A 115,343-nucleotide genomic window follows, 5' to 3' on the forward strand; every position below is an offset into this window, starting at 1 on the left:
AGCGCCTGCTCGAATTCGCAACGCCAGGCATCGCGGTCATTGACCAGGCCCACCGAGAGGATCTTGTAGGTCGGCAGGCGATCCAGCACCCGGCCCAGTTGGTCTGGGGCGGGCACGGCGTCGATGTGCAGGCCATCCACCGGCAGGCTAACCGCCAGGCCGAGGTTGTCGTCCAGGCCATTGAAGCAGGTCGCCACCAACTTTTTCAGCGGCGAGTACTGAAGGATGTGATAGGCCCGCTCGAAGGCGCTTCGCCAGGCCAGGGGCAGGTCGAGCGTGAGGATCGGTTCATCGATCTGCACCCACTCCACGCCTTGGGCCTTGAGACGATTGAGGACGTCACCGTAGACCGGCAGCAGGCGCTCCAGCAGGTCGAGCTTGTCAATGTCGCCGTCATTGGCCTTGCCCTGCCAGAGGTACGTCAGCGGGCCGATGACTGCAGGCTTGACCCGATGGCCCTGGGCGTGGGCTTCGTCGATTTCGTCGAACAGCCGCTCCCAGCCCAGCGAACCTTTCCAATCAGCTTCCAGGTCGTTCAATTCGCGGTCGGCGCCGATGCGGGGAAAACCGAGGGTATGGGCCAGGGCCATGGGAATGTCCTCCTTGTAAAAGATGACGCCATTGTCGACAGCCAGTCCCACATGAGACAAACTCAATCTTTTCGTGTTGATCACAAGTTTTACTCATGGAGCAAATCCGGTGCTTGAACTCCGTCACCTCAAGACGCTGCACGCCCTGCGCGAAGCCGACAGCCTGGTCGAAGCCGCTGAACGCCTGCACCTGACCCAGTCCGCCCTCTCCCACCAGTTCAAGGAATTGGAAGAACGCCTGGGTATGCAGTTGTTCGTGCGCAAGACCAAACCGGTCCGTTTCACCAGCGCCGGCCTGCGCTTGCTGCAACTGGCCGACGCCACCCTGCCGTTGCTGCGCAGCGCCGAACGGGACATCGCGCGGCTCGCGGGCGGCACCGCCGGGCGTTTGCACATGGCCATCGAGTGTCACAGCTGCTTCCAGTGGTTGATGCCCACCATCGACCAGTTCCGCGATGCCTGGCCGGAAGTCGAGCTGGACCTGGCCTCGGGCTTCGCCTTCGCCCCACTGCCGGCCCTGGCCCGTGGCGACCTGGACCTGGTCGTCACCTCCGATCCCCTTGAACTGGCGGGCATCACCTACGTGCCGCTGTTCACCTACGAGGCGATGCTGGCGGTGGCCAACCAGCATCGGCTGGCGGGCAAGGCCTACATCGTGCCCGAAGACCTGATCAGCGAAACCCTGATCACGTATCCGGTGGAACGCGATCGCCTGGACATCTTCACCCGCTTCCTCGAACCGGCCGACACCGAACCGGCCCAGGTGCGCACGTCCGAGCTGACGGTGATGATGATGCAACTGGTCGCCAGCGGCCGTGGCGTCTGCGGCATGCCCCATTGGGCGCTGCATGAATACAGCTCACGGGGCTACGTGAAGGCCAAGCGGCTGGGGGAAAAAGGTTTGTTCGCCACGCTCTACGCGGCGGTGCGCACCGACATGCTCGACGCGCCGTATATGCGCGACTTTCTGCTGACGGCAAAAGACACGTCGTTTTCCACACTCGACGGTGTCAGCGCGGTGCGGTAATTGCCACAAAGCTCCATCACTCAAATTTGCGGTGAGATCAGAGTTCAAGCCACATATGGATCTTGTCGAGGTACTCGTCCCCCACGCGAATCGCCATCGGCTCTAGGCCATACAACAGAAAGCCGCAGCGCTGGTAAAGCTCGATGGCCGGGTCGTTGCCGGCGGTGACGGTCAATTGCACAAGGCGCAGGAAGGGATGGCGACGGGCTTCGTCGAGGGCGGCCCGCATCAACTGTTCGCCGAGCCCGGCGTGACGATGGGCCTCGACGACGTACATGCCGAACAGCGTCGCCTTGTGCCGCGCCTTCAGCCGAGGCTCCAGGGCCAGGCCGACGATACCCACCAGCTCGTGCGCGATGAACGCACCGAGGATCACTTCGAGCCGGCTGGTCAGGCGCGACTCCCACCAATTGATGGGCAGCGTCGCCCGTTCGCTGGCGCTGGAAGTAAAGGCCTGTGGATGGAATTCATAGGCCTGGAGCATCAGCTCCCGATAGCTCTGGGCGTCACCCGCCTTCAGCCGTCGGATGCTCACGCCGAACGCCGTTGCTCAAGCATCAACCGCAGGGCCAGCGCACCGAGCACGAAGCCCATGAAATACCGTTGCGCCGCCAGCCAGGTCGGGTTGTGGACGAACCATGAGGCGATGCCGGCGGCGAACAGTGCGATCAGCAGATTGACACTGAAACTGACGCTGATCTGGGTCAGCCCGAGGATGATGCTCTGGGTGAACAGTGAACCGTGCTCCGGGCTGATGAACTGCGGGAACACCGAGAGGTAGAACACCGCGATCTTCGGGTTCAGGGCGCTGGTGAGAAAGCCCATGGTGATCAGCTTGCGGGTCGAATCCGCTGGCAATTGCTGGGCCTGGAACGGCGAGCGGGCGCCGGGTTTCACCGCTTGCCAGGCCAGCCACAGCAGGTACAGCGCACCGGCCCACTTGAGGACTTCATAGGCCATGGGCACCGCGAGGAACACCGCCGTCAGCCCCGCCGCCGCCGCGAACATGTGCACGAAGAACCCCGCCACCACGCCCAACAAAGAAGTGACGCCGGCCTTGCGCCCCTGACAGATCGAGCGGGAAATCAGGTAGATCATGTTCGGGCCGGGCGTGAGCACCATCAGCAACGCGGCGGCGGCGAAAATCAGCAGGTCCGGCAAGGGGATCATGAAGGCGTCGCTCCTTGAATCAGCAGGTCGAGAGGCAGTGGGTTCGATAAAACGGCAGGATCACTTCGCCTGTCAACGGCGCCAGCAGTAATTCGCTGTCGCGGCAAGGGTCGATCCAACGCACCTCTTCAATTTCGGCAGCCGGGGAAACCGCTGCATCGGTCTCCAGCAAAAACACCTCGGCCTGCACGATAAATCCCGGCTCATTGGCGGCCGGCGCGCTGAATTGCCCCAGATGACGGGCCTGGGCCGGATCGATCCTGAGCCCGAGTTCCTCGTCCAATTCCCGAGCCAGGGCCTGGATCGGTTGCTCATGGGCTTCGATCTTGCCGCCGGGTTGCATGAAGGCCTGGGTGCCGCGCTTGCGCACCAGCAGGGTCCGGCCGTCCGGGCCGATGAGCAGGGCGGCGGCGATGCGGATCAGAGGGGTGGTCATGTACAAGGGCCTCGGGCGGAAAATGCCGGGCAGGTTACAGATCAAAGCGGCGGGAGCAAAGCCTGGCGCCGGACTGAAAATCGACGCAGTGCCTCTGTGGGAGCGAGCTTGCTCGCGATTGCGGTATGTCGGTCGAGAAATATTCGACTGATACTCAGCTATCGCGAGCAAGCTCGCTCCCACAAGGGATAGCGGGTCTGTCAGACCCCGGTCACCCCAAGATAGGCTTCGGCGCCGAAGGATCCGCCTCCTCCTCTGGGATCTTGACGAACACGCTGTACCGCGCCCCTTCCATTGCTTCGAAGGCGATGAGCTTTTCGATCAGCGGGCCGCTCATGACCTTTCCGGCGTTGAGCAGCAGCATGCCATTGTCGGCATTGAGGTTGCGCGCCAGAACCATGCCTGCCTCCAGTTCACGAGTGCTGGTGACTTTCACGGTCGGGTCGGACAGCGTCACGTCTTCCAGGTATTCGCCACAGGCCTTGATGAAGTCTTCGACCATGTTCGGGTCGTACAGCTTGCCGGCGTATTTGCGGATGTAGACCAGCGCTTCGTCGCTGTTCATCTGCCGCTCCAGGATCAACCCGCGCTGCAACTCGATGAAATCCACCGCCAGTTTCAAGAGGCGCGAGCCGAACGGAATCGCCTCGCCCTTCAAGTGATCGGGGAATCCGCTGCCGTCCCAACGTTCCTGGTGATGAAGGATGATCCGCGCCGCGTCCTTCATCGGGTCCAGGGTCATCAGCAGCGATTCGCTCTGCTTCGGATAGGCGCGGTACAGCTCCAGTTCGCTGTGATGCAGCATGTCCGCCGGCGTGACCATCATGTTATCGGTCCAGCTCAGCTTGCCGATGTTGTAGAGCGCGGCGGCCATGGTCAGGTCGCGGTCGGTGGACTCGTCGAGGAAATTGAGCCGGCTATAGACCCGGATGAGTTCGATGATCTGCCGGTTGGTCTGCTTGGCCTTGGGCAGGCGCAGGTTGGCGATCAGCGAGAACACCTCGGTGCCGGTCACGTAGCTGCGCTTGAGCTCTTCATAGGCCAGGTCGAGCATGTCGGCGGTCTGCTGCAGCTCGGCGGTCCGCGACGCCACGCGTTTTTCCAGGGTGGCGTTGAGGGTCTTGAGTTGCTGGTTCTGCTCACGATTCAGGGCTTCGAGGCGCTGACGCTCGCTCTCCGAATGTTGGTGGGCCAGGGCTTGGCGCAGGGCCTGCACCAACTCCTCGTCATTCCAGGGCTTGCTGAGGTAGCGGTAGAGCTGCCCCTCATTGATAGCCTTGGTCATCATGTCCACGTCGGCATAACCGGTGAGCAGGATGCGCAATGTCGAAGGATAAAGCTTGCGAATTTCCGCCAGCAGCGTGGCGCCGTCCATGTTGGGCATGCGCGCATCGGTCATCACCAGATCGACCGGCCGCTCCTTGAGAATTTCCAGGGCCTTGGCGCCACTGTCGGCCACCAGGATTTCGTACGGCTGGCTGCGCAACAGCCGACGCAGGCTGTTGAGGATCGATTCTTCGTCATCTACCAACAACACCGTCGGCTTTGTTGCCGGAACGCCCGGCGCTTGATCTTCCATTGGAACCCCCTCCTGTCATCGACAACCGTTCTACCTTAGCCCCAAAAAACAGGCTAGTAGATTGCGAAAATTTAGACACAATTCGCCATCACTCACCTCGCGCTTCCGACGAGCCGACTATGCTGTACCCCATGAAGGGCCAAGTACAGGCCGAATACTCATGCCAGCGAAAGGGATATCAGATGTACCCACGGTTCCGTAGTCAGCATCTCGACGGTGCACGGCCATGAGCCTGCCGATGGAAAGATCCAATCGGCGGATACTGATCGTTGATGACACGCCGACGATCCATGAGGATTTTCGAAAGATTCTCAGCCCCCACGCAGCGCCCGAAGACAGCCTGAGCAATGCTGAAGAAGCCTTGTTCGGCGCCCCCGTGGTGGTTTGCGCCCAGAGCTTCGAGCTCGAATCGGCGTTCCAGGGCATGGAAGCCCTGAACAAGGTCGAAACCGCCCTTGCCCAGGGCAAACCGTTCGCCATGGCTTTCATCGACATGCGCATGCCGCCGGGTTGGGACGGCCTGGAAACCATCGAGCGGCTGTGGCGCGCCGACCCCAAGTTGCAGGTGGCGTTGTGCACGGCCTACTCGGATTATTCCTGGGAGGACATCGCCGACCGTCTCGAACTGGGCGACCGCCTGCTGATCCTGAAGAAACCTTTCGATGCGATCGAGATTCGCCAGATGGCGAGCACCTTGACCGTCAAATGGCAGATGACCGAAGACGCCGCGTTGAAAATGGACATGCTCGAACGGGCAGTGGAAGAACGCACCCGGGAGCTGGCCGACGCCAACATCATCGTGCAGAACAGCCCGACCATCCTTTATCGCCTGCGCGGCGAGCCGCCTTTTCCATTGATGTACATCTCCCACAACATCACCAAGTTCGGCCATGTCGCGGCGCGCCTGATCAGCTCGCCGGACTGGGCGCAAACCTTGATCCACCCCGACGACCAGGCCAAGGTCGACGAAGCCATGGTGCGCGTCCTGGACCGCGACACCGCGGGTGCCTCCATCGAATTTCGCATGCGCACTGGCGACGACACGTTCCGCTGGGTAGAGAACCGCTACATCCCGGTGCGCAACGAGCAAGGCCTGCTGCTGGAAGTCGAAGGCATCATCCTCGACATTACCGAGCGCAAGCTGGCCGAGGAAAAGATCGCCTTGCTGGCCCGCACCGATGGCTTGACCGGGCTCGCCAACCGCGCCACCATGATCGAGCGGCTGCACCAGGCCTTTGCGGCCGCCCGTCGGGGGGCGGCGCCCTTCGCAATGTTTTACCTGGACCTGGACCACTTCAAGCGGATCAACGACACCCTCGGGCACCCCATCGGTGACCTGCTGTTGCAACAAGTCGCAGCGCGGCTCAAGGGCTGCACCCGGGAAAACGACGTGGTGGCGCGCCTGGGTGGCGACGAATTCGCCATCCTGCAACTGGACGTCCACGAAGCGACCCACTGCGCCGCGCTGGCGGCCAAGATTCGCGACACGCTGGTGGCGCCCTATTCCCTGGATGGCAACGACGTACGCATTTCCGTGAGCATCGGCATCAGCCTCTATTCCCCGCAGAGCCCAAGCGCCGACAGCCTGATGGCCCAATCCGACATGGCCCTGTACCGCTCCAAGGAAAAGGGCCGCAACCAGTATCACTTCCACAACGAGGAAATTAACCAGGAGGTCACGGATCGGGTCGCCCTCGCCAATGACCTGCGCCTGGCCATCGAAAACAACGAGTTGCACTTGCACTACCTGCCGGAAGTCGACCTTGGCACCGGCCGGATTCTCGGCATGGGCGTGCAGGTGCGCTGGAACCATCCCGCGCGCGGCTGGCTGGAACCGGCCGCCTTCATGCCGGCCGCGGAAAAAACCGGAATCATCATCGGCCTGGGCCATTGGGTCCTGGACCAGGCCTGCCAGCAGATGCGCCAATGGCGAGACCAGGGAATGGCGCCACCGGTGATCGCCATCGACCTGTCCCTGACCCAGCTCAAGACCGGCCCGGAACTGATCTACGACGTGCTGCGTACCACCGCGCGCTGGGAGCTGGCGCCCTGGGACCTGCGTTTCGACGTCACCGAAGCGACCCTGGCCCAGACCAAATGGACCCATAACGACGTGCTGCCGCGCCTGTGCGAATTGGGCGTGCAGGTCGCCATCGACGACTTCGGCACCGAGTACTCATCCTTCGATTACCTCAAGACTTACCGCGTGAACCACCTCAAGCTCGCCCAGCGCTTCCTCGACAGCGCCAACGCCGATCCGGAGAACGCCACGACCCTGCGGGCAATCATCAACTTCGCCCGGGACGTGGGCATCGGCATCATCGCCGAAGGGGTCGAGACCCAGGAGCAACGCACGACGCTGATGTCCAGCGGCGGGTCGATACAAGCCCAGGGGCACTATTTCAGCACTGTGGTGGACAGTGAGCAGGCCGCCGCCCTGCTCAAGGCGGGCGCCATCGTTCCGGTGGCGGACCACTGGACCCGGCCGGCGAGCCAGCTATCGGAGAGCAGCCCATGAACCCCATGTCCGTACCGGCAAACAGGCGCATCCTGGTGGTGGACGACACGCCCGCCATTCACCACGACTTTCGAAAGATCCTCAGCCCCAGCGCAGGCAACGATGACTCGCTGGACGACACAGAGAGCCTGTTGTTCGGCACGCCGCAGGTGAACCGGGTGCAATTCCAGATCGACTCGGCCTACCAGGGCGAGGAAGCGCTGGAACTGGTCAAGCGCGCCCAGGCCGAAGGCCAGCCCTATGCCCTGGTGTTCGCCGACATGCGCATGCCGCCCGGCTGGGACGGCCTGCAGACCATCGAACAACTGTGGAAAGCCGACCCGCGCCTGCAGATCGCCCTGTGCACCGCGCATTCGGATTACTCCTGGGAGACCATGTCGGAACGCATCGAATTCGACGATCAGTTGTTGATCCTCAAGAAGCCGTTCGACACCCTGGAAATCCGCCAGATGGCCAGCGCCATGACCTGGAAATGGCAACTGGCCCAGGACGCCGCACGCAAGATGCGCAGCCTGGAACGCACCATCGAAGAGCGGGTCCAGGAGCTGCTCAAGGTCTCCCACCTGCTGCAATATGACGTGCTCACCGAGCTGCCCAACAGCATGCTGCTCGGCGACCGCCTGACCCAGGCCTTGGCGCAGTGCCGCCGGCATGACCGACAGTTGGCGGTGATGTTCATCGGCCTGGACCGCTTCAAGCGCATCAACAATGCGCTGGGGCACCCGGTGGGCGACGAGATGCTCAAGCGCGTGGCGCGGGCGTTGGCGGCCGTGGTGCGCGAGTCCGACTCGGTGTTTCGCTACGGCTCCGATGAGTTCGTGGTGATCCTCGGCGACATCGCCGACCCACAATTGACCAAGGGTGTGGCGGAAAAGCTGCTGGGGGCTATCAACTCCCCGCACCCCATCGACGGTCACGACCTGACGGTGACAGCGAGCCTGGGCATCAGCGTGTATCCGGCCGATGGTTTCGATGCCGTGGCGCTGATCAAAAAGGCCGAGACGGCAATGCGCAACGTCAAGGAAAACGGCCCCAACGATTTCCGTTTTTTCACCGAGGACATGAATCGCCGCGCCCGTCAGCAGCAGACCATCGAATCTGGCTTGCGCCTGGCCTTGCAGCGTAAGGAGTTCGTGCTGCATTACCAGCCCAAGCTCGACCTGACGAGCGGTAAAGTGGTCGGTGCCGAGGCGTTGGTGCGCTGGAATCGCCCCGATCAGGGGCTCGTCTATCCGTCGGATTTCATCCCCGTGGCCGAGGACAGCGGCCTGATCGTCCCGCTGAGCCAGTGGGTGCTCCAAGAGGCCTGCCAGCAGGCCTGTCGCTGGCAGGCCGAGGGCATGCGGCCGCTGTACCTGTCGGTCAACGTCTCGGCGATCGATTTCCGCCAGCGCGGTTTCGTCGATGGCATCGCGCGCACCCTAAAGGAAACCGGTCTGGACCCGACACAGTTAGAACTGGAGATCACTGAAAGCGTGCTCATGCAGAACATCGACACCACCGTCGCCACGCTCAATGCCATCAAGCATCTGGGCATACGGCTGGCCATCGATGACTTCGGCACCGGCTATTCGAGCCTGAGCTACCTGCAGAAATTTCCGGTGGATGTGTTGAAGATCGACCAGTCGTTCGTCGGTGACCTGAGCATCGACAGCAACGACGCGAAACTGGTGAGCACCATCATCAGCCTGGGCAAGAGTTTGAACCTGCACATCATTGCCGAAGGCGTGGAAACCCGGGAGCAGCTGGAATTCCTCAAGATCCACCAGTGCGAGGAAGCCCAGGGCTACTTCTTCAGCAAGGCCGTGGCACCGCAAGCCTTCAGCCAATGGATGGCTGAATGGGAACAACGCCCGAACCCGTTTTCGTGAGCGCCAGCGTCATAACCCCCTTGTTTCAAGGGACAGCATTTCAAAGGAAAGCACCCCATGGCGTCACACGGACTGATTCTGGCTCTCGGCTTGCTGGTGGGACTGAGCGTGACCGCTCGCGCCGAGCCATTGGACGAACCGCTCAAACCCCTGCCTCCCGCTCCCGCCCTGGACCCCAAGCGAGTCCAGTTGGGCCAGCGGCTGTTCAATGACCCACGGCTGTCGGTCAACAACACCCTGTCCTGCGCCAGTTGCCATCGCCTGGACAAGGGCGGCGCCGACGACAAAGCCTTATCCCTGGGTTTCGACGGCAAGCCGGTGGAGGTCAATACGCCCACGGTGTTCAATGCCAGCCTGAATTTCCACCAGTTCTGGGACGGTCGCGTCGACACCCTGGAAGAACAGGTGCATATCGTCGTCACCAGCCCCGGTGAAATGGGCAGCAACTGGGAAACGGTGGTCAAGCGCATCGCGGGCGATACGGGCTATGCCAGGGATTTTGCCGACGCGTACCCAGACGGCGTGACCCAACCCAATATCCAGGGGGCGCTTGCCGACTACGAGCGCACCCTGCGGACACCCAACTCGCGCTTCGATAAATACCTGCTGGGCGATACCGACATCCTCACGCCTCGAGAAAAGTTCGGCTACCAGCGCTTCAAGGAGTACGGCTGCATCGCTTGCCATCAAGGCGTGAACATCGGCGGCAATATGTTCCAGAAATTCGGCGTGATGGGCGACTACATCCAGGACCGGGGCAATCCGACCCGAGCCGACGAAGGACGCTTCAACGTCACCGGCGACGAAGCCGACCGCCAGGTCTTCAAGGTGCCAAGCCTGCGCAACGTGGCCGTCACCGCGCCGTATTTCCATGGAGGGTCGGCACAGACTCTGGAGCAGGCAGTGAAAGTGATGTTCAAGTATCAACTGGGCCGCGAACCCCAGAAGAACGATACCGAACTGATCGTCGAATTCCTCAAGACCCTCACCGGCGAATGGGAGGGCAAGCCGCTATGACTCTCGCACGCCGCCTCGGCCTGGTTTTCATCGGCGTATTGCTGGCTTCGATGCTGTTGATCATGTACATCCAATCGAGTGCCCACCAAGCCGCTTCATACATTGAATCGCGCGACCTGATCCGCCAGCTCAAGCAGCAGGACGGCATCTGGGACAACGAAGTGCTCAAGTCCCGGATCGCCCTGAGCCACAATTACGACCCACTGGTTTCGCCATTGCATGAAATGACGCGCCTGTGGCAGCGCCTCGACGTCATCGAGTCGGAGTCCGGCCGCCACGCGCCTGCGCTTTGGTCAACCCAGCGCGACGAATACCTGAAGGCGATCAAGGAAAAAACTCGCCTGGTGGAGCAGTTCAAGTCCCATAACGCGGTACTGCGCAACTCCCTGGCATTCCTGCCCACCGCCGAGGACGACATCCAGCGTCAGTTCGCCCAACTGTCCGACGGTGAAAAACTGGAACTGCAGAACGTTGCCATCGACACCTACGACCTGCTGCTCAGCACGATGGAGTTAGCGCAGGTCACCACTCGCGAGCAGGCCGCCGAAGTCTTGCTGGGCCTCAACCAACTGGACGTCAACAAGGACCGGCTGCCGGCGGGGCTTGTCGGCTCCGTCGATATTCTGCGCAGGCACATCGCGCTGATCCTGCGCGAGCAGCCGCTGGTCAACCAGCTGCTGCGTGACTTCGAAGCGGTCCCCCTGGCTGACCGGCTGGACACCATCACCGGCCTGCTGGAAAAGGATCAGGAGCACGCCGCCGCCGAACATCAGCGCAACCATACCCTGCTGCTGGTGTTCGCCACCTTCCTGGTGCTGATATTGATTTGGCTGGCGGTTCGGCTGGTGCGCAGTTTCGGCGAGATCAAGCGGGTCAACAGCGCCCTGCAAACCGCCAACGACGAGCTCGAACAACGGGTCGAGGAACGCACCCGCCAGCTCAAGGACACCCAGAGTGAACTGATGGACACTGCCCGCCAGGCCGGCATGGCGGAGATCGCCACCAACGTGCTGCACAACGTCGGCAACGTGCTCAACAGCGTGAACATATCCGCCGACCTGGTCAGCCGAAAATTGCGCAGCAGCAAGGCCCTGGGCCTGGGCAAGGCGATGAACCTCATCAACGAGCACAGCGACGACCTGGGGCACTTCCTCACCGAGGACGAAAAAGGCAAGCTGCTACCCGGTTATCTCAACCAATTGGTGGAAGCCATCGCGACGGAACAACAAAGCCTGACCGACGAGCTTGCGCAACTGAGCAAGAGCGTCGACCACATCAAGGACATCGTTTCCACGCAGCAGTCCTACGCCGGCGCCAATAGCCTGATGGAACCGCTGGTGGTCAGCGAACTGCTCGAGGACGCCCTGCGCATGAACTCAGGGGCCCTAACCCGCCACCATGTGACGGTGATCAAAGAGTACGGCGAAGTGCCACGGATCATGGGCGACAAACACCGCATGCTGCTGATCCTGATCAACCTGATCAGCAATGCCAAATACGCCATGGCGGGGGTTTCCAACCATGCGCGGAACATGACGCTCAAAGCCAGGGTCGTAGACCAAGAGCTGCAAATCAGCGTGAAGGACGAAGGCGAAGGAATCCCGGAGGAAAACATGACGCGCATCTTCGCCCACGGTTTTACCACCCGTAAGGACGGTCACGGGTTTGGCCTGCACAGTTGCGCACTGGCGGCGATTGAAATGAACGGCCACCTCACCGCGCACAGCGAGGGGCCAGGGACCGGGGCGACATTCGTATTGCAACTGCCCTTGAAACTCGCAGAAGGTGAGCCATGAATAGCCTGAGCAACAGGCGCATCCTCTTGATCGACGATACGCCAGCCATCCATGACGACTTCCGAAAGATCCTGACGCCTGAGGACGAGAGCAACGCTGATCTACAGGACATGGAAAGCGCGCTGTTCGGCGAAGCGCCGAAAGCGGCCGCCACCGTTTTCGAACTTGACTCCGCCTACGGTGGCCAGGAAGGCCTGGCCAAATTGCAGCAGGCGCTGGCCAAGGAGCATCCCTATGCCCTGGCCTTCGTCGACATGCGCATGCCCGAAGGCTGGGACGGCGCCAAGACCATCGAGGAACTGTGGAAAGTCGATCCGCAACTGCAAGTGGTGGTCTGCACCGCGTACTCGGATTATTCCTGGGATGAGCTGCTCGACCGTCTCAACGGCCACGATCGTCTGCTGATCCTGAAAAAGCCCTTCGACAACATCGAAGTTCAGCAGATGGCCAACACCTTGACCACCAAATGGGAAATGACCTCCCGCGCCCGTTTGAAAATGAACAAGCTCGAAGACCTGGTGGAACAACGCACCCTGGCGTTCAAACAGGCCAGCGAGTTGCTACAGATGGAAATCGACGAACGCAAGATGCTCGAGAGCCAGCTGGTGCAATCGGAAAAACTCGCCTCCCTGGGCCAACTGGCCGCCGGCGTGGCCCACGAGATCAACAACCCGATCGGCTTCATTTCCTCCAACCTCGGCGCCCTCGGCGGCTACTTCAGCAAACTGGAGGAAATGCTCCAGGCCTACGGCAGTGCCGAGCAAGCCATCGCCTCGCCGGAATTGGTGCTGAATCTGAAAAGCCTGCGCGAGCAGGTGGAACTGGACTTCCTGGTGGAAGACATCCCGGTGCTGATCAAGGAATCCAAGGACGGCATCGCCCGCGTCGGGCAGATCGTCAAGGACCTCAAGGACTTTTCCCGCGTCGACTCCAGCCAGGAATGGCAGATGGCCAATTTGCAGCAAGGCATGGACTCGACCTTGAACATCGTCGCCAACGAGATCAAGTACAAGGCCGACGTGGTCAAGCAATACAGCCCGTTGCCGGAGGTCGAGTGCCTGCCGTCGCAAATCAATCAGGTGATCATGAACCTGATCGTCAATGCCGCCCAGGCCATCGGCCCGGAACGCGGCACCATCACCCTGCGCAACGGGGTGGAAGGCGACAACGTCTGGATCGAAGTCGCCGACAACGGCTCCGGCATCCCGCCGGAAACCCTGCAGAAAATCTTCGACCCGTTTTTCACCACCAAGCCCATCGGCCAAGGCACGGGACTTGGATTGTCGCTGTCCTACGGCATCGTGAAAAAACACAACGGCGACATCACGGTGAGCAGTGAAGTGGGGGTGGGAACGACCTTTCGGGTGGAGTTGCCGGTGCGGCAGATGAAATTGGCGGGGTGAGCGACCGCAGTTTCCAATTTCAGCGAGAGGGCTCTGTGGCGAGGGGATTTAGCGAAACGTCGCACCGCCCCGCTGGGCTGCGCAGCGGCCCCAAGAATTTCAGGGCCGCTTCGCGCCCCAGCGGGGATAAATCCCCTCGCCACAGGGTTCTTATTGCCTGCCGTTTCACAGCAAGCGCAGAATCTCTGCTTCGCCCCACCCATCGCTCGCCCCCAAGGAACCCGCATGAGCCTGTCTTTGCTGAGCCGCTACGCCTTCTTCGCCGGCTGCGTGATCTTCACCCTCGCCAGCTTGCCGTTCCTGCAACATGACTGGCTCTGGCCGATAGCGCTGATGACGGGGCTGCTGAGCCTGCTGGGGTTGTTCGACCTGCTGCAAACCCGCCATGCCGTGCGCCGCAATTATCCGATCCTGGGCAATATCCGTTACCTGGTCGAAGGCATCCGCCCGGAGATCCGCCAGTACCTGCTCGAATCCGACAGCGATGCCCTGCCCTTCTCCCGCGCCCAGCGCTCGCTGGTGTATTCCCGGGCCAAGAACGAAAGCGCCGACAAACCGTTCGGCACCTTGATCGACGTCTACCAGGCCGGCTTCGAATTCATCGGCCACTCCATGCGCCCGGCGCCGTTGAGCGACCCCAGCGGCTTTCGCGTCACGGTCGGCGGCCCGCAATGCACCCAGCCCTATTCGGCCTCGGTGTTCAACATCTCGGCCATGAGCTTCGGCTCGTTGAGCGCGAATGCGATCCGGGCGTTGAACCAGGGCGCCAAGCTCGGCAACTTCGCCCATGACACCGGCGAAGGCAGCATCAGCCCCTACCACCGCGAACACGGCGGAGACCTGACCTGGGAATTGGGCAGCGGCTATTTCGGTTGCCGCAGCAGTGACGGGCGCTTCGACCCCGAGCGCTTCGCCACCCAGGCCCGGAACCCGCAGGTGCGGATGATCGAAATCAAGATGAGCCAAGGCGCCAAGCCCGGCCACGGCGGGATCCTGCCCAAGCACAAGGTCACCCGGGAAATCGCCGAAACCCGTGGCATCCTCATGGGCGAGGACTGTGTTTCGCCGTCCCGCCACAGCGCGTTCTCCACGCCAATCGAGCTGATGCAGTTCGTCCAGCAATTGCGCGAACTGTCCGGCGGCAAGCCGGTGGGCTTCAAGTTCTGCCTGGGGCATCCGTGGGAATTCATGGGCATCGCCAAGGCCATGCTGGAAACCGGCATCCTGCCCGACTTCATCGTAGTGGACGGCAAGGAAGGCGGCACCGGCGCGGCACCGGTTGAGTTCACCGACCACATCGGCGTGCCGCTGCGCGAAGGCCTCTTGTTCGTGCACAACACCCTGGTGGGGCTGAACCTGCGCGACAAGATCAAGCTCGGCGCCAGCGGCAAGATTGTCAGCGCCTTCGACATCGCCAGCGTCCTGGCCATCGGCGCCGACTGGGCCAACGCCGCGCGCGGCTTCATGTTCGCCATCGGCTGCATTCAGTCCCAAAGCTGCCACACCAACAAATGCCCCACCGGCGTCGCCACCCAGGACACCCTGCGCCAACGCGCCCTGGTCGTCCCGGACAAGGCCCAGCGGGTCTACAACTTCCACCGCAACACCCTCAAGGCCCTCGCCGAAATGCTCGCCGCCGCCGGCCTCGACCACCCCTCGCAATTGCAGCCCAAGCATTTGGTGCGGCGGATGTCGGCGACCGAAATCAAACTGTTCTCGCAGTTGCATGTGTTCTTGAAACCGGGGGAATTGCTGACGGGTGAAGTGAACGGACAGTTCTATTCACGGATGTGGCAACTGGCGCGGGCGGACAGTTTTGAGCCGCGGGAGGTGGTGGCTGCCTAGCTGAAGCGTTAAGACCCCCTTCCTCTGGGAGGGGTGAGGTTTTAAGGGTGTACAAAGAAGCCACCATTTCTCCCTCGAGAAAGGTACGGGTTCGCTTCCAATCATTTTCCAGTAGCGTCCTGAAAACTGTTGCAGTTTTAGGTCCTATCCACCAGACATTGCCTGTGCTGCATTTAAGTACATGCAAATTAGTGAAATAGTTCAATCGATCGCCTTCGGGAAACAAGGCGTATCCGCCACGGTCAGCAACGTTAAAGAACATACCGAGAGATGAGTCAATATAAAATTTTGGCCAAATTCCCGTCTCGTTGTAATAGATGAACGGCAGGTACCAGATTAAGGATTCAAAGACTATTTCGTCGTTTGGCATCGCCTCTTTTTTGATTGCAGCCGCCAGCACGTCGAGCCTATAGCTCTTACGCAAATCGGTTCCGTTCATGCCATCGGTTTGTCGATATACCGACTGTAATCCTTGAACCTCAACTGCCACCATAATTATCACGACCAAGACTAGTATGGCTGTTCGTCGATTCGATATATCCAGAGCTGCAGCAACAATCAAAGGTAGCCCAACCGCTGCAAATGTTAGATATCGAGGAGCGAACACGGGGACAACCAGCGTTGCGATAGTCAAAAAAGTTGCTGGAATAAAAAAATAACCGACCATTAGACCGCTGATACGATGCAGGTTGTGTTCTTTCCAAATCAACATTCCCGCGCATGCAACAACAAACACCAATGGCATCGCACGCAACGGCAAGGACTGCGCTCCCCATGCGTTCATAGAAGTGAACTGCCAAACAAGACTTAACACTGCCTCTCCTGTGACAGACGTGAGCCATACGCCCCCTGCCGACAGATGATCAACAAAATGAGGCAACCAAGGCACAAACAACACAACGATTGCACTGTTAACCAAAAGCCATGGCTGCATCGGCAACGCGGTTCCCGTCCCCGCACGGCCCGACCACCAGTAAAACCAATGAACAAGCACGCACAGTGCTGCGAAATAATGCGTATAGAACGCTGCTGTCATCAGCAACACATAAATAATCGGGAAGCGCTTCTTTTCCGGCTCTTTAACCCAGCACACCAACGCCACGGTTGCGCCCATCAGCCAGAATCCAAGCAGGGTGTACATGCGCGTTTCCTGGCTGTAACGAACCGAGATCGGCAGCAACGCCAATAACAACCCAGCCATCCAGGTTGCTCTTCGCGTGGCAACCAGGCTCATCAGCTTTATGCTCAGCAAAACCGTGCCTACGTCGGCTAGCACACTGAGCGACCTAACGGCCAAGACCCCGTCACCAAACAGAATCATCCAGCAGTGCAGCGCGAGGTAATAAAGCGGCGGGTGAATATCTCGTGCCGTAATAGACCAGATCTGCCACGGCTCATGCCTGGCAAGCAGAATGCTGAACGCTTCGTCGTACCAGATCGCCGGTGTTGTGATTCCGTAAAAACGTACGCACAGCGCAAGGACCACTACTGCTGCCAAGGTCGAGCCATCGGCGAATCGACTGGAAGGTCTACCTGAACGTACATGAAAGTCCGTCATCATTGATCATCCTCCAACTCGTGAACCCGCTCACGATTTTCTTGCACGCCCGACTCTCCCCGAACTATTTCTCTGATGACATACCTCGGCCGATGCTTGGTCTCAAGATAAATCCGCCCGATGTATTCCCCCAACACACCAATACCAATCAATTGCACCCCACCCAAAAACAAAATCGCCGTCATCAACGATGGATAACCGGGCACATCGTTTCCAAAGAGCAGCTTGTCCAGCACCATGTATACGGCATACACCAGCGATAAAAACGAGATACAACCACCCACATAAGTCCACAACCGCAACGGCACGGTACTGAACGACGTGATGCCTTCCAATGCCAGGTTCCACAACTTCCAACCATTGAATTTGCTGCTACCAGCGGCGCGGCCGGCGCGGTCGTATTCGACGATAACGGTGGTAAACCCCGCCCACGACAACACGCCTTTCATGAACAGTTGGTATTCGGGAAGGGTCTTGATGACGTCCACGACCTTGCGATCCATCAGCCGAAAATCGCCGACGTTCCGCTCGATATGGGGATAGGCGATTTGATCGAGCAAGCGATAGAACAGCGCAGCACATCCACGCTTCAGGTAACTGTCGGATGAACGATCACGACGCTTGGCCAGCACCACTTCGGCGCCCTTTTCCCATTCGGCAACAAGCTTGGGAATCACCTCGATGGGGTCTTGCAGGTCTACGTCGATGGGAATGACCACGTCCCCGCCGGCGTGTTCGATCCCGGCAAACAAGGCGGGCTCCTTGCCGAAGTTTCGGGAAAAATTGATCAACACGACCAGGTTATCGACCAGCGCGATGTCACGTGCAAGCGCATCCGTCTGGTCAGCGCTGCCATCGTTGATAAAGATGATCTCTACGCTGTAACCGGCCAACGCCGGGTGCTGACGGACACTGTTGTAGAACAGTCCCAGGGTCTGCTCTTCATTGAACACCGGAACAATCAGCGAGATCTTCATGGACGTTGCCCACGAAACACCACGAACCGGGAGAGCAAAAATCCGAACACCAGACTCAGCAGCGAAAATACCGCCACCGTCAGCAATCCGTGGAGCCGCCAGCGGTCTCCCAGGTAACCCACGACATAACTGAACGCTCCCATAACACACAGGAAAGTGACATAACCCGTTACCGATAGTTTGGCATCGAAGGTATAGAGCGCATTGAGGTAATAGGAAAACGAAGCCGCCACGCAAAACGCAGCCAGATTACTGATCGACTGATCGAGACCGACCGCCACGCGCAGCACAAAGAATATTTGCCAATGAAGCAATGTATTGGCGAGGCCGACCAGTGAATAAGTAAAAAAAGTGCTCCATCTTGCCTTTCGGAATTCGTTCATGGCTGCTGAGAGGCACGAAGCGATTTGAACCGGAACAAGCTGTACCCCATCGCCAGGTCAACAGGCAATAGAAAGCCACCGTCACCCATCCAGGTGAACCCAGGACATCTCCCATCGAGCCGACCGCGTAACTCAATGTCCCCATCAAACCATTGCACAGCAGATAGCTGCGCCACGACTCCCCCGGGCCGGAAGATGTAAAGCCCACTCACATAAAACGAAAACACCGCAGCCACGCAGAACGCAGCCAAGTTGCTAGTCGCCTGGACCAGTCCAACGGCGTCATGCAACAGAAAAAAAACCTGGCCATGGATCAGTCCATTGACCAGTGCGATAACCATCAACGCAGAAGACCCGTTCATCTTGGTACTTGCCACTCCCCTATTGGCGTGCGTCCAAGCTAGGCGACGGTTCTGCGGCGGTCTACTGTCAGATCTTACAGGTCGAGCACCGATTCCGACGGACGGTCAGGCTCACGCACAAAAAAACCCCGGTCGTCTGACCGGGGCTCTCGTTTATACCGTGCCTTATCTTACGACACCGAACGCACCGAACCCGGTGCCTCTGCTGTCGGCTGCAACTTGAAGATGTAGAACAACACCGTCAGCAATACCAGAAACGCCGGGCCGATATACAGCGCCACGCGGGTGTCGGGGAAGTACGCCATCAGGCCCACCACCAGCACCAGGAATGCCAGCGCAAGATAGGAGCTGACCGGGTACAGCCACATGCGATATTTCAGCGTGGCACGCTCGGAAGCGCTCAGGCCTTTGCGGAACTTGAGCTGGGACAGCAGGATCATGACCCAGGTCCAGATCGCGCCGAAAGTGGCGATGGAGGTCACCCAGACGAAGACTTTTTCCGGCACCAGATAGTTGAGCAGCACCCCCAGCAGCAAGGCGGCGATGGACAGCAGCAGTGCGCGGCGTGGTACGCCGTTGCTTGAGGTCTTGGCGAAGCCGGCCGGGGCCTGGCCATTTTGCGCCAGGCTGTAGAGCATGCGACCCGTGCTGAAGATTCCACCATTGCAGGACGACAGCGCGGCGGTGATCACCACGAAGTTGATGATGCCGGCGGCGGTCTTGATGCCCAGGCGCTCGAAGGTCATCACGAACGGGCTGCCCTGGGTGCCGATTTCGTTCCACGGATAGATCGACAGGATCACGAACAACGCGCCGACGTAGAACAGCAGGATCCGCCAGAACACCGAGCCGATGGCGTTGGGGATGGTTTTCTGTGGGTTGCGTGCTTCACCGGCGGTCAGGCCGATCATTTCCACGCCCAGGTAGGCGAACATGACCATTTGCAGGGACATCAACACGCCGGACACGCCGTTGGGCATGAAACCGCCGTGGGTCCACAGATTGGAAATACCCAGTGCCACGCCGTCGTTGCCGAAACCGAAGGCGATGATGCCGACGCCGCCGATGACCATGGCGATGATGGTCACGATCTTGATCAGGGCGAACCAGAATTCGAATTCACCGAAGGCCTTGACCGCGATCAGGTTGATCGAGCCCATGCTGACCAATGCGGCCAGGGCCCAGATCCAGCGGGGCACGTCGGGGAACCAGATGCCCATGTACACCGCCACCGCGGTGATCTCGGCCACGCAGGTCACCAGCCACAGGAACCAGTAGTTCCAACCGGTCAGGAAACCGGCGAGCGGGCCGAGGTAATCCTGGGCGTAGCGGCTGAACGAACCGGCCACCGGGTTGTGCACGGCCATTTCGCCGAGGGCGCGCATGATCACCAGAATCGCCAGGCCACCGATGATGTAGGACAGCATGATCGCCGGCCCGGCCATCTCGATCGCCTTGGCCGAACCTAGGAACAGCCCGACACCGATGCAGGCGCCAAGCGCCATCAAGCGGATATGCCGCTCGCCGAGCTCACGTTTGAGCGGACCACCCTGCGCGGTCTCGCCATGGGGCAGAGGATTGCCGACTGGCATAGGGATACAACCTCGTCTTGTTATTGGATTGACCACCGAGTCTCCAAAGCCGCGGGCGGATGGGCCTGCGGGCATTGCCGAAACCGGGCCTGCCTTGTGGGCAGACCGTCCTGTAGGAAAATTCCTCAAGATCAGCGGGTCGTGCAGTATAAAAAGCTCGGATCAGAAAGTTTCACTATAAAAGCAGGTTAATTCAGGGAATGCGCCAGCCGAGGATGGCGTTATGAAGAGGGATTGCCTGAGCTAATGGCCTTTTAGAAGCAGCGCCGAGTATTGCACAGTGAGGGTGCAGCGTCATGCGTTGCCATGGGCAGATGGCTCTAGTGCAGGGCTTTCAGCCGCTCAACCCTTGTCGAAAAGGATCAATCTGTGGCGAGGGGATTTATCCCCGCTGGGCTGCGCAGCAGCCCCAATGCAGGCAACTCAATTGTCCAGGCATACCGGGTTTGGGGGCTGCTGCGCAGCCCAACGGGGATAAATCCCCTCGCCACAGATAAATCCCCTCGCCACAGATGAATCCCTTTGTCACAAGTAGTACATAAGTTTCGGAATATTCGCTCGACCTTTCCAGCGTCGAAAAACTAGCTGCATGACTAGGCTGCATTCAAACCCCTTCAAAGGAAGCAAGGAATGCATCCACGCCCCAACTCCCACCGCTTGCGTCGAGGCCGTTATTCAGAGCCAGGACGAGCCTACCTGGTAACGGCAGTTGTTCATCAGCGACGGCCGGTTTTTTCCGATTGGAAGGTTGGGCGGCTATTGGTCGCCGAATTCAAACGTGCTCATGATTCGGGCCAGGTGAATTCTTTGGCCTGGGTGGTAATGCCGGACCACTTTCATTGGTTGCTGCAAATCCAGGAGAGCCATTTGAGTCGTGTTATCGGTGCCACCAAAGCTCGCTGCGCCCATCGGGTCAACCACCTCACCGGAACTTCTGGCCCGCTTTGGCAAAGCGGCTTCCATGATCGCGCGATTCGTGACAATGAAGAGCTGCGGCCCAGTGCCGACTACATCATTGCCAATCCGCTTCGGGCTGGGCTGGTGGAGCGCATTGGCGATTACCCTCTATGGGACGCTGTATGGCTTTGAGGTAGAGAACCTTGTGGCGAGGGGATTTATCCCCTCGCCACAAAAGAGAGTCATTGGTCATGAAAAAACAGTGCCGACAATTTCCCCTCCCCCACGCCAACCACCGTCTAAGCTTCAAGCAAGTCCGATCAATCTGCGTGAATGGATCAGTCGACTATGGGCGCTTTGTGGCAAACCGATTCGAATAAACCTGTGGTCCCGACTGAACGTATGGAAGAAGCGCCTTTACCCAAAAAAACTCGCCGCGCCCGGCATGGCTGGCGGGCGTTCTGGTTGTTGTTGCTGATTATCGTGGTGGTGGTCGGCCTGGCCGTGGCCAAGGAGATGCGCACGTCCCGGTTCCAGGCCCAGGAGCTCAGCAAATACGCGGCGTCCCTGACCTATGCGGTGCAACCCGGCCCCAGCGACGCCATCGTCTACCCCGGTGCGGGCCCGTTCGATCAGCGATTGGGCTACAGCTCCCTGGGGGAATTCCTGCCTCGTTTGCTCAAGCGTGACTACGTGATCGAGGCCCAGGCGCGTTTTTCTCCGGCCTTGATGGACTATGTCGACAAAGGCCTGTTCGTGCCCTACGCGGAAAAGATCCAGGCTGGCTTGACCATTACCGATTGCCGCGCCGCGCCGGTCTATCAGTTCAAGTATCCGCAACAGCTTTACGCCAGTTTCGATGACATTCCTCCTGTCGTGGTGCAAAGCCTTTTGTTTATCGAGAACCGCTTCCTGCTCGACCCCAAGCAACCATTGGCCAACCCCGCGGTGGACTGGCCACGCTTCGGCATGGCGGCGTGGTCCCAGGTCGCCAAATTGTTGAGCCTGCCAGGGCAATCCGCCGGCGGCAGCACGCTCGCGACGCAGTTGGAGAAATACCGGCATTCCCCCGAGGGCCTGACCGTGTCGGGCGCGGAGAAGATCCGTCAGATGATTTCCGCCAGCGTGCGCGCCTATCAGGCCGGCCCGCAAACCCTCGAGGCCCGCCAACGGGTCATTCGTGACTACCTCAACAGCGTGCCGCTTTCCGCCGTGCCGGGGCATGGCGAGGTCCACGGCATGGCCGAAGGGCTGAGGGTCTGGTATGGCGCGGATTTCAGACGGGCCAACGAACGATTGTCCAGCACCGCCACCGACCCCAAGAGCCTTGCGGAAAAAGGCCTGGCCCTGCGGGAAATGTTGTCGTTGATGATCGCCCAGCGACGCCCGTCGCACTATCTCTCGAAGGGGCACGACGAACTCGCCCGTCTCACCGACAGCCACATCCGGCTGCTGGCCCAGAACGGCGTGATCGATGCCGCGCTGGCAGATGCCGCACTGGCCAGTAAGGTCAGCTACCGCGATTGGGTCCAGGACCCGACCGTCCAGCCTATCGAAACCAACAAGGGCATCAGTGCCGCCCGCAGTCGCATCGCCGCGCTGCTCAATCGTCCGCTGTACGACCTCGATCGCCTCGACCTCTCCGCCACCAGCACGTTGCAAAGCGATTTGCAGGCCCAGGCCACCGAGTACCTCAAGCGATTGGCCGACCCGGCATTCGCCGCCGAGATCGGCCTGATGGGAGAACGCCTGTTGACCCCCACCAGCACCACGCAGGTGCGCTACAGCTTCACCTTGCTGGAACTGACCCCGGACGGCTCGCGAGTGCGCATCCAGACCGACAGCACCGACCAACCCTTCGACATCAATGAGGGCAGCAAACTGGAACTGGGCTCCACCGCCAAGTTGCGGGTGCTGACCACGTACTTGCAGATCATCGCCGAACTCCACGAGCGTTATGCGCAACAGGCCCCGGCTGCCCTGAAAAAAACCGAGGTCGCCGACCAGGACCGCCTGTCCCGCTGGGCCGTGGACTACCTGATCGAAAACACCGACCGCAGCCTGCCGAAAATGCTCGAAGCGGCGCTGGACCGCACATATTCAGCCAGCCCCGGCGAGGCGTTTTTCACCGGCGGCGGGCTGCACACTTTTCATAACTTTCGCAAGGAGGACGACGGTCGCAACCCCACGCTGCGCGACGCCTTGCGTGAATCCATCAACCTGCCTTTCATTCGCCTGATGCGCGACCTGGTGCGCTACGCCACCTACGCCGGCCCGAATAACAGTTCCGAACTGCTCAAGGACGACAAAGACCCGCGTCGCCAGGAATACCTCGCCCAGTTCGCCGATCGCGAAGGCACCTCGTTCCTGCTCAGGTTCTGGAAGAAGTACCAGAAAAAGGACACCGGCCAGCGCCTCGAGACCTTCCTCGACGGCATGCGCCCCACCGCCATCCGCCTGGCCGCCGTGCACCGCTATTTCTTTCCCAGCGACAGCCAGGAAAGCTTCAACCGCTTCGTGCGCGCTCATCTGAAGTCGGTCAAGAGTGCTGAAAAACTCACCGATGAACGCCTGGAACGGCTCTACCAGAGCTACGGCCCCGGCGCCTATGACCTGCCGGACCAAGGCTTCATCGCCAAGGTCCATCCGTTGGACCTGTGGCTGATGGGCTATCTGTTGAACAACCCCGACGCTAAGTTCAGCCAGATAGTCAAGGCCAGCCGGTTCGAGCGCCAGGAAGTCTATAGCTGGTTGTTCAAAAGCCGGCACAAGAGCGCTCGGGACAGCCGTATCCGCACCATGCTCGAAATCGAAGCGTTCCTGGATATTCACCAACGCTGGCAGAAGGTCGGCTACCCGTTCGACCATCTCGTGCCGTCCCTTGCCACCGCGATCGGCAGCTCTGGGGATCGCCCCGCCGCGCTTGCGGAGCTGGTGGGGACGATTCTCAACGACGGTGTCCGCCAGCCTGCGCTGCGGGTCGACAGCCTGCAGTTCGCCGTCGACACGCCTTATGAAACGCGAGTGGTCAGCGATCCGGACAACGGCAAGCGCGTAATGCCGGTCGAAGTGGCCCGTGCGTTGCGCGGTGCATTGTCCCAAGTGGTGGATGCCGGCACCGCGAAACGGGTGGCCGGCAGCTTCAAACTGGCCGATGGCACGCCACTGGCCATGGGTGGCAAGACGGGTACCGGCGACAACCGTATCGAAGCCGTCGGCTCCGGTGGGCGGGTCATCAGCTCCAAGTCCATCAACCGCACCGCGACGTTCGTGTTTTACATCGGTGACAGCCATTTCGGCACGCTCACCGCTTACGTACCCGGCGTGTCGGCGCAGAACTTCAAGTTCACCTCCGCCTTGCCGGTCCAGGTGCTCAAAGGCATGGCGCCGTTTCTCTCGCCGTACCTGCAACCGGGCACGCATACCCAGTGCCAGCCGTTGGTGACGAGCCGTTAAGGGACGAGCGATACGCGACGTCCGGATCCCACACATTCCCGTCTCCATTCCCACACTCAACGCGTGCTCGTCACGCCGTTGGACAATCGGCTGCTCGTCGGATTTATCGAAAACAGGCGTGCACAAAAGAAAGATATATCTTAAGTTCTATCTTAAGAACCTTGGAGGACACACAAATGAGAGACCCGCATTTCCATCCCCACCGCGAACATGCCGCCCACGACGGCTTCGACAAACGCCCGCCAGGCCGCGAACGCGGCGGCCGTGGCCCCAGGGTATTCGCTCCTGGGGACTTGAAGTTGCTGTTATTGGCGCTGATTGCCGAACAACCCTGCCATGGCTATGACCTGATCCGCCGGATCGAAAGCATGTTCGACGGCGCCTACAGCCCCAGCCCCGGCGTGATCTACCCAACGCTGACGTTCCTTGAAGAAAGCGAAATGATCAGCGGCGACGCCGATGGTGGGAAAAAACGCTACAGCGTGACCGATGCCGGACGTCTATCCCTTGAAGAGCAAGCCGTGGCGCTCGACGGCGTAAGGATGCGCATCGAAGTGAGCAAGCGTTCGCTGCGCGGCCAGGATCGGCCCGCTGAAATCCACGAAGCGGTCCATAACTTGCGCCACGCCCTGCAAATGCACCATGGCCGCTGGAGCCCGGATGAAATCCTGCGGGTACGCGACCTGCTCAACGACACCGCCAAAGCCATTGTCGACGGCCCTGACCGTCCAACCGTTTCGGAGTAAAAGCATGACTGGAGTCGATCCAAACACCATCCACCGCGTCAGCCACGAGATCAAACGCCGCCGCCTGCAAGTGCTGCGGGTGGTCGACCTGACACCGCGCATGCGCCGCATTACCGTCGGCGGGCCGGAGCTGGCCGGGTTCGTCAGCCTGGGCACCGACGATCACATAAAACTGTTGTTCCCCCAGAACGCCGAGGAACACGCAGCCCTGGAAAACTTCGCGCCCGGCGCGGGCAAGGCACAGGGTCCGATGCCAGAAATGCGCGACTACACCCCGCGCCGCTATGACCTGGACGCCCTGGAGCTGGACATCGATTTCGTGCTCCATGGCGACGGCCCCGCTTCGACCTGGGCGGCCCAGGCCGCGCCCGGCCAATACCTCAACATCGCCGGGCCACGGGGGTCGATGATTGTGCCGGACGTCTTCGACAGCTACCTGTTGATCGGCGACGAAACCGCCTTGCCCGCCATCGCTCGCCGTCTCGAAGGCCTTGCCCCCAACCGGAAGGCCTTGGTGGTGGTGGAAGTGGAAAATGGCGCCGAACAGCAGGTGCTCCACAGCCCCGCGCAGGTGCATGTGATCTGGGTATTGCGTGAGGGGCGCCAGGACAGCCTGCTACGTACCGTGCAGCAGTTGGAAATGCCCGGCGGCAAGCTGTACGCCTGGGTCGCGACCGAGAGCAAGGTGTCCCGGCAGATCCGTAAGGTATTGCTGGAAGAGAAAGGCCTGGACCAGGATTTTGTGAAGGCCGTGGGGTATTGGAAGCTGGATGACAGTGGGGAAGATTGAGGGATGGCTTGCTGCTGAAGTAACCTTCTGACACTAATGGCCCTTGTGGCGAGGGAGCTTGCTCCCGCTGGCTGCGCAGCAGCCCCCCAAAAAACAGTCACCTCGATCTATCTGATCCACCGAGTTGTCAGGTTTTGGGTCTGCTTCGCAGCCCAGCGGGAGCAAGCTCCCTCGCCACAGGGGGCTTCGTTGTCCTTGAGGGTTCACCCGACATTCCATCCCCACCAGGTACCCGGTCCCATGCTTTTCCTGATCGCCTACATCGGCAGCGTCGTGCTGATCAACTTCGCATTTTCAGCCGCGCCGCACCTGGACATCATCTGGTCCGCCTGGGGGGGCCTGGTGTTTATCTTGCGGGACATGGTGCAGACCCGCTTCGGCCATGGCGCCATCGTGGCGATGCTGGTGGCGCTGGTGCTGTCCTACGTCACCTCCGACCCAACCATCGCCCTGGCCAGCGCCACGGCGTTTGCCGTCTCCGAGTGCATCGACTGGCTGGTGTTCACGGTCACCAAGCGTCCGCTGCATGACCGGTTGTGGATCAGTTCGGCACTGAGCATCCCTCTCGACACATTCATTTTCTTCGGCCTGATCGATGCCCTGACGCCCGCAGTGATAATCACCGCCCTGCTCTCGAAATTCGCCGGGGTCACGGCCGTCTGGCTGATCATGGCCTGGCGTTTGCGCAAACAGGCCGTCGCCGGCTGACGCGGTTCATGTAAAATGCCGCGCTTTCTTCCATGGGAAGCTCGCCCGGCGCGCGCCCCCGATGATCCGCTCCTGTTTTGAGGACCTTCAGATGACCCGTATCGGAACTCCATTGTCGCCCACCGCGACCCGCGTTTTGTTGTGTGGCAGCGGTGAGCTGGGCAAGGAAGTGGTAATCGAACTGCAGCGACTGGGCGTTGAAGTGATTGCCGTGGATCGCTACGCCAACGCGCCGGCGATGCAAGTGGCCCATCGCAGCCACGTGATCAACATGCTCGACGGCGCCGCCCTGCGTGCGGTGATCGAGGCCGAGAAGCCGCACTACATCGTGCCGGAGATCGAAGCCATCGCCACCGCCACCCTGGTGGAGCTGGAAGCCGAAGGTTTCACGGTGATTCCTACGGCCCGCGCCGCGCAACTGACCATGAACCGTGAAGGCATCCGTCGCCTGGCCGCCGAAGAGCTGGGCCTGCCGACTTCCCCGTATTTCTTCGCCGACACCGTGGAAGACTACCGCAAGGCCGTCGAGACCCTGGGTTTCCCCTGCGTGGTCAAGCCGGTGATGAGTTCCTCGGGCAAGGGCCAGAGCCTGCTGCGCGGCGTTGAAGACGTGCAGAAAGCCTGGGACTACGCTCAGGAAGGCGGCCGCGCTGGCAAGGGCCGGGTGATCATCGAAGGCTTCATCGATTTCGATTACGAAATCACCCTGCTCACCGTGCGCCATGTCGGCGGTACCACGTTCTGCGCACCGGTCGGCCACCGTCAGGAAAAGGGCGACTACCAGGAATCCTGGCAGCCACAGGCCATGAGCCCGGCGGCGCTGGCCGAATCCGAGCGCGTCGCCAAGGCAGTGACCGAGGCCCTGGGTGGCCGCGGCCTGTTTGGCGTCGAGCTGTTCATCAAGGGCGACCAAGTGTGGTTCAGCGAAGTCTCCCCGCGCCCCCACGATACCGGCCTGGTCACGCTGATCTCCCAGGACCTGTCTCAGTTCGCCCTGCACGCCCGGGCCATCCTCGGCCTGCCGATACCGTTGATCCGCCAGTTCGGCCCATCGGCTTCGGCGGTGATCCTCGTGGAAGGCCAATCGACCCAGACCGCGTTTGCCAACCTCGGCGCCGCCCTGAGCGAGCCGGACACGGCGCTGCGTCTGTTCGGCAAGCCGGAAGTCAACGGTCAGCGCCGCCTGGGCGTGGCCCTGGCCCGCGACGAATCCATCGAAGCCGCCCGCGCCAAGGCGACCCGGGCTTCCCAGGCCGTCAAGATCGAGTTGTAAAGCCCAGGGCTGAACACAGTCCTTGTGGTGAAGGGATTTATCTGTGGCGAGGGGATTTATCCCCGCTGGGTTGCGCAGCAGCCCTAAACCCAACAACTCGGGGTGTCAGGCAGATTGGGTTTGCTGCTTTGGGGCTGCTGCGCAGCCCAGCGGGGATAAATCCCCTCGCCACAAAAGCGTGTTGTGTTCACAAAGGCCAAAGCTTGGCGTGTTCACAAAAGCCAGCGTGAAATCGAGGGATTAAAAAAGGCGACACCCGCAAGGGTGTCGCCTTTTTCATGAGCGCCGGTAGGGCTTAATCCGGCAGTTTGTAGGCAATCACATAGTCACCCTGCTTGGTGCCCAGGGAACCGTGCCCCCCTGCAACGACCAGCACGTATTGCTTACCGTCCTTGCCGGTGTAGGTCATCGGCGTGGTCTGAGCGCCAGCAGGCAGGCGGCCTTCCCACAGTTGCTTGCCGTTCTTCACGTCATAAGCGCGCAGGTACTGGTCAAGCGTGCCGCTGAGGAATGCCAGGCCACTGGCGGTGGTGAATGTGCCGCCCAGGCTTGGAACACCCATGCTCAGCGGGATCGGAACCGGCGAGCTGTCGCGCACCGTGCCGTTCTTGTGCATCCACAGGGTTTTGTTGTTGGTCAGGTCCACGGCCGCGACATAACCCCACGCAGGCGCCTGACACGGCAGCCCCATGGGCGAGAGCAGGGCTTCGAGGATCACGCCATATGGCGCGCCTTTGTTTGGCTGCACGCCTTCGGTCTCGCTCTTGCGACCCGGGCCACCGGCCACTTCCGCCGCCGGTACCAACTTCGATTTGAACGCCATGTAGCTCGGGTTGACGAAGGCGATCTGGCGCACCGGATCGACAGAAATGCCGCCCCAGTCGAACACACCGAAGTTGCCGGGATAAACAATCGAGCCCTGCAACGAAGGCGGTGTGAACATACCGTCATAGCGCAGCGACTTGAAGTCGATCCGGCACAGCATCTGGTCGAACGGCGTGACGCCCCACATGTCCCGCTCCTTGAGGACCGGCGGCACGAAGTTCAGGTCGGACATCGGCTGGGTCGGCGAGGTGAAGTCGCCTTCCACCGCGCCTTGGGGCACCGGGACCTCCTTGATCGGCACGATCGGCTGGCCGTTGCTGCGGTCCAGCACATAGATGCTGCCCTGCTTGGTCGATGCCAGCACAGCCGGCTTCACGCCATCGGCGGTTTTCATGTCCATCAGGGTCGGTTGACCACCAACGTCCATGTCCCACAGATCGTGGTGAGTGAACTGGAAGTACCAGCGCACCTTGCCGGTGGCGATGTCCAGGGCGGTCAGGCCAGCGGCGTATTTTTCCGATTCAGGGGTACGGAAACCACCAAACTGGTCGGGGGTCTGGTTGCCCATCGGCAGGTAAAGCATGCCGAGTTTTTCATCGACGCTGAACATGGACCACATGTTCGGCGAGTTGCGGGTGTAGGTCTGGCCTTCGGCAATCGGCGTGGTGTCGTCCGGGTTGCCGCTGTCCCAGTTCCACACCAGCTTGCCGGTGTGCACGTCATAGGCGCGGATCACGCCGCTTGGCTCGTCGGTGGAGACGTTATCGGTGACATGGCCGCCGATAACGACCAGATTCTGGGTGACCGCCGGTGGCGAAGTGGAGTAGTAACCGCCGGCCGTGAAACCACCGATGTTGGCGCTCAAGTCGACCTGGCCTTTGTCGCCGAAGTCTTCGCACATCTTGCCGGTATCGGCGTTGAGGGCGATCAGGCGGGTGTCGGCCGTCGGCAGGAAGATCCGCCGTGGGCAAACGGTGCTGGCCGGCGTAGTGCTGGCGGCGCCGGTCGGGCTCTGCTCGGCCGAGGCGTAGACGGCGTCATCGTGATAGCTCACGCCACGGCAGGTCATGTGGGCCCAGCCCTTGAAGTTTTCCGCGTTCTGCGTAGAAAGCTTCGGATCGAAGCGCCAGATTTCCTTGCCGGTTTCTGGCTCCAGAGCGATGACCTGGCTGTGGGGCGTGCACACATAAAGCATGCCGTTGACCTTCAGCGGGGTATTTTCCGCGGTGGTCTCGCCTGGGTCGTTCGGCCCTGGCAGGTCACCGGTGCGGAACGTCCAGGCTTCCTTCAGCTTGCTGACGTTTTCAGGGGTGATCTGCGCCAGTGGCGAATAACGGTCGCCATGGGCGCTGCGGCCGTAGGAGTTCCAATCCCCGTCCGGCATGGCCGGTGCGGTGTTGGTCACGCCCGGTACGCTGTCGCGGTCCAGTTGGCCCTTGATCTCACCAGGGTTGGTGAATTGGCTGGCGAGGGCGGCGATACCCGCGATGACAACGGCCGCACCCAGCGCTCGGGTGCCCATCGGCGATGCATCGGCGGTCAGCAACGGGCGCCGGAACCACGGCAGCAGCATGACGATGCCCAAGGCGAACAGCATGGCCAGGCGCGGCACCAATTGCCACCAATCCAGGCCCACTTCCCATAACGCCCACACCGTACTGGCGAATAAAACCAGCGCGTACATCCCCAGCGCTGCACGGCGCGCCAGAATCAGCAGTACACCAGTAATCGCCAGGCCGATGCCCGCCAGCAGATAATACAGCGAGCCGCCGAGCGTGCTCAGTTTGATCCCACCGGCCAACAAGGCCAGCCCCATCAATAGAAGCAGAATGCCGAGCAAGCTCGGTAGCAGACGGCTTCGACTCAAAGCACCCTCAGCGCTCATAGTGTGTATCTCCGTGACGTTTTAAAGAGTCCCGCGCAAGTAGTCACTTTAGATGACGATCTTGAGGGGGCATGGTTCAGTTGGAAAAAGGCAAATTCGATGACGCGGTCGCTGTAGGAACGGACTTGCTCGCGATCAAGGCGTGTCAGTCGACTCGAATGTTGAATGTGCAATCGCTATGGTGAGTAAGCTCGTTCCCACCGGAATTTACCAAGACAGCGCTGTCTCTCAGGATCGCGACATTCGGCATTCTTTAGACCTTTCAACAGGAGTAGCTGGACGCAGAGGCTCTGGTACGCCAGAAGACGCGTTTCAGCAAGCGGCGCAAGGATAATGTTCTGTTACAAATAGCGAAAGCGCTTTTGTTGACATGGATCATCTCGAATTCGGTAACAGTGTGCCGGGGACACAAGCCCTGATAACGGCGGCACTTCCCCCCGCAGAGCGCCTCGGCTAAGGTGCGCGGCTTCACAGCTCATCATGCAAGGCTTGCCATGACCGAACCGAACAACAACCCACTGCACGGCGTGACCCTGGAGCAGATCCTCAATGCCCTGGTGCAGCACTACGAATGGTCAGGCCTGGCGGAACGCATCGACATCCGTTGCTTCAAGAGCGACCCGAGCATCAAGTCGAGCCTGACCTTCCTGCGCAAGACGCCATGGGCACGGGAGAAAGTCGAGCGCTTGTACGTCAAGTTGATGCGCACCAAGCGGCCTATCTGAACCATGAACGTGCGAACCGGTTTCGTGTCGATGCTGGCATTGCTCGGCTGGGTGGGATTGAGCATTCAGCTCTACCTGATCCTGCTGGGCCGATGGGAACTGGGCGCGAGCCTGTTGGGCGGCCTGGTCAACTTCTTCAGTTTCTTCACCGTATTGACCAATACCTTGGCCGCCGTGGTATTGACCTGGGAAGTGACCCGCCGTGAATCAGCGGTGAGGCGTTGGTTCCTGCGTCCAGCGGTACGCAGCGGCATCGCGGTGAGCATCGCCTTGGTCGGCCTGGCCTATAACGTATTGCTGCGCCATCTCTGGCAACCGGAAGGCTGGCAATTTATCGCCGACGAACTGCTGCACGACATCATGCCGGTGCTGTTCATCATCTATTGGGGGCTCTGGGTGCCCAAAGGCACGTTGCGCCTGGGCCACGTCGGGCTGTGGATGATTTACCCGCTGGTGTACTTCGCCTACATCCTGCTACGGGGTGATCTGCTGGCGGCCTATCCCTACCCTTTCATCGACGTGACGAGCCTGGGTTATCCACAGGTGTTCATCAATGCCGGGGGCGTGTTGGCCGGGTTTGTCGGGATTGCGCTGGGGGTGGTGGGGTTGGATCGGTGGTTGGGACGACGATCGATTAAAGCCTTGTGAGACGCCCTTGCTCCCTCTCCGCAGGGATTTTGTATTCACAAGTGGACATCAACGCCTTGCCGGCAGCATCCACACCAATCCATTGGCCTTGGCCCGTTCATGACACAACGCCAGGACGCTGCGCCGTTCATCGTTGCTCATCTTGCGCCATTGAGTGATCTCGGAGACGGTGCGCTGGCAACCGGTGCAGACGTCGTCACCGTCCAGCGAGCAGATGTTTACGCAGGGCGACGGAATCGGGCGTTCAGGTGTGTTCATTGTTCCTGCTCGATCAGGTCGCGTGCGTAGCGCTGCGAGTTGTGAACGTAGTGCGCCGCACTGGCTTCGAGCATTTTTTTCTGGGCCTCGGTCAGTTCTCGCACGACCTTGCCCGGCGAGCCCATGACCAGCGAACCATCGGGTATTTCCTTGCCTTCGCCGATCAGCGAGTTGGCGCCGATGATGCAGTTCTTGCCGATCTTCGCGCCGTTGAGGATTACCGCGTTGATGCCGATCAGGCTGTAGTCCCCGACTGTGCAGCCGTGAAGCATGGCGTTGTGGCCGATGGTCACGCCAGTGCCGATGGTCAGCGGATAACCCATGTCGGTGTGCATCACCGTGCCGTCCTGTACGTTGCTGTCCTTGCCAATCAGGATCAATTCGTTGTCGCCACGCAACACCGCGTTGAACCAGACGTTGGCGCCCTCTTCGAGGCGGACCTTGCCCACCAGCGTGGCGTTGGGCGCGACCCAGCTCTGTGGGTGGGTTTCGACACGGGCATCGCCCAAGCGGTATTTCATGGGAATCCTCGGGGCATCAGGTGTTGATGAAAGTCTTGGGCGGCGTGTGCAGGTCGATGCCGGCGTCGTACAGCAGGTTGACCAACTCCACGATCATGATCGCCGTCAGCCCCCAGATCTTGTACCCCTCGAAACGGTAGCTGGGCACGTACCAACTGCGGCCCTGGTAGTCGATGCGGTGGGTGTGCTCGCGCGGGTCCTTGCGGAAAAATTCCAACGGCACGCTGAACACGGCGGCGATCTCGGCGTCGTTGGCCTGGTATTCGACGTAATCCGGAATCACGCCGACGTAAGGCGTGACCTTGATACCGTGCAACGAGATCAGTGGACTGAGGGGACCAATCACCTCCACCAGGCCGGGGGGCAGGCCAATTTCCTCTTCGGCTTCGCGCAGGGCGGTGAAGATCAGGTCGGGGTCTTCCGGGTCTCGACGTCCACCGGGGAACGCCACTTCGCCGCCGTGGGTCGAGAGACCGCTGGCGCGCAGGGTCAGCACCAGCTCCGGTTCATCACTGCGCGTGATCGGCACCAGCACCGCCGCTTCAGGAAAACGCCGATCGGTCTCCAGATCGCGCGGCGTATGGTTGCTTACTCGATGCAGTAGCTCGTCCAGCATGAGACTTCTCGATTTATTCGCTGCCTAGCATCATGCACCAATCAGGCAAGCGGCCCAAGCCCCGGACCGCGTCATGTCGCGAAACGACAACTTGCCGATACCGGCCCGCACACGCCAAGATAGGCGCAGCCTTCAGGAATCCAAGCATGAAATTCTGCAGCCAGTGCGGTAACCCGGTGACCCAGCGCATACCCGAGGGCGACTCGCGCCTGCGTTTTGTCTGCGACACCTGCCACACCATTCATTACCAGAACCCCAATATCGTTGCCGGATGTGTACCGACCTGGGGCAGTAAAGTCCTGTTGTGCCGGCGCGCCATCGAGCCACGGCGTGGTTACTGGACCTTGCCGGCGGGCTTCATGGAAAACGGCGAAACCGTCGAGCAAGCCGCCGTGCGCGAAACCGCCGAGGAAGCCTGCGCCCGGGTGCGAAACCTGAGCATCTATACGCTGATCGACGTTCCGCACATCAGCCAGGTGCATGTGTTCTTCCGCGCCGAGCTGGTGGACGAGGATTTCGCCGCGGGCCCCGAAAGCCTGGAAGTGAAGCTGTTCGAAGAAGCTGACATCCCGTGGAACGAGCTGGCTTTCCGCACCGTGGGCCGTACCCTAGAATACTTCTACGCTGACCGGCGGGCCGAGCAATACCCGGTGCGATCCGAGTCGATTCCGCCGCTGACTCAGCCTGCCAATACGTAGGCTCTGTACGAAATGTGTTCGCGCGAAGGCCAGACAAGGCGAAACGGGGCGAGGAGGCGCAGTGTACTGGAGTACATGAGCATTCCGAGCCTCGTTTCAACGCAGTATGGGCGAGTGCGGATACATTTCGTACAGAGCCTAGAAAATCCAATATAGCCGCGACACCTCTAGGGATATCGTTTCAATGCGCTGGTTGCTTGTGCTGTTCTGCTTGTCGTTCACCGCCATGTCCCAGGCCGCCGCCGTGGGAACCTACAACGGCAAAGTCATCGAAAAAGTCCTGGTGCTCAAGTCCGCCCATCAATTGCAATTGATCAACGACGGCAAGCCCCTCAAGACCTATCGCATCTCCTTGGGCAAGGGCGCCAAGAAAGGCCCCAAGTTGATCGAGGGCGACAAGCGCACCCCCGAAGGCTTTTACTGGATCGACTGGCGCAAGGTCAGCGACCGGTTCTACCTGTCGATGCACATCTCCTACCCCAACATCAGCGACGCCGCCCGCGCCCGCCGCGAAGGCGTGGAACCGGGAGGCATGATCATGATTCATGGCACGCCGGACTCGGAGGAGAACCCTGAGCAGTTGTTCCACACCCTGGACTGGACCGACGGCTGCATCGCCATGCGCAATGTGGACATGCGTGAGGTGTGGAACCTTGTGCCGGATGGGACGATGATCGAGATTCGGCCGTAGCCCATTTTCTTGCGGCAAGAAGTTCCTGTGGATAAGCGCTCTTGTGGCGAGGGAGCTTGCTCCCGCTGGGACGGTCCGACGCCTCGGGCGCAGCAACCCCAAAGTAGTCAACTCGATCTGCCTGACACACCGCGCTGTCAGGTTTCAGGGCCGCTTCGCAGCCCAGCGGGAGCAAGCTCCCTCGCCACAGGGTTCGATGTCGATTGGCATATTTGTCAACGACACGAAACCACTGTGGGAGCTTGCTCGCGATGAAGATCAAGGCTCGTCCCGAGGCGGCCTGGTTCTGGGTGTTCGCGTTTCCCCTGTGGGAGCGAGCCTGCTCGCGATAGCGGTGGCTCAGTCAATGAGAATGTTGGATGTGCCGGCGGATATACACACAAAACGCACTACCACCGGTCGCCATAAAAATAAATATCAAACTTCACAACCCGCCCTCCGTGCATACCACTGACCTACAAAAAACCCATCCCAACGCTGTAATTCCACGCCCCACAAAAACCACCCTAATACCACTTAAATAACACCCGAATGAATACCCAGAAAACACAGGCCAGCCCTAGAAAAGCAGCGTTGACATGGTATTCAAGTGGTATTAGCTTGCACCCCACCCACCGAGCGACAACGCCCACAAAAAACCGCATCGGACACCCAAATGAATATCCAGACCCTGCGCCCCGACGACACCCAACCCACCCCGCTCTACCTGCAACTGGCCCGCAATCTGGAAGCCGCCATCCACGCTGGCCAGTGGAAAGCCGAACAAGCGATGCCGTCCGAGCGCAGCTTGAGCGAGCAATTGGGGATATCCCGGGTCACCGCGCGCAAGGCGCTGGAAGTGCTGTTCGAACAAGGCCTGATCCGCCGCAACCAAGGCTCGGGTACGTTCATCACCCCACGCCTGGAACAACCGCTCTCACGCCTTAGCGGTTTCAGCGAGATGCTCCGGCTCAAAGGCTTTGTGCCCGGCTCCCAATGGCTGGAGCGGGAGATCACCCCGCCAACCCATGAGGAATTGATACGCCTGGGCCTCTCGCCCACCGACAAAGTCGCCCGGCTCAAACGGCTGCGCAAGGCCGACGACACGGTCATGGCCATCGAGATGAGCACCCTGCCCGCATCGATCATTGCCAAGCCGCAGGCGGTGGGCGATTCGCTTTATGAATTCCTCGACAGCATCGGCAAACCGGTAGTGCGCGCCCTGCAACACATCCAGGCCATCAACGCCTCGGACGAATTCGCCGCCCTGGTGGGCATCGCCCCCGGCACCGCGATGCTGTTGATGACGCGGGTCGGCTACCTGGAAGACAACACGCCCATCGAAGTCACCGACACCTATTGCCGCAACGACTATTACGACTTCGTCGCCGAGTTGCGGCGCTAGACGACCCGAGAATCCCATGTCCGAAAACAACATCCTCACCGCCGACGGCTGGATACGCGGCCGCCTGATCCATGAACGCGGCAGGGTCGTGTCCATCGAAGGCCAGCCCTGCGACCCGACGAGCAACGACCAGCCCTACCTGCTGCCCGGCTTCATCGACCTGCATGTGCACGGCGGTGGCGGCAAGGACATCATGGAAGGCGCGGCGGCGTTCGAAACCATTGCCCGCACCCATGTGCGATTCGGCACAACGGCGTTGCTCGCCACGACGATGACGGCGCCGAGCGAAGAAATCATCCGCGTACTCAAGGCCCTCGGTGAATTCTGCGAACAGCGGCCCAGCGGCAGCGCACGGGTGCTCGGTGTTCACCTGGAAGGCCCTTACATCAACCCCGGAAAACTCGGCGCCCAACCGAATTTCGCCCACACCGCCTTGATGGCCGAAGTGGAAACGTACCTGGCCCTGGCGCCGATCCGCGTGATCACCATTGCGCCGGAAATCGCCGGTCACGATGCGTTGATTCGCGCCCTCAGCGCTCGCGGCGTGCGCATGCAGATCGGCCATACCCTCGGCAGCTATGAAGAAGGCGTCGCGGCACTCGCGGCCGGGGCCAGCAGTTTTACCCATTTGTATAACGCCATGAGCCCACTGCATCACCGCGAGCCCGGCATCGTCGGTGCGGCGCTGGCCCATGCGCAATACGCCGAACTGATCCCGGATTTGCTTCACGTGCACCCCGGTGCGATGCGCGTGGCGTTGCGTTCGATCCCGTGCCTGTATTGCGTCACCGATTCCACCGCCGCCGCTGGCATGCCCGACGGCGAATACAAGCTGGGCAGCCACACCGTGACCAAATGCCTGGGCGGCGTGCGCCTGGCCGATGGCACCCTGGCCGGCAGCACCCTGACCATGGACCAGGCCCTGCGCAACCTGGTGAAAATCGGCCTGCCCATCGACGAAGCTTCCCGACGCCTGTCGCAATTTCCCGCCGACTACCTCGGCCTGCCCGAGCGCGGACGCCTGCAACCCGGCGCCTGGGCCGACTGTGTGCGTCTCGACCGTAACTTGAACCTGATCGACGTGATGGTCGAAGGAGAAGCCATTGACTTGCAAAATGCTTGAAGAGGCCCAGGCCTCAGCCGAAGCCGTCGAGCGCCAACTGCAGCGGCTGGACCCAACGCTGGAGGAAATCGCCGGACGCCTGCGTCGTCAACCGCCGCAAGTGGCGATGACCATCGCTCGGGGCAGTTCCGACCACGCTGCCAGTTATTTCGCCTACCTGACCATGCAGCAATTGGGCTTGCCGGTGGCGTCGCTGCCGATGTCGGTGGTGACCCTGCAACAGGCGCCTTTGAAGGTCAGTGGCCAGGTGGCGTTCGCGTTCTCCCAGTCGGGGCAGAGCCCGGACCTGGTCAACAGCCTGCGCCTGTTGCGCAAACGCGGCGCGTTGAGCGTTGCGATGGTCAACGCAGAGGATTCTCCGCTGGAGGCGGCCTGTGAATTCAGCGTGCCGTTGTGCGCCGGCATCGAAAGCAGCGTTGCCGCCACCAAGAGTTTCATCGCTACCCTCAGCGCCAGCGCGCGTTTGGTGGCGCACTGGAAGGATGACGCCGAGTTGCTCGACGCCGGCGCTGCGCTGCCTGAAGGTTTGCGCGAGGCCGCAGGCCAGGACTGGGGCGCCGCCGTCGAAACGCTCCGTGATTGCCAGCGGCTCATGGTGATCGGCCGTGGCGCCGGGTTCGCCATCGCCCAGGAAGCGGCGCTCAAATTCAAGGAAACCTCGGCGATCCAGGCCGAGGCCTTCAGCAGCGCCGAGGTCCGCCACGGCCCGATGGCGCTGATCGATGAAAACTACCCGCTGTTGGTGTTCGCCCCGCGCGGTGCCGAGCAGGCCGGCGTGTTGGGTCTGGCCGCCGATATGCGCCAGCGCGGCGCCCGGGTGCTGCTGGCGGCCCCCGATGACATCGTCGAGCGCGACTTGACCTTGTCCCGCGCCGATCACCCGGCCCTGGACCCGATCCTGGCGATCCAGAGCTTTTATGGCATGGCTGCCCGGCTGGCCCTCGCCCGGGGCCTGGATCCGGACAAACCACGGCATTTGAGCAAGGTCACCCGGACCCACTGACCCGACGGCGTTCATGCAAGGCCCATGAAATTACACAGAGAGCGAGCCCATGCCCAACAACAATAAAGAGCTGACCCTCAGCGCCCCGCTCAGCGGCCCGGTGCTCACCCTCACCAACGTTCCGGACGCCGTATTCGCCAGCGGCGCCATGGGCGACGGGATCGCCATCGACCCGCTGAACGACACCCTCTACGCCCCCTGCGACGGCGAGGTGATCCACGTCGCTCGCACCGGCCACGCCGTGACCCTGCGGGCCGACAACGGCGCCGAATTGCTGCTGCACCTGGGGCTGGACACCGTCGAGTTGCAGGGCGACGGCTTTTTCATGCTGGTCAAGGAAGGCACGCGCGTCAGCAACGGGCAAGCGCTGCTGCGCTACGACCTGGACAAAGTGGCCCAGCGCTGCAAAAGCCTGGTCAGCCTGTTGGTCATCACCAATGGCGAACATTTCCAGGCACGGCCTATCACCCTGAAAGGGGTCAAGGTCGGCGAACCTCTGTTGCACGTCGTTCCCAGGGCGCCCGGTGCAGGACAGGTTGACGACCTGGAAGTCGGCATCGAAGTGTCCGGCCAGATTCGCATCGCCCATCGAGGCGGCTTGCATGCGCGGCCGGCGGCCTTGGTTCGCCAGACCGCACGGGGATTCAAAAGCCGCTCGCAGTTACACTTTGGGGGGCGGTCGGCGTCCTGTGACAGCGTCATGGGCATGATGGGCCTGGCGATCACCGAACAGGCCGAAGTGCATGTCAGCTGTCGCGGCAGCGATGCCGAAGCGGCGCTGCAAGCGCTGCTGGCGAGCTTGTCCACCGCTCTGGCCGAAGAGGCTCACAGCAGGGCGCCGCAGGTCCAGACAACCCGGCACGCCGCCGAAGAAGGCGTATTGCATGGCGTCTGCGCCGCGCCCGGCCTGGCGAGCGGACCGCTGGTTCGATTGGATGGCATTCAATTACCCAAAGATCCCGGCGGCCACAATGTCGAAGAACAACGCCAACGACTGCTCGATGCCCTGGCTCAAGTCAGTCAGGATATCCAGCTGACACTCGAAAACGCCAAGGCCCGGCGCCACGTCGATGAGCAAGCGATCTTCAGCGCTCATTTGGCGTTGCTGGAAGATCCGGCCCTGTTGGATGCCGCGTACCTGTCTATCGAGCAAGGGAGCGCGGCGGCCCACGCCTGGAGCCGGTCGATCGACGTACAGTGCCAAGTGCTGCGGCAATTGCAAAGCACGCTGCTGGCCGAGCGCGCCAATGATTTGCATGACCTGCGCCAGCGGGTCCTGCGGGCACTGCTGGGCGAAGCCTGGCAATTCGACGTGCCGGCGGGCGCCATTGTCGTCGCGCAGGAACTGACCCCGTCGGACCTGTTGCAACTCAGCGCCCAGGGCGTGGCAGGCGTATGCATGGCCGAGGGCGGCGCGACGTCCCACGTGGCGATCCTGGCGCGCGGCAAAGGCCTGCCCTGCCTGGTTGCGTTGGGCGATTTACTGCTGGAGCAGTTGCCCGGTCAACCGGTGGTGCTGGACGCCGACGGTGGCCGCCTCGAACTCACGCCAAGCGCCGAGCGCCTGGCCCAGGTGCAGCAAGCACAAAACCAACGCGCAGCGCTGCGGGCCCAGCAACAAACCCTCGCCCACGCCCCGGCGCGAACCCTCGATGGCGTGGATATAGAAGTCGCTGCCAACGTGGCCTCCAGCGCCGAAGCCGGCCAGGCCTTTGCCAACGGCGCCGATGGCGTTGGTCTGCTGCGCACTGAATTCCTTTTCGTCGACCGCCACACCGCCCCCGACGAACAAGAGCAGCGCCAGGCCTATCAAGCCGTGCTCGATGCCATGGGCGACAGGCCGGTAATCATCCGCACCATCGACGTCGGCGGCGACAAGCAATTGGACTACCTGCCGCTTCCGGCCGAAGCCAATCCGGTGCTCGGCCTGCGAGGCATTCGCTTGGGCCAGGTGCGCCCGGAACTGCTGGATCAACAATTGCGCGCGCTGTTGCAAATCCGTCCGTTGCATCGCTGCCGGATCCTGTTGCCGATGGTCACCGAGGTCGCCGAGCTGCTGCACATTCGCCAGCGCATTGACGTCCTGGGTGCGCAAATGGGCCTGGAGGAGCGTCCGCAGGTGGGCGTGATGATCGAAGTGCCAGCCGCCGCATTGCTCGCCGAGCAACTGGCCGAGCATGCGGACTTCCTGTCCATCGGCACCAACGACCTTTCCCAGTACACCCTCGCCATGGACCGCGACCACGCCGGCCTCGCCGCCCGCGTCGATGCCTTGCACCCCGCGCTGTTGCGGCTGATCGCCCAGACCTGCGCCGGCGCCGCACGCCACGGGCGTTGGGTTGGCGTATGCGGGGCCCTGGCCTGCGATCCCCTGGCGACGCCGGTGCTGATCGGGCTGGGTGTACGGGAGCTGTCGGTCAGCCCGCCGCAGGTCGGCGAGATCAAGGACCGCGTACGCCACCTTGATGCCGCCCAGTGCCGCCGCATCAGTACCGACTTGCTGAACCTGCCCAGCGCCGCCGCCGTGCGCCAGGCCTGTCATGAACATTGGCCCCTGGGCTGAGACCCGTCGAAGAACAATAAAAGGAGAGACGCCATGTACCAGCATTTCATCGAAGGGCTGCAACGCCTCGGCCGGGCGCTGATGCTGCCGATCGCGATTTTGCCGATTGCCGGCCTGCTGCTGCGCCTGGGTGACACAGACCTGTTGAACATCGCGATCATCCACGATGCCGGCCAGGCGATCTTCGCCAACCTGGCGCTGATCTTCGCCATCGGCATCGCCGTGGGCTTCGCCCGGGACAATAACGGTACGGCCGGGCTGGCCGGGGCCATCGGCTACCTGGTAATGGTCGCGACACTGAAGGTGCTCGACGCGACGATCAACATGGGCATGCTCGCCGGGATCGTCAGTGGGTTGTTGGCCGGCGGGCTGTACAACCGCTTCAAGGACATCAAGCTGCCGGAGTACCTGGCGTTTTTTGGCGGACGGCGCTTCGTGCCGATTGTCACCGGTTTCAGCGCGGTGGGGCTTGGCGTGGTGTTCGGCCTGATCTGGCCGCCGATCCAGCATGGCATCAACAGCTTCGGCGAGCTGTTGATGGCCAGCGGCAGCTTCGGCGCGTTCGTCTTCGGTGTGTTCAATCGATTGCTGATCGTCACTGGCCTGCACCACATCCTCAACAACATGGCGTGGTTCATTTTCGGCAGCTTCACTGACCCGGCCACCGGCGCCGTCGTCACCGGTGACCTGACCCGTTATTTCGCCGGCGACCCCAAGGGCGGCCAGTTCATGACCGGCATGTTCCCGGTGATGCTCTTTGGTCTACCCGCGGCGTGCCTGGCAATGTACCGCAATGCCCTGCCCCAGCGGCGCAAGGTCATGGGTGGGATTCTGTTGTCGATGGCGCTGACTTCGTTCCTGACCGGCGTCACCGAGCCGATCGAATTTGCGTTCATGTTCCTCGCGCCGTTGCTGTATCTGGTCCATGCGTTGCTCACCGGCCTGTCGATGGCGGTGACCAATCTGTTGGATATTCACCTGGGCTTTACCTTCTCGGGCGGTTTCATCGACATGGTCCTGGGCTGGGGCAAATCCACCAACGGGTGGCTGGTCGTACCGGTGGGCCTGGTCTATGGGGCGATCTATTTCCTGGTGTTCGACTTCTGCATCCGCCGCTTTGACCTGAAGACGCCGGGACGTGAAGACGTGGCGATGGGCGAAAAGCCGATCATCGCCGAAAACCAACGTGCCGCCGCCTACATCCAGGCCCTGGGTGGCGCCGACAACTTGATTACCGTCGGCGCCTGCACCACGCGCTTGCGCCTGGACATGGTGGATCGCAACAAGGCCTGCGACGCCCAGCTCAAGGCCCTTGGCGCCATGGCGGTGGTCCGCCCCGGCAATGGCGGCAGCTTGCAGGTGGTGGTGGGGCCGATGGCCGATAGCATTGCCGATGAGATTCGCTTGGCGTTGCCCTCTTCCGATCAGGCCGTCAGTACGCCCGCGAACGCGGTGGTCGAGCCGGCCTTAACGACAATTGTCCCGGAGGCCGAAGCACAGCAATGGCTCGATGCCCTGGGCGGTGGCAGGAATGTGTTGCAGCTCGATTGCGTGGCGATGAGCCGTTTGCGCGTGCGGTTGGCCGATGGCAAGGGGTTGTCGGAAAGCCAGCTCAAGACGCTGGGTTGCCAGGGGGTGAGTTCGCTGGAGGATGGCGTGTGGCATTTGCTGCTGGGGGAGAAAGCGCCGGGGTTGTGGCGGGCGTTGGAGGCGGTGGTGCCGAGTCGTCAGGCGGGTGTCAAAGCCTAGGCCTTCGCCGACTGTCTGGCCCCTGTGGCGAGGGGATTTATCCCCGCTGGGCTGCGCAGCAGCCCCCTAAGCAGCAACCCCATCTGCCTGACACACCGGGGAATCAGTATTTGGGGCTGCTGCGCAGCCCAGCGGGGATAAATCCCCTCGCCACAATAAAAAACCCGCTGATCCAATCAGCGGGTTTTTCATTTAAACGGGGAGGATCAGAAATCCTCCAACCGCCACACCTCATACGCCGGTGTCTCGTAGGGATGGCTCTGTCTCAATGCCTCCACCACGGGGCGAATCAGATCGTCGGCGACAACAAGCTCAACCTTCCATTCCTCGACCTGCTCGACCTGCCCCGCCTCGCCAATGAACGGCTGGCTGCCGTCCAACGGGCGAAACTGGCCCAGGCCCAGCACTTGCCAGGCGCAGTGGTCATAGTCGCCGATTCGCCCACCACCGGCAGCGAATACGGCGCTTTTGACCTCGTCCACGTGGCTGGCCGGGACGAAGAAACAGAGCTTGTACACCGCCTCAGTTCACCCAGACGCGCGCGTTGCGGAACATGCGCATCCATGGCGCGTCTTCGTTCCAGTCGTCCGAACGCCACGAGTTCTGCACCGCGCGGAACACCCGCTCCGGGTGCGGCATCATGATCGTGACGCGGCCGTCGCGGCTGGTCAGGCCGGTGATCCCGCGCGGCGAGCCGTTCGGGTTGGCCGGGTAGGTTTCGGTGACCTTGCCGTGGTTGTCGACAAAACGCAGCGACACACAACCGGACAGGTCGGCTTCAAGCAACGCTTCCTCGCTCTGGAACTCCGCATGGCCTTCACCGTGGGCGATGGCGATCGGCATGCGCGAACCGGCCATGCCCTGCAGGAAGATCGAGTTCGACTCCTGCACCTGGACCATCGCGACGCGGGCTTCGAACTGCTCGGAACGGTTACGCACGAAGTGCGGCCAGAACTCGCTGCCCGGGATCAGCTCGTGCAGGTTGGACATCATCTGGCAACCGTTGCACACACCGAGGGTGAAGCTGTCGTTGCGCTCGAAGAAGCCCTGGAACGCATCGCGGGCGCGGCTGTTGAACAGTGCCGACTTGGCCCAGCCTTCACCGGCGCCCAGCACGTCGCCGTAGGAGAAGCCGCCGCAGGCGACCATACCCTTGAAGTCATTCAGGTCGACACGACCGGCGAGGATGTCGCTCATGTGCACGTCGATCGCGCTGAAACCGGCGCGGTCGAACGCCGCCGCCATCTCCACCTGGCCGTTGACGCCCTGCTCGCGCAGGACCGCCACTTGCGGGCGAATGCCTTTCTTGATGTAAGGCGCGGCCACGTTTTCGTTGACGTCGAAGCTGAGCTTGGCGCTGAGGCCCGGGTTGTCTTCTTCCAGCAGCGCGTCGAATTCCTGCTCGGCGCATTCAGCGTTGTCGCGCAGGCGCTGGATCTGGTAGCTGGTCTCGGCCCACTGGCGCTGCAACAAGCGACGCTGGCCTTCGAAGACGGTGTCGCCGTTGAAGGTGATATTGATGTGGGCGTTGTTGATCGGCTGGCCGATGACCGAGACGCACTCGGCCAGGCCGGCGGCGCTGAATTGGGCGAGGATGTCCGGGGTGGCGTCCTGGCGAACCTGGATCACCGCACCCAACTCTTCGTTGAACAGGATCGCCGGGATCTCACTGGCCGACTCGGCCACGCTGTCCAGGGTCAGGTTCAAGCCGCAGTGACCGGCGAAAGCCATTTCCATCACGGTGGTCAGCAAGCCGCCATCGGAACGGTCGTGGTAGGCCAACAGGTGACCGTCGGCGTTCAGGCCCTGGATCACGGCGAAGAACGCCTTCAGGTCTTCGGCATCGTCGACGTCCGGTGCTTGCGAGCCGAGCTTGCCGTGCACCTGGGCCAGGATCGAGGCGCCCATGCGGTTCTGGCCACGGCCCAGGTCGATCAGGATCAGGTCGGTGGTGCCCTTGTCCATGCGCAGTTGCGGGGTCAGGGTCTGGCGGATGTCGGTGACCGGGGCGAAACCGGTCACGATCAGCGACAGTGGCGAGGTCACGCTCTTGTCCACGCCTTCGTCGTTCCAGCGCGTGGCCATGGACATGGAGTCCTTGCCCACCGGAATGGTGATGCCCAGTTCAGGGCACAGTTCCATGCCGACGGCCTTGACGGTGTCGTACAAGCGCGCGTCTTCACCGGGGTGACCGGCGGCGGACATCCAGTTGGCCGACAGCTTGATGTCGGAAATCTTGCCGATGCGCGAGGCCGCGATGTTGGTCAGGGTCTCACCGATCGCCATGCGGCCCGACGCCGGGGCGTCCAGCAGCGCCAGCGGCGTGCGCTCGCCCATGGCCATCGCTTCGCCAGTGTAGACGTCGAAGCTGGTGGCGGTCACGGCCACGTCGGCCACCGGCACCTGCCATGGGCCGACCATCTGATCACGTGCCACGAGGCCGGTGATGGTGCGGTCGCCGATGGTGATCAGGAAGCTCTTGCTCGCCACGGCCGGGTGATGCAGCACGCGCTCGATGGAATCGGCGATGTCGAGGGTGGACGGATCGAAATCGTCGCCCAGCTCGGTTTCGCGAACCGCCGAACGGTGCATGCGCGGGGCTTTGCCCAGCAGCACTTCCAGCGGCATGTCCACCGGGCTGTTGCCAAAGTGGCTGTCGGTCACGGTCAGTTGCGGCTCGGCGGTGGCTTCACCCACCACGGCGAACGGGCAACGCTCGCGCTCGCAAATGGCCTGGAAGCGCTCGAAGTCAGCCGGGCCGACCGCCAGGACGTAACGCTCCTGGGATTCGTTGCTCCAGATTTCGTGCGGGGCCATGCCCGGCTCGTCGTTCGGAATGTTGCGCAATTCGAAGCGGCCACCACGGCCACCGTCGTTGACCAGTTCCGGGAAGGCGTTGGACAGGCCGCCCGCGCCGACGTCGTGGATGAAGCTGATGGGGTTGTTCTCACCCAACTGCCAGCAACGGTCGATGACTTCCTGGCAACGGCGTTCCATCTCCGGGTTTTCCCGCTGGACCGACGCGAAATCCAGGTCGGCCGAGCTGGTGCCGGTGGCCATGGACGAAGCCGCGCCGCCGCCCAGGCCGATCAGCATGGCCGGGCCGCCGAGGACGATCAGCTTGGAGCCGACCACGATCTCGCCTTTCTGCACGTGTTCGGCGCGGATGTTGCCCATGCCGCCTGCGAGCATGATCGGCTTGTGATAACCGCGAACCTCTTCACCGCGAGGGGTGGTGATGGACTGTTCGAAGGTACGGAAATAACCGGTCAGGGCCGGACGGCCGAATTCGTTGTTGAACGCCGCGCCGCCCAGTGGGCCTTCGATCATGATGTCGAGGGCGTTGACGATGCGCTCAGGCTTGCCGTACGGCTTTTCCCACGGCTGTTCGAAGCCAGGAATCTGCAGGTTCGACACGGTGAAGCCGGTCAGGCCGGCCTTGGGCTTGGCACCACGACCGGTGGCGCCTTCGTCGCGGATCTCGCCACCGGAACCGGTGGACGCGCCCGGGAACGGGGCAATGGCGGTCGGGTGGTTGTGGGTCTCGACTTTCATCAGGATGTGCACCGGCTCCTGGACCGCACCGTACTGGCGGGTCTCGGGGTTCGGGTAGAAGCGACCGGCAACATTGCCGACGATCACCGCGGCGTTGTCCTTGTAGGCCGACAGCACACCTTCGTTGTGCATCTGGTAGGTGTTCTTGATCATGCCGAACAGGCTTTTTTCCTGGCTCTGGCCGTCAATGTCCCAACTGGCGTTGAAGATCTTGTGGCGGCAATGCTCGGAGTTGGCCTGGGCGAACATCATCAGTTCGATGTCGTGGGGGTTGCGCTTCAAGCCCTGGAAGGCGTTGACCAGGTAATCGATCTCGTCTTCGGCCAGGGCCAGGCCCAGCTCGGCGTTGGCTTTTTCCAGCGCGGCGCGGCCACCGCCCAATACGTCGATGGCGGTCAGCGGCTTGGGTTCGGCGTGGCTGAACAGGCCGGCGGCCTGCTCCAGGTTGCCCAGTACGACCTGGGTCATGCGGTCATGCAGGCCTTCGGCGATCAGTTGGGCCTCGGCCTCGCTGAACTCACCGGCGACATAAAAGGCAATGCCGCGCTCCAGGCGCTGGATCTTCGACAGGCCGCAGTTGCGAGCAATGTCACTGGCCTTGCTCGACCACGGCGAAATGGTGCCGAAACGCGGCAACACCAGGAACAGGCGGCCGGTTGGCTCCTGGACTGGAACACTTGGGCCGTACTTCAGGAGGCGCGCGAGCACCTGCTGTTCGTCGCCAGTCAAACCGCCGGTAACTTCGGCGAAGTGAGCGAATTCAGCATACAAGCCACTGACAGCCGGTACTTTCTGGCTCAGTTGCTCAAGAAGTTTGCTGTGGCGAAAGGCAGAAAGGGCAGGAGCGCCGCGCAGGATCAACATCTTCGGGACAGCCTCGGGAAGGGGTGTGCTTTGAGGCCGTGCATTCTAGCCTAAACCGCTGCCAACGGCACCCGAAACGCTACGTCAGGTGCGAGCCGAACGTCGGTCGTGGCGCGGATAGCTTGATTACCCGGCCATCCGGCCCGCGCCACAGAGATATTTTTTATCCCTGCGGGGCCCTGCCGCGCGCCGGCCCGCTTGGCTTGCGGACACGTTTTGCAACCTCTATCAGACTGGCCTTTTGCTGTCGATATATGGCGGTCGAGGCCGTTTGCGTATACTGCGCAGATGTTTTCCCCAACGGCTTTGCGTCCGCGGTACGCCAGATGGCTGATCGCAACCGGACTCTTCCTGGTGCTCAGTGGCTGTGTTGAGAAACCCAACACACTGGAGCGCGTAAAGGAGGATGGCGTGCTGCGGGTCGTTACCCGGAACAGCCCCGCCACCTACTTCCAGGATCGCAGTGGTGAAACCGGCTTCGAATACGAGCTGGTGAAGCGTTTCGCCGAGGATTTGGGGGTCGAGCTGAAAATCGAGACCGCCGACAACCTCGACGACCTGTTCAGCCAGATCGGCAAGCCCAACGGCCCGGTGCTGGCCGCGGCAGGCCTGGTCAGCAGCGAACAGCGCAAAAAACAGGTTCGCTTTTCCAGCCCTTACCTGGAAGTCACCCCGCAGATCATCTATCGCAACGGTCAGTCGCGCCCCACCGACGCGGCGGCCCTGGCCGGCAAGAAGATCATGGTGCTCAAGGGCAGCTCCCATGCCGAACAATTGGCACAGCTGAAGCAGCAATATCCTGGGATCGAATACGAAGAATCCGACGCCGTTGAAGTCGTCGACCTGCTGCGCATGGTCGACGAGGGCCAGATCGACCTGACGCTGGTGGACTCCAACGAAGTGGCGATGAACCAGGTCTACTTCCCCAACGTGCGCGTGGCGTTCGACCTGGGCGACACCCGCAGCCAGAGCTGGGCAGTGGGCCCCGGCGAAGACAACAGCCTGCTCAATGAAATCAACGCCTACCTGAACAAGGTGCAGAAGAATGGCACGTTGCAGCGATTGAAGGATCGCTACTACGGCCACGTTGACGTCCTCGGCTATATGGGCGCAACGACGTTTGCCCAGCACCTGCAGCAGCGGCTGCCCAAATACGAACAGCATTTCAAGACCTACGCCAAGAAGGAAAAAGTCGATTGGCGGTTGCTGGCTGCCATCGGCTATCAGGAATCGCTCTGGCAACCGACGGTGACCTCCAAGACCGGTGTGCGCGGCCTGATGATGCTGACCCAGAACACCGCCCAGGCCATGGGTGTATCCAACCGCCTCGATCCGAAGCAGAGCATCATGGGCGGCGCCAAGTACCTGGCCTATATGAAGGAACAACTGGATGAAAGCATCGAGGAACCGGACCGCACCTGGTTCGCCCTCGCCGCCTATAACGTGGGCAGTGGTCATCTGGACGACGCGCGCAAGCTCGCCGCCAAGGAAGGGCTGAATCCGAACAAGTGGCTGGATGTGAAAAAAATCCTGCCGCGCCTGTCCCAGAAGCAGTGGTACAGCAAGACCCGCTACGGCTACGCCCGGGGCGGGGAGCCGGTGCATTTCGTGGCGAACATCCGTCGCTACTACGACATCCTGACCTGGGTGACGCAGCCACAGCTCGAAGGCAACCAGGTGGCCGAGGGCAACCTGCACGTGCCGGGTGTCGACAAGAGCAAGCCGAGCCAGGAATCACCGCAACTTTAAGGCATACCCCCTGTGGGAGCGAGCTTGCTCGCGATAGCAGACTGACAGTCAATATCGATGTTGGCTGTCAGGGCGTCATCGCGAGCAAGCTCGCTCCCACAGGGCTCGTAGTGATTTTAAGGCTTAGCGGCTGCCAGGATCAGCGCCTTCATTTCCGACACAGCTGACTTGAACCCGACAAACAACGCATGGGCCACCAGCGCATGGCCGATGTTCAGCTCGTTGATGCCCTTGATGGCGGCGACAGCTTCGACGTTGTGATAATGCAGGCCGTGGCCGGCGTTGACGATCAGGCCCTGGGCCAGGCCAAAGGTGACGCCGTCTGCCACCCGTTGCAGCTCATCGGCCACGTCCGTGGGGGTCTGGGCATCGGCGTAGCGCCCGGTGTGCAGCTCGATGGCCGGCGCCCCGACCCGCTTGGAGGCTTCGATCTGCCGCTCGTCGGCGTCGATGAACAGCGACACCTCGGCGCCCATCTTCGACAGCCGCTCCACCGCGGCCTTGATCCGCGCCTCCTGCCCCGCCACGTCCAGGCCGCCTTCGGTGGTCAGCTCCTGACGGGTTTCCGGGACCAGGCAGATGTGCGCAGGGCGGATGCGCTCGGCAAAGGCCATCATTTCTTCGGTCACGCCCATTTCGAAATTCATGCGGGTTTGCAGCACATCCTTGAGCAGCAGCACATCGCGCTCCTGGATGTGGCGACGGTCCTCGCGCAGGTGCACGGTAATGCCATCGGCGCCCGCCTCTTCGGCATCCAGTGCGGCCTTGACCGGATCCGGGTAGCGAGTACCTCGGGCCTGGCGCAGGGTGGCGACATGGTCGATGTTCACGCCGAGAAGAATGCGATTGCTGGTGCTCACGAAAAGCGCTCCTGAATGGACAGAGATTCGGCCCACAGCATACGGGTAGATCAGGGCTTGCGAAACAGCTCGCGACTGACCAGCGGCCGGCCGCCCAAATGAACCGCCAGGGCTTGGCGCATCAAACGCTTGGCCGCCGCCAATGCACCGGGCGCGGTCCAGTCGGCCTCGGCCATGGCAAGAAGCTCAACGCCATTGAACAACCCGGGTTGCAACTGGTAGACCTGCTCCAGGCCCGCGTCCACCTGTAAGCGGTAGAGGCCGTCCGCCGCGATGGGTTGTCCGTGCAGGTCGGTGTCGAGGGAAAAACCGTAGCCCAGATCGTCCAGCAGGCGCCATTCGAAAGAGCGCAGCAATGGCTCCAGAGGGCGACCTTCGGCCAGGGCCAGCAGCGTGGCGGCATAGTGGTCGAAGACTTCAGGATGAGGATCCTCGGCGGGGAGCAGGCGGATCAGCAGTTCATTGAGGTACAAACCACTGAACAGCGCTTCGCCGTTGAGCCAGGCAGCGACGCCGTTGCTTTCCATGCGCCCGACATTCTTCAATTCGCCCCTGCCGCGAAACTCGACGTCCAATGGGACGAACGGCCGCGCCAGCGTCCCGGCCTTGCCCCGAGCCCCACGCAACACCGCTCTCAGCCGCCCTTGGGGCGTGAGGAAGTCCACCAGGGCGCTGCTTTCGCGGTAGGCGCGGCTGTGGAGGACATAGGCGGGTTGGGCGGTGGGTTGGGTCGCAGACATCTGGGTTCTCAATGAACAAACGCAATTTTACCGGCAACCACAAACAACTGTGGGAGCGAGCCTGCTCGCGATGAGGGACTGATATTCAACAGGGATGTTGACTGACAGACCGCTATCGCGAGCAGGCTCGCTCCCACAGTGGCATTCATGTACTCACATTAACGATTACAGGTCGCCGTAACCCAGCGAACGCAACGCGCGCTCGTCATCGGACCAGCCGCCTTTCACCTTGACCCACAGGTTGAGCATGATCTTGGAGTCGAACAGCAGCTCCATGTCCTTGCGCGCCTCGGTGCCGATGCGCTTGATGCGCTCGCCCTTGTCGCCAATGATGATCTTCTTCTGGCCATCACGTTCGACGAGAATCAAGGCATGGATGTGCAGGGTCTTGCCCTGTTGCTTGAATTCCTCGATCTCCACCGTGATCTGGTACGGCAGCTCGGCGCCCATCTGGCGCATGATTTTCTCGCGCACCAGCTCGGCGGCGAGGAAACGGCTGCTGCGGTCGGTGATCTGGTCTTCGGGAAAGAAATGATCGTTTTCCGGCAGGTGCTCGGCGATCACCCGCTCCAGCGCGTCGAGGTTGTGACCGTGTTGGGCGGAAATCGGGATGATTTGCGCGTTCGGCAACTGTTCCTGCAACCAGGTCAGGTGCGGCATCAGCTCTGCCTTGTCTTCGATGCGGTCGGTCTTGTTCAGCGCCACGATCAAGGGACCGGTCACGTATTGGACGCGCTCGAGGACCATCTGGTCTTCTTCGGTCCACTTGGTGCGGTCGACCACGAAGATCACCACGTCAACGTCTTTCAACGCTGCCGAGGCAGTCTTGTTCATGTAGCGGTTCAGGGCCTTCTCACCGCCCTTGTGCATTCCCGGAGTATCGACGTAGATCGCCTGCACATCGCCTTCGGTCTTGATGCCCAGCATGTTGTGGCGCGTGGTCTGAGGCTTGCGCGAGGTGATCGCCAGCTTCTGGCCCAGGATGTGGTTCAGCAACGTGGACTTGCCCACGTTCGGCCGACCGACAATGGCGACATAGCCGCATCGGGTGACGGTTGTATCAGTCATTGCCATTCTCCACGCCCAAGGCGATCAGTGCTGCGGCGGCCGCTACCTGTTCGGCGATACGACGGCTCACGCCCTGGCCACGGCTTTTTTCATTCAATAAGACCACTTCGCATTCGACGAAAAAGGTTCGGCAATGCGGTTCCCCCTGGATATCCACCACTTCGTAGCGTGGCAGTTCGCAACTGCGCGATTGCAAAAATTCCTGCAAGCGGGTCTTGGGGTCCTTGTTGGTGTCCACCAGCGTCAGGCTGTCGATCTCGGAAGTCAGCCAGGCCAGCACGCGCTCGCGCGCCATTTCCATGCCCGAGTCCAGGTAGATCGCGCCAATCAATGCCTCCAGGGCGTCGGCGAGGATCGATTCGCGGCGGAAACCACCGCTTTTCAGTTCGCCGGAACCCAGGCGCAGGTACTCGCCCAAGTCGAAACCCCGCGCCAATACGGCCAGGGTCTCACCTTTCACGAGCCTTGCGCGCAAACGCGACAACTGGCCTTCGCGAGCCAGGGGAAAGCGTTCGAACAACGCCTCGCCGGCGACGAAATTGAGGATGGCATCGCCGAGGAATTCCAGGCGCTCGTTGTTGCGCCCGGCAAAACTGCGGTGAGTGAGGGCCAGGAGCATCAGCTCCTGATCCTTGAAGGTGTAGCCGAGCTGACGCTCGAGGCGGCTTAGAGAAACGCTCACGGTTTACCCACGCTGAGTTCGTGGCTGGATTCCACCGCCACGGCGGCAAGGCGCCGTTGGCTTGGGACAATTAACGCTGTGTTCAAAAATGACGTCCTGACTATCGTTGGCTTCATGCCTTCGGGCAGCCTTGTGCAGGCTCCAGAAATGCATTCGGCGCTGTGTTCAACAGCGCCGTGTGTGATTACTTGATCAACCCTACCCGCGAGAAGTTCGGCAGGTGGCTGAGTTTGGGTTCCGGCCAGCTCATCCAGACCGCAAAGGCCTTGCCGACGATATTGCGGTCGGGGACCATGCCCAACATGTCCTTGGGTATGTTCGGATCATCCCAGTAACGGCTGTCGTTGGAGTTGTCGCGGTTGTCGCCCATCATGAAATAGTGCCCGGCCGGCACGGTCCATGAATGGTCCGGCGTGGCGCGGTAGCGGCTCATTTCCTTGCGGATCTGGTGTTCTGCCTCGCCGAGTTTTTCCTTGTAGAGCTCGGCACTGCCCAGCGTGCCCGGTTCGGAACCGATCAACTGCTCGGCAACCAGTTCGCCATTGACGAACAAGCGTTTGTCGGCCGTATAGCGGATCTTGTCGCCCGGCAGGCCCACCACACGCTTGATGTAGTTGACGTTCGGGTCGCTTGGGAAGCGGAACACCATCACGTCGCCGCGTTGCGGGTCGCCGATCTCGATGACCTTCTTGTCGATCACTGGCAGCCGGATCCCATAGGAAAACTTGTTCACCAGGATGAAGTCGCCCACATCCAGGGTGGGCTTCATCGAACCGGACGGAATCTGGAACGGCTCCACCAGGAACGAGCGCAGCACCAGCACGATGAACAGCACCGGGAAGAACGACTTGCCGTACTCGACAAGCAGCGGTTCCTTGTTGAGCTTTTCAATGACCACGCCGTCAGGCTGGCTGACACTGCCCTGATAAGAGGCAATGGCGGCCCGGCGCCGAGGCGCCAGGAACAACAGATCAAGCAACGCCAACAGGCCGCAGACAAACACGGCGATAACCAGCAACAGCGGGAAATTTAGCGACATAGGACCTAACTATCCAACCTGAGCACCGCGAGGAAGGCTTCCTGTGGAATTTCCACGTTGCCGACCTGCTTCATGCGTTTTTTACCGGCCTTCTGCTTTTCCAACAGCTTGCGCTTACGGCTGACATCGCCGCCGTAGCATTTGGCCAATACGTTCTTTCTGAGTGCCTTGACGGTTGTACGCGCCACAATCTGCCCGCCAATGGCGGCCTGGATTGCCACATCGAACATCTGCCGCGGAATCAGCTCCTTCATCTTCTCGGTCAACGCACGACCTTTGTAGTGCGCGTTGTCGCGGTGCACGATCAATGCCAGGGCATCGACTTTTTCGCCGTTGATCAGCACATCCAGTTTCACCAGATTAGCCGATTGGTAACGATCGAAATGATAGTCCAGCGAAGCATAGCCGCGGCTGGTGGATTTCAGGCGATCGAAGAAGTCCAGCACCACTTCGTTCATCGGCAGGTCGTAGGTCACCTGGACCTGCGAGCCGAGGAACAGCATGTCGTGCTGCACGCCGCGCTTCTCGATGCACAGGGTAATGACGTTGCCCAGGTGCTCCTGAGGCACAAGGATGTTGGCCCTCACGATCGGCTCGCGCATGTCTTCGATGGCCGACAGGTCCGGCAGCTTGGACGGGTTGTCGACGTAGATAGTCTCGCCGTTCTTGAGCAGCAGCTCGAAGATTACCGTCGGCGCCGTGGTGATCAGGTCCAGGTCGTACTCGCGCTCCAGGCGCTCCTGGATGATTTCCATGTGCAGCATGCCGAGGAACCCGCAACGGAAGCCGAAGCCCAGGGCGTCGGAACTTTCCGGGGTGTACTGCAGGGACGAGTCGTTCAGGGTCAGCTTTTGCAGGGCTTCGCGGAAGTCTTCGAAGTCGTCGGAACTGACCGGGAACAGGCCGGCGTAGACCTGTGGCTGGATGCGTTTGAAGCCTGGCAGCACATCGACATCCGGGGTGGAACTCAAGGTCAGGGTATCGCCCACCGGCGCCCCATGAATGTCCTTGATACCCGCGATGATGAAGCCCACTTCACCGGCCTTCAGGTCGGTGGTAGCGGTGTGTTTCGGGTTGAAGACACCGACGCTGTCCACCAGGTGGATCTTGCCGGTGGACTTGACCAGGATCTTGTCGCCCTTCTTCACGCGGCCATGGCGCACGCGAACCAGGGAAACCACGCCCAGGTAGTTATCGAACCAGGAGTCGATGATCAACGCTTGCAGCGGATCTTCGATATTGCCGGTCGGCGCGGGAATGGTGGTGACGAGGCGCTCGAGCACTTCATCCACGCCCAGGCCGGTCTTGGCGCTGCACGTGACCGCGTCGGTGGCATCGATGCCGATGATTTTTTCGATTTCTTCTTTCACGCGGTCCGGATCGGCCTGTGGCAGGTCGATCTTGTTCAGCACCGGCATGACTTCCAGGCCCTGCTCGATGGCCGTGTAGCAGTTGGCGACCGACTGGGCCTCGACGCCCTGGCCGGCATCGACCACCAGCAACGCACCTTCACAGGCCGCCAGCGACCGGCTGACTTCATAGGTGAAGTCGACGTGGCCCGGGGTATCGATGAAGTTGAGCTGGTAGGTAATGCCGTCGCGAGCCTTGTAGTAAAGGGTAACGCTGTGGGCCTTGATGGTGATCCCGCGTTCACGCTCGAGGTCCATGGAGTCCAGGACCTGGGCTTCCATTTCACGCTCGGCCAGGCCGCCGCACATCTGGATGAAGCGATCAGCCAGCGTCGACTTGCCATGGTCAATGTGGGCGATGATGGAGAAATTGCGGATATGACTCAAATCACTCACGGATCAACACTCAAAAAGGCTGCAGGCATGGCCCGCCGAAAAATAGCCGGGAATTGTACCCGATACACCGCGCAAGCGTCACGCTCGCCTGTCGATGAGCATGTGTGGCGAGGATGCTTGCTCGCCACATCGAGCGTTGAATCAACCTGCCCGGCGCAACAGCCAGAGCCCGGCCAACGCGCAGACACCGGCCGGCACCAGCACCGCGAACAATGGCGAGAAGCCGAACACCAGGCTCGATGGCCCGAGCAGATCCTGGGCAATGCGGAAAGTAAAGCCCACCAGCACACCGGTGAATACCCGTTGGCCAAGGGTCACGGAGCGCAGCGGACCGAAGATGAAGGAGATGGCCATCAACACCAGCGCAGCGGTCACCAGCGGTTGCAACACCTTGACCCAAAAAGCCAGCCAGTAGCGACCGTTGTTCAGGCCCTGGTCCGCCAGGTAATGGATGTACCCCCACAATCCGGTGATGGACAACGAGTCCGGCGCCATGACCACGGTGCTGAGCAGCTGCGGGCTGAGCGCCACGTCCCAACGTTCCTGCGGTGCGGTGACGACTTCGGTGCGCTTGTCATGGAACAGCGTGGTGGTGACATCGCTCAGTTGCCAGTGATCGTCGGCGAATTGGGCCCGCTTGGCGAAGCTGGAGGACAACATATGCCGCTGATCGTCGAAACGGTAGCGGGTCACGCCATACAAGGTTCCGTTGGGTTGGACCGAGTTGATATGGATGAACTCTTCGCCCTGGCGGTGCCACAGACCGTGCTTGGCGCTTTGCGCGTCACCGCCGCCCTGGGCCAGGGAGCGGTTGGCCTGGGCGGTATTCTCGGTGGCCGGGGCGACGTACTCGCCGATCAGCACACCCACCAGCATCAGCACCAGCATGGGTTTCATCACCGCCCAGACGATCCGACCGATGGACACGCCAGCGGCGCGCATGATGGTCAGTTCGCTGTTGCTCGCCAGGCTGCCCAGGCCGATCAGGCAGCCGATCAATGCGGCCATCGGCAGCATGTCGTACAAGCGGCGCGGCGCGGTCAGCAATACGTAGCTCGCCACGTCCAGCAGCGTATAGGTATCGCTGACATCGCCCATTTCATCAATGAACGCGAACAAGGTCGCCAGGCCAAGAATGATCCCCAATACGGCGAGGATCGCCATGAATACGCTGCTGCCGATGTAGCGATCGAGCTTAACCACGGGCCACCTCCAGCGCGCTGCGACGACTTGCGAGCTTCAGGCGCAGTGGCTCCCAGTAGAGCAGCCCCAGGCCAATGGCCAGGAATATCGAATGCACCCACCACAGGCCCAGCGTCGGCGGGATCTTGCCTTTCTCCAGGGCGCTGCGGGCGGAAATCAGGATGGTCAGGTAAGCCATATACAAAAGAATCGCCGGCAACAACTTGAGGAAACGGCCCTGGCGCGGATTGACCCGCGACAGCGGAACCGCCATGAGCGTCACGATAAATACCAGCAGCGGCAGCGACAGGCGCCATTGCAGCTCGGTGCGGGCGCGGATGTCGTCGTTGCCCAGCAGGCTGGCCGTGGACATGGCATCACGATCGGTGACTTCGTCGCTGGCCTCCGGCTTGGGTAGCAATACGCCGTAGGTGTCGTACTTGATCGCCCGGTAGTTGGCCTGGCCTGGCGTGCCATCGTACCGATAGCCATTTTCAAGGATCAGGTAGCGGTTGCCGTCGGGGTTGATTTCCTGGCGACCCTTTTCAGCCACCAGCACGGAAATGCCCCGATCCTTCTTGGTGTCAGAAGACACATTCTTCTGGGTAATGAAGACGCCGCCCAGGTCGATGCGATCGTCCGAGAGTTGTTCGGTATAAGTGACCCGCGTCCCGTCCCGCAGGGCCTGGAAGCGCCCCGGTACCAAGGTGTCGAATTCGGTCATGGCGTCCTGCTGGTTGATCAACAGCTGGAACTGGTTGGCCCCTTGCGGCGACAGGCTCAGGCTCAGCCACGCGACCACCAGCGCCACGAGCGTTGCCGGGAACAAGGTGATGCGGAACAGCCGTTGCTGGCTCATGCCGGTGGCCGACAGCACGGTCATTTCGCTGTCCAGATACAAGCGCCCATAGGCCAGCAGGATGCCGAGGAACAGCCCCAGCGGCAGAATCAATTGCAGGAAGCCCGGCAGGCGGAACCCCATGATCAGGAACAGGGAGCCCGGGTCCAAGGCACCGGAGGCCGCCTGGGCGAGGTATTTGATGAAGCGCCCGCTCATGATGATGACCAGCAGCACGGCGCTGACGGCGCTCAGGGTCAACAGGACTTCGCGGGATAGGTAACGGAAGACGATCAAACCAGACACTCCAGGATTGTCAGGCTGGGCCTTGTACGAGAAGCGCCTGCGCGACTTTTCATACAAACCCTAAGGCGGCCAAACTAGCAAACGTATCGAGCCGGCCCACAACGCGAGCCGCCGAAAAAAGAGCCGCATTATCCTGTGATTGGAGGCGCCTGTCACTGCGCACGCTTTAAGCAGACGCTTCATGGCCAAAAAGTTAACGATTGCCAGGGTTGTCAGGCTCGGGCGCCGAGGTTCAAACTGCCGCCTTTGTCGCCGGCAAGCCCGGCGCTTCTTTTTATAGAAGACAGCTGTTCAGCGCGCCAATGTCGTCGTGGCGCCTGGCCTCTTGACCATTGACTCAAGGATCCGGACATGGAACTGGTTGTAAAAAGCGTCAGCCCAGAAACGTTGAAGACCGCCACCCTGGTGGTTGCCGTGGGTGAAAACCGCAAGCTCGGCGTCGTTGCCAGCCAGCTCGACGCCCTGAGCGGCGGTGCAATCAGCGCCGTGCTCAAGCGCGGCGACCTGGCCGGCAAGGTCGGCCAGAGCCTGTTGCTGCACAACCTGCCCAACCTCAAGGCCGACCGTGTGCTGCTGGTGGGCGTGGGCAAGGACGCCGAACTGGGCGACCGTCCGTTGCGCAAGATCATCGCCGGCGTGCTGGCCACCCTGAAAAACCTCGGTGGCGGCGACGCTGCACTGGCGCTGGACGAACTGATAGTCAAAGGCCGCGACAGCTACGGCAAGAATCGCCTGCTGGCCGAAACCCTGATTGACGGCGAGTACCAGTTCGACCGCTTCAAGAGCCAGAAAGCCGAACCGCGCGCCCTGAAGAAAATCACCCTGCTGACCATCAAGGCCGCCCAGGCCGAAGTCCAGCGCGCCGTGACCCATGCCACCGCCATTGCCAACGGCATGGCTTTCACCCGTGACCTGGGAAACCTGCCGCCGAACATCTGCCACCCGACTTTCATGGGCGAACAGGCCAAGGCGCTTGGCAAGGAATTCAAGGGTCTCAAGGTCGAGGTCTTCGACGAGAAGAAGATCAAGGACCTGGGCATGGGCTCGTTCTATGCCGTCGGCCAGGGCAGCGCCCAGCCGCCGCGCCTGATCGTCATGCAATACAACGGTGGCAAGAAATCCGAGAAGCCGTACGCGCTGGTCGGCAAGGGCATCACCTTTGACACCGGCGGCATCAGCCTCAAGCCCGGCGCCGGCATGGACGAAATGAAATATGACATGGGCGGCGCCGCCAGCGTGTTCGGCACCCTGCGCGCCGTGCTCGAACTGCAATTGCCGATCAACCTGGTGTGCATCCTCGCCTGCGCCGAGAACATGCCCAGCGGCACGGCGTCGCGCCCTGGCGACATCGTCACCACCATGAGCGGCCAGACTGTCGAAATCCTCAACACCGACGCCGAAGGCCGCTTGGTGCTGTGCGACGCCCTCACCTACTCCGAACGCTTCAAGCCGCAAGCGGTGATCGACATCGCCACTCTGACCGGCGCCTGCGTGGTTGCCTTGGGCGCCCATACCTCGGGCCTGCTGGGCAACAATGACGAGCTGATCGCCCAATTGCTGAGCGCCGGCCAGCAAGCCGACGACCGCGCCTGGCAACTGCCGTTGTTCGACGAGTACCAGGAACAGCTGGACAGCCCATTCGCCGACATTGCCAACATCGGCGGCCCGAAAGCCGGGACCATCACGGCGGCGTGCTTCCTGTCGCGCTTCACCAAGAACTTGAATTGGGCGCACCTGGACATCGCCGGCACGGCCTGGACCAGCGGCGGCAAGGACAAGGGCGCCACCGGCCGTCCGGTCCCCCTGTTGACCCAGTACCTGCTGGACCGCGCCAAAGCCTGACACTGATGATCGCCGGTACGTCGCCTTCGGGCGGCGCATCGGCGATCCAGGAACCGCAATGACCAAAGTCGATTTCTATATCCTGCCCAGCGCCGATCCCTCGGCGCGGCTGGATTTCGCCTGCAAACTCACCGAAAAGGCCTGGCGCATGGGCCATCGCATCTACCTGCATTGCAGCGATGCCGCCCAGCGTGACGACCTCGATGCGCGCTTGTGGGCGTTCAAGGGCGAGAGCTTCGTGCCCCATGGCCCTGCCGAAAACGAACCCGAGGGCTTGATCGTACTCGGGCTTGGGAATGACTGCGGGCAACACCACGACCTGCTAGTCAACCTCGACCTGAAAGTGCCGGCCTTCGCCCAGCGCTTCGCCCGCGTGGCGGAAGTGGTGGTGGAAGACCCGGCCATCCGGCAAGCCGCTCGGGAGAGTTTCCGTTTCTACCGTGAACAGGGCTATCCTCTGCAAGACCACCGTTTACAGCGACTCTGAGCCTACGATGGATACTCCAAAACCTTCGCAAAAACCCGCGCAACTGCTGGATGACCTCGAGTCGATCCGCCAACTGCTCGGCGATGACAACCTGCAACCGCCGCTGCTGACCGATACGGTGGAGCACGAGCCGGTGCATGACGAACAGATCCCGCTGCTGTTCGACCCGATCAACGGCCAGCCTGAACCCCAGCCAGCCATCAAGGCAGAACCGAAAGGCCCCGACGCCCTGCTACACCTGGACCGGGAACTTCGTGCCGCCGCGCAACTGATCATGCAAGACGTCATCGACGACTTCGCACCGCATATCGAGACCGAGATCAAGCGCCGGTTGGATGCGCGGATGGAGCGGTTGTTGAGCCAGTACGAATAGCGTCCTCCGCCTCATTGTGAACATCCTGTGGGAGCGAGCCTGCTCGCGATAGCGGGCTGTCAGTCACCATCGATGTTGAATGTGATGGCCTTATCGCGAGCAAGCTCGCGCCCACAGGGGTCAACTGTCTCCGCATTCATCGCAGCTTGTGGCTTGCACCAGCCCTGCCCGCTATACTTCCCGGCTTTTCCTGAATAAATGCCTATAGGGTCCCGCCGCGCATGGATAAGACCTACCAGCCGCACGCCATTGAAACTTCCTGGTACAACACCTGGGAGTCCGAGAATTATTTCGCTCCGCAAGGCGCGGGCGATTCCTACACCATCATGATCCCGCCGCCGAATGTCACCGGCAGCCTGCACATGGGCCACGGTTTCAACAACGCGATCATGGACGCCCTGATCCGTTTCCGTCGCATGCAAGGTCGTAATACGTTGTGGCAACCGGGCACCGACCACGCCGGTATCGCCACCCAGATGTTGGTGGAGCGCCGCCTCGAAGCCCAGGGCCAGAACCGTCATGACCTGGGTCGCGAAAAATTCCTGGAGAAAGTCTGGGAATGGAAAGAGGAGTCCGGCGGTAACATCACCCGCCAGATCCGCCGCCTCGGTTCGTCCGTGGACTGGAGCCGCGAGCGCTTCACCATGGACGACGGCCTCTCGGAAGCGGTGAAGGAAGCCTTCGTGCGCCTGCATGAAGACGGTCTGATTTACCGCGGCAAGCGCCTGGTCAACTGGGACACCAAGCTGCACACGGCGATTTCCGACCTCGAAGTGGAGAACCACGACGAGAAGGGTTTCCTGTGGAACCTGAAGTACCCGCTGGCCGACGGCGCCAAAACCGCCGAAGGCAAGGATTACCTGATCGTTGCCACTACCCGTCCGGAAACCATGCTCGGCGACGCCGCCGTGGCGGTGAACCCGAACGACGAGCGCTATCAGGCATTGATCGGCAAGTTTGTCGAGCTGCCGTTGGTGGGCCGTCGTATTCCGATCATCGGCGACGATTATTGCGACCCTGAATTCGGCACCGGTTGCGTGAAAATCACCCCGGCCCACGATTTCAACGACTACGAAGTCGGCAAGCGACACAACCTGCCGCTGCTGAACATCTTCGACAAGAACGCCAATGTCTTGCCAGCAGCCCAGGTATTCAACCTCGATGGCACGCTGAACGAGAACGTCGACGGCCAGATTCCGGCCGAATTCGCCGGCCTGGAGCGCTTCGAGGCACGCAAGCAGATCGTCGCGGCCTTCGAAGCCGCCGGCCTGCTGGTGAGCGTCGATGATCACGCCCTGAAAGTCCCGAAAGGCGACCGTTCCGGCACCATCATCGAGCCGTGGCTGACCGATCAATGGTACGTGTCCACCAAGCCATTGGCCGAGCCGGCGATTGCCGCCGTGGAAGACGGCCGCATCCAGTTCGTGCCCAAGCAATACGAAAACATGTACTTCTCGTGGATGCGCGACATCCAGGATTGGTGCATCAGCCGTCAGCTGTGGTGGGGTCATCGCATCCCGGCCTGGTACGACGAGTCGGGCAAGGTCTACGTTGGCCGTGATGAAGCCGAAGTCCGCGCCAAGCACAACCTCGGCCCGGACGTTGCCCTGCAACAGGACAACGACGTGCTCGATACCTGGTTCAGCTCCGGCCTGTGGACCTTCTCCACCCTAGGCTGGCCGCAGCAGACCGAATTCCTGAAGAAATTCCACTCCACCGACGTGCTGGTCACCGGCTTCGACATCATTTTCTTCTGGGTCGCCCGGATGATCATGATGACCATGCACTTGATGAAAAACGAAGACGGTACCCCGCAGGTGCCGTTCAAGACCGTTTACGTCCATGGCCTGGTGCGCGACGGCCAGGGCCAGAAGATGTCCAAGTCCAAGGGCAACGTCCTGGATCCGCTGGACATCATCGACGGCATCGACTTGGAAACCCTGGTGCAGAAACGCACCTCCGGCCTGATGCAGCCAAAACTGGCGAAGAAGATCGAGAAAGCCACCCGCGAAGAATTCGCGGACGGCATCGCCAGCTACGGCACCGATGCCCTGCGTTTCACTTTCTGTTCGCTGGCATCCACCGGTCGCGACATCAAGTTCGACATGGGCCGCGTCGAAGGCTATCGCAACTTCTGCAACAAGATCTGGAACGCCGCGCGTTACGTGTTGGATAAAGGCGAAGATTGCGGCCAGAACGGCGAAGCCTACGAGCTGACCCTGGCGGATCGCTGGATCATTTCCCAGCTGCAACGCACCGAAGCCGAAGTAACCCGCCAACTCGACCAGTTCCGTTTCGACCTGGCGGCGCAAGCGCTGTACGAGTTCATCTGGAACCAGTATTGCGACTGGTACCTGGAACTGTCCAAGCCGGTTTTGTGGGACGAAAACGCTCCGGTCGAGCGCCAGCGCGGCACCCGTCGCACCTTGGTTCGGGTATTGGAAGTGGCCTTGCGCCTGGCGCATCCGTTCATGCCGTTCATCACCGAGGAGATCTGGCAGCGCGTCGCGCCGCTGGCTGGTGCACAGGGCAAGACGATCATGCTGCAACCGTGGCCGGTGGCCAACGAGAGCCGCATCGATCCGGCGGCCGAAGACGACATCGAGTGGCTGAAGACCTTCATGCTCGGCCTGCGCAACATCCGCGCCGAAATGAACATCGGCCCGGGCAAGCCGCTGACCCTGTTCCTCAAAAACGCCAGCGCCGAAGACCTGCGCCGCCTCAATGAGAACGAAGCGCTGCTCAAGAAGCTGGCGAAGCTTGAATCGGTGACCGTGCTGGCTTCCGGCGAAGAGGCGCCGCTGTCGGCCACCGCGTTGGTTGGCGAGATGGAAGTGCTGGTGCCGATGGCCGGGCTGATCGACAAGGCCGCCGAACTGGCGCGCCTGGACAAGGAAATCCTGCGCCTGAAGGGTGAAGTCCAGCGCGTTGGCGGCAAGCTGTCGAACGCCGGCTTTGTCGACAAGGCGCCGGCCGAAGTCATCGAGAAGGAACGGGCCAAGTTGGCCGAGGCTGAGCTGGCCCTGGGCAAGCTGGCCGAGCAACACGCGCGGATTTCCAGTCTGTAACGGTTGTTCGCAATGAAAAGGGAGGTCCGGCTGGACCTCCTTTTTTATGCCTGCCACTTTTCTTTCAGGTATCGCCCCCCTGTGGGAGCGAGCTTGCTCGCTCCCACATTTAACTCGCGCAGTCATCAAGAACGGACCAGATGTGGGACAATGCTCGCCACTTTTTGACCAGCCCCGAATCGACCCGCCCATGACCGCCCCTCGCACACCCAAGCCTGCCCGCCAGAAGCCCAAGCCTGCCACCGAGGCCAAGGCGCCACGGGAGAAAGCCAGCCTGCACCCGCGCAACCGCCACCAGGGCCGTTATGACTTTGCGGCGCTGATCAAGAGCACGCCCGAACTGGCGCGGTTCGTAATCATCAACCCCTACGGCAAGGAAAGCATCGATTTCGCCAGCCCTGAAGCCGTGCGGGTGTTCAACCGGGCGCTGCTCAAATCGTTTTACGGCATCGCGCATTGGGACATTCCCGCTGACTACCTGTGCCCGCCGGTGCCAGGGCGTGCGGACTATGTGCATTTTCTCGCCGATCTGCTCGCCAGCCACAACGAAGGTGAAATCCCCCGCGGGGCTGCGGTAAAGGTGCTGGATATCGGCACCGGCGCCAATTGCGTCTATCCGCTGATCGGCTACAGCGATTACCGCTGGCATTTCCTCGGCTCGGAGATCGATCCGACGGCGATTGCCTCGGCCACGACCATCGTGCAGTCCAACGGGCTGAACAAGGCCATCCAGTTGCGTCAGCAAACCAACCGCAAGCAGATTCTGCTGGGCCTTCTGGAAAGCGCTGAACGCTTCGACCTGACGATGTGCAACCCACCGTTCCACGCCTCCCTGGAAGAAGCGACCAAGGGCAGCCAGCGCAAATGGCGCGCGCTGGGCAAAGCGGATCCAAAGCGCAAGTTACCGGTGCTGAACTTCGGCGGCCAGGCGGCGGAGTTGTGGTGCGAGGGCGGCGAGGCGCGGTTTGTCACGCAACTGATCAGCGAAAGCGCACAGGTGGCGGGCCAAGTGTTGTGGTTCAGCACCCTGGTATCGAAGGCGTCGAACCTGCCGGCCATCGAGACAGCGCTGAAAAAGGCGGGGGCCTTGCATAGTCAGGTGGTGGAAATGTCCCAGGGACAAAAACAGAGCCGCTTCGTGGCCTGGACCTTCCAGACCGAGGCACAGCAACAGGCTTGGCGCCAGTCGCGTTGGGTTCGCAAGGGCTGAGTGAAGCCACCCAATACAAAGTACTCGCAGTTGGGGCTGCTGCGCAGCCCAGCGGGAGCAAGCTCCCTCGCCACGGGTTTACTATGACAGCATTGCCGTCTCACTGGTTTTTCCAAGGCAATAAAAAACCGTGCCCGGATCGCTCCGCGGCACGGCTTTTATCGGGCGGTCTTACTTGTTGACCGCGTCGGTCAGGCCTTTGGCCACAACCAGCTTGATCACTTTCTTGGCCGGGATTTCGATGGCTGCGCCAGTCGAAGGGTTGCGACCGGTACGGGCAGGACGCTCGGTGACTTTCAGCTTGCCAACGCCTGGCAAGGTCAGTTCGCCGCCGTTTTCCAGCTGATCGGCAACGACTTGGCCCAGTTGGTCCAGCAGAGCACGCACGGTAGCTTTAGGTGCGTCTACAGATTCAGCCAAATCAGCGATCAGTTGGTCTTTAGTAAGAGCCATGTAGTGTTCCTTCCCTATCAAATTCATATGGATTGCAGAGTGCAGTGTCAGCCATCGAGCCCGATCTGTCTGATCAGCCGCCCTCGGTCATCACCACGACGGATCGGGGTAATAGATGCCGAAATCCGGGTTTGGTTCGACCTGACAAATGCTGAATGCACGCTTAACGCAGTGACATCGCGTAAGACCGGGCAAAACTAGCACAACGCCTGTGAAATATCCGCCTCTACCTACCCATTTGGTCAGCTTTATTGCGCTAAATCGGTAAAAAAATGCTCGCAGGGTGTCGAAAGGGTCTGAAAGGGCCTTCGACGCGTTGCAAAACCAGTGATTGCGGTACACTGAGCCCTTTTTCGGGGAGCGCGCCCTCCTCTCTTTCACCAGCCGAGAAATCCATGCCGATCCGTCATTGCATCGTCCACCTGATCGACAAAAAACCCGACGGCACGCCTGCTGTGCTTCATGCCCGCGACTCTGAACTCGCCGAATCCACGGCCATCGAGAACATGCTCGCCGATCTCAACGAGAGCTATAACGCCAAGCAAGGCAAGGCCTGGGGATTTTTCCATGCCGAGTCCGGCGCGCATCCGTTCAGCGGCTGGCTGAAGGAGTACCTGGACGGCGGTAAGGACTTCACCGCCTTCAGTCGTGTGGCGGTGGAACACCTGCAAAAACTGATGGAAGAGTCCAACCTGTCGGTAGGCGGCCACGTGCTGTTTGCCCACTACCAACAGGGCATGACCGATTACCTGGCCATCGCCCTGCTGCACCACAGCGAAGGCGTGGCAGTCACCGACGAGCTGGACGTGACCCCGTCCCGCCACCTGGACCTGGGCCAGTTGCACCTGGCGGCGCGGATCAACGTGTCGGAATGGCAGAACAACAAGCAATCCAAACAGTACATCTCGTTCATCAAGGGCAAGAATGGCAAGAAAGTCTCGGAGTACTTCCGCGACTTCATCGGCTGCCAGGAGGGCGTCGACGGCCCTGGCGAGACCCGCACCCTGCTCAAGGCCTTCAGTGATTTCGTCGAAAGCGAAGACCTGCCGGAAGACGATGCCCGGGAAAAAACCAAGACCCTGGTGGACTATGCCAGCAGCCAGGCCAAGCTCGGCGAGCCGATGGGGCTGGAAGAACTCTCCGAACTGATCGACGAAGATCGCCCGAAAGCCTTCTACGACCACATCCGCAACAAAGACTACGGCCTGTCGCCGGAGATCCCGGCGGATAAACGCACCCTCAACCAGTTCCGCCGCTTCACCGGCCGCGCCGAAGGCTTGTCCATCAGCTTCGAAGCGCACTTGCTGGGCTCGAAGATTGAGTATGACGAAGAGGCTGGGACGTTGATCATCAAGGGGTTGCCGACTTCGTTGACTGATCAGCTCAAGCGTCGCAACTGATGCAGACAGGGTGCTGAAGAAGTGCCCGCAATATAGGCTTAAGGGCCTCATCGCGAGCAAGCTCGCTCCTACACAGTGATTAGCGGCAAACGCAGATCCTGTGAACAACCCCCCCCTGTGGGAGCGAGCTTGCTCGCGATAGCGGACTGACATTCAACATCAATATTGATTGCCCTGGCCCATCGCGAGCAAGCTCGCTCCCACAAGATCATTCGTTGTTCATCGGGTCTCGACCCGAAATCCAAACCGCGGAAAGTGCACATGCACCACCCCGCCACGCTCATCTTCGCGACGCAGAATCAATTCCTCGCGACCGGCAAACAGCAACTCCCCAGCCACCGGATCGACACCATAGTCCGTCGCGGCGATGGTTACCTGCTGCCCTGCCGTGAACCCGTCAGGCTCTTCGAACGACTCATCCGGCAGCGCAGCCGGTGTCGCGTTGCGGGCAACCCCCAAGGCTTCTTCGGCACTCATCTGGCTCGACGCGCCGTGGCCGAAACCCAGCACTCGCGCGAGCCATGCCGAAACAGCCGGATATACGTCCACCAGCGGCGAGGTCACCGGCGTGCCTTTGAGGAACCACAGCGGATGAGCCATGGCAAAGTCGGCAATCGAAGGATCACCCAGCAGGAAATCCCCCTCTTCGCGCTGCAACTGCTGCTCAAGCCGCGCCATGATCGTCGGCCATTGGTGCTTGGCCTGCTCGGCGGACAAGCGCGTGGCCGTGCCGCCACTGAACAGGCCAGCGCGGTCGCTGATGAACGCCTTGATCGCTTCAGGCGGCAACTTGGCAAAACGCACCGCCACCGACTCCGGCTGAAACACCAGACTCACCGCATGCTGGAACACCACCGAATCGGCCCACGCCGCAAAGGACGCCGCGATCATTTCACGACCTTCAGGGAACAGCGCCGGCGAGGCTTTTTCCTGCTCCAACCGACGGGCCATCAAGGCGGTGTCGCAATAGATATCCGCGCCGATTTGCAGGACCGGTGTCTTGCGGTAGCCGCCGGTGAGCGCGGTCAGGTCGGGCTTGGGCATCATCGGCGGGATGTTAACCGAGCGCCAGGCCAAGCCTTTATAACCCAGCAGCAGGCGGGCTTTTTCCGCGAAAGGAGAGGTCGGGTAATGGTGAAGAATCAGCTCTGACATGAGATTCGCCAATGCAGGTAGGAAGTCCCGCACTTTAGCGCGCCAAGGAACAACAGCCTACCGGCGTGATGAAGGACTATCAGCGCGGTTGATCAAGAGCCGTTGCGCTGGCTACCAGGCATTCCTTGGCGCTCTTCCTGAGCTTCTTGATCAGCCGTTCCTGGCGCAGGGCCTCGCCCTTGTCGCGGCAGGCTTCGGTGTACACCAGCGCCACTGCCGGGCTGGAAAGAAAAAAGCGCGCGCCCTTGCCGCTTTGATGCTTGGCGAAGCGCCGCACCGGGTCATCGCTGATGCCGCAGTACAACGAGCCATTGGCGGCCCGCACCAGGTAGACGAACCAGGGCTTGCCCGGCTCGGTCGCCTCGGGCACGCACAGCTCGGAAGATTCGTTGGCGGTCGTCACGGATGTTCAACAAGCAGGTAGGAAACAAGCCGCGATCTTATCAGCGACTGGCCTGGAATGCCCGCAGCCCCTTGAGGGCCTGCGCCCTGACTGCGTTGCGCACCAGCGGCGTCCAGCCCAGCAAGAGACCCTTGGCGCCCAAAGCCTGGCGAGACCAGCGCCACAGATCGAAATTGTCGTGGTGCTCGCAGATCTTGTCATCGCGAAACACAAAGCGCGCCTGGATATCGTTGACCACGATATTGCCGGTCTGGCTGAACAGGTACGTTGCCACCCAATGGGCGCCGCCGCTGCGCTCGTCGCTGCGCACGTTGTCGAACGTCAGGGAAAAATCCTTGGCCCGAGTGGTCAACATGCGCCACATGTCACCGGCATCGCGCCCGCGCAGTTCGCCGAACGCCGGATCGCTGAACACCACGTCATCGGTATAACAAGCGCTCATGGCCTCGGCATCCAAGCGTTGGAAGGCCTGGTAGAAACGGGTGATCAGGGCGTTATGGGCATCACTCATGGACAGGCTCCGGGAAACGGTTCGACAGGCCTGCACAATAATCCCCCGCCGCCGGGAAGACCATCGTCATTCGCCATGAAAATGATATCAATGAGGCTCGGTGACCCTTTCGCTGACCGCGCCGACGTACAGAGCCCGACCGGCACCGATTCCCGCGATGATCGCCCCCAGGCCAATCACGCCGAAGATCCAGCCCAGAGCACTCCAGCCGCCAGTCCAGTCATGTACCACGCCCACCGCGAACGGCCCCAGGGACGCCAGCGTGTAACCAAAACCCTGGGCCATGCTCGAAAGGTTCGCGGCCACGTGGGCATCGCGCGAGCGCAATACGATCAGGGTAAGGGCCAGGCTGAACGTCGCGCCCTGCCCCAACCCCAACAAGATCGCCCAGCCCCACAGGCCCTCGATAGGGGCATAGAGGCAACCGAACAGACCGCCGAGGGCCATGACCATCACAATCACGATGGCGAGCCGTTGGTCCTTGCCGCGCGTTGCCAGCCATGGCGCCGCCAGCGAGCTGATCAATTGCACGATCACCGAACCGGACAGCACCAGCCCGGCCTGGGTTGGCGTCAGGCCCCGGCCGATGAGAATCGACGGCAGCCAACCGAATACGATGTAGGCCAGGGAAGACTGCAACCCCATGTACAACGTCACCTGCCAGGCCAACGGATCACGCAGCAGACCGCGGACACGATAGGCCACGTTGTGAGCGCCGTGCTTGTGCCCAACTTGCGGTAACCAGAACACCGCGGCCAATAGCGCAGGCAGCATCCAGAAACCCAGGCCAAGCGACCAGCTATCGCCCATTCGTTCGCTCAAAGGCACCGTAGCCCCGGCCGCCATCGCGGCGCCCAGGCACAGCGCCATGGTGTAGACACCAGTCATGGCCCCAGCCTGTTTGGCGAAGTCGCGCTTGACGATGCCCGGCAGCAGCACGCCGATCACGCCAATGCTGGCACCCGCCAGGATGCTACCGGCGAACAGCCCGAACTGGCCGAAAGAACTGCGCAGAATGATCCCGCCAGCCAACGTGAGCAAAATCCCCAACACGACGCGCTCAGCACCAAAACGCCGAGCCAGAACCGGAGCCAGCGGTGCAAACAACCCCAGGCAAAGCACGGGCAGCGTAGTCAGCAGGCCCGCTTGGGCAGCCGACAGTCCAAGGCTTTTTGAAACATCACTGAGCAGCGGCGCCATGCTCGACAGAGCCGGACGCAGGTTCAGCGCCACCAGAATCAGCCCGAGCAACAACAGCCAGGGCCGGCGCGCCAATGGATGGTTCTGTTGGGCTTGCTCATCGTCGGCTTCGGCGTCGATCAGCAGTTCTTCGAGTTCGGCGGCGCGTTTGTGCGTCGTCGCGGTGGCGTGGTCAAGCGGGTCGCGGGACATGGAAAGCTCTGGTTCAGGGTTCATTGATCAACTGCCGGCAAAGGGCCTTGGCCCGCTCCGGCTCCTGTCGTTCGACGGCGTCGAGGATTTCGACATGCAGGTCAAACACGTGTTGATGGCGAGGAATGACGTTGAGGCTCTGGCGCAACTGCGCGCCGATCACGCTGGAAAAATAACGATAGAGCTCGCTGAGGGCCGGGTTATGCGCGGCATCCACCAGAAGCCGATGGAAAATCAGGTCGCAGGCGATGTAGTGCTCCAGGTCGCCGTGGTAATGCTCGCCGCTGGTTTTCAACGCTTGGCGCAAAGCAGCCAAATCCGCCTCGGTGCGCCGCAGCGCCGCCAGGCCAATGGCCTCCACTTCCAGGATGTGCCGGGTTTCCCGCGCCTGCTCCAGTGAGCAGCGCGACAACGCCTTGAGCGTGTCCAGCGGATCGACCACCGCCCGCACATAGCTGCCGTCGCCCTGACGGATTTCGATCAACCCGGAAAACGCCAGCACGCGCATGGCTTCGCGCACGGTGTTGCGGCTGATGCCCAACTCGGCAACCAGCTCCGGCTCGGTGGGCAGGCGCTGGCCGACGGCCCACACGCCGTCGCTGATGCGTTGGCGCAATTGCTCCAGGGCCTGATCGACCAACGAGCGCTTTATCAATGGAGAAATGTCGGACATGGGCTTCGCCTTTTCATCCAATCATGGGATGAATTTTCTGACATGTTATTCAGCTTCGTGTAGGACAGCAACCGCCTACGTTTTATTGGAGGTAAAAGATCCTGAAATTTCGATTGGACATAATTACCCAATATGGGTAATTTCAGAAACAGGGCAAATGACTTCTTATGGAAAAGAGCACACCCCATTACGACCTGGCGGTGGTCAAGGTCGAGACTCGCAGGTTGGGAAGCAAGGCCTTCACGCTAAGTGCGCGGGAGGGCGGCAGAAGGATGTCGCTGAGTCTTCCCCAAATGCTGCGAATCGTTCAATTGCTCGAATACAGAATGTTGCACAAATCAATGACGACCTACGCCGATCACCGAATCTGGCAAGACGTCTATCACACAACATTTCAGGATCGGGAGATCTACATCAAAGTGTCCTATCGCCCCGGCGGTGGGCATCCGGTGATCTCCTTCAAGGAGAAAAACCAATGAAAACCCAGCAATGCGTCAGCTGCGGCACTCTCGAAGCGATGCATCACTTCCAAGGCCGCACATTTGCGGTCGACTATAAGCAGGTTACCCGGCAAGTATCCGACATCGCCGGATGGGAATGCCGGATCTGCGGGGAAATCGAATTCGATCACGACACTGACAGTGCCGAGCGTTACTCCAAGGCCAGCGACCTGTTGCTCGAAGATTATGCGCTGGCCATAGGTGCGGAAATCAAACGCATCCGGCGCAAACTGCACCTCACGCAAAAAGACGCAGTGAAGCTGTTGTCGGGAGGCGGACACAACGCCTTCTCCCGCTATGAGCGCGGCGAAGTCGCCCCGGCTCAATCGCTGTTCGTGCTGATGCGGCTGCTTGATCGCCATCCGCATCTGATGGCTGAGGTCGTTGCGCTGAGTGACGGAGCCGATTTGCAGCGACTGCTGTCGAGTCGCCATGGGGAACGCGACACGGCGGATCTCTGACCTGCGGACAAAAATAAACCCGGACAAGTCCGGGTCTATTTCGCCGCCTGATCAGATCAATGCAGGATCTGGCTCAGGAACAGCTTGGTGCGGTCGTTCTGCGGGTTGTCGAAGAAGTCGTTCGGCGCGGCCTGTTCGACGATTTCACCCTTGTCCATGAAGATCACACGGTTCGCCACGGTACGGGCGAAGCCCATTTCGTGGGTTACGCAGAGCATGGTCATGCCGTCTTCGGCCAGGCCGATCATGGTGTCCAGAACCTCTTTCACCATTTCCGGGTCGAGGGCCGAGGTCGGTTCGTCGAACAGCATGATTTTCGGTTTCATGCACAGGGCACGGGCGATCGCCACGCGCTGTTGCTGACCACCGGAGAGCTGACCCGGGTATTTGTGCGCCTGCTCTGGAATGCGAACGCGTTCCAGGTAATGCATGGCGATTTCCTCGGCCTTGCGCTTGGGCATCTTGCGCACCCACATCGGCGCCAGGGTGCAGTTCTGCAGGATGGTCAGGTGCGGGAACAGGTTGAAGTGCTGGAACACCATGCCGACTTCACGGCGGATCGCTTCGATCTGCTTGAGGTCGTTGGTCAGCTCGACGCCGTCGACCACGATGCGACCCTGCTGGTGCTCTTCCAGGCGGTTGAGGCAGCGGATAGTCGTGGACTTGCCGGAACCCGACGGGCCGCACAGCACGATGCGCTCGCCCTGCTTGACGTTCAGGTTGATATCTTTCAACACGTGGAACTGGCCGTACCACTTGTTCACGCCCTGCATCTGAATAATGCCTTCAGGGCTCACAGGCTGTTTGATCGCTTCACTCATGAGTCAACTCCTAACGCTTGTGGCCAGTGTCCAGCTTGCGTTCCAAATGCATGGAATAGCGGGACATACCAAAACAGAAAATCCAGAACACCAGGGCGGCGAACACATAGCCTTCAGTGGCCATGCCCAGCCATTTCGGGTCGGCGGCAGCTTGTTTCACGCTGTTGAGCAGGTCGAACAGGCCGATGATGATCACCAGGCTCGTGTCCTTGAACAACGCGATAAACGTGTTGACGATCCCCGGGATCACCATTTTCAGGGCTTGCGGCAGAACCACCAGGCCCATGCTGCGCCAGTACCCCAGGCCCATCGCCGCGGCCGCTTCGTACTGCCCCTTGGGAATCGCTTGCAGGCCACCGCGAACCACTTCGGCCACGTAGGCCGACTGGAACAGGATCACGCCGATCAGCGCCCGCAGCAGCTTGTCGAAGTTCATGCCTTCAGGCAGGAACAACGGCAGCATGACCGAGGACATGAACAGCACTGTGATCAACGGCACGCCGCGCCAGAACTCGATGAACGTCACGCAGACCACGCGGATCGCCGGCAGGTTGGAGCGACGGCCAAGCGCAAGGACGATACCCAGCGGCAAGGCTCCGGCGATGCCGACGGTGGCGATCACCAGAGTCAGCATCAGGCCGCCCCACTGGCTGGTCGCCACGGTATCCAGGCCCAGCACGCCGCCGTGCAACAGGCACCAGGCGATGATCGGGTACAGCACGAGGAAGCTCAGGCCGTAGATCGCCTTGCGCGGGAAGCGCGAGATGAACAGTGGCGCCACGCCGATCACGGCCAGCCACACGGTCAGGTCCACACGCCAGCGCAGGCCCGTCGGGTAATAGCCGTACATGAACTGGCCGAAACGCTGCTGGATGAACACCCAGCAAGCGCCTTCCTTGGTGCAGTCGGCCTGGGTGGTGCCGACCCAGTTGGCATCCAGGATCGCCCATTGCAGGATCGGCGGAATGATCAGGTAGATCAGGTAGAACGCAAACAACGTCAACAGCGTGTTGAGCCAGCTGGAGAACATGTTGGCGCGCATCCATGCCACCACGCCGATACTGCTGCTCGGCGGTGGCATGTCGGGTTTGAAAGTATGAGATGTCATGCGCGTTTCCTCACCGCTCGATCAGCGCAATGCGCTTGTTGTACCAGTTCATCAGCAAGGAAATGCTGATACTGATCGCCAGGTACACGCTCATGGTGATCGCAATCACCTCGATGGCCTGGCCGGTCTGGTTCAACACCGTGCCGGCAAACAGCGAAACCATTTCCGGGTAACCGATACCAGCCGCCAGGGAAGAGTTCTTCGCCAGGTTCAGGTATTGGCTGGTCAACGGCGGAATGATCACACGCAGGGCTTGCGGGATGATGACTTTGCGCAAGGTCGGACCGTTGCGCAGCCCCAGGGAACGGGCCGCCTCGGTCTGGCCATGGCTGACCGACTTGATGCCCGAGCGCACGATCTCGGCGATGAACGCCGCGGTGTACACGGTCAAGGCCAGGGTCAACGCAAGCAGCTCCGGGATCAACACCCAGCCGCCGACGAAGTTGAAGCCCTTGAGCTGTGGCATTTCCCAATGCACAGGCGCCCCGAAGACCAAAGCGCAGATTGCCGGGATCACCAGGAACAGCGCCAGGCCGACCCAGAATTTGTGAAACGGCTCGCCCGTCGCTTCGAAGCGCTTGTTGGCCCAGCGCGTCATCAGCACGATCGCGACAATCGCCAGCACGATGCTGATCACGAACGGCCAGAACCCATCGGCCACCAGCGCCGCCGGCATGTTCAGGCCCCGGCTGCTGACGAAGAACGTGTCACCGAAATTGTGGGCAGCCCGTGGTCCCGGCATGGTCAGGAATACGGCGAAGTACCAGAACAGGATTTGCAACAGCGGTGGGATGTTACGGAAAACCTCCACATAGACGGTCGCCAGCTTGGAGATGATCCAGTTCTGCGACAAGCGTGCGACGCCGATGATGAACCCCAGGATGGTCGCCAGGATCACGCCAATGAAGGTCACCAGGAGGGTGTTGAGCAGACCGATGACAAAGACGCGGGCATAACTGTCCGCTTCGGTGTAGTCGATCAGATGTTGGGCGATGCCGAACCCGGCACTGCGCTCCAGAAAACCGAAACCGGACGTGATGCCCCGGTGTTCCAGGTTGGTTTGTGTGTTATCGAACAGAAACCAGCCCAGCGAGATGACCGCCACGATGGTGACGATCTGAAATACCCACGCACGCACTCGTGGATCGCTGAGGCTGAACCTCTGCTTAGGTGCGCCGATTGAATTTTGCATGAAGTGCCCCGCAAAGAATGGAACAGAACATCACCCGGTGGTTGGCCCACCGGGTGATAGAACCATCAGCGCACTGGTGGTGCGTATTGGATGCCGCCTGCGTTCCACAGAGCGTTCAGACCGCGATCGATTTGCAGCGGGGTGTCTTTGCCGAGGTTGCGCTCGAACATTTCGCCGTAGTTGCCGACTTGCTTGACGATCTGCACGACCCAGTCCTTAGGCAGCTTCAGGTCTTTACCGTATTCACCGTCAGCGCCCAGCATACGAGCGACGTCAGGGTTCTTGGTGGACTTGGCTTCGGCTTCGACGTTCTTCGAAGTCACGCCTGCTTCTTCGGCATTGAGCATGGCGAAGCCAGTCCAACGCACGATAGCCAGCCACTCGTCGTCGCCGTTACGCACGACCGGGCCCAGAGGCTCCTTGGAAATGGTTTCCGGCAGAACCACGTAGTCCTTTGGCGAGGCCAGCTTGCTGCGCTGGGCGAACAGCTGGGACTTGTCGGAGGTCAGCACGTCGCAACGACCGGATTCCAGCGACTTGGCGCTTTCATCGGAGGTGTCGAAGGTGATCGGGGTGTACTTCAGGCCGTTGGCGCGGAAGTAGTCGGATACGTTCAGTTCGGTGGTGGTACCGGCCTGGATGCAGATGGTTGCACCGTCCAGTTCTTTGGCGCTCTTGACGCCCAGTTTGCTGTTGGCCAGGAAACCGATGCCGTCATAGTAGGTGATGAAGCCAGGAAACTTCAGGCCCATGCCCGCATCACGGGAGCTGGTCATGGTGGAGTTGCGCGACAGCACGTCGATTTCGCCCGATTGCAGCGCGGTGAAGCGCTCCTTGGCGTTCAACTGGCTGAACTTGACCTTGGTCGCATCGCCAAATACCGCAGCGGCAACGGCACGGCAGAAGTCAGCGTCGATACCGACGATCTTGCCGGTGGAATCTGGCACCGAGAAGCCCGGCAAGCCATCACTTACACCACATTGCACAAAACCTTTCTTCTGCACGGCATCCAGGGTTGCACCCGCCTGAGCGAACCCGCTGACGCCGAGGACTGCTGCTGCAGTCACGACTGCCAGGGTGGATTTCAGTAACTTCATTCAAACCTCCAGTTTTGCTCTTGTTGTGTCGGAGCTTGAGCCCTGTCGCACCCTTTTGAGGCATTGCCGACCCCTGTTGGCTTTTTTTAGGGTCGACCGACGTCTGGGCCTTCGCTATGAGTCTATTAATGAGAGCGCCCATCAACAGCGGCCTGCTCACTTCTCACCAATCGGCCGAACGGGCTGTAGCCCTTCACGTTCGCGAAGCCCGTAGCGGCTATTGGCGAACATCCATCACCGGATTTCTGATATCCCATGCGTCGCGTCTAGCTGATAGTGTTACCGCGCAGCGTAAGAATCATCACTCAGCTACCCCATAGCAAAGCCCGTACCATACCGCTGCGCTTACCCCATACCGGGTACGTCAAGACAAAAAGTTGTAGCATTGCGACATGTAATTAACTGAGGCACCAAGCGCGCACCGTAACCATGCACTGATCGAGCGCGCCCGCACATTTTTGGAGCACACCATGACCGACCCCTTGATTCTCGAGCCTTCTGGCACCGCCGATGCCTGCATTATCTGGCTCCACGGCCTGGGCGCCGATCGCTACGACTTCATGCCGGTAGCCGAAATGTTGCAGCAAAGCCTGCTCACCACACGTTTCGTCCTGCCTCAAGCACCCACTCAGCCCGTCACCATCAATGGTGGCTATGCCATGCCAAGCTGGTACGACATCCGCGCCCTGAGCCCGGCTCGAGCCATTGACGAAGATCAACTCGAAACCTCGGCCCAGCGGGTCATCGACCTGATGGAGACCCAGCGATCCAGCGGAATAGACGCTTCGCGAATCTTCCTCGCGGGTTTTTCCCAAGGTGGCGCGGTGGTCTATCACACAGCATTCGTCAAATGGCAGGGGCCCTTGGGGGGCGTTATCGCGCTGTCCACTTATGCGCCAACTTTCAGCGAGGAATTGCAACTCTCTGCCAGCCAGCAGCGCATCCCGGTACTGGCGTTGCACGGACAATACGACGAGGTGGTCCTCAACCCGATGGGCCGGACGGCGAAAGAGTATCTGAAGCAGCATGGTGTCACCGTGACATGGCAGGAATACCCAATGGGCCACGAAGTGTTACCCGAGGAGATCCGCGACATCGGCGCCTGGCTGGATAAGCAGTTGCGCTAAGAGGCCTATCGCACGCCAGCGCTTTGATGAACACACTACGCCGCGCCCGTTTCTTGCATTACACTGGCCGGCGTACATTCCTTAACCAATCGATGAGATGACCGTGCTCAAAGCACTCAAGAAGATGTTCGGTAAAAGCGAGGCCGAGCAGCTCGCGCCTGTCGCCAGCGCGCCCCAGGCCCCGAACCGCGCCGATGCGCAGCAGTCGCGCCGGACCGCACCGCCGGTTGCGGAGGCGAAAACAACGCCGCCAACCACCACCGCAGCCCAGCCTGTCGCGGCCCCTGCCCAGGAAAAGCCACGCAGCGAAGCGCCAAGGCCGCGCCGCGAACGCGCACCAAAACCGCCCGTCGTCGCCTGGAAGCTCGAGGACTTTGTCGTAGAGCCCCAGGAAGGCAAGACCCGCTTCCACGATTTCAAGCTCGCCCCTGAATTGATGCATGCCATCCAGGACCTGGGCTTTCCCTATTGCACGCCGATCCAGGCGCAGGTGCTCGGTTACACCCTCGCTGGCAAAGACGCCATCGGCCGTGCCCAGACCGGTACCGGCAAGACCGCCGCATTCCTGATTTCCATCATTACCCAATTGCTTCAGACCCCACCGCCCAAGGAACGCTATATGGGCGAACCGCGCGCGCTGATCATTGCGCCGACCCGCGAACTGGTGGTGCAAATCGCCAAGGACGCCGCCGACCTGACCAAGTACACCGGTCTGAACGTGATGACGTTCGTGGGCGGCATGGATTTCGACAAGCAGCTCAAGCACCTCGAAGCCCGCCACTGCGACATCCTCGTGGCCACGCCGGGCCGCCTGCTGGATTTCAACCAGCGCGGCGACGTGCACCTGGACATGGTCGAAGTGATGGTGCTGGACGAAGCCGACCGCATGCTCGACATGGGCTTCATTCCCCAGGTCCGCCAGATCATTCGCCAGACCCCGCCGAAAAGCGAACGCCAGACCCTGCTGTTCTCCGCCACCTTCACCGACGATGTGATGAACCTCGCCAAGCAATGGACCACCGACCCGGCCATCGTCGAGATCGAAGCCGAGAACGTCGCCAGTGAAAATGTGGAGCAGCACATCTACGCCGTCGCCGGTGCCGACAAGTACAAGCTGCTCTACAACCTGGTCAACGACAATGGCTGGGAGCGGGTGATGGTATTTGCCAACCGCAAGGACGAAGTGCGCCGCATCGAGGAACGCCTGGTGCGCGACGGCGTCAACGCCGCCCAGCTCTCGGGCGACGTGCCGCAGCACAAGCGGATCAAGACACTGGAAGGTTTCCGCGAAGGCAAGATCCGCGTGCTGGTCGCCACCGATGTGGCGGGTCGGGGCATTCACATCGACGGCATCAGCCATGTGATCAACTTCACCTTGCCTGAAGTACCGGACGACTATGTGCACCGCATTGGTCGCACGGGTCGTGCCGGGGCAGCAGGTGTATCGATCAGCTTTGCCGGCGAAGACGACTCTTACCAGTTGCCGTCGATCGAAGCGCTGCTGGGTCGCAAGATCAGTTGCGAGATGCCACCGACTCATCTGTTGCGGCCGGTTGAGCGCAAGCGGCCCTAACGTCGAGACGGACGCAACGCGTCCATTCAGGCATTCCCACGCAGCGCGTGGGAATGATCAGCGCAGCCAACTCAGGCTGCGTTTTTTTTGCCCGGGGATATTGCTCGGATAAACTAAAAGTCCATAATGGACAAATTAGTTTACTCGAGACACCCGGAGTCTACGATGTCCAATACGCCTCATGTCATGACCCAAGCCCAGGCCCGAGAACTGCTCGGGCACGTCGATGTGCTGGCAGTCCTGCGCAAGCTGTTCCGCGATCTTGCGGCCGGGCAAGCGGTGCAGCCGCCCCAGCAAAGGGTGGTGTTTCCCGAGGGCGCCGGGGACTTCATCAACTTCCTCGGTGTGCTGGCTCAAGACCAGGTCTATGGGGTCAAGACCTCGCCCTACATCGTGCGCGAGCAAGGGCCACTCATCACCGCCTGGACCTTGCTGATGTCGATGCAGAACGGCCAGCCGTTGATGCTGTGCGATGCCGCCGAGCTGACGACCGTCCGCACCGCCGCCACCACCGCCGTCGCCATCGATGCCCTCGCCCCCCACAACGCCAGGCGCCTGGCGGTGATCGGCAGTGGCGCGGTGGCGCGCGCCCATGTGCAGTACGTCAAGGGACTGCGGGATTGGCAAGGCATCAGTCTCTATTCGCCAGGCCTGAAGGCCAAGTCGGCAGAACAACTTGCCTCGATAACAGGCCTGGACCCGCGCCTGCAAATCGCCGACACCCTTGAAGCGGCACTGCACGACGCCGATGTGGTGATGCTCTGCACCTCCTCCGCCCGGGCAGTGCTAGACCCGCAGACCCTCGGCAAACCGACGATGATCACATCCATCAGCACCAATGCCCCGCGCGCGCATGAAGTACCGCCCCAGAGCCTCAACGACATGGATGTGTTCTGCGACTATCGTCAGACCACTCCGGGCTCGGCTGGCGAGATGTGGATCGCCGCTGAACAGCATGGCTGGGAGCCTTCAAGCATTGTGGGTGACTTGCCCGATCTGCTGAGCGAACGTGCGGCGCGACCAAACTATGAGTGCCATGTGTTTTTCCGTTCCATTGGGTTGGGGCTGGAGGATGTTGCGCTGGCGAATGCGCTTTACCAACTTCTCGACTGACACACCCATTTTCCCTTGTGGGAGCGAGCCTGCTCGCGAAAGCGGTTTATCAGATAAATACGCGTGACTGACACACCGCTTTCGCGAGCAGGCTCGCTCCCACAGGTTCACGGAAACTCCCGGCAATGTGCTCGACAGGAGAACTTTATGATCTCAGCAGACTTCATCATCATCGGCGGTGGCATCGCCGGTGCTTCCACCGGCTACTGGCTCGCACCCCACGGCCGGGTCATTGTGCTTGAACGCGAATCCCATCCGGCCTATCACTCCACCGGACGCTCGGCGGCGTTGTACACCGCAGCCTACGGCACCCCTCAGGTACGGGCATTGACCCAGGCCAGCCGGGATTTCTTCGACGCACCACCAGCCGGGTTCTGCGAACACCCGTTGCTCACCCCGCGCGGCGAAATGACGGTGGACTTCATCGGCGACCCGGCCGAGCTTGGTAACCAATACCTCAGCGCCAAGGCCACGGTGCCGCAAATGCAATTGCTCAGCGCCGAAGAGGCCTGCCTGCGCCTGCCGATCCTGCGACGGGAAAAAGTCCACGGCGCGATCTACGACCCCACGGCTTGCGATATCGATACCGATGCGCTGCACCAAGGCTATCTGCGCGGTATCCGTCGCAGCGGCGGTGAGGTACACACCGACAGCGAAGTGCTGGACTTGATCCGCGACGACCAAGGGCGATGGCAGGTCAGGACCGCCAGCCAGACGTTCTACGCGCCGGTGCTGATCAACGCGGCCGGCGCCTGGGCCGATCAAGTGGCCGAAATGGCCGGCGCGCGCAAGCTGGGCCTGCAACCCAAGCGGCGGGCGGCGTTCATTTTCGCCGGCCCCGAGGGGGTGGATATCCACGACTGGCCGATGCTGGTGAGCCTCGACGAATCCTTCTACATGAAGCCCGACGCTGGCATGTTTCTCGGCTCTCCGGCCAATGCCGACCCGGTCGAACCACACGACGTACAGCCCGAAGAGCTGGACATCGCCATGGGCATCTACCAGATCGAAGAGGCCACCACCCTGACCATTCGCCGTCCGACCCGCACCTGGGCCGGATTGCGTAGCTTCGTGCCTGACGGTGATCTGCTGGCCGGCTTCGACCCACAAGTACCCGGCCTTTTCTGGGTCGCGGCCCAGGGGGGCTATGGCATCCAGACCTCCCCTGCCATGGGCCAGGCAAGCGCGGCACTGGCGCGCGGTGAACCACTGCCTGAGCCTTTGACCCGTTTCGGCCTGAACGCCGCGATGCTATCGCCCACTCGCCTGGGTTGACCTTCGGTGAGGTGACGCATCGCCACGATTGCGGCACACTCCCCCGCGCCCCTGCTCCACGGGGCGCTGACCGTCTGGAGTCCCGTCATGAATGCCCCGCAAGCCAATCCGACACTCGATAACTTCCGCACTATCGCCGATGCCATCGCCACACTGTTCTACCCCCACGCGGAAGTGGTGTTGCATGACCTGCGCACCCAGAAGGTCGACTACATCGCCAATAACCTGTCCAAGCGCGAAATCGGCGATGACTCGTCCCTGGAAGACATGCTCAGTGAGGACGTCAGCGAACGTAACATCGGGCCGTACGAAAAACTGAACTGGGACGGACAGAAGATTCGCAGCCTCAGCAGCGTCCTGCGCGATGCAAACGGTCATCCGCTGGCGGTGCTGTGCATCAACCTGAATATTTCGCTGTTCGAGAATGCCAAGGCCGCGCTGGATCTGTTCCTGTCGCCAGGCAAATTGATTCCCCAGCCGGATTCACTGTTTCGTGATGACTGGCAGGAGCGGATCAACACTTTCCTGCACGCCTGGATGCGCGAGCGCCAACTGAGCCTGAACCTGCTGACCCGCGACCACAAACGCGAGCTGGTGTTGGCGCTGCATGCCGAAGGCGCGTTCAAGGGCAAGAGCGCGTCCAACTATGTGGCCAATGTGCTGAACATGGGGCGGGCGACGGTGTACAAGCATCTGAAGGAATTGAAGGGCTGAGGTTTTGAGTTGCCTGGCCTGACGCCATCGCGAGCAAGCTCGCTCCCCCATTGAATCGCATTGCACACATATCTCGTGCACGACACAAATCCTCTGTGGGAGCGAGCCTGCTCGCGAAGGCTATCGATCAATCGCCGTAGATATCCGACTTGAAATACTTGGCCTGGATTTTCTGATACTCGCCATTGGCCCGAATCCCATCGATGGCCTTGTTCAAATCCGCCACCAATTGGGTGTTGCCCTTGCGCACCGCAATCCCGGCGCCCTCGCCGACGTATTTCGGGTCCTTGAGCTCCGGCCCGACGAAGGCATAGCCCTTGCCACGAGGCATCGACAGGAAATCTTCCAAAGGAATGGTGTCGGCAAAAATCGCATCCAGGCGACCCGACGCCAGGTCCATGTAGATTTCTTCGTTATTGCTGTAGCGCTTGACCGTAACGCCCTTGGGCTCAAAGACCTCCGTGGCGAAACGGTCCGTGGTGGTGGCGCGCTGCACGCCGACGGTCTTGCCCTTGAGGCTGGCGTACTGGTCATCGACCGACGCCCCTTCCTTCATGACCAGGCGCGATGAGGTGAAGTAATACTTGTGGGTAAAATCCACCGACTTCTTGCGCTCTTCGGTGATGGTCATGGACGACAGGGCCAAGTCGATCTTCTTCACTTTGAGCGACGGGATCAGCCCATCGAACTCACCCTCGACCCACTCGCACTTCACCTGCATCTGTGCGCACAAGGCATTGCCGATGTCGTAGTCAAACCCCTCGATTTTCCCCTCCGAGGTTTTCGAAGCAAACGGCGGATAAGCCGCCTCGATACCGATGCGCAAGGTTTTATCGGCGGCGAACAGGCTACTGGAGGCCAACAGACTCAAGGCCAGACCAGTGATGAGGGGGAGTTTCTTCATAATCGTTCTCTCGCGGGTTGTTGTTGGTTTGGCAGAGAAAGGCAGGTGCGACTGATTTTGTACTTATAAATCCATACTGGACTTTAATGTACACATCGTCAATTGGGGAAACAGGCGAAAGTGATGGGAGGCTACCGGCCTCATCGCGAACAGGCTCGCTCCCACAGGGGGATCTGTGTCAGACACAAACATTGTGTGCAACGAAGCGCCACTGTGGGAGCGAGCTTGCTCGCGATGCGGGCATAAGTATTGCGAAGAAACGACGTGGACTACTGCTTCCAGCGATCCGCCGCCGCATGATCACTGTCCCGCCCTTCGACCCAGCGCGGGCCATCGACGGTGTTTTCTTTTTTCCAGAACGGCGCGCGGGTCTTGAGGTAGTCCATGACAAAGGCGCAGGCGTCGAACGCCGCCTGGCGGTGGGCGCTGGCGGCGCCGACAAAAACGATCGGCTCACCCGGCTCCAAGGCGCCGATGCGGTGCAGCACTTCAAGCTTGAGCAATGGCCAGCGCTGCTCGGCCTCGATGGCGATTTTGCCCAGCGCTTTCTCGGTCATGCCCGGATAATGCTCCAGGAACATCCCGGACACATCGAGGCCGTCATTGAAGTCGCGCACGTAGCCGACAAAACTGACCACAGCACCCACGCCGACATTGGCCGCGTGCATCGCGTTGACTTCGCTGCCCGGGTCGAACGGTTCCACCTGTACCCGAATCGCCATGGCTCAGCCTCCGGTCACGGTGGGAAAGAACGCCACCTCATCGCCGTCCGCCACTGGCTCGTCGAGTTGACAGAGATCCTCGTTGCGGGCACACATCAGGTTTTGCTCTTTCAGCACTTCGGCGCCGTCACGCTGCGCGAGCAAGGCGCGCACGTCGTCAATCGTGGCGAAACCGCCTTCCACCTTAACCGAGTCCACGCCGAGCGCTTCGCGGTAGCGAGCAAAAAACTTCACAGTGATTTTCATGATGCATCCGCCTGGAAATGACCACTCTTGCCGCCAAGCTTTTCCAGCACCCGCACGCCTTCGATGGTCATGCCCCGGTCCACGGCCTTGCACATGTCATAAATAGTCAGCGCGGCGACGCTGGCGGCGGTGAGCGCTTCCATTTCCACGCCGGTCTGCCCCGACAGTTTGCAACGGGCAACGATACGTACCCGGTCCTCGCCTTCGGCATTGAGCTCGACCTTGACGCCGGTGAGCATCAGCGGGTGGCAGAGCGGAATCAGGTCGCTGGTTTTCTTCGCAGCCTGGATGCCGGCGATGCGGGCAACGGCAAACACGTCGCCCTTGGGATGGCCGCCACTGACGATCATCCGCAGGGTATCGGGCAGCATTCGCACAAAGGCTTCAGCCGTGGCTTCACGGAACGTCACGGCCTTGTCGGTCACGTCGACCATATTGGCGCGACCTTGGGAATCGAGATGAGTCAGCACAGGGTTACTCCTGATCAGGAGCGTCGATTGTAAACCCGTGGGTCAGATTCTGGCAGGGCTGATTGTCGTGCCCGTAATTTGCAGACACTGAGGATCCTTGGTGAGAGCGAGCCTGCTCGCGAAAGCGGTGCTTCAGATAAAAATATTTGGCTGGCACACCGCATTCGCGAGCAGGCTCGCTCCCACAGGGTTATGTGGTGCATGGAAGAACCGGGCGACGGTGAGGTCGCCCGGTTCGGCTGGTGTTACAGATGAGACTCAGCGTATTCGGCCAGGATCGAGCGCGGTACGCCTTGCAGGGTGATGTGGACCCCGTTGGGGAAGTCCTTGAAGCGTTCGGTCAGGTAGGTCAGCCCGGAGCTGGTCGCGGACAGGTATGGGGTGTCGATCTGTGCCAGGTTACCCAGGCACACCACTTTGGAACCGGCGCCGGCACGGGTGATGATGGTTTTCATCTGGTGCGGCGTCAGGTTCTGGCATTCGTCGATCAAGATCAGGCTTTGCTGGAAGCTGCGGCCTCGGATGTAGTTGAGGGATTTGAACTGTAACGGCACTTTGCTGAGGATGTAGTCGACGCTGCCATGGGTGCTTTCGTCATCCATGTGCAAGGCTTCGAGGTTGTCGGTAATCGCGCCCAGCCACGGCTCCATTTTTTCCGCTTCGGTGCCGGGCAAAAAGCCAATCTCCTGGTCCAGGCCCTGCACGCTGCGGGTAGCGATGATGCGCCGGTAACGCTTGCTGACCATGGTCTGCTCGATAGCAGCGGCCAGGGCCAGGATGGTCTTGCCGGAACCAGCCGCACCGGACAGGTTGACCAGGTGGATATCCGGATCGAGCAAGGCGAACAGCGCCAGGCTCTGGTAGATGTCACGAGGCTTGAGGCCCCACGCCTCCTGATGCAACAAGGGTTCCTGATGCAAGTCGAGGATCAGCAGTTTGTCGACCTGGATTTCCTTGATCCAGCCGACAAAGCCTTGTTCGTCGATGATGAATTCGTTGATGTGCACCGCCGGCAGATTGTCGATCAATTGCACCTGGTGCCACGTGCGGCCATGGTCCTGGCGGGTTTCGACCTTGCTCACGCGGTCCCAGAAAGAGCCGGTCATCGTGTGGTAGCCGTTGGGCAGCAGCGACACGTCGTCGACCAGCTGGTCGGTGCTGTAGTCCTCGGCCGCGATCCCGCAGGCGCGGGCCTTGAGGCGCATGTTGATGTCTTTGGTCACCAGCACCACGGCCTGATCCTTGTTGCGCGCGTGCAGGTCGATCAATTGGTTGATGATGATGTTGTCGTTAAGGTGTTCAGGCAGCACCAGGTTGGGTTCGGTGCGCTTGCTCATCAGGATCGAGAGCAGGCCCTTGGGGCCGCTTTTGCCACGTTGGATCGGTACGCCGAGTTCGACGTCCTCGGGAGAGGCGTCCCCCAGGGTCTTGTCGATCAGGCGGATCGCCTGGCGACATTCGGCCGCCACGCTGTGATGCCCACTCTTGAGCTTGTCCAGCTCTTCAAGGACGGTCATCGGGAGGGCTACGTGGTGTTCTTCGAAGTTCAGGAGCGCGTTTGGATCGTGGATCAATACGTTGGTATCGAGTACATAGAGGATTGGCTGGTTGGAGGAAGGGCTACGTCCGTGGTCATCCATACTCGGTCACCTATGTGGGGGCCATTCGACGCAATACCGTGACAGTGCTGCGCCTCGAGGTAGCCACCGAATTCACCCGCGAGGATTCAGGTGAACTGCACACAATCTGGGTCTTGGAAGACGCCACCTGTGTTGCAGGGTTCGGCGGTCTGACTTCTTGATACTCCAAAACACATGACAGGAAAAAGCACTTTGACGCTTTTTTGAAGTTTAATTTTCAGAGTGACGAATAACCCTTGGCGTACCGCTGTCGCACCGTTAAAGTCGGAAGTCGGGTCGCACCGAATGCGTGCCAAAAAACCCACCCCGCCCAATGTTTCCGGGCCTTTCCCATCTTTCAGCGAAACGCGTCCTGACATTCCTCCCAGCCGATCCCGCTCTGCGCCGTTTGCGCTACGAGCCAGGGCAGTGCGATTTTCACCGCATCCTGCTTGGCGTTGAAGTTGATCACGCCATGGCGCCACAACAGCATCAAGGTCAGCGCCCGCTGGGCACTCTGTTCGGGCTTGAGGCGGTTGGTGCTGTCCTGAGGATCGATATCCCACAGCGCCACTTGCAGGCCCTGTGCCTGGAAGAATGATTGCGCATCGCCCCGGCGTTGGCCTTGGGGCGGGCGGAACAGCGGCACGAAATTCTCCGGCAGCTTGCCCTTGACCAGGTCGACACTGCGCCGCACCGAGTCTTGCCAATCCTGCCAATAGCTGTGAGAGCGAAACTCCCAGCCCTGCACACCGACGCATTGCCTGGAATAGAGGCTCTGCAGATCATTGACCGAGCGATCCGCCAGCCGCGCCTGGATATCCTTGCCGAGAACGAAGAACGTACCGTTCATGTTCGATTTTCGCAGGTATTCGGTCAGCCACGGGGTGTTATCCGGCGCGATGTTGGCGCCGCTGTCGAAGGTCAGCAAGAACAGCCGGTCGTTCATCTGCTCGCCGTTGCGCTCGTAATCGCCGAAACGCTCGATTTCACTGCTGACCTGGGGAAACAGCGCCGCCTTGCGCAACAACTCGTCCCGATAGTGGGTGTGGAAGGTCCGGCTCGGCTCGGCCCACTTGATGTAGTAGGAATTATCATCGAGTTGGAACCTGCCCGCTTCTTCTCGCAGGGTCGCCATGTTTTCCACCAGATAGCAGAAGGAGGCATCCAATTCACAGCTTCGCTGGGCAAAGTTGTAACTCGATAGCAGACGCTGCCACAGCCGTGTGCGCAGCGCGTCGACCGCCGCCATATTGACCGAGCGCAGCCCAAGGTACTGCTTGAGCGCCACTTCATCCATGGCATCGACGTCCAGCAATACCCGGGCGAACATCAGGATCTCGGCGCGCGAGGCAACATCGAACAGCGTCGGATTGGTGAGTTGCTCAGGCCAGGTGCTGCGGTCCAAGGTGGCGACGTCGTTGGGTGCGGCGATCGCAGCGAAACTCAACAACCAGGCCGACAATAGAAGGGCGATACGCAAAGGGGATGTCTCCATAACGAAACCCGCGCGGCATGATAGCTGATCCTTCTTGGAGAACCTGCCTTTGTGGCGAGGGAGCTTGCTTGCTCGCCACAAAGGCACCACCACCATCCATCCCCTATCACCCCAATAGCTGGAGTCCACCCGGACAACCCCCTAGAATCGCCGCACCCTCAAAGGAGACGTCTGCATGCTGATGGTGATTTCCCCCGCCAAGACCCTCGATTTCGAAACACCGCCGGCCATCGAGCGCTTCACCCTGCCGCAATACCTTGACCACTCCCAGGAGCTGGTCGAGCAACTACGCGAACTTTCGCCGGCCCAGATCAGCGAACTGATGCACGTTTCCGACAAGATCGGCGGCCTCAACGCAGCACGATTCGGCAGTTGGAACCCGGCGTTCACCCCCGCCAACGCCAAACAGGCATTGCTGGCCTTCAAAGGCGACGTCTATACCGGCCTCGATGCGCAAAGCCTCGGTGACGCCGATTTCGATTACGCCCAACAGCACCTGCGCATGCTGTCCGGTTTATATGGCCTGCTGCGCCCCCTGGACCTGATGCAACCTTATCGCCTGGAGATGGGCACGAAACTGGCCAATGCCCGGGGCAAGGATCTTTACGCCTTCTGGGGCACCCGCATCAGCGAATGGTTGAACGAAGCCTTGGCCGAACAGGGTGACGACGTGTTGTTGAACCTCGCCTCCAATGAATACTTCTCGGCGGTTAAACGCAGTGCCCTGAAGGCACGGGTGATCGATACCGAATTCAAGGACCTCAAGAACGGCCAGTACAAGATCATCAGCTTCTACGCGAAAAAAGCCCGGGGCCTGATGAGCCGATTTGTCATCGAACAACGCATTAATAATCCCACTGCACTAAGGGAGTTTGATGTGCAGGGTTATCGCTACAACCCCGAACAATCCACCCCGGAAAAACTGGTCTTCTTGCGCGACCACGCCCCGCAATAACGCAATACCTCTTTCAGGCCCCGATAAGGGGCCTCGATCACTTCGCTAGATGTCATCCCGATTCCCCTCCCTACTTGCCACTTTCTTGGCGCCAATAAAACAAACACACACCGCGCTAACTTTTCTTTCACTCGACAAATGTCAGATTTTTCCGTAGTGGCACGGAAATTTTTCATCAGTAGTGGCACAAAACTATCTACCCCCCTCAACTCCCCGAAACTAAAGGCTAAAAACGCGAGTGCTATCACTATGAGGGCAGTGCCATCTAGGCAGATATTTCGAAAAATTTCGAAAATGGCGATGAGCGGATCGGAACTATGTCAAAACGCACGGTTCATACCACCCGTAACGATTCTCGCCGAGGATGTACGAGATAACTTACGTGGCACGTCGTCCGGAGTAACAGAGTTGTAACGACAACTTAGCGAAACGGTCGTCTAATTGGATCCACCCTGAAGGACGGGAGATAATGCACCATTAGTATCCCCTACAAGGCCAAGGCTGCGCCCTTATTAACGTGCTCCCCCGAGCACACAAGCTTCTGATTTTGTGGGCTTTTTGCCAGGAGTCTGAAGTGAAGGATCTTTTGCACAGACGTCCCGCCAACGAGGACTGGCTGCATAACAGGGCAGGTCATAACAACTAGGCCGCTTTGCGCACAACTTGAGTGCAATTATTTAGACACTCGGAACTTTGTATGCCTGCACACGGCACTGTGGCGCCTGCATTCCACACTTCCGAGTGCACGATGACCGCTGAACACTATTAACTCCGGCCATTTAATGGCGTGAAAACAGAGGTAAATGCGATGCGCATTAGCATATTTGGTTTGGGTTACGTCGGTGCAGTATGTGCCGGTTGCCTGTCTGCACGGGGCCATGACGTAGTTGGCGTAGATGTCGCCAAAGACAAAATCGACATGATCAACGCGGGTAAATCCCCGATCGTTGAACCGGGTCTTGGCGAGCTGTTGGCGCAAGGCATTCAAACAGGTCGGTTGCGTGGTACTACCAACTTCGCCGAAGCAATTCGTGATACCGATCTGTCGATGATTTGCGTCGGCACGCCAAGTAAGAAGAATGGCGACCTGGAACTGAACTACATCGAAGCAGTGTGCCGTGAAATCGGTTTTGTACTGCGCGAGAAGACCACCCGCCATACCATCGTGGTCCGCAGTACCGTACTGCCAGGCACCGTGGCCAACGTCGTTATCCCGATCCTCGAAGATTGCTCCGGCAAGAAAGCCGGCGTTGATTTCGGCGTTGCGGTAAACCCTGAGTTCCTGCGCGAAAGCACCGCGATCAAGGATTACGACCAGCCGCCAATGACCGTCATCGGCGAGTTCGACAAAGCCTCGGGCGACGTCCTGCAATCGCTGTACGAAGAACTCGATGCGCCGATCATCCGCAAGGACATCGCCGTCGCCGAGATGATCAAGTACACCTGCAACGTGTGGCACGCCACCAAGGTCACCTTCGCCAACGAGATCGGCAACATCGCCAAGGCTGTCGGCGTCGATGGCCGTGAAGTAATGGACGTGGTCTGCCAGGACAAGGCCCTGAACCTGTCCCAGTACTACATGCGCCCAGGCTTCGCCTTCGGCGGCTCGTGCCTGCCCAAGGACGTGCGCGCCCTGACCTACCGTGCAGGCTCCCTGGACGTGGAAGCACCGCTGCTGAACTCGCTGATGCGCAGCAACGAATCCCAGGTTCAGAACGCATTCAACATCGTATCCAGCCATGACAAGCGCAAAGTCGCCCTGCTGGGCCTGAGCTTCAAGGCCGGCACCGATGACCTGCGTGAGAGCCCGCTGGTAGAGCTGGCGGAAATGCTGATCGGCAAGGGCTACGACCTGCGCATCTACGACAGCAACGTCGAATACGCCCGTGTCCACGGTGCGAACAAGGATTACATCGAGTCGAAGATCCCTCACGTCTCGTCCTTGCTCAACTCCGACTTCGACGCGGTGATCGACAGCTCCGACATCATCATCCTCGGCAACCGCGACGAGAAGTTCCGCGCGCTGACCGAGAACGTACCGGAAGGCAAGCAGGTCATCGACCTGGTTGGGTTCATGTCCAAGGCCACCTCTGCGAATGGCCGGACCGAAGGCATCTGCTGGTAAGTCTGTTAGCCGGCCGGGGCTCGCCCCGGCCGGCCTTTCGCCTGCCTTAACCCATCGGGCCGCCCCCAGGGCCCGCCCGAGATAGAGACGGATGCAGATTATGCACAGGCTAAAGCACGGCCTGCTTCAGGCCGCCGGTTGGCTGTTTTACTTGAGTTTACTGATGGGCATCGCCACGGCGTTGCCCACGTCCACGTTCGACGCCGAATCCAAGGACTTCATCTTCCTGATCGGCGCCGTGGGCATTTGGCGTTACTCCATGGGAGCAACGCATTTCGTGCGCGGCATGATCTTCCTGTACATCGTCTACCCACACCTGCGCCGCAAGGTTCGCAAGTTGGGCAAGGCGGCGGACCCGTCCCATGTGTACCTGATGGTGACCAGCTTTCGCATCGATGCGCTGACCACCGCCCAGGTCTATGGCTCGGTAATTCGCGAAGCCATCGAGTGCGGGCTGCCCACCACCGTGGTCTGCTCCATCGTGGAAATGTCCGACGAGTTGCTGGTCAAGAGCCTCTGGGCCCGCATGAACCCGCCCGAGCACGTCAAGCTGGACTTCGTGCGCATCCCTGGCACCGGCAAGCGTGACGGCCTGGCCTACGGCTTTCGCGCCATCTCCCGCCACCTGCCAGACGATCGCGCGGTGGTCGCAGTGATCGATGGCGACACCGTCCTCGCCGAGGGCGTGGTGCGCAAGACCGTGCCGTGGTTCCAACTGTTCGGCAATGTCGGCGGCCTGACCACCAACGAATATTGCGAAGTACGCGGCGGCTACATCATGAGCGAGTGGCACAAGCTGCGTTTCGCCCAGCGTCACATCAACATGTGCTCCATGGCCCTGTCCAAGCGCGTGTTGACCATGACCGGACGCATGTCCGTATTCCGCGCGACCGTGGTCACCAACCCGGACTTCATCGCCGACGTGGAAAGCGACTCGCTGCAACACTGGCGCCTGGGCCGCTTCAAGTTCCTCACCGGCGATGACAAATCGAGTTGGTTCAGCCTGATGCGCCTGGGCTACGACACGTTCTACGTGCCAGACGCGGCCATCAACACGGTTGAGCATCCGCCGGAAAAAAGCTTCATCAAGGCGAGTCGCAAGTTGATGTTCCGTTGGTACGGCAACAACCTGCGGCAGAACTCCCGGGCCCTGGGCCTGGGTCTGCGGCGTCTGGGCCTGTTCACGTCGGTGGTGCTGTTCGACCAGCGCGTCTCGATGTGGACTTCGCTGCTGGGCTTGACCGTGGCGATCATCGCCAGCATCAAGTACGGCACCGCGTTCATCCTGGTGTACCTGCTGTGGATCGGCATCACGCGGCTGCTACTGACCCTGTTGCTGTCGTGCTCCGGACACCGGATCGGCCCGGCCTACCCGGCGATTCTCTATTACAACCAGATCGTCGGCGCGATGGTGAAGATCTATGTGTTCTTCCGCCTCGATCAACAGTCCTGGACCCGCCAGCCCACCCACCTGACCCGTGATCTCGCCAGCTTTCAACGTTGGTTCAACACCTGGTCGTCTCGGACCATGACCTTCTCCGCCGGCAGCATCTTTGTCGCCGTGCTGCTGACGATGGTCTGACCGAACTTGCCTGAATTAACTAGGAAATCGCCCCTATGAACACCGCCGTGAATGTCAACGTAGTGCATGAATCCGAAGCCCAACGCCAACACGCTCGGGTCAAAATCCCGGCCAAGTTGCGCTTCTTCGGCCCAGACCGTACGCCCATGGAAGTCAAGGTCCTGGACCTGTCGGCCGGTGGGCTGTGCTTCAACGCCGGCCAGATGCCGCTCAAGGTTGGCGAGACGTACAAGGCCCGCCTGCAGTTCGTGATCGACAACCTTGGCCTGGCCATGGACGTGGAGCTGCAAATCCGTTCCCACGACCGCCAGACCGGCCGCACCGGTTGCCAGTTCCAGAACCTGGAGCCGCGTGACATCTCGACACTGCGCCATATCATCACCTCGCACCTGGCCGGCGACATCGTGGGCGTCGGCGACGTGCTGGCGACGTTGCAACGCGACAACTTCACCAAGGCCCGCAAACAGAAAGATGACAACGGTGGCATGAGCGCCTTCGGCCGCCTGCGCGCCGTGACCTTCAGCCTGGGCATCTTCATTGTCGGCCTGGCGGCGTTCGGTTTCATCTTCAAGTCGGTATACGGCATGTACTTCGTCAGCCACGCCCAGGCCGGCATCGTCAACGTACCGGGCATGGCCATCACCATGCCGCGCGACGGCACCGTGCAGAGCCTGGTCAAGGCCGACGGCCTGGCCGCCAAAGGCGCTCCGCTGGCGACTTTCAGCACCAGCATGCTGGACGTACTCAAGGGTCACCTGGACGACAACCAGCTGCAGCCGGCCAAGGTTGAAGAGCTGTTCGGCAAGCAAATGACCGGCACCCTCACCTCGCCATGCGACTGCATCGTGGCCCAGCAACTGGTTTCCAACGGCCAGTACGCCAGCAAGGGCGACGTGATCTTCCAACTGGTTCCACGTGGCGCCGAAGCCAACGTTGAAGCGCGTTTCTCCTATCGCCAGTTCGGCGACGTGCGCCCAGGTACACCGGTCAGCTTCCAGGTGGCCGGCGAAGACACCACCCGTACCGGCAAGATCGTCAGCAGCACCAGCCTGAAAAGCGCCGACCTGTCTTCCGATATCCGCGTGCTGATCCAGCCCGACGAAGCCCTCGACAGCGCGCTGGCCGGCCGTCCCGTGGAAGTCGTCAGCGATCGTGGCCCAAGCCTGAACTGGCTGATCGACAAAGCCATGGCCGTTGGTCTTTAAGTCGAGGATATGCCCGTGATCACTCCACAAAACAACAATGCGCCGCGTTCCCTGTGGGAGCGAGCTTGCTCGCGATGGGATCGACGCGGTCTGTCTGAGACTCCGAGCAGCCTGCATCGCGAGCAGGCTCGCTCCCACACAGGCTATGCGTTGTGTGCCTTGGCACTGGCCGTCAGCCTGGCCGGTTGCGCCGGCCTGCCCGACCAGCGCCTGGCCAACGAAGCCCTCAAGCGCGGCGACACGGCGTTGGCGCAGCAGAACTATCAGCAACTGGCAGACCTGGGCTACAGCGAGGCCCAGGTGGGCCTGGCCGATATCCAGGTGGACAGCCGCGACCCCGAGCAGATGAGAAAGGCCGAGGCGACCTACCGCGCCGCCGCCGATATCTCGCCGCGCGCCCAGGCTCGCCTGGGTCGCCTGCTGGTGGCCAAGCCCGGATCCACCGAGGCTGAAAGACACGAAGCCGAAGGCCTGTTGAAAAAAGCCTTCGCCAACGGTGAAGGCAATACCTTGATCCCGCTGGCGATGCTGTACCTGCAATACCCCCACAGCTTCCCGAACGTCAACGCCCAGCAGCAGATCAGCCAATGGCGCAGCGCCGGCTACCCGGAAGCCGGCCTGGCGCAGATCCTGCTCTACCGCACCCAGGGCACGTACGACCAGCACCTGGACGAAGTGGAAAAGGTCTGCAAGGCCGCCCTGGCGACCACCGACATCTGCTACGTCGAATTGGCCACGGTCTACCAGAAACGCGGCCAGCCGGAACAACAGGCCGAGCTGATCAAGCAGATGCAAGCCGGTCACGCCCGCGGTGTGGTCTCGGCCCAGCGTGTAGACAGCGTCGCCCGCGTCCTGGCCGATCAGAGCCTGGGCAAGACCGACGAGAAAACCGCCCAGTCGTTGCTCGAAGGCATCGCCCCCGGCTACCCCGCTTCCTGGGTCAGCCTGGCGCAGCTGCTTTACGATTTCCCCGAGTTGGGTGACGTCGACAAGATGATGCAGTACCTGGAAAACGGCCGCGCCGCCGACCAGCCGCGCGCCGAGCTGTTGCTGGGCAAGCTGTATTACGAAGGCAAGTGGGTGCCCGCCGACGCCAAGGTCGCCGAGGCGCACTTCCAGAAAGCCGTGGGCCGTGAAGTGGCGGCCGATTATTACCTCGGCCAGATCTATCGCCGTGGTTATCTGGGCCAAGTGTACTCGCAAAAGGCTCTGGATCACCTGCTCAAGGCCGCCCGCAACGGCCAGAACAGCGCCGACTACGCCATTGCCCAGCTGTTCTCCCAAGGCAAGGGCACCAAGCCCAACCCGGTCAACGCTTACGTGTTCAGCCAGTTGGCCAAGACACAAAACACCCCGCAGGCCACCGAGCTTGCCCAGACCCTCGAAGCACAATTACCGCCGGAACAACTTGCACAAGCGCAACGCCTGCTACAACAAGAGCAGGCCATTCGCGGCGCCATGAGCCCCGATACGCTGGAACTGCAAGCCCTAAAAGAAGATGACGGCGAGGAACCTCTATGAAGCTTTTGAAGCTCAACCCTTTTGTACAGGCTGGTATTGGCCTGTCGTTTGCCCTGCTGTGGTCCTGCCCGACCCTGGCGGCGCTGACCGAAAGCAAGAATTTCGGCCTGGAAGTGAAGATCACCGGCCAGTCCGAAGATGACCGCGACCTCGGCACCCAGAGCGGTGGCGACGTCAACGGTATCGGCCTGGACCTGCGCCCTTGGATCTATGGCGAAAGCGGTAACTGGAGCGGCTACGCCATGGCCCAGGCCGTGACATCCACCGATATCATTGAGACCGACACGCTGCAGCAGTCGGATGACGCGACCCAGCAAACCGACAGCGGTGATCGCGAAGCCAAAAAAAGCTACCTGGCAATGCGCGAATTCTGGATTGGCTACAGCGGCCTCACGCCTTATCCGGGCGAACTGTTGAAGTTCGGTCGCCAGCGTCTGCGCAACGACGACGGGCAATGGCGCGACACCAACATCGAAGCCCTGAACTGGACCTTCGACACCACCCTGCTGCGCGCCAACCTGGGCGTGGCCGAGCGTTTCAGCGAATACCGCACCGACCTCAAGGAACTGTCGCCCCAGGACGAGGATCGCCTGCACGTCTACGGTGACGTGGCGTACCAATGGATGCCAGGCCAATGGGCCGGGATCCGAGCGCACCACACCCATGACAACGGCAGCCTGGACTACCCGACCCCGGGCGAAGCCACCGACACCCTGGACAAGACCCAGAACGGTGACCTGACCTGGCTCGGCCTGGAAGCCAACAGCGATGCCTACAACTGGCGCAACACCAACACCGTCAATTACTGGGCAAGCATCACCGGCATGACCGGCGACCGCGACACCGTCAACCCGCTCGACGCCGACGGCACCCGCCCCGCGCAGCTCAAGCGCAGCGACGACGTTGACGGCTGGGCCACCGACCTGGGTATCCGCCTGCGTCTGGATCCGCAATGGCAAGTCGGTGCGGCCTACGCCCGCGCCAGCGAGGACTACGAGCAGAACGGCCTGCAGAGTAACCGCTCGAACTTCACCGGCACCCGCTCGCGCGTCCACCGTTTCGGCGAGGCCTTCCGTGGCGAAATGGCCAACACCCAGAGCGCCAGCCTGTTCGGCTCCTGGCAACTGCGCGACGAATACGACGCCAGCCTCGTGTACCACAAGTTCTGGCGCGTGGACGGCAACAAGGCGGTGGGCAGCAACGGCATCAATGCCGTGCAAAACAACACTGACGACGTGACCGGCGCCATCTTGTCCACCTCGACCCTGCCGCTGCGCGACGGCGAGAAGGACCTGGGCCAGGAAGTCGATCTGGTGGTCACCAAGTACTTCAAGCAAGGCCTGTTGCCGGCTGCGCTGAGTCAATCCATAGATGAGCCGTCGGCGCTGGTGCGCTTGCGTGGCGGCGTGTTCAAGCCAGGCGACGCCTACGGCAAAGAGGTCGATTCGTACATGCATCGTGCCTTTGTCGACGTGATCTGGCGCTTCTGATGCGAACGGCCATGGGAGTGCCCGATATGAACCGCTACCTCAGGAACAGCCAGGCGATGAAGGGTTCGATCAGCCTGTTGGCCGCAGCGATGCTGCTGGCCGGCTCATCGGCGTTCGCCAACGTTGAACCGGCGGTCAAGCCGGGCAACGTGGTCAAGGAGCTGCAACGAGCCAAGACCTACACCGTCAGCAGCGCGCCGACCGCGCCGCTGGAACTGGCCGCGCCAACCCTGCCCGACCTCAAGGGTTATACCGCCGAAGCGGTCGCGGCGAAGATCGTGCGCAGCAAGCCCGGCAAAGTCAGCGTGCGCCGGATGATGCAGGAAAACGCCTTGAAGGACTTCATCGGCGGCGACAACAAGATGGCCGAGTGGGTGGTGCGTCAGCACGGCATCCCGCAGGCCATCTTCATCGACGACGGTTACATGAACCTCAAGGACCTGGTCAAGAAAGTGCCCAAGCAGTACCTCAAGGAAACGTCGCCAGGGGTGTTCCTGGCGCGGATCCCGATTGTCGTGGGCGAAAAAGGCATCCTGGAAATCGACAAGCAGACCCAGGAACTGCGCCTGTCCCAGGAGGGCGGCTCGTTCCTGGTCAACGATGGGCACATGTTCATCCGCGACACCAAGGTCACCGGCTGGCGCGAAAAGGACAACGGCCCCGCCACGTTCCGTTCGCCCAACGAGTTCCGTCCGTTCCTGCTGTCCTGGGGTGGTACCGAGACCTACATCGTCAATACCAAGATGGCCAGCTTCGGCTACGCCAACAGTAAGTCGTACGGCGTGAGTATTTCCCAGTACACGCCGAACATGGCCAAGGTCCTCAAGCGCCCGGAACCGACCGGCTGGATCATCGGTTCCGAGTTCTCGGACATGTGGTACGGCTTCTACTGCTACGAAACGGAAGACTTTGTGATCAAGGGCAACACCTACAAAGACAACATCGTCTACGGCATCGACCCCCACGACCGTTCCCATCGGCTGATCATTGCCGACAACACCGTTTACGGAACCAAGAAGAAGCACGGGATCATTATTTCCCGTGAGGTCAATGACAGCTTCATCTTCAACAACCGCAGCTACGACAACAAGCTCTCGGGCGTGGTGATCGACCGCAACAGTGTGAACAACGTGATCGCCTACAACGAGATCTACAAGAACCACACCGACGGCATCACGCTTTATGAGAGTGGTGACAACCTGTTGTGGGGCAACAAGGTGATCAGCAACCAGCGCCACGGCATCCGGATTCGTAACAGCGTAAACATCCGACTGTACGAAAACCTGTCCATGGCCAACGGCCTGACCGGTCTGTATGGCCACATCAAAGACCTGTCCGACACCGACCGGGACATCAAGCTCGACCCGTTCGACACCGAGGTGTCGCTGATCGTGGTCGGCGGCGAACTGGCCGGCAACGGCAGCGGCCCGCTGTCCATCGACTCGCCGTTGAGCGTCGAGCTGTACCGCGTGTCCATGCTTGCGCCGACCAAATCCAGCGGCATCAGCTTCACGGGGATCCTGGGCGAACGCCAGGACGAAATCCTCGACCTGCTGGTGCGCCAGCAAAAAGCCGTGCTGATCGACCCTGTTGAAAGCCAGACCGAATTGCGGGACTGAGGAATGACCTTTATGAACCCACGCATGATCAAACTTCTGGGCCTGTCCGCCCTGACCGCCGGCATTCTCGCCGCCGCGAGCGGCGCGCGCGCCGATGAAGTCAAAGCCCCGACCTTTACCGCCGAACCTTGCTGCAACCTGTGCCCGGCTGCCCATGACGCGAAGAACTACACCACGCGCTACCAGCAGAACTTCACCACGCTGGTCCAGGCCCAGGGCGATTGGCTGTTCCGTACCCAGGAAGACCTGCGCACGGAGTTCAACACCACGCCGGCCGGCTACAAGCGCATGCAGCAGTTGCACGATGCGTTCAAGAAAAAAGGCGTAGAACTGGTGCTTGTCTACCAGCCGACCCGGGGCCTGGTGAACCGCAACAAGCTCAACCCGCAGGAAAAGGCCGCCTTCGACTACGAGAAGGCGCTGACCAACTACAAAACCATGCTCGGCCGTTTCGCCCAGATGGGTTACGTGGTGCCGGACCTGTCGCCGCTGACCAACGAAAACCTGCCCGAAACCCTGCCGGCCCATGATTTCTACTTCCGTGGCGACCAGCACTGGACCCCGTACGGCGCCCAGCGCACGGCGAAGATCGTGGCCGAGAAGGTCAAGCAGATCCCGGCATTCGCCGACATTCCCAAGCGTGAATTCGAGACCAAGAAGTCCGGCCGCATGGGCAAGACCGGCACCCTGCACAACATGGCCGGGCAACTGTGTGGCACCAGCTATGCGATCCAGTACATGGACCAGTTCACCACCGAGCCCAAGGGCGAGGCGGGCGATGGCGACCTGTTCGGCGATGCGGGCGACCCGCAAATCACGCTGGTGGGCACCAGTCACAGCGGCAAGAACTACAACTTCGCCGGGTTCCTGCAAGAAGCCATCGGCGCCGACATCCTCAACGTAGCCTTCCCGGGCGGCGGTTTCGAGGGTGCGATGATCCAGTACCTGGGCAGCGAAGAGTTCCAGAAGAACCCACCGAAGATCCTCATCTGGGAATTCTCGCCGCTGTATCGCCTGGACCAGGAAACCATCTACCGCCAGATGATGGCGCTGCTGGACAACAACGGTTGCGAAGGCAAGCCGGCATTGATGAGCAGCAAAGCCAAGCTCAAGCCGGGCAAGAACGAATTGATGGTCAACAGCAAGAATATGGACCTGCGTAACGGCAGTCACCAGATCGACATCCGCTTCGCCGACACCTCGGTGAAAACCTTGCAAGCCACCCTCTGGTACATGAATGGGCGCCACGAGGACATCAAGATCGAAAAACCGAACACCTCCGAAACCGACGGACGTTTCGCCTTCCAATTGCGCACCGACGAAGACTGGGCCTCGCAGAACCTGCTGGCTGTCGAAGTCCAGGGACCCGAAGCCGGTAAAGAACCACTGCAAATCGAAGCGAAAGTCTGCAAACGCAATGCATCTCCGCAAGCCGAGCAACAAACGGCTCAAATCGGACAATGAGGTCTCGTCTCATGACCAGAACCATGCGCACCCGAACGTTGAAAACGCTGCTGGCTCCGTCCCTGCTGACCCTGGCGATGTTCGCCGGGGCCACGCAGGCCGCGGCGCCACTGCGCCCGCCACAGGGCTACTTCGCACCGATTGAAAAGGTCAAGGAAGGCGACGGCGGCAAGGGCTGCGAGGCAGTGCCGACGCCATACACGGGCTCGCTGCAGTTTCGCAGCAAATACGAGGGCTCCGACAAAGCTCGCGCAACGCTGAACCTGCAATCGGAAAAAGCCTTCCGCGACAGCACCGCCGACATCACCAGGATCGAGCGCGGCGTGAGCAAACAAGTCATGCAGTTCATGCGCGACGGTCGTCCCGAGCAGCTTGAATGCACGCTGAACTGGCTGACCGCCTGGGCCAAGGCCGATGCGCTGATGTCCAAGGACTTCAACCACACCGGCAAGTCCATGCGCAAATGGGCCTTGGGCAGCATGGCTTCGGCCTATGTGCGCCTGAAGTTCTCCGAGTCGCGCCCGCTGGCGAACCATCAAGAACAGGCGCAACTGATCGAAGCCTGGTTCAGCAAGATGGCCGACCAGGTGGTCAGCGATTGGGACAACCTGCCGCTAGAGAAAATCAACAACCATTCGTACTGGGCCGCCTGGTCGGTCATGGCCACGTCCGTGGCGACCAACCGTCGCGACCTGTTCGACTGGGCCGTCAAGGAATACAAGGTCGGCGCCAACCAGGTTGATGCCGAGGGCTATCTGCCCAACGAACTCAAGCGCAAGCAACGCGCCCTGTCCTACCACAACTACGCCCTGCCACCGCTGGCGATGATCGCCAGCTTCGCCCAGGTCAACGGCGTGGACCTGCGCCAGGAAAACAACGGTGCCCTCAAGCGACTGGGTGAACGAGTGCTCGCCGGGGTGAAAGACCCGGACATCTTCGAAGAGAAAAACGGCGAAGAACAGGACATGAAGGATCTGAAGATCGATTCGAAATTCGCCTGGCTCGAACCGTTCTGCAGCCTCTACACCTGCTCCGAGGACGTGCTGGAACGCAAGCACGAAATGCAACCGTTCAAGACCTTCCGCCTCGGCGGGGACTTGACCCGGGTGTATGACCCTTCGCGGGAGAAAGGCGAGAAAGGTAGTTAAGACTCAACACATTTGCTGTGGCGAGGGAGCTTGCTCCCGCTGGGGTGCATAGCGCCCCCAAGCCTGACGATGCGACTGCTTCGCAGCCGAGCGGGAGCAAGCTCCCTCGCCACAGGTAAGCAAGCGTTCGAAATGCAATAACCCCCCGGTTTTCATGGGGGGGTTTGGGGGGGCTCTGGCCCTTGACTGTTGATTCAACAAGGAGAGATCGGGATGGTATTTTCATCCAATGTGTTCCTGTTCCTGTTCCTGCCGATCTTTCTCGGCTTGTACTACCTGAGCGGGCAACGCTATCGCAACCTGCTGCTGCTCATCGCCAGCTATGTGTTCTATGCCTGGTGGCGCGTGGACTTCCTGGCCCTTTTCGCCGGTGTCACCCTGTGGAACTACTGGATCGGCCTGAAAGTCGGTGCCGCCGGCGTGCGCACCAAACCGGCCCAGCGCTGGCTGCTGCTCGGCGTGGGCGTGGACTTGGCCATCCTGGGCTACTTCAAGTACGCCAACTTCGGCGTGGACAGCCTCAACGCGATCATCACCAGCTTCGGGCTCAACCCGTTCATCCTGACCCACGTGCTGCTGCCGATCGGCATCTCGTTCTACATTTTCGAGTCCATCAGCTACATCATCGACGTGTATCGCGGTGATACGCCGGCCACGCGCAACCTGATCGACTTCGCGGCATTCGTGGCGATCTTCCCGCACTTGATCGCAGGCCCCGTGCTGCGTTTCCGTGACCTGGCCGATCAGTTCAACAACCGCACCCATACGCTGGACAAATTCTCCGAAGGCTGCACGCGCTTCATGCAGGGCTTCATCAAGAAAGTCTTCATCGCCGATACCCTGGCGGTGGTGGCGGACCACTGCTTCGCTCTGCAGAACCCGACCACGGGCGATGCCTGGCTTGGCGCCCTGGCGTACACGGCGCAGCTGTACTTCGACTTCTCCGGCTACAGCGACATGGCCATCGGCCTGGGCCTGATGATGGGTTTCCGCTTCATGGAAAACTTCAAGCAGCCCTACATCAGCCAATCGATCACCGAGTTCTGGCGTCGCTGGCACATCAGCCTGTCGACCTGGCTGCGCGATTACCTCTACATCACCCTGGGCGGTAACCGCAAAGGCACGCTGATGACCTATCGCAACCTGTTCCTGACCATGCTGCTCGGCGGTCTGTGGCACGGCGCGAACATCACCTACGTGATCTGGGGCGCGTGGCACGGGATCTGGCTGGCGATCGAAAAAGCCGTGGGCATCGACACCAACCCGCGCAGCATCAACCCGATCCGCTGGGCACTGACGTTCCTGCTGGTGGTGATGGGCTGGGTGATCTTCCGCGCCGAGAACCTGCACGTCGCCGGCCGCATGTACGGCGCGATGTTCAGCTTCAACGACTGGTCGCTGTCGGAACTGACCCGCGCCAACCTCACCGGTTTGCAGATCGCCACGCTGGCGGTGGCCTACATCACCCTCGCCTTCTTCGGCCTGCGGGACTTCTACACCAACCGTCCGCCGGTCAAGGCCAAGCCTGAGGTGAGCGCCGAAGCCAATGGCCCGGCCACCGCGCAACCGGGGCTGATCAAAGCCGTACCGGGCGACAACCCGTCGACCATCCATGAACCCGGCTACACCGTGGGCGTCGAAGCCCAGGTGCAACCGGCCTACTGGACCGTGGACTGGTCACGCTATGTGATGCGCGCCCTGGTACTGCTGTTGTTCATCGCCTCGATTCTCAAACTGTCGGCGCAAAGCTTCTCGCCGTTCCTTTACTTCCAGTTCTGAGGGATCCGGACATGACCCGCTCATTACGCATCTTCTACGTCGCGCTGTTTATGTTGATCCTGACGGCGCTGGGTATCTGGTCGATGCGCAGCTTCCTAGGCTTCAGCACCAACCCCGATGCGACCGTGCTCAACGGTCGCTGGGCCAAGGCCGTGGAAACGCACTACGACGATGAATTCCCGATCAAGCGCCTGGGCACCAACATCTGGGCCGCGCTGGACTACAAACTGTTCAACGAAGGCCGTAAGGGCGTGGTCCTGGGCCGCGACCAGTGGCTGTTCAGCGACGAAGAGTTCAACCCGATCGTCAACGAAGAGCAGAACCTGCAAGGCAACTACGCGCTGATCGAAGGCGTGCGCCAGAAGCTCAAGGAACAAAGCATCACCCTGGTCATGGCGATCGTGCCGGCCAAGGCGCGGCTGTATCCCGAGCACCTGGGTGAAGTGAAGCCGTCGAGCATCCACGCCAACCTGTACCAGGACTTCCACGCCCGCGTGGCGACGGACAAGATCCTCGCTCCTGATCTGCTCGGCCCGCTGCAACAGGCCAAGCAGAGCGGCCAGCAAGTGTTCCTGCGCACCGACACTCACTGGACGCCGGAAGGCGCGCAAATTGCCGCGGAACATCTGGCCAAAGCCATTGCCGAACGCACACCACTGAATGGCGAACCACAGCGTTTTGTCACCGAGCCTGCGGAGAAGATCATCCACAAGGGCGACCTGCGCCAGTTCCTGCCGCTCGATCCCCTGTTCGAAAACCTGATGCCGGCCCAGGAGCCGCTAGTCAAGCGCAACACCCGCGAAGCCGACGACCAGCCGGCCAGCGATGACGCGTTGTTCGCCGATGCCCAGGTGCCCGTGGCCCTGATCGGCACCAGCTACAGCGCCAACCCCAACTGGAACTTCGTCGGTGCTCTCAAGCAAGCGCTGCACAGCGACGTCGTCAACTACGCCGAAGACGGCCATGGCCCGATTCTGCCGATGCTCAGCTACCTCAAGAGCGACGCCTTCAAGAACAGCCCGCCACAGGTGCTGATCTGGGAGTTTCCTGAACGTTATCTGCCCGTGAACAACGAGATCGGCGACGCCGATCCGCAATGGGTCGCCGAACTCAAGCAAGCCGGCACCCGCCAACAGAACGTAGCTGCTAACACACAATCCGAGACGCCCGACCGGGCGCAAAACTGAAAGAGAGGTCCATCATGACTTTCAACACTACTCCTCGTCGTCTCGCTGCTCGCTCCTTCAAGGCCGTTGCCCTGGTCGCCAGCATGAGCGCCCTTTCCTTCTCAGCCTTCGCCGGTGACTCGGCCCTGTATGGCCCTGTCGCGCCGAAAGGCTCGAGCTTCGTGCGGGTCTACAACGCCAGCAACGCCGAAGTCAGCGCCACCGTCGGCAGCACCAACATCAGCGACGTCGCCCCCTTGGCCAGCAGTGACTTCAGCTTCATGCCTGGCGGCGACTACAGCGCCAAGGTAGGCAGCCAGACCGTACCGGTTAAACTGGCCTCCGATCACTATTACACCCTGGTCAACAACGCCAGCGGCCAGCCACAACTGATCGAAGAACCACCGTTCAAGAACAAGCAGAAATCCCTGGTCCGCGTACAGAACCTCAGCGACAAGAAGCTGACCCTCAAGACCGCCGACGGCAAGACCGACGTGGTTAAGGAGGTAGCGGCCAAGGGCCGTGGCGAACGTGAAATCAACCCGGTGAAAGTGTCCCTGGCTCTGTACGAAGGCGACAAGAAAGTCGGCGATGTGAAGCCAGTAGCCCTTGAGCGCGGCGAAGCGGCCGTACTGTACGTGACTGGTTCTGGCAGCAGCCTGTCGCCTGTCTGGGTCAAGCGCCCGGTGTCCACCCGCTGATGAGTTTTTCTGACTGACGCTTCACCTGTGGGAACGAGCAAGCTCGCTCCCACAGGACACAGGTGTCATTCGGATACGGAACAAAAACAAGAGAGTGAAACGACAGAACGCAGTAGCTCTAAAACCATTTTTGCTTCAAAGGAGTAACAAACATGATTCCGGTGATCTTGTCAGGTGGTAGTGGCTCACGTCTTTGGCCGCTTTCGCGCAAGCAATTCCCTAAACAGTTCCTGGCCCTGACCGGCGAACACACCCTGTTCCAACAGACCCTCGAGCGCCTGGTGTTCGAAGGCATGGACACGCCGATCGTGGTCTGCAACAAAGAGCACCGTTTCATCGTCAACGAGCAGCTGTCCGCCCAGAATCTGGAAGCCCAGCGCATCCTGATGGAACCGTTCGGTCGCAACACCGCGCCGGCCGTGGCCCTGACCGCGATGATGCTGGTCAACGAAGGCCGCGACGAACTGATGCTGGTACTGCCGGCGGACCACGTCATCGAGGATCAGAAAGCCCTGCAACGCGCATTGGCCCTGGCCACCGTGGCGGCCGAGCGTGGCGAAATGGTGCTGTTCGGCGTCCCGGCCACCAAGCCGGAAACCGGCTACGGCTACATCAAGTCGACCAACGACGCCTTGCTGCCTGAAGGCGTGAGCCGCGTGTCCCACTTCGTCGAAAAACCCGACGTCAAGCGCGCTACCGAGTTCGTCCAAGCCGGCGGTTACTTCTGGAACAGCGGCATGTTCCTGTTCCGCGCCAGTCGCTTCCTCGAAGAGCTGAAAAAACACGATCCGGACATCTACGACACCTGCCTGCTGACCCTTGAGCGCAGCGAGCAGACCGCCGACACCATCACCTTCGACGACGCCACCTTCGCCTGCTGCCCGGACAACTCCATCGACTACGCGGTGATGGAAAAAACCCAGCGCGCCTGCGTGGTGCCGCTGTCGGCGGGCTGGAGCGACGTCGGTTGCTGGGCATCGCTGTGGGAAGTCAATGCCAAAGACACCAACGGCAACGTCACCAAGGGCGACGTCGTGGTCCAGGACAGCCGCAACTGCATGATCCACGGGAACGGCAAGCTGGTGTCGGTGATCGGGCTGGACAACATCGTCGTGGTCGAGACCAAGGACGCCATGATGATCGCCCACAAGGACAAGGTCCAAGGCGTCAAGCAGCTGGTCAACACCCTCAATGCCCAGGGCCGCACCGAAACCCAGAACCACTGCGAGGTCTATCGTCCGTGGGGTTCCTATGACTCGGTGGACATGGGCGGTCGCTTCCAGGTCAAGCACATCTCGGTCAAGCCGGGCGCGTGCCTGTCGCTGCAGATGCACCACCATCGCGCCGAACACTGGATCGTAGTCAGCGGCACCGCTGAAGTGACCTGCGACGAGAACGTGTTCCTGCTGACCGAAAACCAGTCGACCTACATCCCGATCGCGTCGGTTCACCGCCTGCGCAACCCGGGCAAGATCCCGCTGGAAATCATCGAAGTGCAGTCCGGTAGCTACCTGGGCGAAGACGACATCGAGCGCTTCGAAGATATCTACGGTCGTTCCACCCCACTGGAGCGCGGCGTGTCGGTGAAGACTATCGCCCAATAAGATCAGCAACGATCAGCCAGACAAGAAGCCCTCATCCAGCCCACTGCGTCCCCTATCCGCAGTGGGTTGGGTGGGGGCTTTTTTATGTTCCTGTCAATCAAGACGAACCCCAATATCATCCAGGGAAGGGAATCCATTCTTTAGTGCCTCTTTTCCGGTAAGAAACTATATAAGCGGCCGGAATTGGCGTGATGAAAGTGAGTTCTACTGTTACAGGCGGAATCATCGCAACAAAGTCGGCGTTCTCAAGCGAGTCATCGCTCATCAGAAGGCGAGCACTCAGCCGTCCTTTCGGTTTGAACTCAAACGGTTGTTGAAGACCTAAGGTCCGATTGTTGATCTCGCGCTCTTTTAGCCCAGGAATTTCCATTCGATACAGATAATTTCTGGTGTCGCCATACCCGCCAGAATCCTCGTCCATTCCCAAAGACACATAACCTGGGACCGGACTTCTTACATGTTCACTGGCGAGCGTATTGAAACCTTTGCTCACCACTGCGTTCCGAAAATCCTTCTTGATTTCCAGGCCTCGGTTATCTCTGGGATAAAAGCCGCCGGCTTTCAATATTTGTTCAGGAGAACGGTCATCGCCTCTCATTGCCAAAACTTTGCCGGACGGGGTAAGTGTTAGGGTATGCGGGCCGACCAGCATCTTTCCTCCCTCAATCGAGGGAGTTTGCGCAGCCTCATACATCTCTGCCGAACTGGTGCTTTCTAGTGGCGGTCTCACCGACCGCTCAGACACTAGCCCCAGCGTAAAGGGAGGCGGATTTTGTTTCGCCGTAAATGCGCGGTTCTCGGTCCCTCCCTTGGCAAGGGTCGTTGGAGCGTCTCGAGTCGTGCGGGCAGGTTCAAACAGACTTCTTATTTTACTGACATCTCCTCTGTTCTGCTTCTCAGGCATGAGCCCGTCACCGTCAACGAAAGTCACGGGAGTGTTTTTGACCATACGATACATATTCAAACCATCGACCGCGCCAGCCGGGTCCGGATTCAGCCAGCGCTGCAACCATGGGATGTAATAACGAAAGCCATAGTAATAAAGCCCCGTTGCATCCCGTTCCTTGCCCGAATAACGCACCGTCTTGTAACCCACCTCGATTGCATTTTCCCCAACCAGATACGCGGTTTCGCCAAACGGATAAAAATGCTCCTGGCTGATGATCCGCCCGTCCTCGGCCAGCTCCAGGCTCACCGAACCCAGATGATCGGCGACGCTGTATCGGTAGCAATCATTCTTCCCGGTGGGCGGCGTGCTTTCCCAATGCAACACCCGAACCTCGCTGAGCCCGCCCTGGGCGACGATCACTTGCAATGCCTCGCCCGTGCCGCTCTCGGCACGCAACTCCAGCCCCGGCAGATATCGCACCTCGGCAGCCAGCGTGCGGGTGCCGGTCTGCAAGGTGCGAAGTTTGCGCGCCCGTTGTCCGCCGCCGTCGTAGACATACGCTTCGCTGTCGTTGAGCCCCGAGTCGCGCTCGATGGGCGTGACCGACCTCAACTGGTTGCGCAGATCCCAGGCCAGGAACCGACCGGCGTCCAGCTCCAGGCAATTGCCCCGTGCATCGAACGCGGCGGCGATTTCATCCTCGGTGGGCGGCACGCCGTTGCGGTAAGGCAGGCAGCGATTGCTGTGGCGAGCCGCTTTGATTTCCCGGCCATGCCTTTGGGCGCCGACGTGAGTCAGCTCCAACAGGTTGCCAGCCTCGTCGTAGCGGTAGGCCTGTCGGTAATTGCTGACCGCCGCCGGGTCGCTGCGTCCTAGCGAGTCGGGGCCTTGGTTGACCGTTCCCGCCTCCCACCCCGTGGCTTCGATCAGTTGATAAAGACTGTCGTACGTGAAGCGGCTGATCGGATCGATGCGTTGGTTGGCGAAGTAGCGGATCGCCTGGGCCTGGTCTTCGATGCTCAGCACATTGCCCATCGGGTCGTAGTCGTAGCGCAAATGTTGCAGCACATGGTCGGCACGCATGGCTTGGCGTTCGGACAAGCGTCCGTCCTCTGGGTCATACGTGAGTGAAGTCAGCACGCCGTTGCCGGCTGTTTCCTGCTCGATTTTTCCTTGGGCGTCGTAGCGAATGTCGCTCACCAACGCCTGCCAATCGTCTTGCCCCTCCAACAGCAATTGACTGCCGGACAGCCGGCCATCGAGCGTAAGGCCTTGCCGTTGTCGATTGCCCCTGGCGTCGACCCGCTCCAGCACATCACCCAACGGCCCAACGCGCCACGTCGAAACGGCGCCGTCTCCAGGCTCCAGCAGGTGCTCGCGATCGCCCTCGGCTTCCGGCCAATCGGGCAGAGCCGCATCGAGGATGAAGCGGCGCTCCTGCAGGAGGTTATGCCCGGTCAAGGCAAAGGATGCCAGCGACAAGGTGCCCGCCGTGTCGTCGTGGCGGATCAATTGCCCGTACTGGTTGTGGTCTTGATCGCCCTGGCCCGGATAGCCATACGTCAGGCGTTCGGTACACCGGCGCGGCTGCCCGCTGCCTTGTTCGAACACCGCCACGGGGCGAAGCAGTTCGTCATGGAGCAGGTCGCGCTGCGTCCCTCGGCTGTCCCAACCCAGCAGAACTTCACCGGCGAAACCCGGCAGATCGGTCTGCCGACCGGCATCAACGCTGTCTGCCCGCAGCGTCGTGCCGGACAGTGAATAAAGCATTGAGAGATTGGCGGGCGTCGATTCGTCGTTTTCCTGCAAGATCCATAAACGCGGATCCCACTGTTTCACCGCGTGTCCAGCCACGTCAAAGAGGCTGCGGTTGATGCGCCGCTGCGCGGGAGCAATCTCCTGGCTGCGGCAGTAGCCCACCGAGCGAACCGGCAAGCTTCGCGGGTCGACAGCGATTAACGTCGGCGTTCGATAATCCATGCCCATCAGCAGCAGCTCCGTAAAGTGCCAGGTAACCCGGCACATCTAACCAACGGTCGCGCAAGGCTGCCTACTGTCATGTATGACAGTGACGACGGACGGTGCAGGGCAGATGAATATCCATCGCCCGCGCCCTTCGGTAGGATGTGGCGATAGGAACGGAGGCTTCAACATGCTTATCGGCGTCGCGCTGGTCATCACCTGGCTCATCCTGCTATTGCGCTACCCGGCCAAGGCCTTGCCGGTTTCCCTGGCGGCGTTCGTCGGGCTGGGGCTGGTCGCGGCGTGGGTGCTTTGGCAGGAAAACCGCGAAACCCGGCAACTGGATCGCCTGGATGTGCGCATTGCCTATGCGCCTGAGCGCTGCCCTGCTGATCGTCCGCTGTCGTTGAGCCTGAAAAATGGCAACGACGTGCCGTTGACCGAGCTGCACTGGCGTATAGCGGCCTACGCGCCCGGCGACACCATCAACCTGGCCGAAAACGTCTACAGCTCACCCCGCTATCGCGGCCCTGGCGAACTGCAACCAGGCGCCGACTGGCAAGACTGCCTGCCGTTGCCGCCGTTGCGCCCCGGCTATCGCCCGCAAACCTTGGAGTTTCGTGCCGAGCGGTTGCAGGGTAGTTTTTCCAACTGATTCCATCACAACGTTACCCAAGGAAAGCGCCATGCCCGTTGCGTTGATCACCGGATGTTCCAGCGGCATCGGCCGCGCCCTCGCCGACGCGTTCAAGGCCGGCGGTTACCAGGTCTGGGCCAGCGCGCGCAAGACCGAAGACGTGGCGCAGCTAAGCGCTGCCGGCTTCACAGCGGTGCAACTGGACGTCAACGACGGCCAGGCATTGGAGCAGTTGAGCGAGCGGATCAACCAGCAACACGGCGGCCTCGACGTGCTGGTGAACAATGCCGGCTATGGCGCCATGGGCCCGCTGCTGGACGGCGGCGTGCCGGCCATGCAGCGCCAGTTCGAAACCAACGTGTTCGCCATCGTCGGCGTGACCCGCGCATTGTTCCCCGTGCTGCGCCAGGCCAAGGGGTTGGTGGTCAATATCGGCAGCGTGTCCGGTGTGCTGGTCACTCCATTCGCCGGCGCCTACTGCGCCTCCAAGGCAGCGGTACACGCCCTGAGCGATGCGTTGCGCATGGAACTGGCGCCGTTCGGCATCCGCGTGATGGAAGTCCAGCCCGGCGCCATCGCATCCAGCTTCGCCAAGAACGCCGGGCACGAGGCCGAACAGTTGATCAGTGAGCAATCGCCCTGGTGGCCGCTGCGCGACGGCATTCGTGCCCGCGCCAAGGCATCCCAGGACAACCCGACCCCGGCCAGCGAATTCGCCGCCGCGCTGCTCAAGGCTATCCAACAGCCCAAGCCACCCCGCCTGCTGCGCCTGGGCAATGGCAGTCGTGCATTGCCGCTGATGGCCGGCCTGCTGCCCAAGGGGTTGCTGGAGAAAGGCTTGATGAAGCGGTTCGGTTTGGGTCGGCTACTGTAATCGTTCCGGTCTTATTTGCCGTTGTGGCGAGGGAATTAGCGGTGACTGTATGGCTCCACCACCACGGTGCAGGTCATCCCCGCCGCCAGCAGCACGTCATCCGGCACTTCGTCCAGATGAATGCGCACCGGCACCCGTTGGGCCAGGCGTACCCAGTTGAACGTGGGGTTCACGTCGGCGATCAACTCACGGCTCTGGGGATTGTCGCGGTCGTAGATCCCCCGGGAAATACTTTCCACGTGGCCCTTGAGCACCTCGCCACTCATCAACTGCAATTGCGCGGAATCCCCGACCCGCACCTTGGGCAGCTTGGTCTCTTCGAAAAAGCCATAGACCCAGAACGAATTCATATCCATCACGGCCATTTTTGCCTCGCCGATGCGCGCGTAGTCGCCACGGTGCACGTTGAGGTTGGTGACGTATCCGTCCACCGCCGCCCGAACCTCGGTGCGGGCCAGGTTCAGCTCGGCCGCCTCCAGCTGCGCCTGGGCGTGCTGGTAGTCAGCCTGGGCTGAATCGGCGATGTTGCTGGCGTCGTCACGGTTCTCCCTTGAGATCACCAGGCTGTCCAGATCGGCGCGCCGATGGGCATTGACCTTGCGCATCTCCCAGGTGGCCTTGCGTGACGCCACCAGGGAGCGCGCCTGCTTCACCGCGATGCGGTAGTGCTCGGGGTCGATGCGCATCAACAGGTCGCCTTTTTTCACCAACTGATTGTCGCGCACCGGCACCTCGACCACCTCCCCGCTGACATCGGCAGCGACATTGATGATGTCGGCCCGTACCCGGCCGTCGCGGGTCCAGGGCGTGTTCATGTAATGCACCCACAATGTCCGGCCGATCCACAGCGCCAGGGCCACGATCAACAACGTCGCCAGCAGGCTGAAAAATTTTTTCATCGCATCGATCTCAACGGTAGACCGTCAGCGCCAGCGCGCCGAACAGACAAGTAAACAGGCTCAGGCGCAGCAGCGCCGGGTGCCAGAAAAAACGGTACAGGTCCAACCCCGACAGGAACCGATCCAACGCCCAGGCCAGGCCGGCGGCGATAAAGAACATCAAGGTCATGGTGGGCATGTAGACGCCGTGGAAGGCGATTTCACGGGGCATGTTCAGGTTCCTGGGAAAGCGGCATGGCATGGCCGGCCAATGGCGATTGCGGGTCTAGCAAAGAGGTACGGATGAAGTGCAGGTAGCTTTTCACCCGGCGCAGGGCCGAGGTGTCGAAATGCGGGGCGAAAGGTTCGTCGGTGGCCTGCACGCGGCTGATGGCGTGGTCCACCGCCACCAGCGCACGCTCCAGATTGTTCTGGCCGGGCTGGCGGAACAGCCGCACCAGCGCACGCCCCATCCCCCGAATCGCCTGGCGCCATGGCTGGCTCTCGGCGTAGGCCGGATGCACCGGTAGCGTCGCCTGCTCCTTGCGCAACTCGATGATGGCGTGGCCGATTTCCAGCACTACGAACATCCAGCGCAGCAAATCCCTTTGCACTCGGGGTTGCCCCGCCGCCAGTCCGTAGGCTTGGTGCAGCAAGTCCCGGCTGCGGCTCTCGAAACCCGAGGCCAAGCCCTTGAGCTTGCCGCTGATGGCGAACACCACCTGTTCGCGCAGGTCCTGTTCAAGCCGACGCCACAGCCAGCGGCTGTTGGGCGGCAGGATAATCGCGCCGGCGGCGGCACATACGAGCATGCCGAGGATCATCGCAATGTAATCGTTGATGAAGGTGTACGGGTTGTAGACCGTCAGGTTGTCCGGCACCGAGCCGGTGCAGAAAAAGATCAGCAACCCCAGCCCGACTCCGGCGTATTGCGGGCGGGAACTGAGGAATGAGCCCACGACAATCACCGGCGTCAGCATCACGCAGAGCAAGGGGAAACCGTCGATCAATGGAAAGACGAAAAACATTTCGACGAAGCCGATCAGCGCCCCTAACAACGTGCCGCAGGCCATCTGGAACGCCATGCGCTTGGGGTTCGGCGTGGCGGCGGACAGCCCGACGGTGGCAGCGGCAATCATCGTCATGGTCGCGCCGCTCGGCCAGGCGGTGGCGACCCAATAGCTGCCCAGCACCAAGAGGATGAACGCAGCGCGAAAACCGGAAGCGGCTGCCGCCAACCCGTTGGTCTGCGACACGAAGGGCTCGTCCCAGCGTTCGCGTTCGTGGCGGTGGTCGGCCAGGGATGCGTGGGTCTGGGCGTAGCCGTGCAGGTCTTCGACAAACCGATATAACAGCTCGTAGGCGGTATGAAAATCCAACTGCTGCGCGTCACTGGGATCCGTCTCCAAAAACTGCGCGCGCAATCGACGGACCTGGGCCGGCAAGTCGGCCTTGTAGTCTGCCAACGCGGCCGCCAAGCGCGCCGCATCAGCATCAATCAAGGGCCGTGCGCTGAAACCGTCGAGCAGTTCGGCGAGGGTTTGCAATCCAGGCTCGATGGCGCTCGCCACCGAGTCCGCCGTGCCAGTGCGCAATCTTTCGAGCAATTGGTGCAAGGCGTTGAATCGGGTAGTGATGCCCATGAATTCGCTGTTCAAGCGACTGAGCCGGCCGTTGCGCCGGCGCATGTGCGGGTCTTCGAACACCGTCACGCTGCGCAGGCCCTCCAGGCCCACCGCTTCGGCGATGAAACCGACGTTACGCGCCTCGAATGCCTCGGGTTGGCTGCGCCCGCGCAAGCCGTCGGTGACGAACAGGGCGAACACACCAAAGCGCTGGTAAAGCGCGTTGCGCATGGCGGCACTGGCGGTTTGCGGCAGGATCGCGGCGCTGACCGCGGTGGAACAGAGGATCCCCAGGGAAATTTCCAACACCCGCCAGACCGCCGCCATGAAGGCGCCCTCGGGATGGGCCAGGGCCGGCAGGCCGATCATCGCCGCGGTGTAGCCGGCCAGCACGAAACCATAGGCGCGAAAGTTGCGATAACGCGCCGCCCCCGCCGAACAGATGCCCACCCAGATCGCCAGGCACCCGAGGAACAGCTCGGTGTGCTGGGCGAACAAGGCGATTAACGCAACCATCACCGCCGAGCCGGCCAACGTGCCGAGCAAGCGATAGAAACTTTTGGCGAACACCTGCCCGCTCTGCGGTTGCATGACGATGAACACCGTGATCATCGCCGTGCGCGGCTGCGGCAGCTCCAGGCGCATCGCCAGCCACAACGTGAGGACCGCGGCCAGCAAGACCTTGAAGATGTAGACCCAGGTCACGCCGTCGCTGCGGGCCCAGTCGAAGAAACCACGGCGCCATTCGAGGCGATACAGCATGAGTAAATACGTCACGGAAGGAGCACTCAGCATCTTGGCGAGGGAGCTTGCTCGCGCTTGGGTGTGCAACATCCATGGGCGGAAACCGGGGCCGCTTCGCAGCCCAGCGGGAGCAAGCTCCCTCGCCATGGGCCATTGCTTGCAACAGGCATGTCACTGCCAGCCTCCAGCCCGCCGCCCAACGCGGTGACCAGATCGGCATGGGCACTCAGGCGCGCCGCCTCCACCCGTTGTTGCACCTGTTGTCGCTTGAACAACAGGCTTTGGGCATTGAGCACGTTGAGGTAATCGGTGAGCCCACGCTGGAACGCGACCAGCGCAATGTCATAGGTGCGCTGTGCCGCGGCAACGGACTCGGCGGCGAAAGCCTGTTGTTTGTCCATCGACTCGCGGCGGATCAACTGGTCGGAAATGCTCTTGAGTGCGTTCACCAACGTCTGGTTGTAGTGCGCCACGGCAATATCGTAGCCGGCGGTCGCCTCGCCCAATTGCGAACGCAGGCGACCGCCGTCGAAGATTGGCAACGAGATCGCCGGGCCGACGTTGTAGGTGAGTTTCTTGCCGGTCAGGAACTCCAGCGCCCCGCCGCCGGTGGCCATGTAGCCCAGGCTGCCTACCAGATCGACGTTGGGGTAAAAGCCGGCCCGGGCCACATCGATACCCCGTGCCTGGGCTGCCACTTGCCAGCGTCCGGCAACCACATCCGGGCGTTGGCCGAGCAGTTCGGCGGGCAACGTGGACGGCAGCTTCAAGGCAGCACCCAAGGCCAGGGTCGGACGGTGCAAGCGCGCACCGTCTCCCGGTCCCTTTCCCGCCAGCGCGGCCAGTTGATTGCGGCTCAAGGCGATGGCTTCGTCGAGGGCGTCGAGTTGACGATGAGTTTCAGGCAGCGGCCCTTGGGCCTGGCTGACTTCGAAGTGCGTGCCGATGCCACCATCCAGGCGTTTCTGTGCGAGTTCGAGGATCTGCTCTTGCTGACCTAGGGTCGCAGCGACTATGTCGCGCTGGGCATAGTGCAGCGATAACTGGATATAGGCGCGCACGATGTTGTTCTGCAATTCCAACTGCGCCTGGCGTGCCTCGGCGACGCTGACATGGGCCAGGTCGACGGCCCGCTCGCTGGCATTGCGCTCGCGCCCCCACAAGTCCAGGGCGTAGCTCAACCCCAGGGCGGCGTTATTGTCCCAAGTAGTGGTATCGGCCAGTTCGCCAGGGCCGTAGAACTGGTCGGTGGGCCAGTTGTGGCGCTTGAGTGTGGACTCGCCATTGATCTGCAGTGACTCGGCGGCCTCGGCGATTCCGGCCATGGCCCTGGCCTGGCGGACCCGCGCGGCGGCCATGGCCAGGCTCGGGTTGTCTGGCACGGCCAAATCGATCCAACGGTCGAGTTGCGGGTCGCCATAGGCTTTCCACCACTGGCGGTTGGGCCAATGAGCGTCGTGGGCAGCCTCGCGAATCGCCTCGTCGGTCGCCAATTGGTCGGGCGACAACGCCTTGCCTTGCGGCGCAATTGCTCCCGTGCCGATGCAACCACTGATGGTTAACGTCAAAACCCAAACACTGAGAGTCTTCAGCTCTCTGCTGATGCAACGCGGCACAGGCGCAATATTCCTAAAAGAAGGGGCTGACGACGGTCTGCGGATGACTGCAAGGCCTGTGGGAGCGAGCTTGCTCGCGATGGGGTCCTCGCATACAACACTGAAGTGAATGCCCAGACGCCATCGCGAGCAAGCTCGCTCCCACAGGTCCTTGACACCAGATCGCTCTGCATTGGCAGCAATTCTAGGGACCGCCCCCGATAGCGATAAGCCGACCTTTCTGTGAATCTTTGTTACCGTAAACGCGATAATCAATAAGTCGGGTCCCGTCACGCTGTAACTTCATGTCACAATTTGACACCTCCCAAGAGAGCCCTCCATGGACACCTTGCAAAACATGCGTGCGTTCAGCTGTGTTGCCGAAGCCGGCAGCTTCACCGCCGCCGCCGCGCAGCTCGACACCACCACGGCCAATGTCTCGCGTGCGGTTTCCAACCTGGAAGCCCATCTGCAAACCCGCCTGCTCAATCGCACCACCCGACGCATCGCCCTGACCGAGGCCGGCAAGCGCTACTTGCTGCGTTGCGAGCAGATCCTGGCGTACGTCGAAGAAGCGGAAGCGGAGGCCAGCGACGCCCATGCGCGTCCGGCCGGGCAATTGAAAGTGCACACCATGACCGGCATCGGCCAGCATTTCGTGATCGACGCCATCGCCCGGTATCGCAAGACCCATCCGGATGTCACCTTCGACCTGACCCTGGCCAACCGCGTGCCGGACATCCTCGACGAGGGTTACGACGTCTCGATCGTGCTCGCCAGCGAACTGCCCGATTCAGGCTTCGTCTCCCAGCGCCTGGGAATCACCTACAGCATCGTCTGCGCGTCGCCCGCCTACGTGAAGGCCAGCGGCTGCCCGCAGAAACCCGCCGACCTGCTCAACCATGCCTGCCTGCGCCTGGTCAGTCCGGTCATTCCGCTGGAGAAATGGGTGTTCGACGGCCCGGAAGGCCAGGAAATGGTCACCGTCAACAATTCACCGTT

94 protein-coding genes and 2 pseudogenes (2 of these 96 only partly in view) are annotated in these 115,343 nt (G+C 61.0%); 53 read left to right on the forward strand and 43 right to left on the reverse strand.

From position 1 onward, the window contains the following. Nucleotides 1-506: pseudogene (locus tag J3P92_RS19940) on the reverse strand (5-methyltetrahydropteroyltriglutamate--homocysteine S-methyltransferase) (its annotated part extends 79 nt beyond the left edge of the window); the annotation flags it as partial. Between the two features lie 193 nt (nt 507-699). On the opposite strand from J3P92_RS19940, the gene metR reads away from it, so the two are divergent. Continuing rightward, nucleotides 700-1,617 (forward strand): transcriptional regulator MetR, encoded by a 918-nt coding sequence (metR, locus tag J3P92_RS19945; protein ID WP_434607525.1) that lies wholly within the window; start codon nt 700-702, stop codon nt 1,615-1,617. Between the two features lie 37 nt (nt 1,618-1,654). On the opposite strand, the gene J3P92_RS19950 is transcribed toward metR, so the two are convergent. From J3P92_RS19950 to J3P92_RS19965, 4 genes are all read right to left on the reverse strand, one after another. Beyond that, the gene (locus tag J3P92_RS19950; RefSeq protein WP_420765321.1) at nt 1,655-2,152 is read right to left on the reverse strand and encodes a GNAT family N-acetyltransferase; all 498 of its coding nucleotides are present in this window, start codon (nt 2,150-2,152) and stop codon (nt 1,655-1,657) included. Next, on the reverse strand, nt 2,149-2,787 hold the full coding sequence (locus tag J3P92_RS19955; RefSeq protein ID WP_047230397.1) for a LysE family translocator: 639 nt from the start codon (nt 2,785-2,787) through the stop codon (nt 2,149-2,151). The genes J3P92_RS19950 and J3P92_RS19955 overlap by 4 nt, the downstream gene beginning before the upstream one ends. Nucleotides 2,788-2,806: 19 nt before the next feature. Next, entirely contained in the window at nt 2,807-3,223 is a 417-nt protein-coding gene (locus J3P92_RS19960; protein WP_434607531.1) for an NUDIX hydrolase, read from the reverse strand. 211 nt (nt 3,224-3,434) lie between these two features. Beyond that, nucleotides 3,435-4,802 (reverse strand): HD domain-containing phosphohydrolase, encoded by a 1,368-nt coding sequence (locus tag J3P92_RS19965; protein ID WP_434560399.1) that lies wholly within the window; start codon nt 4,800-4,802, stop codon nt 3,435-3,437. A gap of 226 nt (nt 4,803-5,028) precedes the next feature. Between J3P92_RS19965 and J3P92_RS19970 the strand changes: the two genes are divergently transcribed. From J3P92_RS19970 to J3P92_RS20000, 7 genes and pseudogenes are all read left to right on the forward strand, one after another. Further along, nucleotides 5,029-7,320 carry a GGDEF/EAL domain-containing response regulator gene (locus tag J3P92_RS19970; protein ID WP_420765325.1) on the forward strand — a complete coding sequence of 764 codons (2,292 nt, stop codon included), beginning with the start codon at nt 5,029-5,031 and terminating at the stop codon, nt 7,318-7,320. Beyond that, entirely contained in the window at nt 7,317-9,191 is a 1,875-nt protein-coding gene (locus J3P92_RS19975; RefSeq protein ID WP_434648790.1) for an EAL domain-containing protein, read from the forward strand. The genes J3P92_RS19970 and J3P92_RS19975 overlap by 4 nt, the downstream gene beginning before the upstream one ends. 57 nt (nt 9,192-9,248) lie before the next feature. Further along, the gene (locus J3P92_RS19980) at nt 9,249-10,208 is read left to right on the forward strand and encodes a cytochrome-c peroxidase (protein WP_420765327.1); all 960 of its coding nucleotides are present in this window, start codon (nt 9,249-9,251) and stop codon (nt 10,206-10,208) included. Further along, on the forward strand, nt 10,205-12,004 hold the full coding sequence (locus J3P92_RS19985; protein ID WP_434648792.1) for a DAHL domain-containing protein: 1,800 nt from the start codon (nt 10,205-10,207) through the stop codon (nt 12,002-12,004). Before J3P92_RS19980 ends, J3P92_RS19985 begins: the two co-directional genes overlap by 4 nt. A 590-nt stretch (nt 12,005-12,594) precedes the next feature. Then, nucleotides 12,595-12,681, forward strand: a pseudogene (locus J3P92_RS19990) (hypothetical protein); the annotation flags it as partial. A gap of 408 nt (nt 12,682-13,089) precedes the next feature. Next, a complete protein-coding gene (locus tag J3P92_RS19995) occupies nt 13,090-13,407 on the forward strand; it encodes a sensor histidine kinase (protein WP_434564141.1) in 318 nt (105 codons plus the stop codon). 225 nt (nt 13,408-13,632) lie between these two features. Then, nucleotides 13,633-15,252, forward strand: a complete 1,620-nt coding sequence (locus J3P92_RS20000; protein ID WP_434648794.1) for an FMN-binding glutamate synthase family protein — start codon at nt 13,633-13,635, stop codon at nt 15,250-15,252. A gap of 1,557 nt (nt 15,253-16,809) precedes the next feature. On the opposite strand, the gene J3P92_RS20005 is transcribed toward J3P92_RS20000, so the two are convergent. From J3P92_RS20005 to J3P92_RS20015, 3 genes are all read right to left on the reverse strand, one after another. Continuing rightward, nucleotides 16,810-17,787 (reverse strand): glycosyltransferase family 2 protein, encoded by a 978-nt coding sequence (locus tag J3P92_RS20005; RefSeq protein ID WP_434648796.1) that lies wholly within the window; start codon nt 17,785-17,787, stop codon nt 16,810-16,812. Continuing rightward, nucleotides 17,784-18,170, reverse strand: coding sequence for a GtrA family protein (locus J3P92_RS20010; protein WP_434648798.1), 387 nt, complete (start codon nt 18,168-18,170; stop codon nt 17,784-17,786). Before J3P92_RS20010 ends, J3P92_RS20005 begins: the two co-directional genes overlap by 4 nt. Before the next feature lie 532 nt (nt 18,171-18,702). Next, entirely contained in the window at nt 18,703-20,124 is a 1,422-nt protein-coding gene (locus tag J3P92_RS20015) for an amino acid permease (RefSeq protein ID WP_434648800.1), read from the reverse strand. Nucleotides 20,125-20,754: 630 nt separating this feature from the next. On the opposite strand from J3P92_RS20015, the gene J3P92_RS20020 reads away from it, so the two are divergent. The 6 genes from J3P92_RS20020 to purT all read left to right on the forward strand — a co-directional run bounded on the left by J3P92_RS20020 (nt 20,755) and on the right by purT (nt 27,994). Beyond that, nucleotides 20,755-21,213 (forward strand): REP-associated tyrosine transposase, encoded by a 459-nt coding sequence (locus tag J3P92_RS20020; RefSeq protein ID WP_434648802.1) that lies wholly within the window; start codon nt 20,755-20,757, stop codon nt 21,211-21,213. A gap of 156 nt (nt 21,214-21,369) precedes the next feature. Beyond that, nucleotides 21,370-24,477, forward strand: a complete 3,108-nt coding sequence (locus J3P92_RS20025) for a transglycosylase domain-containing protein (RefSeq protein WP_434648804.1) — start codon at nt 21,370-21,372, stop codon at nt 24,475-24,477. A 176-nt stretch (nt 24,478-24,653) separates the two neighbouring features. Next, nucleotides 24,654-25,223 carry a PadR family transcriptional regulator gene (locus J3P92_RS20030; RefSeq protein ID WP_434648806.1) on the forward strand — a complete coding sequence of 190 codons (570 nt, stop codon included), beginning with the start codon at nt 24,654-24,656 and terminating at the stop codon, nt 25,221-25,223. Between the two features lie 4 nt (nt 25,224-25,227). After that, entirely contained in the window at nt 25,228-26,013 is a 786-nt protein-coding gene (locus J3P92_RS20035) for a siderophore-interacting protein (RefSeq protein ID WP_434648808.1), read from the forward strand. 240 nt (nt 26,014-26,253) lie between these two features. After that, on the forward strand, nt 26,254-26,721 hold the full coding sequence (locus tag J3P92_RS20040) for a VUT family protein (protein WP_420765341.1): 468 nt from the start codon (nt 26,254-26,256) through the stop codon (nt 26,719-26,721). 91 nt (nt 26,722-26,812) lie between these two features. Continuing rightward, nucleotides 26,813-27,994 carry a formate-dependent phosphoribosylglycinamide formyltransferase gene (gene purT / locus J3P92_RS20045; protein ID WP_434560421.1) on the forward strand — a complete coding sequence of 394 codons (1,182 nt, stop codon included), beginning with the start codon at nt 26,813-26,815 and terminating at the stop codon, nt 27,992-27,994. A 295-nt stretch (nt 27,995-28,289) separates the two neighbouring features. On the opposite strand, the gene J3P92_RS20050 is transcribed toward purT, so the two are convergent. After that, nucleotides 28,290-30,704, reverse strand: a complete 2,415-nt coding sequence (locus J3P92_RS20050) for a glucose/quinate/shikimate family membrane-bound PQQ-dependent dehydrogenase (protein ID WP_434560423.1) — start codon at nt 30,702-30,704, stop codon at nt 28,290-28,292. 494 nt (nt 30,705-31,198) lie between these two features. On the opposite strand from J3P92_RS20050, the gene J3P92_RS20055 reads away from it, so the two are divergent. After that, nucleotides 31,199-31,429 carry a VF530 family DNA-binding protein gene (locus J3P92_RS20055; protein ID WP_420765344.1) on the forward strand — a complete coding sequence of 77 codons (231 nt, stop codon included), beginning with the start codon at nt 31,199-31,201 and terminating at the stop codon, nt 31,427-31,429. A 3-nt stretch (nt 31,430-31,432) separates the two neighbouring features. After that, nucleotides 31,433-32,077 (forward strand): Pr6Pr family membrane protein, encoded by a 645-nt coding sequence (locus J3P92_RS20060; RefSeq protein WP_434560425.1) that lies wholly within the window; start codon nt 31,433-31,435, stop codon nt 32,075-32,077. A 48-nt stretch (nt 32,078-32,125) separates the two neighbouring features. Here J3P92_RS20060 and J3P92_RS20065 read toward each other — a convergent pair whose 3' ends face one another. The 3 genes from J3P92_RS20065 to J3P92_RS20075 are packed head-to-tail and all read right to left on the reverse strand — an operon-like array spanning nt 32,126 to nt 33,472. Further along, the gene (locus tag J3P92_RS20065) at nt 32,126-32,335 is read right to left on the reverse strand and encodes a DUF1289 domain-containing protein (protein WP_434648810.1); all 210 of its coding nucleotides are present in this window, start codon (nt 32,333-32,335) and stop codon (nt 32,126-32,128) included. Further along, nucleotides 32,332-32,856, reverse strand: coding sequence for a gamma carbonic anhydrase family protein (locus J3P92_RS20070; protein WP_420765347.1), 525 nt, complete (start codon nt 32,854-32,856; stop codon nt 32,332-32,334). Before J3P92_RS20070 ends, J3P92_RS20065 begins: the two co-directional genes overlap by 4 nt. Nucleotides 32,857-32,872: 16 nt before the next feature. Further along, nucleotides 32,873-33,472: a CoA pyrophosphatase gene (locus J3P92_RS20075; RefSeq protein WP_420765348.1), complete on the reverse strand. Its 600-nt coding sequence runs from the start codon at nt 33,470-33,472 to the stop codon at nt 32,873-32,875. Between the two features lie 146 nt (nt 33,473-33,618). Between J3P92_RS20075 and J3P92_RS20080 the strand changes: the two genes are divergently transcribed. The 7 genes from J3P92_RS20080 to nagE all read left to right on the forward strand — a co-directional run bounded on the left by J3P92_RS20080 (nt 33,619) and on the right by nagE (nt 42,683). Further along, a complete protein-coding gene (locus tag J3P92_RS20080) occupies nt 33,619-34,170 on the forward strand; it encodes an NUDIX hydrolase (RefSeq protein WP_434607565.1) in 552 nt (183 codons plus the stop codon). A 184-nt stretch (nt 34,171-34,354) separates the two neighbouring features. Further along, nucleotides 34,355-34,861, forward strand: a complete 507-nt coding sequence (locus J3P92_RS20085; RefSeq protein ID WP_434560429.1) for a L,D-transpeptidase family protein — start codon at nt 34,355-34,357, stop codon at nt 34,859-34,861. 655 nt (nt 34,862-35,516) lie between these two features. Next, nucleotides 35,517-36,245, forward strand: coding sequence for a GntR family transcriptional regulator (locus J3P92_RS20090; protein WP_420765351.1), 729 nt, complete (start codon nt 35,517-35,519; stop codon nt 36,243-36,245). Between the two features lie 16 nt (nt 36,246-36,261). Further along, nucleotides 36,262-37,368, forward strand: coding sequence for an N-acetylglucosamine-6-phosphate deacetylase (gene nagA, locus J3P92_RS20095; protein ID WP_434648812.1), 1,107 nt, complete (start codon nt 36,262-36,264; stop codon nt 37,366-37,368). Beyond that, nucleotides 37,349-38,371 carry an SIS domain-containing protein gene (locus J3P92_RS20100; protein WP_434648814.1) on the forward strand — a complete coding sequence of 341 codons (1,023 nt, stop codon included), beginning with the start codon at nt 37,349-37,351 and terminating at the stop codon, nt 38,369-38,371. Before nagA ends, J3P92_RS20100 begins: the two co-directional genes overlap by 20 nt. A 49-nt stretch (nt 38,372-38,420) precedes the next feature. After that, complete coding sequence (gene ptsP / locus J3P92_RS20105) at nt 38,421-40,934, forward strand: phosphoenolpyruvate--protein phosphotransferase (RefSeq protein ID WP_434648816.1); 2,514 nt, start codon at nt 38,421-38,423, stop codon at nt 40,932-40,934. A 33-nt stretch (nt 40,935-40,967) separates the two neighbouring features. Beyond that, nucleotides 40,968-42,683, forward strand: a complete 1,716-nt coding sequence (gene nagE, locus J3P92_RS20110; RefSeq protein ID WP_434648818.1) for an N-acetylglucosamine-specific PTS transporter subunit IIBC — start codon at nt 40,968-40,970, stop codon at nt 42,681-42,683. 206 nt (nt 42,684-42,889) lie between these two features. Here nagE and J3P92_RS20115 read toward each other — a convergent pair whose 3' ends face one another. Both J3P92_RS20115 and purL read right to left on the reverse strand, forming a co-directional pair. Then, entirely contained in the window at nt 42,890-43,201 is a 312-nt protein-coding gene (locus J3P92_RS20115) for an NGG1p interacting factor NIF3 (protein ID WP_434560437.1), read from the reverse strand. 4 nt (nt 43,202-43,205) lie between these two features. Beyond that, entirely contained in the window at nt 43,206-47,102 is a 3,897-nt protein-coding gene (gene purL, locus J3P92_RS20120; protein WP_420765357.1) for a phosphoribosylformylglycinamidine synthase, read from the reverse strand. A gap of 288 nt (nt 47,103-47,390) precedes the next feature. Between purL and mltF the strand changes: the two genes are divergently transcribed. Continuing rightward, entirely contained in the window at nt 47,391-48,851 is a 1,461-nt protein-coding gene (gene mltF, locus J3P92_RS20125) for a membrane-bound lytic murein transglycosylase MltF (protein WP_420765358.1), read from the forward strand. 116 nt (nt 48,852-48,967) lie between these two features. Here the strand turns inward: mltF and pdxJ are convergent, their stop codons facing one another. The 8 genes from pdxJ to lptF form a co-directional block, all read right to left on the reverse strand. Then, on the reverse strand, nt 48,968-49,711 hold the full coding sequence (pdxJ, locus tag J3P92_RS20130; RefSeq protein WP_434648820.1) for a pyridoxine 5'-phosphate synthase: 744 nt from the start codon (nt 49,709-49,711) through the stop codon (nt 48,968-48,970). Between the two features lie 50 nt (nt 49,712-49,761). Continuing rightward, nucleotides 49,762-50,451, reverse strand: coding sequence for a DNA repair protein RecO (recO, locus tag J3P92_RS20135; RefSeq protein WP_434648822.1), 690 nt, complete (start codon nt 50,449-50,451; stop codon nt 49,762-49,764). A gap of 165 nt (nt 50,452-50,616) precedes the next feature. Continuing rightward, the gene (gene era, locus J3P92_RS20140) at nt 50,617-51,519 is read right to left on the reverse strand and encodes a GTPase Era (RefSeq protein WP_039591481.1); all 903 of its coding nucleotides are present in this window, start codon (nt 51,517-51,519) and stop codon (nt 50,617-50,619) included. Beyond that, nucleotides 51,512-52,201, reverse strand: a complete 690-nt coding sequence (gene rnc, locus J3P92_RS20145; protein ID WP_245142433.1) for a ribonuclease III — start codon at nt 52,199-52,201, stop codon at nt 51,512-51,514. The genes era and rnc overlap by 8 nt, the downstream gene beginning before the upstream one ends. Nucleotides 52,202-52,385: 184 nt before the next feature. Then, nucleotides 52,386-53,240, reverse strand: a complete 855-nt coding sequence (gene lepB / locus J3P92_RS20150) for a signal peptidase I (RefSeq protein WP_420765361.1) — start codon at nt 53,238-53,240, stop codon at nt 52,386-52,388. Between the two features lie 5 nt (nt 53,241-53,245). After that, on the reverse strand, nt 53,246-55,045 hold the full coding sequence (gene lepA / locus J3P92_RS20155) for a translation elongation factor 4 (RefSeq protein ID WP_245142437.1): 1,800 nt from the start codon (nt 55,043-55,045) through the stop codon (nt 53,246-53,248). Between the two features lie 141 nt (nt 55,046-55,186). Then, nucleotides 55,187-56,248, reverse strand: a complete 1,062-nt coding sequence (lptG, locus tag J3P92_RS20160) for an LPS export ABC transporter permease LptG (RefSeq protein ID WP_434648824.1) — start codon at nt 56,246-56,248, stop codon at nt 55,187-55,189. Next, a complete protein-coding gene (lptF, locus tag J3P92_RS20165; protein ID WP_434560445.1) occupies nt 56,241-57,362 on the reverse strand; it encodes an LPS export ABC transporter permease LptF in 1,122 nt (373 codons plus the stop codon). The genes lptG and lptF overlap by 8 nt, the downstream gene beginning before the upstream one ends. Before the next feature lie 360 nt (nt 57,363-57,722). On the opposite strand from lptF, the gene J3P92_RS20170 reads away from it, so the two are divergent. From J3P92_RS20170 to rlmF, 5 genes are all read left to right on the forward strand, one after another. Further along, nucleotides 57,723-59,213, forward strand: a complete 1,491-nt coding sequence (locus tag J3P92_RS20170) for a leucyl aminopeptidase (RefSeq protein ID WP_420765364.1) — start codon at nt 57,723-57,725, stop codon at nt 59,211-59,213. Nucleotides 59,214-59,271: 58 nt separating this feature from the next. After that, nucleotides 59,272-59,700 carry a DNA polymerase III subunit chi gene (locus J3P92_RS20175; RefSeq protein WP_420765365.1) on the forward strand — a complete coding sequence of 143 codons (429 nt, stop codon included), beginning with the start codon at nt 59,272-59,274 and terminating at the stop codon, nt 59,698-59,700. Between the two features lie 7 nt (nt 59,701-59,707). Further along, nucleotides 59,708-60,073, forward strand: a complete 366-nt coding sequence (locus J3P92_RS20180; protein ID WP_434648826.1) for a DNA polymerase III subunit chi — start codon at nt 59,708-59,710, stop codon at nt 60,071-60,073. 221 nt (nt 60,074-60,294) lie between these two features. Next, the gene (locus J3P92_RS20185; protein WP_434648828.1) at nt 60,295-63,141 is read left to right on the forward strand and encodes a valine--tRNA ligase; all 2,847 of its coding nucleotides are present in this window, start codon (nt 60,295-60,297) and stop codon (nt 63,139-63,141) included. Nucleotides 63,142-63,331: 190 nt separating this feature from the next. Continuing rightward, nucleotides 63,332-64,351 (forward strand): 23S rRNA (adenine(1618)-N(6))-methyltransferase RlmF, encoded by a 1,020-nt coding sequence (rlmF, locus tag J3P92_RS20190; RefSeq protein ID WP_434648830.1) that lies wholly within the window; start codon nt 63,332-63,334, stop codon nt 64,349-64,351. A 171-nt stretch (nt 64,352-64,522) separates the two neighbouring features. On the opposite strand, the gene J3P92_RS20195 is transcribed toward rlmF, so the two are convergent. Continuing rightward, complete coding sequence (locus J3P92_RS20195; RefSeq protein WP_030139622.1) at nt 64,523-64,804, reverse strand: HU family DNA-binding protein; 282 nt, start codon at nt 64,802-64,804, stop codon at nt 64,523-64,525. Nucleotides 64,805-65,199: 395 nt separating this feature from the next. Here J3P92_RS20195 and yejK point away from each other — a divergent pair, with 395 nt between their 5' ends. Then, entirely contained in the window at nt 65,200-66,204 is a 1,005-nt protein-coding gene (gene yejK / locus J3P92_RS20200) for a nucleoid-associated protein YejK (protein ID WP_014340016.1), read from the forward strand. Between the two features lie 219 nt (nt 66,205-66,423). Here yejK and J3P92_RS20205 read toward each other — a convergent pair whose 3' ends face one another. The 5 genes from J3P92_RS20205 to J3P92_RS20225 all read right to left on the reverse strand — a co-directional run bounded on the left by J3P92_RS20205 (nt 66,424) and on the right by J3P92_RS20225 (nt 70,338). Next, on the reverse strand, nt 66,424-67,359 hold the full coding sequence (locus J3P92_RS20205) for a glutathione S-transferase family protein (protein ID WP_434648833.1): 936 nt from the start codon (nt 67,357-67,359) through the stop codon (nt 66,424-66,426). A gap of 79 nt (nt 67,360-67,438) precedes the next feature. Next, nucleotides 67,439-67,762 carry a GIY-YIG nuclease family protein gene (locus J3P92_RS20210; protein WP_420765371.1) on the reverse strand — a complete coding sequence of 108 codons (324 nt, stop codon included), beginning with the start codon at nt 67,760-67,762 and terminating at the stop codon, nt 67,439-67,441. Between the two features lie 40 nt (nt 67,763-67,802). Beyond that, complete coding sequence (locus J3P92_RS20215) at nt 67,803-68,273, reverse strand: nuclear transport factor 2 family protein (RefSeq protein WP_420765372.1); 471 nt, start codon at nt 68,271-68,273, stop codon at nt 67,803-67,805. A gap of 87 nt (nt 68,274-68,360) precedes the next feature. Beyond that, nucleotides 68,361-69,689, reverse strand: a complete 1,329-nt coding sequence (locus tag J3P92_RS20220; protein WP_434648835.1) for a CynX/NimT family MFS transporter — start codon at nt 69,687-69,689, stop codon at nt 68,361-68,363. Next, on the reverse strand, nt 69,679-70,338 hold the full coding sequence (locus tag J3P92_RS20225; RefSeq protein WP_434648837.1) for a FadR/GntR family transcriptional regulator: 660 nt from the start codon (nt 70,336-70,338) through the stop codon (nt 69,679-69,681). Before J3P92_RS20225 ends, J3P92_RS20220 begins: the two co-directional genes overlap by 11 nt. A 167-nt stretch (nt 70,339-70,505) precedes the next feature. On the opposite strand from J3P92_RS20225, the gene J3P92_RS20230 reads away from it, so the two are divergent. Together J3P92_RS20230 and J3P92_RS20235 are read left to right on the forward strand one after the other, a co-directional pair. Beyond that, nucleotides 70,506-70,817: a type II toxin-antitoxin system MqsR family toxin gene (locus J3P92_RS20230; RefSeq protein WP_420765375.1), complete on the forward strand. Its 312-nt coding sequence runs from the start codon at nt 70,506-70,508 to the stop codon at nt 70,815-70,817. Beyond that, on the forward strand, nt 70,814-71,299 hold the full coding sequence (locus J3P92_RS20235) for a type II toxin-antitoxin system MqsA family antitoxin (RefSeq protein WP_420765376.1): 486 nt from the start codon (nt 70,814-70,816) through the stop codon (nt 71,297-71,299). Before J3P92_RS20230 ends, J3P92_RS20235 begins: the two co-directional genes overlap by 4 nt. 56 nt (nt 71,300-71,355) lie before the next feature. On the opposite strand, the gene J3P92_RS20240 is transcribed toward J3P92_RS20235, so the two are convergent. From J3P92_RS20240 to J3P92_RS20255, 4 genes are all read right to left on the reverse strand, one after another. Further along, nucleotides 71,356-72,120: an amino acid ABC transporter ATP-binding protein gene (locus tag J3P92_RS20240; RefSeq protein WP_003178331.1), complete on the reverse strand. Its 765-nt coding sequence runs from the start codon at nt 72,118-72,120 to the stop codon at nt 71,356-71,358. Between the two features lie 10 nt (nt 72,121-72,130). After that, the gene (locus tag J3P92_RS20245) at nt 72,131-73,228 is read right to left on the reverse strand and encodes an amino acid ABC transporter permease (protein ID WP_434648839.1); all 1,098 of its coding nucleotides are present in this window, start codon (nt 73,226-73,228) and stop codon (nt 72,131-72,133) included. Nucleotides 73,229-73,238: 10 nt separating this feature from the next. Continuing rightward, the gene (locus J3P92_RS20250; protein ID WP_420765378.1) at nt 73,239-74,420 is read right to left on the reverse strand and encodes an amino acid ABC transporter permease; all 1,182 of its coding nucleotides are present in this window, start codon (nt 74,418-74,420) and stop codon (nt 73,239-73,241) included. A gap of 65 nt (nt 74,421-74,485) precedes the next feature. Next, entirely contained in the window at nt 74,486-75,517 is a 1,032-nt protein-coding gene (locus J3P92_RS20255) for an amino acid ABC transporter substrate-binding protein (RefSeq protein WP_186610954.1), read from the reverse strand. 470 nt (nt 75,518-75,987) lie between these two features. Between J3P92_RS20255 and J3P92_RS20260 the strand changes: the two genes are divergently transcribed. From J3P92_RS20260 to J3P92_RS20280, 5 genes are all read left to right on the forward strand, one after another. Then, a complete protein-coding gene (locus J3P92_RS20260; RefSeq protein ID WP_420765379.1) occupies nt 75,988-76,644 on the forward strand; it encodes an alpha/beta hydrolase in 657 nt (218 codons plus the stop codon). A gap of 97 nt (nt 76,645-76,741) precedes the next feature. After that, the gene (gene rhlB, locus J3P92_RS20265) at nt 76,742-78,217 is read left to right on the forward strand and encodes an ATP-dependent RNA helicase RhlB (protein WP_434648841.1); all 1,476 of its coding nucleotides are present in this window, start codon (nt 76,742-76,744) and stop codon (nt 78,215-78,217) included. Nucleotides 78,218-78,382: 165 nt separating this feature from the next. Next, nucleotides 78,383-79,330, forward strand: a complete 948-nt coding sequence (locus tag J3P92_RS20270) for an ornithine cyclodeaminase family protein (RefSeq protein ID WP_434648843.1) — start codon at nt 78,383-78,385, stop codon at nt 79,328-79,330. A 147-nt stretch (nt 79,331-79,477) separates the two neighbouring features. Beyond that, nucleotides 79,478-80,605 carry an NAD(P)/FAD-dependent oxidoreductase gene (locus J3P92_RS20275; RefSeq protein WP_434648845.1) on the forward strand — a complete coding sequence of 376 codons (1,128 nt, stop codon included), beginning with the start codon at nt 79,478-79,480 and terminating at the stop codon, nt 80,603-80,605. 87 nt (nt 80,606-80,692) lie between these two features. Then, the gene (locus J3P92_RS20280; protein WP_420765383.1) at nt 80,693-81,319 is read left to right on the forward strand and encodes a helix-turn-helix transcriptional regulator; all 627 of its coding nucleotides are present in this window, start codon (nt 80,693-80,695) and stop codon (nt 81,317-81,319) included. Between the two features lie 127 nt (nt 81,320-81,446). On the opposite strand, the gene J3P92_RS20285 is transcribed toward J3P92_RS20280, so the two are convergent. The 6 genes from J3P92_RS20285 to J3P92_RS20310 all read right to left on the reverse strand — a co-directional run bounded on the left by J3P92_RS20285 (nt 81,447) and on the right by J3P92_RS20310 (nt 86,763). Further along, the gene (locus tag J3P92_RS20285; RefSeq protein ID WP_434607610.1) at nt 81,447-82,223 is read right to left on the reverse strand and encodes an ABC transporter substrate-binding protein; all 777 of its coding nucleotides are present in this window, start codon (nt 82,221-82,223) and stop codon (nt 81,447-81,449) included. Between the two features lie 269 nt (nt 82,224-82,492). Then, nucleotides 82,493-82,945: a molybdopterin synthase catalytic subunit MoaE gene (gene moaE / locus J3P92_RS20290; protein WP_420765385.1), complete on the reverse strand. Its 453-nt coding sequence runs from the start codon at nt 82,943-82,945 to the stop codon at nt 82,493-82,495. Between the two features lie 3 nt (nt 82,946-82,948). Then, nucleotides 82,949-83,191: a MoaD/ThiS family protein gene (locus tag J3P92_RS20295; protein WP_420765386.1), complete on the reverse strand. Its 243-nt coding sequence runs from the start codon at nt 83,189-83,191 to the stop codon at nt 82,949-82,951. After that, nucleotides 83,188-83,661 carry a cyclic pyranopterin monophosphate synthase MoaC gene (gene moaC / locus J3P92_RS20300; protein ID WP_434648847.1) on the reverse strand — a complete coding sequence of 158 codons (474 nt, stop codon included), beginning with the start codon at nt 83,659-83,661 and terminating at the stop codon, nt 83,188-83,190. Before moaC ends, J3P92_RS20295 begins: the two co-directional genes overlap by 4 nt. Before the next feature lie 245 nt (nt 83,662-83,906). Then, on the reverse strand, nt 83,907-85,301 hold the full coding sequence (locus J3P92_RS20305; protein ID WP_030139644.1) for a PhoH family protein: 1,395 nt from the start codon (nt 85,299-85,301) through the stop codon (nt 83,907-83,909). Between the two features lie 337 nt (nt 85,302-85,638). Next, complete coding sequence (locus J3P92_RS20310; RefSeq protein ID WP_434564142.1) at nt 85,639-86,763, reverse strand: polysaccharide deacetylase family protein; 1,125 nt, start codon at nt 86,761-86,763, stop codon at nt 85,639-85,641. Nucleotides 86,764-86,953: 190 nt separating this feature from the next. Here J3P92_RS20310 and yaaA point away from each other — a divergent pair, with 190 nt between their 5' ends. The 13 genes from yaaA (at nt 86,954) to J3P92_RS20375 (ending at nt 105,137) form a co-directional block, all read left to right on the forward strand. Next, entirely contained in the window at nt 86,954-87,733 is a 780-nt protein-coding gene (gene yaaA, locus J3P92_RS20315; protein WP_434648848.1) for a peroxide stress protein YaaA, read from the forward strand. Nucleotides 87,734-88,541: 808 nt separating this feature from the next. Then, a complete protein-coding gene (locus J3P92_RS20320) occupies nt 88,542-89,858 on the forward strand; it encodes a nucleotide sugar dehydrogenase (RefSeq protein WP_434607617.1) in 1,317 nt (438 codons plus the stop codon). 100 nt (nt 89,859-89,958) lie between these two features. After that, the gene (gene alg8, locus J3P92_RS20325) at nt 89,959-91,440 is read left to right on the forward strand and encodes a mannuronan synthase (protein ID WP_420765390.1); all 1,482 of its coding nucleotides are present in this window, start codon (nt 89,959-89,961) and stop codon (nt 91,438-91,440) included. A 35-nt stretch (nt 91,441-91,475) separates the two neighbouring features. Then, nucleotides 91,476-92,645: a PilZ domain-containing protein gene (locus tag J3P92_RS20330; RefSeq protein WP_420765391.1), complete on the forward strand. Its 1,170-nt coding sequence runs from the start codon at nt 91,476-91,478 to the stop codon at nt 92,643-92,645. Between the two features lie 15 nt (nt 92,646-92,660). Next, entirely contained in the window at nt 92,661-94,166 is a 1,506-nt protein-coding gene (algK, locus tag J3P92_RS20335; protein ID WP_434648850.1) for an alginate biosynthesis TPR repeat lipoprotein AlgK, read from the forward strand. A gap of 5 nt (nt 94,167-94,171) precedes the next feature. After that, nucleotides 94,172-95,656: an alginate export family protein gene (locus J3P92_RS20340; protein WP_434564143.1), complete on the forward strand. Its 1,485-nt coding sequence runs from the start codon at nt 94,172-94,174 to the stop codon at nt 95,654-95,656. Nucleotides 95,657-95,682: 26 nt separating this feature from the next. Further along, nucleotides 95,683-97,275 (forward strand): mannuronan 5-epimerase AlgG, encoded by a 1,593-nt coding sequence (gene algG / locus J3P92_RS20345; protein WP_420765393.1) that lies wholly within the window; start codon nt 95,683-95,685, stop codon nt 97,273-97,275. A gap of 12 nt (nt 97,276-97,287) precedes the next feature. After that, nucleotides 97,288-98,739 carry an alginate O-acetyltransferase gene (locus J3P92_RS20350; protein WP_420765394.1) on the forward strand — a complete coding sequence of 484 codons (1,452 nt, stop codon included), beginning with the start codon at nt 97,288-97,290 and terminating at the stop codon, nt 98,737-98,739. Nucleotides 98,740-98,762: 23 nt separating this feature from the next. Next, nucleotides 98,763-99,887, forward strand: a complete 1,125-nt coding sequence (locus J3P92_RS20355) for a mannuronate-specific alginate lyase (protein WP_420765417.1) — start codon at nt 98,763-98,765, stop codon at nt 99,885-99,887. A gap of 213 nt (nt 99,888-100,100) precedes the next feature. Beyond that, entirely contained in the window at nt 100,101-101,666 is a 1,566-nt protein-coding gene (locus J3P92_RS20360) for an MBOAT family O-acyltransferase (RefSeq protein ID WP_420765395.1), read from the forward strand. Between the two features lie 11 nt (nt 101,667-101,677). Next, nucleotides 101,678-102,853 carry an alginate O-acetyltransferase gene (locus J3P92_RS20365; protein ID WP_434648852.1) on the forward strand — a complete coding sequence of 392 codons (1,176 nt, stop codon included), beginning with the start codon at nt 101,678-101,680 and terminating at the stop codon, nt 102,851-102,853. Nucleotides 102,854-102,867: 14 nt separating this feature from the next. Continuing rightward, a complete protein-coding gene (locus tag J3P92_RS20370) occupies nt 102,868-103,533 on the forward strand; it encodes an alginate O-acetyltransferase AlgF (protein WP_420765397.1) in 666 nt (221 codons plus the stop codon). Nucleotides 103,534-103,685: 152 nt separating this feature from the next. After that, entirely contained in the window at nt 103,686-105,137 is a 1,452-nt protein-coding gene (locus J3P92_RS20375; protein ID WP_420765398.1) for a mannose-1-phosphate guanylyltransferase/mannose-6-phosphate isomerase, read from the forward strand. A 115-nt stretch (nt 105,138-105,252) separates the two neighbouring features. Here the strand turns inward: J3P92_RS20375 and J3P92_RS20380 are convergent, their stop codons facing one another. Then, on the reverse strand, nt 105,253-108,012 hold the full coding sequence (locus tag J3P92_RS20380) for an RHS repeat domain-containing protein (RefSeq protein WP_434648854.1): 2,760 nt from the start codon (nt 108,010-108,012) through the stop codon (nt 105,253-105,255). 166 nt (nt 108,013-108,178) lie between these two features. On the opposite strand from J3P92_RS20380, the gene J3P92_RS20385 reads away from it, so the two are divergent. Both J3P92_RS20385 and J3P92_RS20390 read left to right on the forward strand, forming a co-directional pair. After that, a complete protein-coding gene (locus J3P92_RS20385) occupies nt 108,179-108,643 on the forward strand; it encodes a multidrug transporter (protein WP_434560493.1) in 465 nt (154 codons plus the stop codon). Between the two features lie 31 nt (nt 108,644-108,674). Next, nucleotides 108,675-109,499, forward strand: a complete 825-nt coding sequence (locus J3P92_RS20390; protein ID WP_434648856.1) for an SDR family oxidoreductase — start codon at nt 108,675-108,677, stop codon at nt 109,497-109,499. Nucleotides 109,500-109,534: 35 nt separating this feature from the next. On the opposite strand, the gene J3P92_RS20395 is transcribed toward J3P92_RS20390, so the two are convergent. The 4 genes from J3P92_RS20395 to J3P92_RS20410 are packed head-to-tail and all read right to left on the reverse strand — an operon-like array spanning nt 109,535 to nt 114,362. Beyond that, nucleotides 109,535-110,398 (reverse strand): efflux RND transporter periplasmic adaptor subunit, encoded by an 864-nt coding sequence (locus J3P92_RS20395; protein ID WP_434648858.1) that lies wholly within the window; start codon nt 110,396-110,398, stop codon nt 109,535-109,537. 10 nt (nt 110,399-110,408) lie between these two features. Then, nucleotides 110,409-110,609 carry a DUF1656 domain-containing protein gene (locus J3P92_RS20400; protein ID WP_003205331.1) on the reverse strand — a complete coding sequence of 67 codons (201 nt, stop codon included), beginning with the start codon at nt 110,607-110,609 and terminating at the stop codon, nt 110,409-110,411. Then, nucleotides 110,599-112,764, reverse strand: coding sequence for an FUSC family protein (locus J3P92_RS20405; RefSeq protein WP_434651162.1), 2,166 nt, complete (start codon nt 112,762-112,764; stop codon nt 110,599-110,601). The genes J3P92_RS20400 and J3P92_RS20405 overlap by 11 nt, the downstream gene beginning before the upstream one ends. 26 nt (nt 112,765-112,790) lie before the next feature. Next, nucleotides 112,791-114,362, reverse strand: coding sequence for an efflux transporter outer membrane subunit (locus tag J3P92_RS20410; RefSeq protein WP_434648860.1), 1,572 nt, complete (start codon nt 114,360-114,362; stop codon nt 112,791-112,793). Between the two features lie 319 nt (nt 114,363-114,681). Between J3P92_RS20410 and J3P92_RS20415 the strand changes: the two genes are divergently transcribed. Beyond that, nucleotides 114,682-115,343 carry the 5' portion of a LysR family transcriptional regulator gene (locus tag J3P92_RS20415; protein ID WP_420765406.1) on the forward strand. Its footprint extends 307 nt past the window's final position, so 662 of the gene's 969 nt are visible here — the first part of the coding sequence; its start codon is at nt 114,682-114,684; the stop codon falls past the right edge of the window.

It is taken from the genome of Pseudomonas sp. D3-27 (assembly GCF_051132165.1).
GTDB lineage: Bacteria > Pseudomonadota > Gammaproteobacteria > Pseudomonadales > Pseudomonadaceae > Aquipseudomonas.

Bases quoted from the DNA above. Each gene is read 5' to 3' on its own strand.
- J3P92_RS19955 (WP_047230397.1), bottom strand. From the start codon at position 2,787: ATGATCCCCTTGCCGGACCTGCTGATTTTCGCCGCCGCCGCGTTGCTG.
- J3P92_RS19960 (WP_434607531.1), bottom strand. From the start codon at position 3,223: ATGACCACCCCTCTGATCCGCATCGCCGCCGCCCTGCTCATCGGCCCG.
- J3P92_RS19965 (WP_434560399.1), bottom strand. From the start codon at position 4,802: ATGGAAGATCAAGCGCCGGGCGTTCCGGCAACAAAGCCGACGGTGTTG.
- J3P92_RS19970 (WP_420765325.1), top strand. From the start codon at position 5,029: ATGAGCCTGCCGATGGAAAGATCCAATCGGCGGATACTGATCGTTGAT.
- J3P92_RS19975 (WP_434648790.1), top strand. From the start codon at position 7,317: ATGAACCCCATGTCCGTACCGGCAAACAGGCGCATCCTGGTGGTGGAC.
- J3P92_RS19980 (WP_420765327.1), top strand. From the start codon at position 9,249: ATGGCGTCACACGGACTGATTCTGGCTCTCGGCTTGCTGGTGGGACTG.
- J3P92_RS19985 (WP_434648792.1), top strand. From the start codon at position 10,205: ATGACTCTCGCACGCCGCCTCGGCCTGGTTTTCATCGGCGTATTGCTG.
- J3P92_RS19995 (WP_434564141.1), top strand. From the start codon at position 13,090: ATGAACCTGATCGTCAATGCCGCCCAGGCCATCGGCCCGGAACGCGGC.
- J3P92_RS20000 (WP_434648794.1), top strand. From the start codon at position 13,633: ATGAGCCTGTCTTTGCTGAGCCGCTACGCCTTCTTCGCCGGCTGCGTG.
- J3P92_RS20005 (WP_434648796.1), bottom strand. From the start codon at position 17,787: ATGAAGATCTCGCTGATTGTTCCGGTGTTCAATGAAGAGCAGACCCTG.
- J3P92_RS20010 (WP_434648798.1), bottom strand. From the start codon at position 18,170: ATGAACGAATTCCGAAAGGCAAGATGGAGCACTTTTTTTACTTATTCA.
- J3P92_RS20015 (WP_434648800.1), bottom strand. From the start codon at position 20,124: ATGCCAGTCGGCAATCCTCTGCCCCATGGCGAGACCGCGCAGGGTGGT.
- J3P92_RS20020 (WP_434648802.1), top strand. From the start codon at position 20,755: ATGCATCCACGCCCCAACTCCCACCGCTTGCGTCGAGGCCGTTATTCA.
- J3P92_RS20025 (WP_434648804.1), top strand. From the start codon at position 21,370: ATGGGCGCTTTGTGGCAAACCGATTCGAATAAACCTGTGGTCCCGACT.
- J3P92_RS20030 (WP_434648806.1), top strand. From the start codon at position 24,654: ATGAGAGACCCGCATTTCCATCCCCACCGCGAACATGCCGCCCACGAC.
- J3P92_RS20035 (WP_434648808.1), top strand. From the start codon at position 25,228: ATGACTGGAGTCGATCCAAACACCATCCACCGCGTCAGCCACGAGATC.
- J3P92_RS20040 (WP_420765341.1), top strand. From the start codon at position 26,254: ATGCTTTTCCTGATCGCCTACATCGGCAGCGTCGTGCTGATCAACTTC.
- purT (WP_434560421.1), top strand. From the start codon at position 26,813: ATGACCCGTATCGGAACTCCATTGTCGCCCACCGCGACCCGCGTTTTG.
- J3P92_RS20050 (WP_434560423.1), bottom strand. From the start codon at position 30,704: ATGAGCGCTGAGGGTGCTTTGAGTCGAAGCCGTCTGCTACCGAGCTTG.
- J3P92_RS20055 (WP_420765344.1), top strand. From the start codon at position 31,199: ATGACCGAACCGAACAACAACCCACTGCACGGCGTGACCCTGGAGCAG.
- J3P92_RS20060 (WP_434560425.1), top strand. From the start codon at position 31,433: ATGAACGTGCGAACCGGTTTCGTGTCGATGCTGGCATTGCTCGGCTGG.
- J3P92_RS20065 (WP_434648810.1), bottom strand. From the start codon at position 32,335: ATGAACACACCTGAACGCCCGATTCCGTCGCCCTGCGTAAACATCTGC.
- J3P92_RS20070 (WP_420765347.1), bottom strand. From the start codon at position 32,856: ATGAAATACCGCTTGGGCGATGCCCGTGTCGAAACCCACCCACAGAGC.
- J3P92_RS20075 (WP_420765348.1), bottom strand. From the start codon at position 33,472: ATGCTGGACGAGCTACTGCATCGAGTAAGCAACCATACGCCGCGCGAT.
- J3P92_RS20080 (WP_434607565.1), top strand. From the start codon at position 33,619: ATGAAATTCTGCAGCCAGTGCGGTAACCCGGTGACCCAGCGCATACCC.
- J3P92_RS20085 (WP_434560429.1), top strand. From the start codon at position 34,355: ATGCGCTGGTTGCTTGTGCTGTTCTGCTTGTCGTTCACCGCCATGTCC.
- J3P92_RS20090 (WP_420765351.1), top strand. From the start codon at position 35,517: ATGAATATCCAGACCCTGCGCCCCGACGACACCCAACCCACCCCGCTC.
- nagA (WP_434648812.1), top strand. From the start codon at position 36,262: ATGTCCGAAAACAACATCCTCACCGCCGACGGCTGGATACGCGGCCGC.
- ptsP (WP_434648816.1), top strand. From the start codon at position 38,421: ATGCCCAACAACAATAAAGAGCTGACCCTCAGCGCCCCGCTCAGCGGC.
- nagE (WP_434648818.1), top strand. From the start codon at position 40,968: ATGTACCAGCATTTCATCGAAGGGCTGCAACGCCTCGGCCGGGCGCTG.
- purL (WP_420765357.1), bottom strand. From the start codon at position 47,102: ATGTTGATCCTGCGCGGCGCTCCTGCCCTTTCTGCCTTTCGCCACAGC.
- mltF (WP_420765358.1), top strand. From the start codon at position 47,391: ATGTTTTCCCCAACGGCTTTGCGTCCGCGGTACGCCAGATGGCTGATC.
- recO (WP_434648822.1), bottom strand. From the start codon at position 50,451: ATGTCTGCGACCCAACCCACCGCCCAACCCGCCTATGTCCTCCACAGC.
- era (WP_039591481.1), bottom strand. From the start codon at position 51,519: ATGACTGATACAACCGTCACCCGATGCGGCTATGTCGCCATTGTCGGT.
- lepB (WP_420765361.1), bottom strand. From the start codon at position 53,240: ATGTCGCTAAATTTCCCGCTGTTGCTGGTTATCGCCGTGTTTGTCTGC.
- J3P92_RS20170 (WP_420765364.1), top strand. From the start codon at position 57,723: ATGGAACTGGTTGTAAAAAGCGTCAGCCCAGAAACGTTGAAGACCGCC.
- J3P92_RS20175 (WP_420765365.1), top strand. From the start codon at position 59,272: ATGACCAAAGTCGATTTCTATATCCTGCCCAGCGCCGATCCCTCGGCG.
- J3P92_RS20180 (WP_434648826.1), top strand. From the start codon at position 59,708: ATGGATACTCCAAAACCTTCGCAAAAACCCGCGCAACTGCTGGATGAC.
- J3P92_RS20185 (WP_434648828.1), top strand. From the start codon at position 60,295: ATGGATAAGACCTACCAGCCGCACGCCATTGAAACTTCCTGGTACAAC.
- rlmF (WP_434648830.1), top strand. From the start codon at position 63,332: ATGACCGCCCCTCGCACACCCAAGCCTGCCCGCCAGAAGCCCAAGCCT.
- J3P92_RS20195 (WP_030139622.1), bottom strand. From the start codon at position 64,804: ATGGCTCTTACTAAAGACCAACTGATCGCTGATTTGGCTGAATCTGTA.
- yejK (WP_014340016.1), top strand. From the start codon at position 65,200: ATGCCGATCCGTCATTGCATCGTCCACCTGATCGACAAAAAACCCGAC.
- J3P92_RS20205 (WP_434648833.1), bottom strand. From the start codon at position 67,359: ATGTCAGAGCTGATTCTTCACCATTACCCGACCTCTCCTTTCGCGGAA.
- J3P92_RS20215 (WP_420765372.1), bottom strand. From the start codon at position 68,273: ATGAGTGATGCCCATAACGCCCTGATCACCCGTTTCTACCAGGCCTTC.
- J3P92_RS20220 (WP_434648835.1), bottom strand. From the start codon at position 69,689: ATGAACCCTGAACCAGAGCTTTCCATGTCCCGCGACCCGCTTGACCAC.
- J3P92_RS20225 (WP_434648837.1), bottom strand. From the start codon at position 70,338: ATGTCCGACATTTCTCCATTGATAAAGCGCTCGTTGGTCGATCAGGCC.
- J3P92_RS20230 (WP_420765375.1), top strand. From the start codon at position 70,506: ATGGAAAAGAGCACACCCCATTACGACCTGGCGGTGGTCAAGGTCGAG.
- J3P92_RS20235 (WP_420765376.1), top strand. From the start codon at position 70,814: ATGAAAACCCAGCAATGCGTCAGCTGCGGCACTCTCGAAGCGATGCAT.
- J3P92_RS20240 (WP_003178331.1), bottom strand. From the start codon at position 72,120: ATGAGTGAAGCGATCAAACAGCCTGTGAGCCCTGAAGGCATTATTCAG.
- J3P92_RS20245 (WP_434648839.1), bottom strand. From the start codon at position 73,228: ATGACATCTCATACTTTCAAACCCGACATGCCACCGCCGAGCAGCAGT.
- J3P92_RS20250 (WP_420765378.1), bottom strand. From the start codon at position 74,420: ATGCAAAATTCAATCGGCGCACCTAAGCAGAGGTTCAGCCTCAGCGAT.
- J3P92_RS20255 (WP_186610954.1), bottom strand. From the start codon at position 75,517: ATGAAGTTACTGAAATCCACCCTGGCAGTCGTGACTGCAGCAGCAGTC.
- J3P92_RS20260 (WP_420765379.1), top strand. From the start codon at position 75,988: ATGACCGACCCCTTGATTCTCGAGCCTTCTGGCACCGCCGATGCCTGC.
- rhlB (WP_434648841.1), top strand. From the start codon at position 76,742: ATGACCGTGCTCAAAGCACTCAAGAAGATGTTCGGTAAAAGCGAGGCC.
- J3P92_RS20270 (WP_434648843.1), top strand. From the start codon at position 78,383: ATGTCCAATACGCCTCATGTCATGACCCAAGCCCAGGCCCGAGAACTG.
- J3P92_RS20275 (WP_434648845.1), top strand. From the start codon at position 79,478: ATGATCTCAGCAGACTTCATCATCATCGGCGGTGGCATCGCCGGTGCT.
- J3P92_RS20280 (WP_420765383.1), top strand. From the start codon at position 80,693: ATGAATGCCCCGCAAGCCAATCCGACACTCGATAACTTCCGCACTATC.
- J3P92_RS20285 (WP_434607610.1), bottom strand. From the start codon at position 82,223: ATGAAGAAACTCCCCCTCATCACTGGTCTGGCCTTGAGTCTGTTGGCC.
- moaE (WP_420765385.1), bottom strand. From the start codon at position 82,945: ATGGCGATTCGGGTACAGGTGGAACCGTTCGACCCGGGCAGCGAAGTC.
- J3P92_RS20295 (WP_420765386.1), bottom strand. From the start codon at position 83,191: ATGAAAATCACTGTGAAGTTTTTTGCTCGCTACCGCGAAGCGCTCGGC.
- J3P92_RS20305 (WP_030139644.1), bottom strand. From the start codon at position 85,301: ATGGATGACCACGGACGTAGCCCTTCCTCCAACCAGCCAATCCTCTAT.
- yaaA (WP_434648848.1), top strand. From the start codon at position 86,954: ATGCTGATGGTGATTTCCCCCGCCAAGACCCTCGATTTCGAAACACCG.
- J3P92_RS20320 (WP_434607617.1), top strand. From the start codon at position 88,542: ATGCGCATTAGCATATTTGGTTTGGGTTACGTCGGTGCAGTATGTGCC.
- alg8 (WP_420765390.1), top strand. From the start codon at position 89,959: ATGCACAGGCTAAAGCACGGCCTGCTTCAGGCCGCCGGTTGGCTGTTT.
- J3P92_RS20330 (WP_420765391.1), top strand. From the start codon at position 91,476: ATGAACACCGCCGTGAATGTCAACGTAGTGCATGAATCCGAAGCCCAA.
- algG (WP_420765393.1), top strand. From the start codon at position 95,683: ATGAACCGCTACCTCAGGAACAGCCAGGCGATGAAGGGTTCGATCAGC.
- J3P92_RS20350 (WP_420765394.1), top strand. From the start codon at position 97,288: ATGAACCCACGCATGATCAAACTTCTGGGCCTGTCCGCCCTGACCGCC.
- J3P92_RS20355 (WP_420765417.1), top strand. From the start codon at position 98,763: ATGCGCACCCGAACGTTGAAAACGCTGCTGGCTCCGTCCCTGCTGACC.
- J3P92_RS20360 (WP_420765395.1), top strand. From the start codon at position 100,101: ATGGTATTTTCATCCAATGTGTTCCTGTTCCTGTTCCTGCCGATCTTT.
- J3P92_RS20365 (WP_434648852.1), top strand. From the start codon at position 101,678: ATGACCCGCTCATTACGCATCTTCTACGTCGCGCTGTTTATGTTGATC.
- J3P92_RS20370 (WP_420765397.1), top strand. From the start codon at position 102,868: ATGACTTTCAACACTACTCCTCGTCGTCTCGCTGCTCGCTCCTTCAAG.
- J3P92_RS20375 (WP_420765398.1), top strand. From the start codon at position 103,686: ATGATTCCGGTGATCTTGTCAGGTGGTAGTGGCTCACGTCTTTGGCCG.
- J3P92_RS20380 (WP_434648854.1), bottom strand. From the start codon at position 108,012: ATGGGCATGGATTATCGAACGCCGACGTTAATCGCTGTCGACCCGCGA.
- J3P92_RS20385 (WP_434560493.1), top strand. From the start codon at position 108,179: ATGCTTATCGGCGTCGCGCTGGTCATCACCTGGCTCATCCTGCTATTG.
- J3P92_RS20390 (WP_434648856.1), top strand. From the start codon at position 108,675: ATGCCCGTTGCGTTGATCACCGGATGTTCCAGCGGCATCGGCCGCGCC.
- J3P92_RS20395 (WP_434648858.1), bottom strand. From the start codon at position 110,398: ATGAAAAAATTTTTCAGCCTGCTGGCGACGTTGTTGATCGTGGCCCTG.
- J3P92_RS20400 (WP_003205331.1), bottom strand. From the start codon at position 110,609: ATGCCCCGTGAAATCGCCTTCCACGGCGTCTACATGCCCACCATGACC.
- J3P92_RS20405 (WP_434651162.1), bottom strand. From the start codon at position 112,764: ATGCTGTATCGCCTCGAATGGCGCCGTGGTTTCTTCGACTGGGCCCGC.